A 114,367-nucleotide genomic window follows, 5' to 3' on the forward strand; every position below is an offset into this window, starting at 1 on the left:
CCCCTGATAGACGACCTCAGCAGACGGACAGGGCTGGCCTGGACCGACAAGCTGGCCCAGTCGGGCCGGCCTGGTCCGGCCTCAGAGCGCAGGTCAGGCTGCGGCGACGGGGACTGTCTCTGGGGCTGGTTGTGCCCGGCGGACCCGTGCCCAGACGAAGAAGCCGATGAGCGTGAACGCCCCGTAGAACAGGTACATGAAGGCTGAGGCGTAGAACCCGGCGCTGACCAGCAGCGGGACTCCGACTGCGTCGACCGCGACCCAGATCAGCCAGAACTCCACCCAGCCGCGTGCCATGCCGTAGGTGGCCAGCAGCGACCCGACGAAGATCCACGCGTCGGCCCACACCGGCTCGTAGGATTCCAGCGCACGGAACACCGGCGTCAGCAGGGCAGTCCCACCCACCATGGCGACGACGATGAAGGCCCGCTGTCCCCACGTCGCCCACTCGGGCTGCACGCCGGTGCCGGTGTCGGCCTTGCTCTGCTTCCACCGCACCCAGCCGTACACCGACACGGCGATGAACATGACCTGACGCCCGGCCTGGCCGAGCAGGTTGACCGAGCTGGGGGTGTTGAAGACCGTCCCGAGGAAGACGGTGAGCAGCAGCAGGTTGCCGACGATCCCCACCGGCCAGGCCCATACCTTGCGCCGCATCCCGCCGAGGGCGCAGATCAGGCCGAAGACGTTCCCGATGATCTCGCGCCAGAGGATGTGCTGGTCACCGATGACGAGCTGAGCGTCGAACAGCCAGCTGATGAGGTCCACTGCGTCTACCTTTCCGAAGTCGACTCCGGGGTAGGCACAGGGAGGAGTGGGAGATCTGCGGGCTCGCCGACCGACGTCGACGGCGAACCGTCGAGACGGCGGCGTCCGTGGACGCACCCTCTCTGCCGCCGAGCACCGGGCGTCGCCGAACGGGCGACGACAGGGCTCTGCCGCATGCTTCTCCCATCCAGACTTTGACTGTCGGTACCGGAGTTCCACCGGTTCAACCGTCCAGGTTTCCCTGGCCGGGTCGCGGACTTTCACCGCCGGTTCGGACTTTCACCGACCCCGAAGCATTGATGTCAGCGTACTCCGTGCAGATTTCATTCCCGCACGACGTCTTGCCCCCTAGGACGATGTGTCCGCGTGTGACCAGCTGACCCCCGAAGCTCAGCCGCCGGGCGAGGGGGCCGCCTCCAGCAGCTCCACCAGGTCCGCCTTGCGGATCTTCCCGTGCACCCCGCTGACCCGGTCCACCACCTGGGAGACGGCGAAGTCGCCGGCGGCGGACAGGTAGGCGAAGGCGTGCGCCGGGTCCATCCCGGCGTCGGTGAGCAGGGCGACCGCGCTGCGGGTGGCCTGGCGCATCGCCTCGTTCAGGTCGACGTCGAGGCCGATCGGGATGAGCAGCTCCTCCGTCTCGCCCCACAGTGCCCGCGGGGCGGTGAGGGTCTCGCGGCGGATGAGGTCGAAGCGCAGGTGGGCGCGCAGCGGTGCCTCGAAGGCGGTGAGCGCCACCTCCCCGTCCCCCTGGGCGAAGTGCGGGTCGCCGACGTAGGCGAGCGCGCCGGGGACCTGGACCGGGATGTTGAGCGTCGATCCGACCCCGAGCAGCGACACGTCGACGTTGCCGCCGTGCGCCCCTGGCGGCACGGAGTGGGCGCGCTCGGTCCCGGCCACGGCCACCCCCATGGTCCCCAGGAAGGGACGCAACGGGAAGCGGACCCGACGCCGGTCGCCGGGTCCGGCGGCCATCGACCCGGTGAGCGCCGTCCCCGCCGCGCCGACCGGCTGGTCCACCGTGCACAGGATCGAGACCACATCTAGGGAACCGTCGACCGGGAACTGCTCGGGCAGCGCCCCGCGTCCGTGCCGGTTGGAGACGATCCCGTAGCCGGTGCGCAGCGCGAGGTCGAGCACGGTGATCGAGAGCACGTCGCCCACCCGGGCGCCGCGGACCTCGATCGGGCCGGTGATCACGTGCGGTCCGTCGGTGAGCGGGTCGTGCGAGACCTCCCGGGCCACCCGCACGGCGTCGTGAAGCACGTCGACGGCGGGCACGCCGTGCCCGCCGAAGAAGGCGACCGGGTCGCGCCCCTGGTCTTCCAGGATGCCCTCGTGGCTCACGGTGTCGATCCACAGCGACTCTCCCGCGTTGATGGTCAGCACGGGGGAGTCGTCGGCGCAGGGCAGGCGGCCCCACAGCACGGTGCGCGGCGTCGCGGGGAGGTAGCCCGGGCGTGAGCCGCGCCCGTGCCCGGGGATCTCGATCCCCGTCGAGAGGGGGTGCAGGACGGGGAGCCGCTCGGCCGTGGTGGTCATGGCTCAGACAGCCGCAGGTGCCGTGGGAGCCAGCGACCGCACGAGGTGGCCGAGGTCCTCGCTGGTGAGCGGCACCTCGGTGCCGTCGGTGACGAGCTTGGCGAAGCCGCCGTCGTTGGCCATGACGGTGATCGTGTACAGGCGGTCGGTCGCGGAGGTGTTGATGATCCGGTGCTCGGAGCCGGGAGCCAGGATGAGCACGTCACCGGCGACGAGGTCGACGGTCTCGGCGTCGCTGTGCGCCTCGGCCTGGCCGGACAGCACGATGAAGATCTCCGCGGAGTCCTCGTGGGAGTTGAGCGGCTGCGCGCCGCCGGGTTCCCAGATCTCCAGGAAGACGCTCGCGCTGGTCCCGTGGGTGGGGCCGGCGAGCTCGGCGAGGCGGACGGTGTCGTCGGGGGAGATGAGGAAGCCGGGGATGTCGGTGAGCTTGCGGACGATGGGAGCTGCGCCGGTCATGGGAAGCCTTTCGGTTCGAGGTGCGAAGTACGAGGTGCGGCGGGCGGGAGACGGTCAGACCGCAGGGGCCAGGGCGAGCGGGTGGAAGGTGCGGGCGAGGTAGCCCAGGCCGTGCGAGCCGTCGCCGGGGGAGGCGTGCACGGTGCGCACCGCGGCGAGGATGAGCGTGTGGTCTCCCGCGGGGATGGTCTGGGTGATCTCGCACTCGACCCCGCGCAGGCTGTCCTGGGGGAGCCAGGGCAGGCCGCTCTCGGTGGTGCCTCGGGCGATCGGGCCCGCCGCCGAGACGAACTTGTCCGGGGACCGGCTCGCGAAGCTCGTCGCGACGTGGGCTGCGTCGCCGTCGAGCACGTTGGCGACGAAGGCGCCCCGGGCCAGCAGCGCGGGCAGGGTGCGTGAGCTGTTGGCCACGCAGACGCCGAAGATCGGGGGGTCCATGCTCACGCTGAACCCTGTCGTGACGGTCAGCCCGGTGGGTGTGCCGTCGTCGTCGGTGGTGATGACGCAGACGCCGCCGGCGAGGGTGGACATGGCCTCGCGGTAGGCCGGGCGCACGTCGGGCGCCGGCTGCTCGGAGGGGGTGGTGCGGGGTGGCTCTGAGGTCAAGGCCGGTGCCATCGGCGTGGTCACTGCGTGTCCCGGTGCAAGTGCAAGGGTCGTCACGGTGATCCTCCTCGTCTCCCTGGAGATGTATCGATGTTGATGCCATCAACATTCACGGTAGGGGCCGATTGTTTCCGTCAGGAGAGGCCGCGTTTCCGGCGGGTAAACGTTGTGGAAGAACTGCGTAAGACGCCACTTCCGAGCCCTGACCTGGCCCTAGGGTCACAAGAGTCGGCCTCCGTGAGCACGCCTACGCACCCTTCTTCGGGTGCGACCTCGGCGGGGTCCGACCGCAGGAGACACCGTGCCCACCACGCAGCCCCTCGCCCGCCCCCTCATGATCGTCAACGCCCTGCTCCTCCCCATGGCCGACGCCGGCCCGCACCCGGACTGGTACCTCGGCTGGATGAGCGTGGGCACCGACGGCACCATCACCGGGATCGGTCCCGGCACCCCGCCCGCCCCGCCCGCGCCCACCGCCGACGAAGCAGCTCGCCTCGGCGAGCCGGCCGACGTCGAGATCATCGACGTCGGCGGCGCGATGGTCGCCCCGGGGTTCGTCTCCGCGCACAGCCACATCTACACCTCCGGGCTGCGCGGGCTGGCGCACTCCGACACCCTCTATCCGTGGGTGCTCCAGAACGGCAAGGCGCTGCTCGGCTCGGGGGCGGAGGACCTCTACTGGTACACGCTGCACGGCAGCCTGGACTTCCTCGGCAACGGCATCACCTCGGCCTACAACTTCACGCACTCGCGCGTGGCGTGGCTCTACGACGCCCCCGCCGAGCGCAACGTCGCCGCCACGATCAACCCCACGGAGTACCTCACCCGCCAGTTCGACGCGACGGCGGACTCCGGAATCCGGGTGGTCAACAGCTTTCGGCTGGACGACGAGGCCTTCACCGAGACCGAGACCATCGACACCTTCACCGAGATGGTCCACGCGAGCCGCGACCGCACCCCGCCCGCGCAGTTCCTCGGCTCCTCGATCATGGGCGCGGTGCAGTGGTCGAGCGCGCCGCGCACCGCCGAGCTCGAGGCACAGATGATGCGCGAGCTCGGCGTCTCCAACCAGGCGCACTTCGTCGAGACCGCGGAGAACATCGCCTTCCAGCAGTCCAAGTTCAGCTGGTACGACGACGCCGGGGCGCTGGGCGCGCGGTTCCTCTTCGGCCACTTCGTCCACCCGACCGACGCCATGGTCGAGCGGGCCGCCGCGGCCGGCTGCGCGATGGTGTGGCAGCCGACGTCCAACGGGCGCCTGGGCTCGGGGGTGGCAGACGTCGTGCGGCTGCGGGACCTGGGCATGCGGATCGGGATCGGCCTCGACGACCAGTCCTGCACCGACATCTCCGACCCCTTCCAGAACATGCGGATCGGGATGTACACGCTCCGGGCCCTGCACTCCGACGCCGCGATCATGACCCCGCGGGAGGTGCTGCGCATGCACACCCTCGGGTCCGCGGAGGCGCTCGGGGTCGAGGATCAGATCGGCAGCCTCGAGGTGGGCAAGCGAGCGGACTTCCTGGTCGTGGACCCTCGCCGCCCGGACACCGGGCCGATCTGGGACGTGGTGGCGACCTACGTCATGGCCTGCGGGCTGCGCAACCTCACCGACGTCTTCGTCGGGGGAGTGCAGGTCAGCAAGGACGGGCAGCTCACCTCCGACCTCGCCGCCGACGCCAGCCTCGAGCTGCACGCCCGGATCGTGCACAGCGCTCGCAGCCAGGGGATGGAGCTCGCCTACGTCCCCGAGGACGCGACCGCCGAGCGGATCGCGACGGCCAAGGCGTCGGCGCGCGCCACGGCTGGGGCGGTGGGCACGCCAGCCGCACTCAGTCTGGCTCGGTGATCACGGAGGCATCCATCTCGTTCCACCGGAGGAACCATGACATCAACCGCGGCGCCGACCGTGGCGCCACCCGCCTTCACCTGCCCCAAGGACATGACCTACGGGCCGTGCGGAGGGGTGGGCGCTGACGGGGCGTGCGAGGTCTCCGTGCACCGGTGCACCTTCCTCGACGCCCCGGTGGTCCGGTGGGCCGGCGCCGCGGACCGGTGGCCGGACCGTGCGACCCGACCGGCCACCGGCGCGGCCACCCGGCCGGCCACCGGGTCAGCGTCGCTCGACCTGCTCGCCCTCGCCGCCGTCCGTCCCGTCGTCGTCTCCGCCTTCCCCTCCCGGGCGCTGGACGCGGAGTCGGTCACCATCTGCGCCGAGATCATGCAGGGCACGGTCGACGCCGTCCTGGCCGGCGACTCCGGGCAGGCCCGGGTGCAGTTCCCGCCCGCGTACCGGGCGCACCTCATCCAGGCCGCCGGTCTGCCCGCGTGGGCCGGGGTCACCTGCCGGGACCGCAACCGGGTGGCGCTGGAGGGTGAGCTCGCGGCGCTCGCGCACGTCGGGGTGGCCGGGATCCACGCGGTCACCGGCGATCACACCCTCACCGGAGACCGGCCCGACGCCCGGGCCGTCTTCGACCTGGAGTCCACCGAGGTGGTCGCCCTCGCCCGGCGCCTGGGGCTGACCGTCTCGGTCGCGGAGTCCCCGGCCTCGCCGCCGGTCGCCCTGCGGGCGTCGCGCCTGGCGCAGAAGGTGCGCGCCGGCGCCCAGCTGTGCTTCCCGCAGTACTGCGGCGACGTCGACGACGTGCGCCGCTTCGTCGACGCCGCGCGGGAGGCGGGCGCTGACGTGCCCTTCCTGCCGGGAGTTCCCGTCGTCATCGACCGCCCCGGAGCGGTCCAGCTCGCCTCCTTCGCCGCAGCGGTGCTGCCCACCGGGTACGTCGAGTCGATCCTCGCCGCCCGCGACCCCTACCAGGCCGGAGTCGCTGCGGCGATCGACTACGCCGAGCAGCTGCTCGACGTCGACGGGGTGGTCGGGGTGCTTCCGGCCGGTGCGTCCGCGCCCGGCAGCGAGACGGCGATGGCCCACGCGCTCGCCTCGATCGGCCGCGCGCTGGGCGCGGGAGACGGACTGGGTATCCCGCGAACGCCTCGAACCTCGTAGAGTGTCCCCCGATAGACCGGTCTGTCCGGTCCTGCCGAAGGAGCCCTCAATGTCGTTCGCACCTGGCGCCCCGCAGCCCTATCCGTCCCAGGCTGGACCGACGCAGCCCGTCGCCCCGCCGACGCCTGGCGCGCGGTACGCCGGACCAGGTGGCCTGAGCGGACCCGGTGCGCCTGGGCAGCCGCGACCGGCAGGCTCGACGGTGCTGTCCGGCTGCGTCCCTGCGGCGCCTGGACGCAGGACGGCGGCGGCGTTCACGGACGGACTCGTCTCGGCGGCCCCTGCCGTGGTCGCGAGCATCGCCGTGCAGGTGGGGGTGGCCAAGGAGCTGCCAGGTCTCGTCGTGGTCGGTGTCGTGCTGGGCCTGGGCTGGCTGGTGGGCTTCGTCGTCGTGGGGCTGCGGTTCGTGCAGACAGGGGTCAGCCCCGGCAAGAGAGCCACGGGCCTGCGCCTGGTCGACCTGCGCACCGGCGGAGCACCCGGTTTCGCGGCCTGGGGCCGATTCGCGCTGGCCAACCTCGGCGGCGCGGTCCTGGTGGGATGGGTCGTCGCCGTCGTGCAGATCCTCGCGAACAAGGACGGTGAGCGCCGCGCCTGGTACGACGGGCTGACCGGCCTCGTCCTGCTCGACATCGAAGCCGGGCGCGACCCGTTCCTCGCCGTGTCCGCCATGCCGGCCACCGGGGCCGCTCCGCGCAGGGGTGGTCCCCTGGACGGTGACCTCGTCGGCGACGCGCCGACCTGGGTGGGGCCGTCCGTCAGCTCCCTGGCACCGGGACAGCACGGCACTCAGTTCGGTCAGCAGCGCGCGAGTGGTTTTGCGCCACCGGTGCCGACCGTGCCGCCGGTGCCAGCGGTGCCAGCGGTGCCAGCGGTGCCAGCGGTGCCAGCGGTGCCGCCGGTGCCGCTGCCGGGCACCTCGATCCCGGTCGGGGTCGTGCGTCTGCCGCCGGTACCGCCGCCTCCGCCGGTCGTGTCAGCGCCTCCAGTCATGCCGGTTGCGCCGGTCGTGCCGGTCCCGCCGGTCGCGGCGCCTCCGGTGGTCGCCTCTCCGGTTGCTCCGCCTCCCGTAGCGCCGCCGTCTGGTGCCACGCCAGCTCGGGCGATCTTCACCTTCGCCTCGGGGCAGGTCCACGAGGCCACCGGATCTGGCGTGATCGGCCGAGCCCCGCGGCCCAGCCGGACAGGGGAGATGCCCGTGATCGAGCCCGGGGTCCTCACTGTCACCGACGTGACCCGCACGGTCTCCAAGGCGCACCTGTCCTTCCGGGTCGAGGCCTCCGGGGTCTGGCTCACCGACCTCGGCTCCACCAACGGCTCGACGATCATCGGCAGGTACGGCGCCCCGACGGCGCTCGTCGCAGGCACTGCTGTGCTCGCCGCCTACGGGTCCGCGGTGACCGTGGGGGACCTGTCCTTCGCTATCGCCGCGGCGCCCGTGGCACCGGACGACGGCGGCGACCTCGAGCACACCATCCACCGGGACCGCCGGTGACCCAGCCCGTCCCTGTGCCGTTCAGCGGGCGGTGGGGCGCGGCGACCGACACGGGCGCGGTGCGCCGTCACAACGAGGACGCCTTCTTGGCCGCGCCGCCCCTCTTCCTCGTCGCAGACGGCATGGGTGGGCACGCAGCCGGTGACATCGCCGCCTCGCTCGTCGTCGGGACCTTCGCGCAGCTCGTGGACCGCCCCTGCGTCACCGAGGACGACCTCCTGCAGGGTGTCAGGCGCGGGCGGCTGGCGATCGTGGAGTTCTTCGCACCCTCAGAGCTCTCCGGCGGGACGACGTTGTCCGGCATCGGCGTCTCGAGCCAGGACGGCGTGCCGTCGGTGGCCGTGGTGAACATCGGCGACTCGCGCACCTACCGCCTGCGCGACGGTGTGCTCGAGCAGCTGACCAAGGACCACTCCACTGTGCAGGAGCTCGTCGACTCCGGCGCCATCGCGCCCTCCGAGGCGCGCACGCACCCGCACCGCAACATCATCACCCGTGCGATCAGCTCCGTGGGGGACTCCGAGCCGGACGTGCGATCCATCCCCGTGCAGGTCGGTGACCGCTACCTGGCCTGCACCGACGGGCTCACAGGAGAGCTCACAGACGACCAGATCCGCGACGTCCTGGCCTCGGTCGAGGACCCGCAGGCAGCCGCGTCACAGCTCGTCGCCCACGCGCTCTCGGTACGAGGCCGCGACAACATCACCGCCGTCGTGGTCGACGTCGCGCACCTCGCCGACGGCGACCTCCCCGTCCCCCCGTGGCAGCACGCAACCACGGCCCCCGACGTCGACGACTCCTTCGACGACACCCTCCCCACCCGCCCCCGAACCTGACACCGTTCCCGCCTCCCCTGTCTCCTCTCCTCCGCTCTCCCCCTCTCAGCCCTGTCGGCTCCGCCCCCCTCACCCGGCTCACCCACTCTCCGCGCCGTCCCCCTCCGCCACCTCGCTTCGGTGAGGTCGTCTATCAGGTGCGAGGTCGTCTATTCAGATAGACGACCTCGCACCTGATAGACGACCTCGGCTGGCGGGCGGGCAGCCGGGCAGGCGGGCGGGCTGGCGGGCAGCCGGGCGGGCAGGCGGGCGGGCGGGCGGGCAGCTGGGCCGGTTGGGCGGGCGCAGCGGCTGGGCAGGGCGGTATGGAAGACGGTCGGGCGGGGCGGCAGGTCCGGGGGAGCCCGGGGAAACCCCCAGGGCTAGTCCATGGTGAGGAGAGGGCGCGGGGTGAGCTGGACGCCCGGCATGAGCCGGTGGATGCGTCGCAGCAGCACCGGACGCGAGCGGAGGTCCTGGCGGACGACTCGCATCACGCGCCAGCCCTCCTCCTCCACAGCATCTTGGCGTCGTTTCTCACGGATGACGGCGTCGCTCGCGGTGCCGTTCGAGCCGTACTTCGTCACGCCGTCGTACTCGCAGAGCAGACCCGCTTCGCGCCACCCGAGGTCCGACCAGAAGGTGCCCGACGGGGTGCTGACGCGGATCTGGGTCTCTGGGACGGGAAGTCCGAGCACGAGCAGCGTGAACCTCAGCGTCGTCTCGCCGGGGGACTCGGAGCCGGCGTCGGCCAGGGTCAGGATCTCTCGTGCCTGCACCACGCCGCGCTGGCCTGCGCGCGAGCGGAGGATCTCGGCGCAGGCCGCCGGGTCTGCACCCACGTGCAGCGCGGCGTCCGCCACGATCAGGGCAGCCAGCGGGGACAGTGCCTGCGCACAGTCCACGAGGGTGTGTTCCAGGGTGGTGACCGGTAGCCCGTGCCGGAGGGTGGACTGCCGCTGCGAGGGTCGGCCGTGGTGGCGGGCGATGTCAGGCGCGCCGTGCCCCGTCGGGCGGGAGGACTGGGCCACGTGAGTCTGCGCGGGCACTGAGTGCAACGGCAAGCCCCAGAGCAGCGCGGCGGATGCCCGGGTGAAGGTCAGGCCGCCAGCCGACTGGTCCGCGACGGCGACAATCCGTGCCAGGGCGAGCCGACGGCGTCGGGCATAGATCGCTTCGCCAGGCACCGTGTCGACGTAAGCGCCTGGGCGAACCTGCACCCACTCCCCGCGGCGGACACGGTCAGCGATGTGCGGGCGAGGGTAGTGACGCGAGAGATGGACGGCGGGCAGCGGCGCGCGGTCGAGCTGGGTCGGGGAGGGCGGACCAGGGCGGCGGGGCACGAGTCGATCCTGCGCCCACGCGGCCCACCAGGGGAGTGCCCTAGCCGCACCTGTGGACAACTGCAGCCAGACCCCGACATGTGCGCAGCCCCGCCAGCCCACACCGGACGTCGGCGTCCTTGTCCGTCTCCCATCCGCCTCCGCCTCCCATCCGCCTCCCGTGAGGTCGTCTATCAGGGGCGAGGTCGTCTATCTGAACAGACGACCTCGCCCCTGATAGACGACCTCACCGAGCGCGAGAGGGTGAGACGGGGCCTTGGGCGCTGGGGGGAAAGGACCGGTGGGTGGGACTGGGACCGGTGGGTCAGGGGGTCGGGCCGGTGGAGCTTCGGTCGGGGAAGAGGGCGCGGGGCGCGGGGACGCGCTCGAGGGCCGCGAGCTCCAGCGCGACGGCGGCGGGCTCGGCGAGGTCGGGTGCGTCCGGGTCGGTGCCGCGCGAGCCGGGCGGGGCCGTGACGGGACGAGTGGCCAGGATGGCGCAGCCGACGAGGGCGACGAGCACGGCGAAGAGGGTGGTCATGCCCCAGCCGTCACGGACTGTGTCGCCCAGGACGGTGATGCCCACCAGACCCGGCACGACAACCTGGGTGACGCCGACCAGCGCGCGGGCCGGGCCTACCGTCCCGCGCTCGACCGCGCGGGAGAAGGTGACCGAGGACAAGATCGCGAAGCCGATGGTCAGCCACGCCATGGGCGTCAGGAGGAACTCGATCCATCCGCCGGAGGCCCCGTGCGCGGCGCGGGCGCACATCGCAAGGCCTGCTGAGGCGAGGCCGCTGAGCACAGCCTGCACGGAGGAGTTCGCCCGTCGGTAGGTCAGGACGGTCGCGGCGAGCAGGGCGATGAGCAGGACGAGCATGGAGAACCCGAACCAGCTCGGGGTCGCGGCGCGGGACTGCGCGCCGGTGCCCAGCGCGGTGAGCGCGAGGGCTCCCGTCACGGCAAACGCCGCCACCACATCGATGCGGCGCAGCCGGGTGCCGAAGACCACGCGGTCCAGCATCACGGTGACCACGAGGGCCGAGGCGAGGACGGTCTGGACGGTGATCAGCGGCAGGTACTTCAGCGCGACCAGCGAGAACACCCAGGCGATGAGGGTGATGACGGTGCCGACGGCGTACGCCGGACGGCTGAAGACCTTGAACCCTGCGGCCTGGTTCGAGGCCATCGCCTGGACAACAGAACCGCCGCCGTACCCGGCAGCGGCAGCTAACGCAGCGAAGATCGACAGACTCATTTGTTGAATACTCTCAGACAAATCTGTGAATTCGACAAGCGAACCGCCTTATCGTCGGTGCAGCGTGACCTCGTTCGCCTTGACCGACAGCCAGACGGTCGACCCCTCGGCGAGGCCCAGCTCGGCGACTGCCCCTGCGGTGAGGTCCGCCGCCACGGCAGGCTCGACGGTCTGCACCCGGATGCCGGTGGGACCGTGCTCGAGCGCGACGATCGTCGCGGGCCAGCCGTTGCGCGGGCTGGTGCCCTCGGGCCGGTGCAGGCTGACGATGACCGACGCCGGCCGGAAGACGGCGGCGACGGGAGCGCCGTCGGGCACGGCCACCTGCTCGCCGCCGGCCCCGGCGATCCGCAGGCCGTCCGCGGTGACCAGTGCGCCGCCGTCGGCGGTGCCCAGGATGAGGTTGACCCCGGCGATGCGGGCGGTGAAGGGTGAGCGCGGCGCGACCAGGACCCGCGCGGTCGGTCCGGCGTCGACCACCTCACCGTCGACGAGCACCGCCGTCTGGTCGGCGAGCACGACGGCGTCGAGCACGTCGTGGGTGACCAGGACGGCGGTCGTGCCGCTGGCTCGGAGCTGGTCGCGGAGCAGCCGGCGCACAGCCGGGGCGGTGTCGATGTCGAGGGAGGCGAAGGGCTCGTCCAGCAGCAGCAGGCGCGGCGCCGCGGCGAGGGCGCGGGCGATCGCGACCCGTTGCTGCTGCCCGCCGGAGAGCTCGGACGGCCGCCGGTCGCCGAGCCCGAGGAGGCCCACCCGCTCGAGCCAGCGCGCCGCCTCGGCGGTGGCGGCGCGGGCCGGGGTGCCCTGGGCGCGGGGCCCGAAGGCGACGTTGGCGAGGGCGCTCAGGTGCGGGAAGAGCATCGGGTCCTGGCTCAGCAGCCCGATGCCGCGGCCCGACGGCGGGACGTGCACCGGGGCGCCCGGGCCACCCACCCGGGTCAGGTCGCTCCCGTCGAGGCGGACGTGGCCGGAGTCGGGCAGGAGCAGGCCGGCGAGGGCGGCGAGCAGCGTGGACTTCCCGGCGCCGTTGGGGCCGAGGAGGGCGAGGACCTCGCCGCCGGCCAGCTGCAGACGGGCGCGGGCGGTGAAGGAACCGCGGCTCACGTGCAGATCGGCGTCCAGCGCTGCCCCCGTCGCAGCTCCTCCTGCGGAGTCGGGCTGCGCCGTCACCGCGTCGCCCCCGGCTGCCAGCCGCGCACGAGCACGAGGATGACCACCGCGACGACGAGCAGCATGAGGGACAGGGCGATGGCCGAGCCCTGGCTCACGCCGGCGCCGTTGAAGGCGGTATAGATCGCCAGCGGCATGGTCCGGGTGGTACCGGCGGCGTTCCCGGCGAACAGCGCGGTCGCGCCGAACTCCCCGAGGGCCCGGGCGAAGCACAGCACCGTCCCGGCCACCAGCCCGGGGCGCACGAGCGGCAGCGTGATCCGGGTGAACACCGTCCAGCGGCCCGCCCCGAGGGTCGCGGCGACCTGCTCGTACCCGGTGCCCGCGGTGCGCAGCGCCCCCTCGACGGCGAGCACGAGGAAGGGCAGCGCGACGAAGGACTGGGCGATCACCACGGCGGCGGTGGTGAACGGCAGGTGGACGCCCCAGACGTCGAGCACCTGCCCGACCAGCCCGTTGCGCCCGAGCAGGAACAGCAGCGCGATGCCGCCGACCATCGGTGGCAGCACCAGTGGCACCGTGACGAGGGCGCGCAGCATCCCCGCCGTGCGCGCCGGGGCGCGGGCGATGACCAGTGCCAGCGGCAGCCCGAGCACCAAGCACACCGCGGTCGCGGCGAGGCCGGTGCGCAGCGACAGGCTCAGCGCGCTGAGCGCCTCGGGGGAGGTGATGTCCGCGGGCAGGGTCGCCCAGTCCACCCGCTCCAGGAGCCCGGCGAGCGGCAGCACGAGCAGCGCCAGGCCGAGGGCAGCCGGCACGTACAGGACCCGCGGCACGGTTCCCGTCCCCGGCGCGCGCCGCCCCCCTCGCCCCGGGGGCGCGCCCGCAGAGGGCTCGCGATGGCCGCGCGGGGCCCCGGGGGAGCCGTGCCCGACGTCGCCCGTCACCTCGGGTGCCTGGCTCACGGGGCGCTGAACCCGTACCCGGCGAGCACACTCTGCCCGGCAGGGCTGAGCACGAAGCTGACGAAGGCGGCGGCCGCAGCCGGGTTGGCCGCCTCGGCCAGCGCCGCGACGGGGTAGCGGTTGACGACGTCCTCGGCCCCGGGCGGGACGATCGAGGTGACGTCCGTACCTGCGGCGGCGACGTCGGTCGCATAGACGAGCCCGGCGTCGGCCTCGTCGGCTCGGACCTTGGTGAGCACCGCGGAGACGTTCTGCTCCTCGCTCACCGGCGTTACGCTGACCCCGGCCGCCTCGAGCAGCTCGTGAGCGGCTGAGCCGCAGGGCACCGCCGTAGCGCACAGGACGACCGAGACGCCCGGGCGGGCGAGGTCGTCGAGGCTGGTCACCTCTGCGGGGTTGCCGCGGGGGAGGGCGATGACGAGGGTGTTGGCGGCGAAGAGCTGGGCGGGGCCGGCGAGCAGGTCCGCGCCGGCGACGGTGGCCATGGTCGTCTCGTCCGCGGAGGCGAAGACGTCGGCCGGGGCGCCCTCGAGGAGCTGGGTCGCCAGCGTGGAGGACCCGTCGTAGACGAGCGGGGCGACGTCGAGGGCCGGGTGCAGCTCTTCGAAGCGGGTGGCGAGGTCGTCGAAGGCGGCACTGAGAGAGGCGGCGGCGTAGACGGTCAGCTCGCCGGTCAGCTCGGGCCCCGGTGCCTGCGCGGCTGCGGTGGCGCCAGGGCTCGTGTCCGCGGTGGGCTCGGCTGTGCGGCTCGACCCGCCGACGCACGCGGCCAGCAGCGACGCGGTGGTCACCAGCGCGAGCACCGTGCCGGCGCGCCGCCGCCGCGGAGGCGTGGTCATTGCGAGCCGCCGGGGGTCTCGATGATGACGTTGGTGGCCTTGACGACCGCGACGGCGAGCGACCCGACCTCCAGGCCCAGCTCGCGGACCGCCTCGGCCGAGAGCAACGAGACCACGCGGTGCTGTCCGGACTGGATCTCGACCTGGGCTATGACCTGGTCGGTCACCACCCGCGTGACGAGCCCGACGAAGCGGTTGCGGGCGCTGCGACCGACGCTGGACGGATCGTGGGGCGCCTGGGCCAGCTCGACCGCCCGAGCGGCGAGGTCGGTGCCCGCGATGACCTGCCGGCCGGCGTCGTCCACGGCCAGGACGAGGTCGCTGGACTCGACCCAGCGGCGCACCGTGTCGTCGCTGACGCCGAGTAGCTGGGCTGCTTCACTGATCCGGTAGTGAGCCATCTGGGAAGGCTAGCACCGCAGGTGCGGCGAAAAATAGACCTTCGTCCCGCGTGTGCGGCTCTAGGACGGGGAGACTGGGATGCGCGACGCCGCCTCACCGACGGCGGCGCCCCTCGTCCGGCGCCCCGCGTGTCAGGGCGGGCTAGCGTGACACCGTGCGCCCTGCGGCCCCCTGACCGGGTGGTCGACCGAACCACCCACCTGAACCACCCACCTGAACCACCCACCCGAACCGCCGATCCAGGAGTGCCGATGATCACCGTCGAGGACCAGCTCACCCACGTGCTCGCGGGCCTGGAGCCGCTGGGCACCGAGGAGCTCCCGCTCGCCGCGGCGCTCGGGCGGACGCTGGCGGTCGACCTGCGCTCGCGGACCGACATCCCGGTCTTCGACAACTCCGCGATGGACGGCTTCGCGGTCCGCCACCACGACGTCGCGCACGCCTCGCCCGAGCACCCGGTCACCCTCGAGGTGGTCGCCGACCTGCCCGCCGGCAGCGCGGAGGACCCACCGCTCGCCCCCGGCACCGCCGCGCGCATCATGACCGGCGCCCCGGTCCCCACCGAGGCCGACGCGATCGTCCCCGTCGAGCACACCGACGGATTCGGCGCCGACGCCGGCGCCGCCACCACCCGCGTCACCATCACGACGGCGCCCCGCCCGGCCGCGCACATCCGCCGCACCGGCGAAGACCTCTCCGCCGGCGACGTGGTGCTGACCGCCGGCTCCGTGCTCAGCCCCCGGCACCTGTCCGCCGCCGCGGCGGCCGGTCACCCCACCCTCACCGTCCACCGCGCTCCCCGGGTGGCCGTGCTGGCCACCGGCAGCGAGCTCGTCCCGCCGGGGCAGCCGCTCGGCCGCGGCCAGATCCCCGAGTCCAACTCGACGCTGCTGGCCGCCCTCGTGGTCGAGGCCGGTGCCAGCGTCGAGCGCGCGGTCACCGTGCCCGACGACGACGACGCCCTGCGCGCCGAGCTCGCCGCGGCGGTCGAGGCCGGCGTCGACCTCGTGGTGCTCTCCGGCGGTGTGAGCGTGGGCGCCTACGACGTCACCAAGGCCGTCCTGGCCCCTCTCGGCGGAATCGACTTCGTGTCCGTGGCGATGCAGCCGGGCAAGCCCCAGGCCTTCGGGCGGCTGCCCGGAGGCACCCCGGTCTTCGGCCTGCCGGGCAACCCGGTGAGCGCCTGCGTGTCCTTCGAGGTGTTCGTCCGGCCCGCCCTCGCGCGGCTGGCCGGGCGCACCCAGCTCACTCGTCGGATGCTGTCCGCGCAGGTCAGCGACGGGTGGCGGACCCCGCCCGGGCGCCAGCAGTACATGCCCGTCGTGCTCGAGGCCGGCCCCGCCGGGCTCACCGCCCGCCCGGCCACCCGAGGCGGCTCGGGCTCGCACCTGGTCGGCGGTCTGGCCGCGGCGGACGGCTTCGCGGTGGTCGGCGCCGACGTCACCGAGGTTCGACGGGGCGACACCGTCGGTGTCATGCTGGTCACACCATGAACCAGCCCTTTACGCACCTCGACTCCGCAGGCCAGGCCCGCATGGTCGACGTCACCGAGAAGACCCCCACCGTCCGCAGCGCGACCGCGACAGGCTTCGTCCGCTGCGGCCCGCTGGTGATCGCCGCCCTGCGCGACGGCGCCGCTCCCAAGGGCGACGTGCTCGCCGTCGCGCGCATCGCCGGCATCCAGGGCGCCAAGCGCTGCGCTGAGCTGCTGCCCCTCGCGCACATCATCGGGGTGCACGGCGCGGCCGTGGACCTGAGCATCGACGACGACGGCGTCCGGGTGAGCGCGACGGTGCGCACCGCGGACCGGACCGGAGTCGAGATGGAGGCGCTGACAGCCGTCTCGGTGGCGGCCCTCGCCGTCGTCGACATGGTCAAGGGCCTGGACAAGTCCGTCTCGATCGAGGACGTCAAGCTGGTCGCCAAGACCGGCGGGAAGTCCGGCGACTGGCACCGAGCGCAGGACTGAGCGTTGCTATGCCGAGCCTGCTGAGCCTGCCGTGACTGAGGTCCCCGTGCCCTCGCCTGTGCCGGCTGGTGCGCCGGCTCTGGACGCGCTGGTGCTCGCCGGCGGGCGGTCCTCCCGGCTGGGCGGGACCGACAAGGCCGGGGTGGTCGTCGGCGGCGGCACCCTGCTCGACCACGCCCTCGCCGCAGCCGCGCGGATCGGCGCGCAGCGCACCGTCGTCGTCGGGCCGCCCGGCCTGGTGGCTGCCCCGGTGCTCAGCGTCCAGGAGACTCCCGCCTTCGCGGGGCCAGCAGCCGGCGTCGCCGCTGGCCTGGCGGTCCTGAGCGCGGACTGGGTGCTCGTGCTTGCTTGTGACCTGCCACGCGCGCCCGACGTCGCGGTCACGCTGCGGGCCGCGCTGGACGACCTGCTCGACGGTGCCGACAGTGCCGACGGTGCCGACGGTGCGGACGGAACCGACGCCGCCGGCGTCGACGGGCTCTGCCTGCAGGACGCCGGCGGCCGCGTGCAGTGGCTCGCGGGGATCTACCGCAGAGCCGCCCTCGACGCCGCGGTCACCGCGCTGGCCGGTGCGGACGGGCAGGGGCTGACCGGAGCGCCGGTCGGCAGGCTGCTCGGACAGCTCAGGCTACGGACCGTCGCCGACGCCACCGGCGTCGGCGCGGACGTGGACACGTGGCAGGACGTCGAGCGTGCCCGCACCGACGCGGCGCCCTCGCCTCAGCCGCACGACCGCCCCGAAGCGACCCCACCGACCTGATGTGAACCGAGAGAGGCCCGACCATGACTGACCCCACTCCCACCAAGCCCACCAAGCCGGCTGTCAGCCGCACCCTGCCCCCCGAGGCCCTCGAGGGCTGGCTCGCCGCGCTGGCCGCCGAGCTGGGCCTGGACGCCGGGCTCGTGCCGATCGGCGACGTCCTCGACATCGCCCGCGACGTGGCCAACGGGGTCGCGCGCCCGGCGGCTCCGCTGAGCACCTTCCTCGTCGGGCTGGCCGCTGCTCAGCGTGCCGCCAACGGCGAGGACCCCACCGAGGCGCTGCGCGACGCGGCTCGGCGCACGAGCGACCTCGCCGGGCGTTGGGCGGAGCTGTCCGACGCGCAGGCGCCGACCGACGGAGCCTCATGATGGCGAACGTCCGCTACTTCGCAGGTGCGGCCGAGGCGGCCGGCGTCGAGGCCGAGCAGCTCGAGGCGGCGACCGTCGGTGAGCTGGTGGCCCAGATGGGGGCGACCCGTGGCGCCGAGCTTGCCCGGGTGCTGACCCGTTGCTCCCTGCTGGTCAACGGCGTCCGCACCGACGACCCTGCGGCCGCGCTCAACCCCTCCGACGCCGTCGACGTGCTCCCGCCCTTCGCCGGCGGCTGACAGGTGCAGGACCAGTTGAACCGCGCCACTCGCTGACCATCCGCACCGCGCTGCCCGCGCGCAGTCGACCTGGACTCACCCCATCGCGTCGCATTACCGATCATTTCGCCACGTTCGCCGACGCTGAGACGTCGCTCTCGCAACGAGGATGAAATCGCTATCCGCACGCTGTGGTCTGGGACTTTAGGACCACGGAAATCTCAGATCATGAGATGAACTGGCTGTTCGGATGCACGTGCGACTTGGAGTGAGCGGATGGCTAACAACGACCTGGCACCAACGGACCAGGCTGGTGTGTCCCGCCGCTCCGTCCTGAAGTGGAGCGCTGCCGTAGGCGGCGGAGCGGCCCTGGTCGGCACGGGTGCCTACTTCGGGGTGCTGCCCGGCGTCGGAGCCGAGAACGCCGTGGCCCTCACTCCGTCCGGGGACGACAAGATCGTCTGGTCCTCCTGCAACGTCAACTGCGGATCCCGCTGCCCCTTGCGCATGGTGGTCAAGGACGGGCAGATCACCCGCGTCCTCCCCGACGACACCGGTGACGACTCCCTGGGCACCCAGCAGATCCGCGCCTGCGTGCGCGGCCGCTCGATCCGGCACCGCATCTACAACCCGGACCGCCTCAAGACCCCGATGCGCCGTCGGCCCGGGACCAAGCGCGGCGCCGGCCAGTGGGACGAGATCACGTGGGAGGAGGCCTTCGACGAGATCGCCACCACGATGACCCGTCTCATCGCCGAGCACGGCAACGAGTCGATCTACCTCAACTACGGCACCGGCACGCTCGGTGGCACGATCACCCGCAGCTGGCCACCCATCGACACCCCGGTGGCCCGGTTGATGAACTGCGTGGGGGGCTACCTCAACCACTACGGCGACTACTCCTCGGCGCAGATCGCCGGCGCGGCCGCGTACCACTACGGCGGCTGGATCGGCTCGAACAGCTTCGACGACGTCAAGAACTCCCAGCTGCAGGTGATGTTCGGCAACAACCCGCTCGAGACCCGGATGAGCGGCGGCGGCGAGACCTTCGTGACCCAGCAGGCCAAGAAGCTGCACGGTGTCCGCACGATCGTCATCGACCCGCGCTACTCCGAGACCGCCGGGGGCATCGGCGACCAGTGGGTCGCCCCGCGACCGGGGACCGACGCCGCGCTCGTGGCGGGCCTCGCTCACGTGATGATCTCCGAGAACCTCCACGACCAGGAGTTCCTGGACACCTACTGCCTGGGCTTCGACGAAGACCACATGCCCGAGGGCATCCCCGCAGGAAACTCCTACCGCAGCTACATCATGGGCCTGGGCCCGGACGGCATCGAGAAGACGCCGGAGTGGGCGGCGAAGGTCACCGGCGTCCCCGCGCGCACCCTCATCCAGCTCGGCCGCGAGATCGGCCAAGCTCGTCCGGTGCACATCACCCAGGGCTGGGGCCCCCAGCGCCACGCCAACGGGGAGAACCAGGCCCGGGCGATCTTCACCCTCGCGGCGATGACCGGGTCGGTCGGTCTCCCGGGTGGCGGCACGGGCGAGCGAGAGGGCAAGTTCGGCCTGTCGATGGCGAACCCGTTCCGGTCGAAGAACCCGGTCAAGACCTCGATCTCGGTGTTCTCCTGGACCGACGCTATCGAGCGCGGCGAGCAGATGACCGCACTGCGGGACGGGGTGCGGGGCAAGGACAAGCTCGACACCAACATCAAGATGGTCTGGCAGTACGCGGGCAACGCGCTGACCAACCAGCACGGTGACATCAATCGCACCGTCGCCCTCCTGGAAGACGACTCGCTGTGCGAGATGATCGTCGTGATCGACAACCAGATGACCGTCTCCGCGCGCTACGCAGACATCCTCCTGCCCGACGTCTCCAACGCCGAGCAGCTCGACGTGATCCAGCAGGGCAGCGCGGGCAACATGGGGTACGCGATCGTCGCCGACCAGGTGATCGAACCGCTGTACAACTGCAAGACGATCTACGAGATGATGACCGAGATCGCCCGCCGGCTCGGCGTCGAGAGCGAGTTCACCGAAGGCAAGACCCAGGAGGACTGGGTCCGTCAGGTGGTCGAGGAGAGCCGCGAGGCGAACCCCGAGCTGCCCGCCTTCGACGACCTGCGCGAGATGGGCGTCTGGAAGATCGAGGGCCCGAGCTACATCGGCCTCGCGGACTTCCGTGCGGACCCTGTGGCCAACCCCCTGGCGACCGAGTCCGGGAAGATCGAGATCTTCTCCAAGCCGCTGTGGGAGATGGCTCAGACCTGGGAGCTGCCCGAGGGGGACCGGATCACCGCGCTGCCTGAGCACCTGAGCACCTGGGAAGGGGCAGAAGAGGCGCGCACCAACGCGAAGTTCCCGCTCCAGGTGATCGGTCACCACTTCAAGCAGCGCACCCACTCCACCTACGGCAACGTCGACTGGATGAAGGAAGCCCACCCGCAGGTGGTGTGGATCAACCCGATCGACGCCGAGGCTCGCGGAGTGGCCAACGACGACCTCGTCGAGGTGTTCAACGACCGCGGACGCGTCCAGATCCCCGCCCGGGTGACCACGCGGATCGCACCCGGCGTGCTGTCCATCCCCCAGGGCGCGTGGTTCACGCCCGACGCCAAGGGCACCGACACCGGCGGATCGGTCAACACGCTGACCAGCTGGCACCCCTCGCCCATCACGAAGGGCAACGCCCAGCACACCACGCTCGCCCAACTGCGCAAAGCCTGACGGGTAAGACAGGATCATCATGACGACCAACCTCGGATTTCAGTTCGACCAGACCCTGTGCACCGGCTGCAAGGCCTGCTCGGTGGCGTGCAAGGACAAGCACGACCTGCCCGTCGGTGTCTCCTGGCGCCGTGTCGCGGAGTACACCGGCGGCACCTGGCAGCAGGACGGGGACACCTTCGTCCCCAACGTCTTCTCGTACTTCACGTCCATCTCCTGCAACCACTGCGAAGACCCGATTTGCGTGAAGGTGTGCCCCACGACGGCCATGCACGTGGGTGAGGACGGCATCGTCTCCATCGACGACGACAAGTGCGTGGGCTGCCGCTACTGCGAGTGGGCCTGCCCCTACTCGGCCCCGCAGTTCGACCCGAGCTCGGGCCACATGACCAAGTGCGACATGTGCGCGGACTACCGCGCCGAGGGAGAGGACCCTGCCTGCGTGGCGGCCTGCCCCTCCCGCGCCCTGGGCTGGGGACCGATCGACGAGCTGCGCGCCGAGCACGGCTCCCTCGCCGGCGTCGAGCCGCTGCCGGACCCGGCACTGACCCGCCCGCGCCTGGTGATCGTCCCCCACCGTGACGCCCAGCCGACCGGTCACGGGACGGGTGCGATCGTCAACCCTGAGGAGCTGTGAGATGAACGTCCACGAACTTCCGATGATCGCGTTCACGATCTTGGCGCAGATGAGCGTCGGTGCCTTCGTGGTGCTCGGCATCGTCCAGATCGTCGCCTCACGCCGCTTCGGCGCCCAGGCGATCGACAAGGTCACCGACCCGGCCCTGTACGCGATCGGCCCGGTCATGGTGCTCGGCCTCGTGGCCTCCACCTTCCACATGAACGACCCGATGAACACGCTCAACGTGCTGCGCCACTTCGACTCCTCCTGGCTCACCCGCGAGATCATCTTCGGTGCGGCCTTCGCCGGCCTCGGCTTCGTCTTCGCCGCGATGCAGTGGAAGAAGTGGGGCACCATCCGCCAGCGCCAGGCGATGGCGCTGCTCACCGCCGTCGTCGGGCTGGCGCTCGTGACGAGCATGTCGATGATCTACTACTCCCTCGTGACCGTCCCGGCGTGGAACACCATCGCGACCCCCGCGCAGTTCTTCACCACCACCTTCCTGCTGGGCGCGCTCGCCGTGGGCGCCGCGCTCATGGGCGCCGTGATGTGGCGGATCCGGATCGCCTCTCGCGGTGACGTGCCCGCCGACGTCGAGCACGACGTCGTCGACCCGGACTCCCGCAAGCTGCTCACCTCGACCCTCAAGGGCATCGGGATCGCGGCTGTGGTGCTGCTGGGCGTGGAGTTCCTCATCGTCACGCTGCACCTGTCTGACCTCGCCGGCGGCGGCGCCGAGGCGGGTCAGTCCGCGGCGGTGTTCTCCGGGGCGTGGTTCGTCGCCCGCCTCGTGCTCGTCTTCCTCGGGGCCGGGCTGCTGTCCGTCTTCGTCTTCCGTTATGCCAGCAGCAAGGCGGCCGCTCGGCCGCTGGCCATCCTGGCCACCAGCGCCTTCGCGCTGGTGCTCGTGGGCGAGGTCATCGGCCGGTCGCAGTTCTACGACTCGATGTTCCGGATCGGGATGTGAGCCGGTCATGACCACTCCCGCCGCTGTCACCGAGACCGCAGAGCTCGCCCACGACCTGGACCGCATGGCCGCGGCGTTCACCGCACTGTCCCGGGTGCTGCTCGCTCCTCCCGAGCAGGACGTCCTCGACCAGCTGCGCGACGCCGAGCTCCTCGCCCAGTGGCCCGGCCGGCCGTGCAACGAGAGCCGCAGCGGTGTTGCCGCACTCGTGGAGTCCGGGCGTGCGGGGGAGGACGCCCGCGACGTCCGGCGGGACTTCGCCCAGCTCTTCGTCGGTCCGGAGCGGATGACCGCGCCGCCCTACGAGTCGGTGCACCGCTCCCAGGACCGGCTGATCTTCGAGCAGGACACCTTCGTCGTGCGGGCCGCCTATGCCGAGTTCGGCCTCGCCGCCCCGCGCCTCAACCAGGAGCCCGACGACCACATCGGGTTGGAGATGGCCTTCGTCGCCGAGCTCTGCGTGCGCGGCCTGGACGCGCTCGACAGCGCCGACGACGCCGCCCTCACCCGGGTGCTCGCTGCGATCGCCCGCTTCCTGGACGAGCACCTGCTCGCCTGGGGCCCGCAGTGCCTCACCCTCATCACCACTGAAGCCACCACGAGCTTCTACCGCGGGATGGGCGAGCTCGGCCTGGGCCTGCTGTCCGACGCCGGGCGTACCTTCCAGCCGTGACCGGGTCGCTGCGCTCGGTGGCGCGTTGGGTCGCTCGTCAGGACGACGGCGTGATCCTCGAGCTGGTCTGCGCCGAGCACCCGGCTCCGGCGCTGGGGGACCCGGCACGCACCGTCGTGCGCGCGGCGACCTGCCTGGCCGAGGTCCCGGCGCACGAGATCCTCGAGCTGTTCACCGCCGGCGCGCAGACGGTGGTCGTGCGCCGTGACGAGTGCGCACAGCCGCACACCGCCAACGCCCTGCTCGACGCGGCTGCGCAGGTCCTCGCCTCGACCGGCGTCGACCGCCTGCACCTGTCCGGACCGGAGCAGACCGCACCCGAGCAGACCGGCGAGCGCCGGACGCTCCTGGGTCGCCGGCGCCCCCGCGCCCCGCGCCAGTCCCGCCGCGAGGTGCTCGACGCCGAGCGCATGCCCGTGCCCCGCCGCCAGGTCCTGGGCCTGGGGGCCGGGTCCGCCCGCGGCCTCGCGGACGAGTACGCCCCCGACGCTCAGCGGCTGACCACCGCGCTCGCCGCGCTGCTGCCCCCATCGGCCAGTCTCCCGGACCTGCTCAGCCCTGCGGTACAGCTGCGCGGCAAGGGCTGCACCGCCTGCGGGGTGTGCGTCCGTGCCTGCCCCGCGGATGCCCTCACCCTGCGTCACCTCGGCGGGTCCGGGGACGAGGCGAACGCAGCCCTGCTGATGACCACGCTGGTCCAGGACCCGACCCGCTGCGACGGGTGCCTGGCCTGCGTCCAGATCTGCCCCGAGGACGTGCTGACGGCGCAGGGGCGGTGGGGCTGGGACGCGGTCCTCGCGCGCGTCGCCACCCCCGCACCCGCGCCGGTGGCGTCGTTGTCGACCGCGCAGTGCCAGCGCTGCCGCACCCGCTTCCCGACGACGGGGGCCGGGACGCTGTGCCCGGTGTGCGCCTACCGGCGCGCGAACCCCTTCTCCTCGCGCCTGCCGGTCGACATCCGGCCCTGACCCACGGTCACCTCACCCACGGTCACCTCACCCACGGTCACCGCCGCCGCGTCCGGTCTCCCAGGACCGAGCGCTGGAAGTCGCGGCCTGTCTCCGTGGAGAGGATCGCCAGCGTCAGCCGCCCCACCAGGCGCCAGACGTTGGCCTCGCCCTCGCGCACCAGCCGCCCTGCCAGGTCCGGCAGCTCCGAGGAGAGCCGCTCGGTGATGAGGTCCTGCTGACCGGCGCGCAGCGCCTTGGCCTCCTCCACACGCCCATCCGTCCAGGCCTGCGCCTCCTCGCGGCACAGGGCCGCGACCGCACGGAGCCCGTCGACCAGGTGCGCGGACGGCGCGACGAGGGCGTCGTAGCCGATGCGCAGGTCAGCGAGGTCGTCGTGAGGATCGCGCCGCGCTGCGCCGCGCGAGTAGACCTCCAGGCTCATGAGCTCAGCGGTGAGCATGTGGGTGTCGTCCCCGAGCCAGCTCGAGCCCTCCCGCCACACCTGCACCAGCGCCCCGGACCGCAGCCGCTCCACGAGAGCAGCATCCGGTGGGGACAGGACCTCGGCCACGGCGTCCCAGGCGTGAGCGCGGTCGGTGGCGGTCTGGGAGACCTTGGCCAGGAAGGTGCTCGGCAGCGCGCCGAGCAGCCCGGCGCCCGCGGCGACAGCGCCACCGATCGGTTCGGTCACCCTCAGCCGCCGATCGCGCTCATCGGGCGGTCCGGCTGCTGGAAACCGTCGTCGTCGATCCCGTGACCGGCCTGCTTGCCGGCGATGCAGCGGCGCATGAGGTCGGCCACGTCGGCGTCGGTGGCATCCCCGCGCAGCAGCGGGAGCAGGTCGGACTCGGTCCGGGCGAAGAGGCAGCTACGGAGCTGGCCGTCGGCGGTCAGGCGCACCCGGTCGCAGGAGCCGCAGAACGGCGCGGTGACGGAGGCGATGACCCCGACCGTCGTCGGCCCGCCGTCGACCTGCCAGAGCTCGGCGGGGGAGGCGCCGCGCTGACCGACCGGGGTGAGGGTGAAGGCCTCGCTCAGGCGGTCGAGGATCTCCTCCCCGCGGACCATCTCGACCCGGGACCAGGTGTGGCCGGCGTCGAGCGGCATCTGCTCGATGAACCGCATCTGCGCCCCGCGGTCCGCAGCGAAGCGCACCAGGTCGACGAGCTCGTCGTCGTTGACCCCCCGCATCGCGACGGCGTTGATCTTCACCGGGTCGAGCCCGGCGGCCCGCGCGGCGTCGATCCCGGCGAGCACGTCGTCGAGCCGGTTGCGGCGGGTGAGGGCGAGGAACCGGTCCGGTCGCAGCGTGTCCAGGCTGACGTTGGCGCGGGCCAGCCCGGCGTCGGCCAGCTGGCCGGCGAGCTCGACCAGGCGCAGCCCGTTGGTCGTGATGGACACCTCGAGCGGGCCCTGCTCGCCCTCGATCTGCGTCATCCGGCGCACCACGTCGACCACGTCGCGGCGCAGCAACGGCTCGCCGCCGGTCAGACGCACCTCGGTGATGCCCAGCGCAGCGGCCACCCGTGCGACCCGTTCGAGCTCGTCGGTGGTGAGGATGTTGTCCTTGGACAGCCACTCCACGCCCTCGGCCGGCATGCAGTAGGTGCAGCGCAAGGAGCAGCGGTCGGTCAAGGAGATCCGCAGGTCGCGGTGCACCCGACCGAAGCGGTCGACGAGCTGCCCGGTCATGTCAGGCCCACCCAGGAGTGCGTCCCGTCCTCGGTGCTCTGCCGTTTCCAGACGGGCAGCTCGACCTTGACGGCCTCGACGAGGTCGCGGCAGGCCTCGAAGGCAGCGGCGCGGTGCGCGCTGGACACGCAGGCCACGAGGGCGAGGTCACCCACCGCGAGCAGGCCGACCCGGTGGCTCACGGAGATCCGCACCCCGGCGTCGGCGAACTTCTCGACGAAGCGGGTGGCGATGTCGGTGAGGATGCGCCCGGCGTCAGGATGGGCGCTGTACTCGAGGGTGATCACCTCACCGTTGGCCTCCGGGTCGTGGTCGCGGACCTGACCGATGAACGAGGCGACCGCCCCGGCGTCGGGGCTCGCGACCGCCTGCAGGTGCGCGTCCAGGGACAGGGGTTCTGCGCTGACCTGCGCCAGGAGGGCCATCAGTGGTCGCTCCCGTCGAGCTGGGCGAGCACATGCTCCACGAGCGGCAGCAGCACGTCGAGGCCTTGGTCGACCGCGGCCGGCGACCCGGGCAGGTTCACCACGAAGGCGCGGCCGTGGGGCCCGTCGGCGATCCCGGCCAGCCCGCGGGAGAGCACCGCGGCGGCGGTGTGCTCCGCGCCGGAGCGGCGCAGCGCCTCGGCCACGCCGGGCAGTTGCTGGGTCAGCAGGCCCGCGGTGCCCTCAGGCGTCGCATCCCGCGGCCCGACGCCGGTCCCGCCCGTGGTGAGCACCAGGCGCGCGTTGGACTCGAGCGCGGCGACCAGCGCCGCGCGGACCGGTCCCACGCCGTCGGGCACGACCGCGGTGGTCACGACGAAGCCCGCGTCAGCCAGGCGCTGGGCCGCGAGCGGCCCGGCGGTATCAGCCCGGGTGCCCGCAGCGCTGCGGTCGGAGACCGTGATCACGGAGGCCAGGGGGAGGGTGGAACGAGTAGCAGGCTGCACCTCATCAGCGTAGTCCAGCCTTCCTCAGCAGGCCCGGGACCCCTGGCCTGGTGGGTGGGGCTGCGGGTGTGCGTCCCGTTGCGAGGCCACCGCGGCGGGAGCAGACTCGAATGAGCGCGGCGCTTGCCTCAGCGTCTGCGCCTGACGCGGAGGACGCCTCGATGCCGACTGCGAAGAGCCTCGCCCCTGACCTGTCCAACTGGAACCCAGAGAACGAGGAGACGTGGGACTCCCGGCTGGCCTGGCGCACCCTGTGGATCACCACGTACTCGATGCTCCTGGGCTTCGCGACGTGGTACCTGGTCTCGGCGATCGCCCCGGAGCTCAACTCCATCGGCTACAACCTGTCCACCGGTCAGCTGTACTGGCTGGTGGCCATCCCCGGCCTGGCAGCAGGCATCTTCCGGCTGATCTTCATGTTCTTGCCGCCCATCCTCGGCACCCGCAACCTCGTGGCGCTGAGCTCGGCCTTGCTGCTGCTGCCCATGCTCGGCTGGACCATCGTGGTCCGCGACACCTCCACGCCCTACTGGGTGCTGCTCGCCCTGGCTTTCGCCGCCGGGATCGGTGGTGGCACCTTCTCCGGCTTCATGCCTTCGACGAGCTATTTCTTCCCTCGCCGCCTGTCCGGGACCGCGCTGGGCCTGCAGGCTGGGCTGGGTAACTTCGGCATCTCCCTCGTCCAGGTGCTCACGCCCTGGGTGGTGGGCTTCGGCCTCCTGGGCACGGCGAACCTCACCCCGCAGACCACCACCGACGGCGACCTCGTCTGGCTGCACAACGGCGGGCTGGTGCTCGTCCCGTGGGTGATCCTGGCGACCATCCTGGCCCTGGTGTTCTTGCGGCGGGTGCCCATCACCGCGAACTTCCGCCAGCAGATGGACATCTTCCGGCTCAAGCACACCTGGATCATGACGGCGATCTACCTCATGTCCTTCGGGATCTTCAGCGGCCTGGCCGCGCAGATGGGGCTGCTCATCAAGAACGTCTACGGAGGCTTCGAGGGCGCACCCAACCCCTTGGCCTTCGCCTTCATCGGACCGGCGCTCGGCGCCCTGGTCCGCGCGGGGTCCGGGCCGCTCTGCGACCGCTTCGGCGGGGCGATCTTCACGTTCATCGGCGGGGTGGGCATGGTCGCCGGGACGATCGTGACGCTGTTCTTCCTCACGCCGTCGAGCGTGGGGGAGTTCTGGGGCTTCCTCACCGGGATGCTCATCATCTTCTTCTTCTCCGGCTTCGCCAACGCCGGCACCTTCAAGCAGATGCCGATGATCTTCCCCGCCCGCCAAGCCGGTGGTGCCATCGGCTGGACCGCCGCCATCGCGGCCTTCGGCCCGTTCATCGTGGGCGTCACGCTGTCGATCATCGCCCCGACGTCCTTCTTCATCATCTGCCTGGTGTGGTGCCTCTTCTGCACCTGGCTGGCCTGGTACTACTACGCCCGCCCGGGCGCGGAGGCGCCCAGCTGACAGATCCACGACGGTCGTCGACCGTCCCCTGAACCCCGTGACCCGACGTCGCGGCGCTCCCCACGATCGCCCAAGGAGTTCGATGTCCACCCAGACCCAGCACGAGAACGACGCTGCGACCGACGGTCCCGTCGCCGACTCGCTCCTGAAGCTCGGACGGTTCTTGCGCCGTGGAGAGGTCTCCCAGGACCTGCGGTCGCTGTACCTGGAGGGCGGCAGGACCGGTGACTCCTTCTACCGTGACCGCTGGTCCCACGACAAGGTGGTGCGCTCCACCCACGGGGTCAACTGCACCGGGTCCTGCTCATGGAAGGTGTACGTCAAGGACGGCATCATCACATGGGAGACCCAGCAGACCGACTACCCGAGCGTGGGCCCGGACTCCCCGGAGTACGAGCCGCGCGGGTGCCCGCGCGGGGCAGCCTTCAGCTGGTACACCTACTCACCCACCCGGGTGCGCTACCCCTATGTCCGCGGCACCCTGCTCACCTCCTACCGGGAGGCGAAGGCGCGTCTGGGTGACCCCGTGCTCGCCTGGGCGGAGGTGACCGGCAACCCGGAGACCGCTCGCTCCTACAAGAAGTCCCGCGGCAAGGGCGGTCTGGTCCGGGCCACCTGGGAGGAGGCGGCGGAGATCGTCGCCGCGGCGCACGTGCACACGATCAAGACCTACGGTCCGGACAGGATCGCCGGCTTCTCCCCGATCCCGGCCATGTCGATGGTCTCCCACGGCGCCGGTGCCCGGTTCATCAACATGCTCGGCGGCACCATGCTGTCCTTCTACGACTGGTACGCCGACCTCCCGGTGGCCAGCCCGCAGGTGTTCGGCGACCAGACCGACGTCCCCGAGTCCGCGGACTGGTGGAACTCCTCCTACCTCATGATGTGGGGCTCCAACGTCCCGGTCACCCGCACCCCCGACGCCCACTTCATGACCGAGGCCCGCTACCGCGGTCAGAAGGTCATCACTGTCTCGCCGGACTATGCCGACAACACGAAGTTCGCCGACGAGTGGCTCGCCGCCCACCCCGGGACCGACGGCGCGCTGGCCATGGCCATGGGCCACGTCATCCTCAAGGAGTTCTACGTCGACCGGCGCACACCGCGCTTCGAGAGCTACCTGAAGTCCTACGCCGACGCCCCCTTCCTCATCAGCCTCGACCAGCGCGGGGACGCCTGGGTGCCCGGCAAGTTCCTCACCGCAGCCGACCTCACCGCGGACGAGCTCGCCGCGACCGGCCCCGCCGGAGGCGACTCCGCCGAGGCCAACCCCGCCTTCAAGACCGTCCTGCTCGACCAGAGCGGCCACCCCCGGGTACCCAACGGTTCCCTGGGACACCGGTTCGGCCCCGCCGACGAGGGCCGGTGGAACCTCGACCTCGGTGACATCGACCCGGTCCTGTCCATCAGCGACGGCCCCACCTGGGACGGGGCGACCGCACAGGTCGACCTGCCCCGCTTCGACGTGACTCCCGGCGCGGGCGCGGAGCAGACCGGTGGCACCGGCGTCGTGCACCGGGGGGTGCCGGTGGCCCGCGTGGCGGGCCGGCTGGTGACCACCGTCTTCGACCTGCTGCTCGCTCAGTACGGGGTGGGCCGCCCCGGCCTGCCCGGGCAGTGGGCCACCGGCTACGACGACGCCACCTCCCCGGGCACCCCCGCCTGGCAGGAGGAGATCACCTCCGTCCCGGCGGCCAAGGCCGAGCGGATCGGGCGGGAGTTCGCCGAGAACGCCGAGCAGTCCGGCGGACGCTCGATGATCCTCATGGGCGCGGGCACCAACCACTGGTTCCACTCCGACACCATCTACCGCACCTTCCTCGCCCTCACCACGATGACCGGCTGCCAGGGCGTCAACGGTGGTGGCTGGGCGCACTACGTCGGTCAGGAGAAGGTCCGCCCGGTCACCGGGTACAACCAGTACGCCGGCGGCGCCGACTGGGTCCGCCCCAACCGCGCCATGATCGGCACGGCCTTCTGGTACCTGGCCACCGACCAGTGGCGCTACGACGGTCTGCCCGCCGACCAGCTCGCCTCCCCGCTCGCCCGGGGGATGTTCGCCGGGCGCACCACCGCCGACTGCCTCGTGGAGTCGGCCAAGCGCGGCTGGATGCCCAGCTACCCGACCTTCGACCGCAGCTCCCTCGACCTCGTCGACGACGCGGTCGCGGCCGGGGTGGACCCGGCCCAGTACGTCGTGGACTCCCTCCAGGACGGGTCGTTGCGGTACGCCTGCGAGGACCCCGACGCACCCCAGAACTTCCCCCGGGTGCTCAACGTGTGGCGGGCCAACATCCTGGGCTCCTCCGGCAAGGGCAACGAGTACTTCCTCAAGCACCTGCTGGGCACCGACTCCGCGGTGCGTGCCCCGCAGGCCGAGGGCGACCGCCGCCCGCGGACCATGACGTGGCGCGAGGACGCCCCCGAGGGCAAGCTCGACCTCCTGGTGACCACCGACTTCCGGATGACGAGCACCACGCTCTTCTCCGACGTCGTCCTCCCGGCCGCCACCTGGTACGAGAAGTACGACCTCTCCTCCACGGACATGCACCCCTTCATCCACTCCTTCAACCCGGCGATCAAGCCGCCGTGGCAGACCAAGACGGACTTCGACGTCTTCCACGTCATCGCCGGGAAGGTCTCGGAGATGGCCGTGGAGCACCTGGGCGTGCGCAAGGACCTCATCGCCGCACCGCTCATGCACGACACCCCCGACGCGATGGCCACCCCGCACGGCACCGTCACCGACCTCCCGCTGGTCCCGGGGGTGACGATGCCCAAGCTCATCGTCGTCGAGCGCGACTACCCGGCGCTCGCGGCCCGGATGGCGGCCCTGGGGCCGCTGACCGCCAAGCTCGGCATGGCCACCAAGGGCGTCGCCTTCGACCCGACGCCGGAGGTCGCCCTGCTCGCCCAGGTCAACGGGACCGTCGCGACCGGCCCGACGGCGGGGCTACCGCGCCTGGACACCGACATCAGGGCCTGCGAGATGATCCTGGCGCTGTCCGGCACCACCAACGGGAGGCTGTCCGTCCAGGGGTTCCGCGGGCTGGAGAAGCGGACCGGCCAGGAGATCGCGAGCCTGGCCACCGACCACGAAGGTGTCCGGCTCACCTTCCCGGACGTCCAGTCCCGACCGATGTCTGTCATCACCTCCCCGGAGTGGTCCGGCTCCGAGCACGGCGGCCGGCGCTACACGGCCTTCACCATCAACGTCGAGCACCTCAAGCCCTGGCACACCCTCACCGGCCGGATGCACTTCTTCCTCGATCACGACTGGATGAGCGAGCTCGGGGAGAACATGCCGATCTACCGGCCGCCCCTGGACCTGCACCGGCTCTTCGGCGACTCCGTGGTCGGGTCCATGCAGGCCACCGGCGCTCGAGGGTCGGACGGGTACGCGGAGGTCGCGGTCCGCTACCTCACCCCGCACTCCAAGTGGTCCATCCACTCCGAGTACCAGGACAACCTGTTCATGCTCTCGCTGTCACGGGGCGGCCCCACCATCTGGCTGAGCCCGCAGGACGCCGACAAGGTGGGCGTGCGGGACAACGAGTGGATCGAGTCCTACAACCGCAACGGCGTCGTGGTGGCCCGAGCGATCGTCTCGCACCGCATGCCGGAGGGGACGGTGTACATGTACCACGCCAAGGACCGGGTGGTCGATGTCCCTCGCACCGAGACGTCTGGGCTGCGAGGAGGGATCCACAACTCCCTCACCCGCGTGCTGCTCAAGCCCAGCCACCTCATCGGCGGCTACGCCCAGCTGGCATTTGCTTTCAACTACCTCGGACCGACCGGGAACCAACGAGACGAAGTCACCGTGATCCGGCGCCGCAGCCAGGAGGTCGAATACTGATGAAGGTCATGGCGCAGATGTCGATGATCATGAATCTCGACAAGTGCATCGGGTGCCACACCTGCTCGGTCACGTGCAAGCAGGCGTGGACCAACCGCAGCGGCGTGGAGTACGTGTGGTTCAACAACGTGGAGACCCGCCCCGGTGTGGGCTACCCCCGCGGCTACGAGGACCAGGACAAGTGGGGCGGGGGGTGGGTGCGCAACAAGCGCGGCCGGCTCAAGCTGCGCAGCGGTGGTCGCTTCGCCAAGCTTGCGACCATCTTCTCCAACCCCAAGCTGCCTGAGATCCACGACTACTACGAGCCGTGGACCTACGACTACGACATGCTGCTCAACGCCCCAGCCGGGGAGCACACCCCGGTCGCGCGGCCCAAGAGCCTGCTGACCGGCAACGACATGAAGATCGGGTGGTCGGCCAACTGGGACGACAACCTGGGCGGGTCCACGGAGACCATCCAGGAGGACCCGGTCCTGCAGCATATGAGCGAGCACGTGGCCATGGAGTTCGAGAAGACCTTCATGTTCTACCTGCCGCGCATCTGCGAGCACTGTCTCAACCCCTCCTGCGTGGCCTCCTGCCCGTCGGGGGCGATGTACAAGCGGGTCGAGGACGGCATCGTCCTCGTGGACCAGGACGCCTGCCGGGGCTGGCGGATGTGCGTCTCGGGGTGCCCCTACAAGAAGGTCTACTTCAACCACAAGACCGGCAAGGCCGAGAAGTGCACCATGTGCTACCCGCGACTGGAGGTCGGCCTGCCGACCGTCTGCTCGGAGACCTGCGTGGGTCGCCTGCGGTACCTCGGGCTCGTGCTCTACGACGCCGACCAGGTCGCCGAGGCGGCGACGGTCGAGGACGAGACGGCGCTGCTGGAGTCCCAGCGGCAGGTCTTCCTCGACCCGCACGACCCGGCCGTTGTCGCAGCCGCCCGGTCCGAGGGCATCCCTGACGACTGGATCGACGCCGCGCAGCGCAGCCCGATCTGGCGGCTCATCCAGGACTACCGGGTGGCGCTGCCGCTCCACCCGGAGTACCGCACCATGCCGATGGTCTGGTACATCCCGCCGCTGTCGCCGGTGGTCGACGTCGTGGCCAACTCCGGTAACGACGGCGAGGACGCACAGACCCTCTTCGCGGCGATCGAGAAGCTGCGCATCCCCATCGAGTACCTCGCCGGGCTGTTCACCGCCGGTGACGTGGCCCCAGTCGACGCCGTGCTGCGGCGGCTGGCGGCGATGCGCTCCTACATGCGAGGCATCAACCTCAACGGCGATGCGGGCCGGGACGAGTCCATCGCGACGGCGGTCGGCATGACCGGCGCCGAGGTGGAGGAGATGTACCGGCTGCTGGCGATCGCCAAGTATGAGGACCGCTACGTCATCCCGTCGGCCCACGCCGAGCAGGCGGCCGAGCTGGAAGAGCTCGCCTGCTCCCTCGACTACGAGGACGGTCCGGGCATGGGTGGGGCGGGCCCCTTCGGGTCCTCGAGCGGTCCTTCGGTCCCCGTCGCCGTGGAGAACTTCCACGTGCTCGCCGACCGCCAGACCGCGGACCGGCCCTCCACCCCCGGACGGGTCAACCTGCTCAACTGGGACGGCAAGGGCAACGCGAGCGGGCTGTTCCCGCCCGCACCCACCGAGAAGTCCGACCCCGAGCGGGACGCCTCGTCCCCGGGCGGGGGGCAGTGATGGCCAGGCGCCCGCCTCCGCACATCGCGGTCAGCTCGATGCCTGCCCCGGTCAGGCCCGTCGCCATGACCGAGGACCAGCGGGCGCTGACCCACATGGCCACCTCGCTCCTGCTCGACTACCCCGACACGGGTTTCCACGCCCGCGCCGGACAGGTCGCCGCCGTCCTGCCCTCCTTGCCCGGCCCCGTCCGCACGGCGCTGGAGACCTTCCTCGCCACCGTGGCGGGGCTGGACGCGCAAGACTTCGAGAAGTCTTACGTGGGCACCTTCGACCTCAAGCGCAAGTGCTGCATGTACCTCAGCTACTACGCCACGGGTGACACCCGCCGGCGCGGTCAGGCGCTGGTGTCCTTCAAGGAGGCCTACCGGGCGGCCGGCTGGGAGTTCGACGCCGACGAGCTGCCGGACTACCTGCCAGCGGTGCTGGAGTTCTCCGCAGTGAGCGACTCCCCGGTCGCCGGGCAGCTGCTCGCCTCGCACCGCGAGGGCATCGAGGTGCTGCGCGCCGCCCTGCTCGCCATGTCGAGCCCGTACGCCGGTGTCATCGAGGTGGTCTGCATGTCCTTGCCGCCCATCACCGACGCCACCCGGGACCGCTACCTCGCCCTGGTCAACGACGGGCCGCCGACCGAGACGGTCGGGCTGACCTTCCTCGGCGAGCTCCAACCCTTCGCCTCCGGCGGAGCCGCAGCGCAGGAGGCGCGACGATGATGATGGCCGTGGCTGGTACCGAGACGGTGACTCCGCTCAGCATCCTGCTCTGGGTCGCGCTGCCCTACGCGGCGGCGGCGGTGTTCGTCGTCGGGCACGTGTGGCGGTACCGGTACGACAAGTTCGGCTGGACCACCCGCTCGAGCCAGGTCTACGAGAACCGGCTGCTGCGGCTGGGGTCGCCGATGTTCCACATCGGGATCCTGCTGGTGCTGATCGGTCACGTGGTGGGGTTGTTCATCCCACGGGACTGGCTGTACTCGATCGGTGTCAGCGAGCACGCCTACCACCTGGGCGCGACGTGGATCGGGTCCTTCGCCGCGATCTTGACCATCGTGGGTCTCATCATCCTCATCTACCGGCGGCGGACCGTGGGGCCGGTGTTCCTGGCCACCACGCCGATGGACAAGGTCATGTACGTCGCGCTTGGAGGGACCATCGCCTTCGGTGCGGCGGCGACCTTCATGCTGCAGGTCTTCGGTTCAGGCTACGAGTACCGCGGGACCATCTCGCCCTGGGTGCGCAGCCTGTTCACCCTGCAGCCCAAGCCCGAGCTCATGGCCGACGTCCCGCTGATGTTCCAGATCCACGTCCTGTTCGGGACGGCCCTGTTCATGCTGTGGCCCTTCACCCGGCTGGTGCACGTCTTCTCCGCACCGGTCGGCTACCTCGTGCGCCCCTACATCGTCTACCGCTCGCGTGACGAGCAGCGGGGCACCCGGACCAAGCGGCGTGGCTGGGAAGAGGTCAAGCCGCCCGACCCGGAGAAGCTGCGCCGGCTGTAACCCGCCCCTCCGGCCTCAAGCGAGCTTCTTCTGCCACATCCCGACCACCCCGGTGGGCTGGAAGCCGAGCGCGACGTTGATCGCGAGCATGTGCGCGTTCTCCTCCGCGTTCCACGTGTGGATCCGCCGCACGGCCGGGTGCTGGACCATGAGCTCGCGCAGGTTCACGGTCTTGACGAGCATGCCGAGGCGGTGCCCGCGGTGGGCCTCCAGCACGAGAGTGTCCTCCTGGAAGGCGAGCTCGCTCTGGCGCGGGGTGACGAAGGCGGTGTAGGCGACCAGCTCCCCGGTGGCCTGGTCCATCGCGGCGGTCACCAGCATCGAGCGCCCCGTCGAGGTGACGATGTGCTCGCTGTCGCGGACCCGCGCCGCGTCCCACGGGTCCTCGACGACGTCGAGACCGGCGAGCGGGATCGCCGTGGACATGCGCGTGGCGAGCAGCGCGAACTGCTCGACCAGCTCGTCGGGGCAGCGGTCCACCCAGGTGACCGTGCGGTACCGGTCGCCGGCGGCCTCGACCGCGTCGGCGTGCAGGCGGTCCACCAGGGCGGGGTCCTCGAGCGGCAGGTGCAGGACGGAGTACCGCTCGCCCTGCTCCAGGGTGTACCCGTGGCCTAGCGCGAAGGCCACTGCGGGGTCGGTGCGGCTGAACCGCCCGCTGCCGGTCGGGGGGACGAGGGCGTCGGGGTCGTCCGCAGCGCTCTCGCGGTTGTGCGTGCTGTCCAGGATGAAGGTCGTGCGTCCCCGCTCGGTGGCCAGCTGCTCGGCCGCGGTCAGCAGCGCCGAGCCGATCCCGACGCGGCGGTGCTCGGCGTCGACGGTCACGCTGAAGGAGGCCAGGTGCGTGTTGCCGGTCCGGTCGAGGCTCACGTCCACGATGCCGAGCACGTCGTCAGCCCCCGGGGAGACCGGTGCTGGGCTCGCCGTGGCGACCAGCGGGAACCGCTCGACGTGCTGCTGGTCTCGCAGCACCGCGAGCAGCATGGCCGGGGGATAGGTGAGGTCGGCGTGCCCCCAGGTGCGGCGCTCGACGTCGGCTGAGACGCGGGCTGCGCCGAGGACCGCCCAGGCGTCGGGAGAGTCGAGGGTCTCGGGCAGAGGGGCGGGGGTGATGGTCCAGGGAGTCACCGGTCCAGCGTGGCAGGCGACGCCCCGCTGAGCAACGGATTTTGTCCCTACCTCCGGGTGTGCGCAGCTGGTCTCACTCAGGAGTATTCTCTGGATCCTGATACCGGTGGGACGAGCCGACCTGTACGAGGGTGAGAGTTGCGCGATGGATTCCCAGTGGTTCGCCAAGACTGCCGCGAGCAGCGAGATGGGCACAGCTGTTCTCGCCTTCCCGTGGGAGACGACTCCCCTCGGTCCGATCTCCACCTGGGACGAGTCCCTGCGCCAGGTGGCTCGCACCTGCTTCAGCACAGGCTTCCCGGTGATGATCGCCTGGGGCCCCGAGCTGACGATGATCTACAACGACTCCTACCGCGAGATCCTGGGCTCCAAGAAGCGGCTCACCGCCCTCGGGGAGCCCGTGCGTGAGGTGCTGAGCGAGATCTGGGACGAGATCGGTCCGCAGTTCGACCTCGTCATGAGCACCCGGGTGCCGACGTGGACGACGGACGCCCCCCTGACCCTCAACCGCTCGGGATATGAGGAGGAGGCGTTCTTCACCTACTCCTACAGCCCGCTGGTCGACGACGCGGGTCGGGTGGCGGGAGTCCTCGACATCGCGACCGAGACGACCGACCGGGTCATGTCGAACCGCCGGCTCACTGCGATCGCCCGGCTGCACCTCGTGCTGCAGGAGCACCAGGGTGGGCCGTCGTCGTTCATGGCTCTCGCCGTCGAGACGCTGAGCGGCTCCGCGGACATCGGGCGGTGCGCCATCTACCTCCCGGCGTCCTCAGGGCTCGCGCTCGTGGCCTCGAGCGCCCCGGACCTGCCTGACGAGCTCGACACCACCGTCGTCGAGCAGGTGTGCCGCACGGGTGAGGCCGTGGTCGACGGGCGGCTGTTCTTCGCCCCGCTCGTCTCCAACGACGCCAGCGCGACCGTCGGGGTGCTCGTCGTGGAGGCGCCCTCGCACCGCCTCTCCGACGACGACCACCGGGCCTTCATGACCCTCATCGCGGCGTCCGTGGGGGCAGCCCTGCGGTCCGCGGAGAGCCAGCAGGCTCAGCTCGACTATGTCCGGGCCCACGCAGAGCTCGCCGAGATGCGCGAAGGACGCGTGCGCGAGGCGTCGATCACCCTGCAGCAGTCCTTGCTCACGCCACCGCCTGAGCCGGACCACCTCCAGATCGCCGTGCGCTATCAGCCGGCAGGCGACGACCTGGAGATCGGTGGCGACTGGTACGACTCCTTCCTCACCCGCGACGGGGCGACGACCATCGTCGTCGGCGACGTCACCGGTCACGACCACACCGCGGCCGCGATGATGGGCCAACTGCGCGGCCTCATCCGGACCACCGCGTACATCACCGGCGAGACGCCCGCCGCCGTCCTGGCCGAGGCCGACGACGCGATCGTCGGGCTCGGCCTGGGTGAGGGCGCGACCGCGACGGTGATCGTCGCTCGCATCGAGCAGCTCCCTGCCGACCGGCACACCGGAACCCGCACCGTGCGCTGGTCCAACGCCGGCCACCCCTACCCGGTGGTCATCCGCGCCGACGGTGAGGTCGAGGTGCTCAACCGGGGCAACGACCTGCTGCTCGGTGTGAACCCCACGGCCACTCGCCGCGACCACACGGTCGAGCTGGAGGACAACGACACGCTCTTCCTCTACACCGACGGGCTCATCGAACGTCGAGGCATGACGATCGCCGACAGCCTGACGCTGCTCACCCAGACGCTGCGCGGCTGCCACGAGCTCACCCTCGACGAGCTGAGCGACCACGTCCTGAGCGTCCTGGCGCCGGGCGCGGAGGCCGACGACGTCGCGCTGGTGCTGCTGCGCACCTTCCCCGAGGACCGGCCCCGCCCGCCCGAGGCAGGCCCTGAGGACCTCACCCCGGGGATCGACCCGCCCGAGATCGCTCCCGACATCACGCCGGAGCCCGAGTCCGCCTGACCCAGCACGCACCCGTCCGCGCCCAGGAGGTCCCCATGCCCGTCCCCACCATGCCTGTCGTCGCTGTCACCGGGGGGAGCGGCAAGCTCGGCCGCGCCGTCGTCCGCGACCTGCTCGAGCACGGGTACGAGGTGGTGATCCTCGACCGGGTCGCGCCGTCCGAGCACCTCGAGCGGTTCACCCGCGTGGACCTGACCGACTACGGCCAGGTCCTCGGTGCGCTCAGCGGGATCGACGACCGCACCGCGGGGCCGGTCGACGCCGTCGTGCATCTCGGTGCCATCCCGGCGCCGGGGATGGCACCGAACGCGGCGACGTTCACGAACAACATCACGAGCACGTACAACGTCTTCGAGGCCGCGCGCACCGCCGGCATCACGACGGTCGTGTGGGCCTCCAGCGAGACCGTGCTCGGGCTGCCCTTCCAGACGCCGCCGCCCTACGTCCCCGTCGACGAGGAGTACCACCCGCGCCCGGAGTCCTCCTACTCCCTCGCCAAGACGCTCGAGGAGGAGATGGCGCGCCAGTTTGCCCGGTGGAACCCGCAGCTCAAGGCCATCGGCCTGCGGTTCTCCAATGTCATGGAGCCCGGCGACTACGCCGCCTTCGCGGCCTACGACGCCGACCCTGCCGCGCGGCGGTGGAACCTGTGGGGCTACATCGACGCGCGCGACGGCGCCCAGGCCGTGCGCCGGGCCCTGCAGGTCGAGCTCACCGGCGTCGAGGTGTTCATCATCGCCAACGCGGACACCGTCATGACGACGCCGAACGCCGAGCTCCTCGCCGACCAGTTCCCCGGTGTGCCCCTCACCCGGGAGGTGGGCGCGCACGAGACGCTGCTCAGCATCGACAAGGCGCGCCGCGTGCTCGGCTTCGAGCCGCAGCACAGCTGGCGTCAGCCCCTCCAGGCGTAGGGCGCGACGCGTCGAGTCGAACGACGCGACGACCGGCCCCCTCGAAGGCCCAGGCTGGGCTATCGAAGGAGCCGGTCGTCGACGGCAGAGCGGGGTCGAGCGCGGTGGTCAGGCCTTGACGACGAAGGCGGCGTCGAGCAGGACCTCGTTGCGCGAGGACGGCCCCACCCGGAGCTGGAACTCGCCGGGCTCGACCACCCGGCGCCCCTCGGCGTCGACCAGCGTGCAGTCGGTCACCGGCAGGGAGAGGTCGACCGTGACGGTCTCGCCGGGAGCCACGTCGACCTGGCGGTAGGTCTTGAGCTCCTTCTCCGCCCAGGTGACCGACGTGACGGTGTCGCGCAGGTAGACCTGGACCGTCTCGCGGGCCGGTCGGGTGCCGCTGTTGTGCAGCGTGACCTGGGCGCGGACCTCGTCCGCCAGGCCCACGGTCGGGGTCAGGACGGTGAGGTCGGAGTACTCGATCGTGGTGTAGCTCAGGCCCTCGCCGAAGGCGAAGGGCGCGCGCTGGGTGAGGTCGGCGTACCGCGTGCCGTGCTGGCCCGGCAGCTGGTTGTAGTAGACGGGCAGCTGGCCGGCGTGCTCGGCGAAGGAGATCGGCAGGCGTCCGGACGGCTCGATGAGCCCGAGCGCGAGCTCGGCGATCGCGCGGCCGCCGGCCATGCCGGGGTTGGCTGCCCAGACGATCGCTGCGGCCTCGCGTGCAGACTTCGGCAGCACGAGCGGCTTGGACGCGATGACGACGACGATCATCGGGGTGCCGGTCTCGGCGAGGGCGTCGAGCAGCGCGACCTGGGCGCCGAAGAGCTCCAGGGTTGCGGTCGAGAGGGTCTCGCCGTTGAGCTCGATCTGGTCACCGACGACGGCGACGACGTAGTCGGCGGCCTTCGCCTGGGCCACGGCCTCGGCGATCATCGCGGCGTCGGGCTCGGCCGGGTAGGCGTAGAGCGGGCGCGGCTGGCCGTCGGGCATGAACTCGCCGTCCGGGTCGATGCCCGTGGTGAGGATGTCCGCACCGCGGGCGTGGGTGATGGTCCAGTCCGACGGGGACTGCTCACGGAAGCCGTCCAGGACGGTCCGGGTCATCTCCCGCGGGTGGCCCTCCATGAGCCAGTCCGCCTGGCCGGAGGCACCGGCCCAGTCACCGAGCTGGGAGTGCTGGTCGTCCGCGTTGGGGCCGACGACGGCGACGGTGCGCGGCGTCGCCGAGCTCGTCGCGCGGCCGTCCGGTCCGGCCGTGAGGCCGCCGGCGAGGGGCAGCGTGCCGTCGTTGGTCAGCAGGACCAGGGAGCGGCGAGCGACCTCGAGGTTGAGGTCGAGGTGCTCGGCGCAGCCGATGACCGTGCGCTGGAGCTCGGGGTCGGGGCGGCGCGGGTTCTCGAAGAGGCCGAGGTCGAACTTCAGGGTGAGGATGCGTGCCACGGCGTCGTCGATGAGCTTCTCATCGAGCATGCCGCGGGCGACCGCGTCCTGCGCGCCCTCGAAGAAGCGGGGCGTGACCATCACGACGTCGTTGCCGGCGCGGACCGCGGCGGCTGCGGCGTGGGTGTAGTCGGGCTGGATGTGCTGCTCCCAGACCATGCGGCCCACGTTGTCCCAGTCGGTGATGAGGGTGCCGGTGTAGCCCCACTCCCCGCGCAGGACGTCGTTGAGCAGCCAGTTGTTGATGGTGATCGGCACGCCGTCCATGGACTGGTAGCCGAGCATGAAGGTGCGGCAGCCCTCGCGGGCCACACGCTCGAAGGGCGGCAGGAACCAGGAGCGGAGCTTGCGCCGGGAGATGTCCGCCTCGCTCGCATCACGCCCGCCCTGGGTCTCGGAGTACCCGGCGAAGTGCTTGGCCGTGGCCAGGATCGCGGTCGGGTCGTCGAGGCCGTCACCCTGGTAGCCGCGGACCATGGCCGAGGCCATCTCGCCGATGAGGAAGGGGTCCTCGCCGAAGGTCTCCGACACGCGGCCCCAGCGCAGGTCGCGGGCGATGCACAGGACGGGGGAGAAGGTCCAGTGGATGCCGGTCGCGGCTACCTCGACCGCGGTGGCGCGGGCGGTCTTCTCCACCAGCGGCGCGTCCCAGGTCGCGGCCATGCCGAGCTGGGTGGGGTAGATCGTGGCGCCCTTCCAGAAGGAGTGGCCATGGATGCAGTCCTCGGCGATGAGCAGCGGGATCTGCAGGCGCGTGGTCGCGGTGAGGGCGTGAGCCTCCAGGACGCGCTCAGGGGAGGTGTGCAGGATCGATCCGGCGTGCATGTCGGTGACGAGAGGGCCGACGCCCTCCTTGGCGTTGAGCTGGAGCATCTGCCCGACCTTCTCGGGCAGGGTCATCCGGGCGACCAGGTCGGCGACCCGCTCGGCAGTGGGCAGGCTTGCGTCGCGGTATGCGGGGAGGGAGCTCATCGAGCGGCCTTTCGAGACTGGTGGGCGCGGATCGGATCGATTCGACCGCAGCGTGCGGCAGTGCACGTGCGAGAAACCTTACACCGCTAGGTTTTCAGATGGAAGCGTTCCCACGGTCGACTTCTCCGGACGGGCGGGACAGCCCGAGGACGTCGTAGACCAGGGTGGCGAGGGGACCGTCCAGCGTCGCCTCGTCGTCGACCATCCACTGCAGCTGGGCGCCGTCGGCCGCGGCGATGATGAGGCGGGCGAGGGCATCAGGATCGAGGTGGGCCGGGATCTGGCCTGCCTCCTGCAGGTCGCGCATCGCCCCCTGGATCCGCAGCCGCATGGAGGTGTACCGGCGGGCGAGCTGCTCGTGCGCCGGGTGGTCGTGGTCGCGGGCCGCGGCCACGAGCGAGACGAAGAGCTCGACCAGCCCGGGCTGGTCGGTGTTGGCGCGGATCCCGTCGACGAGGGCGTGCGGCTCCACACGCGAGGTGCCGGCTGGACGCGGGATCGTGTCGCGACGGGCGATGACCTGGGCGAGCAGGTCCTCGCGCGAGTCGAAGTAGTGCAGCACGCCGGCGACGCTGAGCCCGCAACGGGCTGCGACCGTGCGCAGGCTGGTGCCGCGGTAGCCCTCGTCGGCGAACACCTCGAGGGCGGTGTCGAGGATCTGCTCGCGCTTGAGCACGCCCTTGGGGTACCTGCCGGTGGCCATCGCCCGATCCTAGACGTGCTCCGGCTGCTGCTCGAGGTTCGCGAAGAGGTCAACCGTGGTCCCGTCCGGGTCCAGCACCGTCGCGTAGCGCTGCCCCCAGAAGGCGTCCCACGGCGCGCGGTGCCCCTCGAAGCCCGCATCCACCAGCGACGCGTACGTCGCGTCGACCTCGGCGGGGGAGTCGCACAGGAAGGCCGGTGCCATCCGGTGACCGCCGCTCGGCGGCGTCCAGCCGGGCTCGAAGGACAGCACGACGTCAGTCGTGTCCCAGGCCAGGCGCAGCCCACCGGGCAGCACGTGCTCCACGTGCGCCTCGGCGTCGGCCGCCGCGGGGATGTCCAGGCCGAGGCGTCGGTAGAAGTCCAGCGTGCGCGCCATGTCGGTGACGACGAAGCCGATGAGGTCGAGGCGTGGGGTCATGTGATCACGGTAGCGCTGCGTGACTCGACGTGACTCGCCGCCGCCTCGGGCATCCCTGGCGGTCGCCACGGGCTCCTCGCACGTGAGGGAGAATCTCCCTATGGGTTGGAACACGTCTGCACTCTTCGTCCGCGACCGCACTCCCGAGAGCCTCCTCTCCCTGCTGGGAGACGCCCCGATCGAGGCGGTCGGCGAGGTGAGCGCGGAGGAAGCCACCTCAAGCTTCCCCGCGGACCGCGTCTACGTGCAGTCCGACGGCTCCTGGGCGCAGCTGTGGGACCCGGCTGCGCGCGTCGTCCTCGACCCCGAGGCGCTCATGACGATCGAGGCGACCGAGGTGCTGCTGGGCACGGTCGCGCTCGTCGTGCTGGTGTTCTCCACCTCGGACACCTACGGCTTCTGGTACTACGAGGACGGTGCGCTGACCCGGTGCGGCGTGTTCTCCGAGGGTGAGCGCGTGGAAGAGGTCGGCGAACCGCTGCCCGCAGAGACGGCGGTGGCCGTGGGGCCGGACGGGGTGGACGAGGACTACATCTTCTCGGTGGCTCACGCCCTCACCGGGCAGACCCTCGACCTGGACGCCCCCTTCGCGGCCTACACCGTCGAGGACTAGCCCCGGCGTTGCCCCTTTCGCCTCCACACGATCCCCCGACGGTGTGCACAGACGCCATGGGCGGGCATCCATTACACTTTTCTCACCATGGATGACCCTCCCTCGCATAGACCATTGCCCCTTCGTGACGAATTGACCGGCTATCGCCCGCGTCAGGACTCGCCAGGGGGCATCCGATGAACGAATGGGCCCTGGTCGGGATCGGCCTGCTGCTCACGGTCGGAACCGGGCTGTTCGTCGCTTCAGAGTTCGCGCTGGTCAACTTGGACCGCAAGGACCTCGAGGCCCGCGAACGCCGCGGCGAGAAACGTCTCGGACCGACCATCAAGGCGTTGAGGATCACCTCGACCCACCTCTCGAGCGCGCAGCTCGGCATCACGCTGACCACGCTGCTCACCGGCTACACCTTCGAGCCAGCCATCACCTCGCTCCTCACCGAGCCGCTGACAGACCTCGGCCTGCCCGCCGGATCGGTGCGCGCCGTCGGCGGGATCCTCGGCATCGCCCTGGCGACCCTCTTCTCGATGGTCATCGGCGAGCTGGTCCCCAAGAACTTCGCCCTCGCGCTCCCCCTCGCCACCGCCAAGGTGGTCATCCCCTTCCAGGCCGCGTTCACCGCGGTCTTCAAGCCGGTGATCCTCGCCTTCAACAACACCGCGAACGCGATCATCCGCTCGATGGGGATCGAGCCCAAGGAGGAGCTCTCCGGAGCCCGCTCGGCTGAAGAGCTCAGCTCCCTCGTGCGCCGCTCGGCGCTGCAGGGGATGCTCGACCAGGACCACGCCACGCTGCTCGGCAAGGCGCTGGAGTTCTCCGGTCACACCGCCGCTGAGGTCATGACCCCCCGGGTGCGCATGGACACCGTCACCGAGGCGGACACCGCCGCGGACGTCCTTGCCCTGGCTCAGCGCACCGGCCACTCACGCTTCGCCGTGACCGGTGACGACATCGACCACATCGTCGGCGTGGTGCACGTCAAGCACGCCTTCGCAGTCGACGTCGACGCCCAGGCCACGACGCCGGTCACCTCTCTCATGGTCGAGCCCTTGCTCGTCCCGGTGTCGATGGGCATCGACGCGCTGCTGGGTCTGCTGCGCCGCAGCGGTTTCCAGATCGCGGTCGCAACCGACGAGTACGGGGGGACGGCCGGCCTGGTCACCCTCGAGGACCTCGTCGAAGAGCTGATCGGCGAGCTCGAGGACGAGCACGACCACACGCCGTCCGGCGTCAGGCGCGAGGGCACCACGGTGATCTTCGACGCCGGGCTACGACCGGACGAGCTGGCCGACCGTGCCCAGATCGTCGTCCCGGACACCGGCGACTACGAGACGGTCGCCGGCTTCGTCACGGCCGAGCTCGGCCGTCTGCCCGAGGTCGGTGACGAGGTGACCCTCGACACCGGCGTGCTGCGGGTCAGCGCCGTCGACGGTCGGCGCGTGGAGGAGATCACCTACGTCCCCCACGACCCGACCACGGACCGGAGCGGGCTCAGTCACCACGACCAGATCGTGGGCCGCCTGCGCGGGGAGACCCTGCCAGGCGCCGACGACGACGCGAGCACCACCGTGCTCGACCACACCACCGAGGAGTCGCAGCGATGAGCGAGTACCTCCCAGGCATCATCTGGCTCGTCGTCCTGCTCGTGGTCAACGCGTTCTTCGTGGGCGCCGAGTTCGCGGTCATCTCTGCGCGCCGGTCCCAGATCGAGCCGAAGGCCGAGGCCGGCAGCAAGGCCGCCAAGACGACGCTGTGGGCGATGGAGCACGCCACGCTCATGCTGGCCACGAGCCAGCTGGGCATCACCGTGTGCTCGCTGCTCATCCTCAACGTCGCCGAGCCGTCCATCCACCACCTCCTGGAGATCCCGCTCGGGGCGACGTCCCTGTCCGCCAGTGCGATCACCGGGATCGCCTTCGCCCTCACCCTCGCGCTGGTGACCTTCTTGCACGTGGTCTTCGGTGAGATGGTCCCCAAGAACCTGTCCTTCTCGGTGCCGGACCGTGCAGCGCTGCTGCTCGCTCCGCCGCTGGTGCTGGTCGGACGGGTCTTCAGCCCGGTGATCGTGAGCCTCAACTGGCTTGCGAACCTCGTGCTGCGGGCCTTCAAGGTGGAGCCCAAGGACGAGGCGACGAGCACCTACACCCTCGATGAGGTCGCCACCATCGTGGAGCAGTCCACCTACGAGGGCATGCTCGACGACGCGTCGGGCACGTTGACCAAGGCCTTCGAGTTCACCACCAAGACCGTCGCGGACGTCCAGGTGCCGCTCGCAGCGTTGATCCGGCTCCCTGCCGGGTCCTCGCCTCGGGACCTGCAGCGAGCGGTCGCCACACATGGCTTCTCGCGGTACCCGCTGACCGGCCCGGACGGCGCGCCGTCGGGCTATGTCCACCTCAAGGACGTGCTCGACCTCACCGGCCCGGCCGACGTGACCCGGCCGATCCCGGCAGACCGGCTGCGTCCGCTCGGGGCGGTCCCGGCCGACGCCGAGCTCGAGGACGCCCTGGCCTCGATGCGCCGGACCGGCTCGCACGTCGCCGCCGCCTGCGGTGCGGACGGGTCCATCGTCGGCGCGCTCTTCCTCGAGGACATCATCGAAGAGCTCGTCGGAGAGGTCGACGACGCGACGAGCCGCTGACCAGGCTCGACCTGCGTGGGCCCGGTCAGCGGCTCACGGGCGCGGCAGCGCCCTGCCGTTCAGGTGCGGTCCATCGTGCTGGTGCTCCCCCTGCGAGCACCAGCACGACGGACAGCGTCAGCTCCTACGGCGCCTGATCCCCATCACGAGTGCCCCGGCGCCCACGAGGAGCAGGGCGCCGAGCCCGAGGGGCAGGCTGTCGCTCCCTGTCGGTGCGAAGGCGGTCGGCGACGATGACCGTGACGACCACCCGTACGTCCCCATGACTGCGGTCCGCGGTGCGGCGGGCACGGGGTGCGTCGTCGTGCGGCACCACTCGTCCGGGTCGACGACCACTGCCGCTGCGACGAGAGCTGTCACCGGGAGGGTATCCACCGTCCCTGGGGGCAAGCACGGGTCCACGCCCGGGCTGGTCACGACGTTGACCAGGGTGGCGCCAGCAGCGTCGGCGCTGACGAGCACCTGGTAGGTCAGGGTCGCGGCGTCGGCGAGCGGTCCCACGTCCCAGACCAGGGACGACCCGGTGAGCGTGGCGGTTCCCAGTGACGCGGTGATCGACCCGGGCACCAAGGACGCGTTGTCGAGCACCCGGGTGAGATCGTCGGTGACGACCACCCCAGGATCGGCTCCGTCGTTGGTCTTGCGTGCGGTGACGGTATAGGTGATGAGCGAGCCCGGTGTGACGGTCTGTCCGTCACCGGGAGCGCTCGTCTTGACCACCGCGAAGGTGCCCGGTCGGTCGTCGTTGACGATGCGGCACACGACCGCCTGTCCGAGGGCGACGGTCACCGAGGAATCGACCACGGGTACAGGGACGGCTTCGGTCGTCCCGGTCGCGGGCGCCTCACAGGTCCACTGCCCGGCGTCGTAGCCCACCGGACCGCCGTCCTCGGAGAGGGCGTACGTCCCGGCGATGACCTCTGCGGAGGTCACCGCGGGGTCACCAGTGACGCCGCTGAGGCCTGTGGTCGGACCATCTGCGGACAGCGTCCAGGCGGTGGGGTCTGCCTGCCCGCCGTCGTCGTTGACGACGTCCTTGATCAGCGTCAGTCGCCCGGGCTGGTCGACGTTGGTGATGGTGCAGACCACGATGTCCACGGCCTCCAGGAGGATCGTGGTGACGGCCTGGCCAGGGACGGGGGCGTCACAGATGATCCCTCGGTTGAGATACCCGCTGGGGGTGCCGGACTCGGTGAGCTCGTAGGTCACCCCGGGCCGCACGGTCAGCAGCCCGCTGGTCGAGGACCCCTGGACGCTCTGGGCGACCACGCCGGCGGGCGCGGGGCCGATCGGCGTGGCGGTGAGGACCCAGTCTGAGGGGATCGCTTCTCCGCCCCAGGCGTTCTCGACCACCTTGCGCAGGTCCAGGGTCGCCCCCTGGTTGACCGCCGAGCACCGGATCCAGGTGCCGAGCGGGACGGTCACTCCACCGTTGAGCCCGTCGGCGAATCCAGGGATGACGGTGGTGCCGTCGGCGGCGACCTGGACGCACAGCCAGGTGCCGCTCGATCGGGGGATGAGCACGGCGTTGGGTCCGACGACCTGAGCGTAGTTCGGGTCACCGCCCGACTCGGCGAGCGCATACGTGGCGCCTGGGGTCACGGAGGCGGTCGCCGCAGCCGACCCTGTCGTGCCTGCTGGCCCGGGCAGGGAACCCGTTGGCGCGAAGGCCTCAAGATCCCATGCCGTCGGGGCGGCGGGGCCGCCCTGGACGATCTTCTCGAGGGTGAGCCTCGTGTCGCAGGTGACGGTGTTGGTGATCGTCGCAGTGTTGCTCCCGGCGACGAGGGCGGGGGAGTAGGGCAGCGCCTCGTCCTGCGCCGCCCCGTTGAAGGACGTCGCCCGGCTGCTGTCGAGGGTGCACTGGGTGAGATTGACTGCGGTGGTCTCGGCGATGGTGGGAGAGGTGGGGATCTGGAAGCCCGTGCGCGGCACGCCCCATCCCTGGTCGGTCCCGTCGATGGTGGCCGAGGCGTCGAGGCCCTCGGGTTGCTGGCCGTCCGCGTAGGTCGTCCCGTTGACCACCCACTGCTTGGACAGCGTCAGGGACGCCGTCTCGGCGGGGGCCCGGTTGTAGACGTCGCACGAGACGCTGCCTGTGGAGGTGGCCGCGACGGTGAAGCCTGTGGTGCCGTCGTTGGTCACGGGGATGTTCGCCCCGGTGGCCACGTCGGTGCAGACCGCGTTGAAGCCGTTCACCTGATGGAGGGTGAAGCCGCCGATGAGAGTCTCGGTGAGGGAGACGTTACCGCTGGTGACCCCGCCGGCGAAGGTGAGGGCGAAGTTCGCTGCTCCGGTGCCCGCGGCGGTCGTGGCGGTGCCCGGTGCGTCGACCGACACCCCCGGGCTGGTCGTCGTGGCGGTGAAGTCCCACCCGCCGGCCGGCTCCGCTCCGGCGGTCGAGCCGACAGGAGTCGTGGAGGGGACCGTCTGCTTGACCACGGTGACCGTGCCCGCGCAGTTCCCCAGTGCCAGCGCGCGCAGCTCCTCCTCGGCATCTTCGTAGTCGGCAGCCTGGAAGTAGTCGGTGCCCAGGGTGGTGCCGGAGATGGCGCGGAGGTTGAGCCCGCTCCCGGCGCTCGAGACTCCCGAGCCGACGCCCACGGCGAGCATGTGCGTCCCTTGAGCCTTCACGGCGTTGGCGCTGAAGATCCCGTTCTCGGTCTCGCGCAGGCGGGTGTAGCCTCCGGGGCCTTCCTGGTTCCCGTAGAAGGTGGGGTTGCCGTCGGTGATGACCACGGCGACGTCGTAGCCCGCGGGGTCGCTCGCGACCTGGTAGATGCCGCGGTCCCAGTTGGTTCCTCCGGAGGCGGTGTAGCTGTTGATCTGGCTCTTGACCGTCTCTGCGCTCGCTGCCGTGGAGACCGGCGTGGCGGCCAGGTTGGGGTTGCCGGCCGCGGGTGCGAGGGAGCTGAAGGTGAACAGTGCCACGCTGGACGGTGTGCCGGTGAGTGCGTCGACGAACCCGTTGGCAGCTGTCTTGAGATCGGCCAGGGACGGGGCGACCGACCCGGACAGGTCGAGGATCAGCGCCACGTCGATGCCGCACTGGGCGGGGAACGTCGGGTTGGTCCGCGAGCTCTGCCAGATCCCACCCGACGCCCTGGGGTTGGTGTTACCGGTGCTGAGCATGAACGCGCCCTGCGAGGTGTAGGTGGTCCCCGCGACGAGGGCCGGGCCCGTGCGGAACTGGTACGGCGTCGGTGTCTCTCCGTCGGAGCCAGTGCCCAGGGTCGGGTTGGCGTACCAGCCGGCCGGGACGCCGGTCTGCTGGATCCAGAACCTGCGGTTGAAGTTGGCGCCGCCGAACTGGGTCTGCGGGACGATGAAGGAGCAGTCGCCGTCCGCGTCGGAGATGCAGGTCGCCCAAGGGTCAGTGAGCGCTGCCCCGGGTTCGGAGCCGTCTGTGTAGAGCTGCAGGGTCACCCCGGCGAGGGGGCCAACCGCGACGGGGGAGGTGCGGTCTCCACCGACCTTGACGGAGATCACGGCGTTGGTGCCGGTCGCCGGTGGCACGACGAACGGGACGACTGCCCCGTCCTCCTCGGCCGGGGCCGCGGGGGCGTCCTCGGCGGGCTGGTCGTCCGGGGCCTCGGTCGAAGGGCTGGGGGAGGCGTCTGGTGACTCCTCTGGCGAGGGAGGAACGGTGGCGTCCTGGGGGACCGGCGCCGGTTCTGACCCCGGTGCGCGCTCAGGCGCTGATTCTTCCGTCGGAGCCGGGACGGCGGGCGCCGACGCGGTGTCCTCGGGGACCGGTGTGGCGGTCGCTGCGGCGCTGACTGAGAGATCGTCTGACGGGTCCGGGCTGGTCGCGGCCTGAGCGGGGGCGAGCGCCCCGACTCCCAGCACCGCGAGGGTGGCGGTGGCGACGAGCAGCTTCGACAGGAGGCTGCGCAGCGGGCTGAGGCGGTCTCGACGTTCGTCCATGGTGCTTCCCTCGAGTTGGGTCCCCCTTGCCGCGGAGCTGGTCGAGCCGCAGCAGGACCTCAGAATTACACCGGATCTGTCCAGGCGCGACCGATAACTACCGACTGCGAAGGATGCCCACTGCGTTCCTCTCGCCGAGGGGTCGGGAATACATGTGTGGGCGACGGGGTTGAGCCACATAGACTCAAGTTTGAGTTCCCGAGCTTGCGCATCGCGGGCGGGGGGCGCAGACTTGAGTGGAAGAGACTCAACCAGCACGCCGAGCGGCCGCGCCGCCGGTCGTCGGACGCCGCGGGGAGACCCGCAGGCGCAGGCAAGGGAAGGCAACACACATGGCACGTGCAGTCGGAATTGACCTCGGAACCACCAACTCGGTCGTCTCGGTCCTCGAAGGTGGCGAGCCCACCGTCATCGCGAACGCCGAAGGCGCCCGCACCACCCCCTCCGTCGTGGCGTTCTCCAAGACCGGCGAGGTTCTCGTCGGCGAGATCGCCAAGCGTCAGGCAGTCACCAACGTCGACCGCACCATCACCTCGGTGAAGCGTCACATGGGCACGGACTGGACCGTCTCCATCGACGACAAGACCTACAACGCGCAGGAGATCTCCGCGCGCATCCTCGGCAAGCTCAAGCGCGACGCCGAGGAGTACCTGGGCGAGCCCGTCACGGACGCGGTCATCACCGTCCCGGCCTACTTCAACGACGCTGAGCGCCAGGCGACCAAGGACGCCGGCCAGATCGCCGGGCTCAACGTCCTGCGCATCGTCAACGAGCCGACCGCCGCGGCCCTCGCCTACGGCCTGGAGAAGGGCAAGGAAGACGAGCTCATCCTGGTCTTCGACCTCGGTGGCGGTACCTTCGACGTCTCCCTCCTCGAGGTGGGCAAGGACGAGGACGACTTCTCGACCATCCAGGTTCGCGCGACTTCCGGTGACAACCGCCTCGGTGGCGACGACTGGGACAACCGCATCGTGGAGCACCTGATCAAGGAGGTCAAGAACTCCTCGGGTGTCGACCTGTCCAAGGACAAGATCGCCCTGCAGCGTCTGCGCGAGGCTGCTGAGCAGGCCAAGAAGGAGCTCTCCTCGGCCACCAGCACCAACATCTCGATGCAGTACCTGTCCATGAGCGAGAACGGCCCCATCCACCTGGACTCCAAGCTCACGCGCGCGCAGTTCCAGCAGATGACCCAGGACCTCATCGACCGGACGAAGGCACCGTTCCACGCCGTCATCCGTGACGCGGGCGTGTCCATCAACGACATCGACCACGTCATCCTCGTCGGTGGCTCGACCCGTATGCCCGCGGTGACCGAGGTCGTCAAGGAGCTCACGGGCGGCAAGGAGCCCAACAAGGGCGTCAACCCGGACGAGGTCGTCGCCGTCGGCGCTGCCCTGCAGGCCGGTGTCATCAAGGGTGAGCGCAAGGACATCCTGCTCATCGACGTGACCCCGCTGTCCCTGGGTATCGAGACCAAGGGCGGCGTGATGACCAAGCTCATCGAGCGCAACACGGCCATCCCGACCAAGCGCAGCGAGATCTTCTCCACCGCGGACGACAACCAGCCCTCGGTGCTGATCCAGGTCTTCCAGGGTGAGCGCGAGTTCGCCCGGGACAACAAGCCGCTGGGCACCTTCGAGCTCACCGGCATCGCGCCGGCTCCGCGCGGGGTTCCCCAGATCGAGGTCACCTTCGACATCGACGCCAACGGCATCGTCCACGTCTCCGCCAAGGACCGTGGCACGAACAAGGAGCAGTCGATGACGATCACCGGTGGCTCCGCGCTGCCGAAGGAAGACATCGAGCGCATGGTCCGCGAGGCTGAGGAGCACGCGGCCGAGGACAAGGCCCGCCGCGAGGAGGCCGAGATCCGCAACCAGGCCGAGTCCTTCGCCTACTCGACCGAGAAGCTGCTCAAGGACAACGAGGACAAGATCTCCGAGGAGATCCGCACCGAGGTCCAGGCCGCGATCGACGACGTCAAGAAGGCCCTCGAGGGGACTGACGTCGCCGAGGTCAAGGCCAAGCAGGAGACGCTGAACACCGTCGCGCAGAAGATCGGCGAGGCGCTGTACGCAGCGCAGTCCGAGGCGCCCGAGGGTGCGACCGCGTCTGAGCCTGCCGGTTCCGAGGAAGACGTCGTCGACGCCGAGATCGTCGATGACGAGGAAGAGGCCAAGTGACCACCAACGACAGCGCCTCCGGCGCAGACGGTACGGATCCGCTGGAAGGACTCGACTTCGAGCCGAGCCAGCAGGCCTTCGATGTCGATGCCGACCAGCCCACGCCCGAGCTCACCGAGCTCGAGAAGGCACAGGCGGAGTCGGCGGAGCGGCTGGGCGACCTGCAGCGCCTCAACGCGGAGTACGTGAACTTCTCCAAGCGCGCCAAGCGCGAGCAGGAGCTGGCACGCAACCGCGGCATCGAGGACCTGCTCGTCGGCCTGCTCCCGGTGCTCGACGACGTCTCGCGGGCACGCGCCGCAGGTGACCTCACCGGGCCGTTCGAGGCGATCTCGGACAAGCTCCAGGCAACCCTGACGCGCTTCGGCGTGGAGTCCTACGGGGAGGTCGGGGAAGAGTTCGACCCCGCCGTCCACGAGGCGCTCATGCACCAGTCCTCCCCGGATGCCACGTCGACGACGGTCACGGCCGTCATCGAGACCGGCTACCGGATCGGCGACCGGATCGTGCGCGCAGCGCGCGTGGCGGTCACCGGACCGCAAGACTGACACCTGCTCCACCCTGCGAGCCCGGACCCGTCCGGGTCCGGGCTCGCAGCACACGACACAGTCATCAGCTCGCCCGTGCCCGGCACGGTGAGCGCAGCAGACGAAAGGAGGCGCCTTGACCGGTCAGGATTGGATCGAGAAGGACTTCTATGCCGCTCTCGGCGTCTCGAAGGACGCGGACGACGCCACGATCAAGAAGGCGTACCGCAAGCTCGCCCGCAAGTACCACCCGGACCAGAACTCCGGTGATCCCACGGCAGAGGCCAAGTTCAAGGAGATCGGCGAGGCGTACTCCGTGCTCTCCGACCCCGAGGAGCGCCAGCAGTACGACGCCATCCGCGCGATGGCCGGCGGCGGCGCCCGGTTCTCGGCTGGGTCGGGCGGACGCGGGTCCGCAGGCTTCGAGGACCTGTTCGGCGGGATGTTCGGCGGTGGCGGCGGAACCCGCACGCAGTACTCCACCCGTGGTGGAGGCGGCATGCCTGACGGCTTCGACGACATCCTCAGCTCGATGTTCGGCGGCGGCGGTGGCGGCCAGACCGGCTTCCGTCCCAACCCCCGTGCCCAGGCCGGGCGGCCCGGCGAAGACATCGTCGCGACGACGACGCTCCCCTTCCGCGACGCGGTCGAGGGATGCACCGTCACGCTGAACGTCGAAGGTCGCACGGTCACCGCACGTATCCCCGCCGGGGTCCGCGACGGGCAGAAGATCCGCCTGCGCGGCAAGGGTCGCCCTGGGACCGGCGGCGCGCCGGCCGGTGACCTGACGATCACCGTCTCGGTGACCCCGCACCCGGTCTACTCGGTCGACGGCACCAACCTCCGCATGACCGTCCCGGTCACCTTCGCCGAGGCTGCCCTCGGTGCGCAGATCGAGGTGCCGACCCTGGACGGCTCGACCGTCAAGCTCAAGGTGCCTGCGGGCACTCCCTCCGGCCGGGTCCTGCGCGTCAAGGGACGCGGTATCGCGACGACCAAGCAGACGGGTGACCTGCTCGTCACCGTCCAGGTCGTCGTCCCCCAGAAGCTGACCAAGGAGGCCAAGCAGGCCGTGGAGGCCTTCGCCGCCGCGACCGAGGGCGACGACGTCCGCGCCGGGCTGCTGGACCGAGCGAAGGAGTAGCGACATGCGTCTGGAGAGGGCTTTCGACGGCAGCCTGCGTGAGGACGAACCTGCGTTCGCGATCTCCCGCGCGGCTGAGCTCGCGGGCATGCATCCCCAGACTCTTCGCCAGTACGACCGCCTCGGCCTCGTCTCCCCTCAGCGGACGGCGGGGCGGGGGCGCAGGTACTCCCTGCGTGACATCAGCCAGCTCATCGAGGTGCAGCGGCTCAGCCACGAGGGCATCAACCTCGCGGGGATCAAGCGCATCCTCGACCTCGAGGCCGAGGTCCGCCGGCTGCAGCACCGCGTCGAGCTGCTCGCCGCCGCGGCCGACCCCGGCTCGCGTGTCTTCACCGCCGGTTCCTCCGGCGACGTCGTCGCGGTCCGCAGAGGGCAGCGGTTCCGCCGTCGCGGCCGCGGGCGCGAGCAGCAGCCGGGTGACGGCCCCCAGGACAGCGGTGCCCTCGTCCTCTGGCGCCCTCAGCGCTGACGTCCTCTGACTGACGCTCGCAGCTATCGTCCGATCCGCCGCAGCTCCTCATCGACGACGAGGGTCGCGTCAGGCAAGAGCTCACGTTCAGCCGGGTCGATGTTCGTGAAGGCGCTGCGGACGGAGGCTGCATCGGTGAGGTAGGGCCTGAAGTTCTCGTCCGCCTCCCGGGTGAAGTGACGGAGCATGCGCTGCGCCGCGCGCGCGTACTCGTTCCCGTCGACGACCACCTCGGCGAAGACAAGAGCGGTCGTCGCGAGATCCACCCCTGCTGAGCCCAGCCTGGCCGACTCCCAGTCGATGACCCGTGGTCCGTCGGCGGTGAGCAGGACGTTCCCCGGGTGCAGGTCGAGGTGAAGCATGCTGGTCCCCGACCTGGGAGCGGTGGGCGCGGGCACGCGCGCGATGGTGCCTGCGGTTCCTGGCGGGCTGTCCAGCCTGACCGTAGGGATCGGGGGGAGGGGGAGTGCGTGCAAGGAGGAGTGCAGATCAAGGAGGATCCGCACGCCCTGGGACATCGAGACCTCGCCGGTGTCGAGGGCCTGGAGCAGGTTGGGTCCGTGCAGGCGTTCCAGGATGAGGTCGGTCCCGTCAGCCTCGATGATGCGGGCCGTCGGATATCCCAGTGAATTGAGGTGTCGCAGCAGGTCGATGTTGGGATAGGTGAGAGCGCCCGTGTGCAGCCGCCGCAGCACCTGGGTGTCGTTCATGAGGTAGACATCCGCGTTGCGTCCGCGCACGATCAGGTGCGCGGAGTCTGCGATGTAGTCGCGACTCTCGCGCGTCGTGCCGCCGTCGGGTGCGGGGGTGTCCGCGTCGGCGTGGCGGCCGTCGCCCAACGCACTGGGAACCTGGACGTCCATGTAATCACGGTAGACCCGACAGCCCGGGAGCGCACCCAGTCGCCCGCCTGCGCGGATGTGGCTGACATGCAGGAATGTCGATCAGCTATTTTCGAATACGCAACAATGCACTCTCCTAATGTGGTGGTTAAAAGGCTCGAGTAAGTAAGTCCTTGCTTGCTAGGCAAGAATTCCCCTGCGGGTTTACGGTGGACTTCACGGCGTGCCGAGACAGTGTGCACCCGCCCCGAACGTTGGAGGAATCATGAGTGCACTGCTCGATCTGCCCCACGTCAGTGAGTGTTCCGTCGCGACCTGCGGCTATAACCACGACGGCTGCCACGCCGGCGCCGTGACGGTCGCCGGACATTCTGGCTCCGCTGAATGCGTCACGTTCATCCCGCTGTCTCACAAGGGCGGCCTCGACAAGGTCGTCGGCCAGGTCGGCGCCTGCCAGCGCAGCGAGTGCGTGCACAACGCCGCCCTGGAGTGCACCGCCTCGTCGGTCCGGATCGGAGCTGGCCCGTCGGCGAGCGAGATGGCGGACTGCCTGACATACAGCCCTCGCTGACCCCAGCCACACGATGCCCGCGCCCGCACCGGGTGCGGGCATCGCTGCGCCCAGGCGCTGCGTGCCGTGCTGTCGAGTCGTCGATGACAGTGACCGGTCGAGCGGTGGTGCTACCTCCGGCGGTGCGCGGCGAGCAGCGCCGCGGCGGCGGAGTGGGTCGGGGGGAGCTCTTGGCGCCACACTCGTGGAGGGTGCCTGAGCACCGCGGAGATGCCGAGGTCGCTCGCCGACCCTTCGATGCGTCGGGCCAGGGCCTGTCCGGCGGCCTCCGTGGTGTCTTCATGGTCAGCGAGGATCACGTAGAAGCCGCCGCCGAGCGCTGCGGTCGGTCGGCCTGCGCCGAACACCTCGGTCAGCGTGCGGCCCATGCCTGCTGACCGTGCGACACGCTCCCACAGCGAGAGGTTCTCCAGCCCCACGTCCACGAAGAGCAGGGTGCTGCAGTCTGCGGGACGCGTCGAGGACTGGTACGCCTCGAGCAGCCGGACGATGAAGTACTCCAGGGTGTGCAGGCCAGACCCTGCGTCGATGCACCCGATCGCCGGGGCGGCGATGGCCTGACCGTCCACCCAGCCGAGGGTCAGCGCGCGCACGTCCGAGACCGGCACGCTGCGACTGATCGTCGTGAACAGACAGGTCAAGTCGTCGATGGCCTCCCCGATCCCGCATCCGGCGTCGGCGCGTGCGAGGCCGAGCCCTTCGCAGGCGGGTTCGGTCGGCGAGCCGCGGGTCAAGGCCACCAGGAGCGCGTCCACGCTCGGGTGGTACCAGTCGTCGGCGTGCCGCCAGACGGACGACAGGCTCGACGCGCGCCACCGCTCACGCAGGGCGTCGAGCGGGGGCAGAGTGCCCTGGACGAGGAGGTTCACGTCATCAGAGACAGGTCTGAGGGAGATTCATGACGCGGATCGGCGAGGGGATTTCTGCGAACTGCGGCGAGTGTGCTGGTCAGGGGCCTATGGCAGCGTGACACGCCCGGATCTGCGCCCTCTAGACCTCTCACCGCATGTCAGGCAAAATGCATGGGGGCATCCAGATGTGCGAGACGGGGGTGGAGTGACCCAGGACCAGCTGTCTTCGTGGAGCCCACACTCCTCGGACGCCGAGCTGATCGCCGCCGTACGCAACGGGGCGACGGCGGCCTTCGGCGTGCTCTACGAGCGTCACGCCGGGGCGGCGCGCACCGTCGCGCGCCAGTACATGAGCGCCTCCGGAGGCGCGGACGACGTCGTCGCCGACGCCTTCGCCAAGGTCCTGGCTGTCCTGGTCGGTGGTGGTGGACCGACCACCGCCTTCCGCGCCTACCTCTTCACCGTGGTGCGCCGCCTCGCCTACGTGGCCGTCAACCAGAGCCGCCGGATCCTGCCCACCGACGACGCGGCCTTCGAGTCGGTCTTCGGGCCGTCGGCCTCGAGCGAGGAGCCGGCCCTCGAGAAGTTCGAGCGGAGCACCGTCGCCAAGGCCTTCAAGGCACTCCCAGAGCGGTGGCAGGCCGCGCTGTGGTACTCCGAGGTCGAGGGCCTCACCCCGGCCCAGTTCGCTCCCAGCCTGGGGCTGACGGCCAACGGAGCCGCCGCTCTGGCCTACCGCGCCCGCGAAGGGCTGCGCCAGCAGTACCTGCAGCAGCATCTCTCGACCTCCCTCGACGCCGGTTGCGCCCAGACCGGTCCCTTGCTGGCCGGCTACGTCCGTGGCGGGCTGTCCAAGCGCGACCTGGCTCTCGTGGAGAGCCACCTCGAGCCCTGCGGTGAGTGCCGCGGCCTGCTCGTCGAGCTCGGCGACGTCTCCCACGGCATGCGGGCGATCATCGCGCCGCTCGTGCTCGGGACCGCTGGCGTCGGCGCCCTCGGAGGGCTGCCGCTGTGGGGGACCGCTGTCGCTGCGACTGGGGCTGGTGGTGCGGGGGGAGTGCTCGAGGCGACCGGGAGCAGCAGCGGGGCGGGTGGCGGTTCGGCAGCAGGGACGAGCTCCGGTGCTGGCGCAGGTACGACTGCTGGCTCTACCGCGGGTTCTGCCGCTGGGGCAGCCGGCACGGGCCTCGCAGGAACCGCGTCGGGTGCGGGGATCGCGGGGATCGGCGCAGCGCTCGCCGGCGTCCCGGCGCTGCTCGTCGCAGCGGCTGCGGTCGTCGTGGTGGGCGTCGGCGTTGCGGTCTCAGCAGCCCTCGGGGTCTTCTCCGACGAGACCGAGGCGCCGCTGGCGGCGTCGGTCCCGAGCGCGTCCCCCGACACCGACGCCGGCTCGTCCCCGTCGCCTGACGCGGCGGCGAGCGACCCGACTGACCCGGCCAACACCCTCGTGCCCGACTCTGCGCCGACCGGCGAGGCAGAGGCGCCCGCCGACGGGACGATGCCCGCGCCAGGCGCCAGGGCCGCCACCCCTTCCCCGAGCGCGAGCCCCGGCACGACCGCACCGCCTGCGGCGTCGGACCCGACGCCGGGAGCAGCGGGTCCGCGCCCCGCAGCTACCCCTGGCCCTGGGGGCCAGCCGGCGACGGATCCGGCGACGGATCCCACGGCAGAGCCGCCGGCCGGTCCCACGCCTGCGCCCTCGACAGACCCGACCACCGAGCCCACGACAGAGCCGACACCCCCGCCCGCAGCCCCGGCCGCCCTGGAGCTGAGCTTCGGCGCCGGGACCGAGATCGTGGCACGCCAGAACAACACCGTCGCGGTGTCGCTGCGCAACACCGGGGGAACGGTCGCCACGGACGTCGCCGTCTCCCTGACCGTCCCAGGGACCCTGCGCTTCGTCGCCGACTCCGCGAGCGGCGGTGTCTTCGGTCCGCGCCTGCTCCGGACGTCGGCCGAGGGCTGGTCCTGCGCCGCCTCCGGAGCGGACACCGACACCCAGGTCGTGCACTGCGTCGTCGACGAGATCGCCCCAGCGGCAGACGTCACCCTCACGCTCACCTTCTATGCCGAGGACGCCGTCACGGCAGACCTCGCGGCGCAGGTCTTCGTGGGCGAGGATGCGGTCGGGGACCCCTGGCCGTTCACCTCCTCGGTCGTCTCGGCTCCGCCGCGGCTGTCCGCCAGCGTCGCACCGGTCGCAGAGCTCGTGGCCGGCCGGCCCGGGCACCTGGCGCTGACCGTGGCGAACGGAGGTCAGCTGCCGGCCGCTGACCCGGAGGTCGTGCTCGCCCTGCCGCAGAACAGCGGCATCGGGTGGCGCGACGCCCCGATCGTCCCGGCGCCGGGCAGCACGCCTGGCTGGTCGTGCTCGGTCGCCGACGACGCGCTCGTGTGCGGCGGACCGCAGATCGACGGCGATCGCTTGGCCACCGTCATCGTGCCGGTCGCGGTGGCCCCCGGTCCGTCCTTCACCAGGGCCGTGTCGCCGACGACGACCTTCGCCGGGTCACCGGAGCCTGCGCCTGCGATCCGTCCCTCCGAGCTGTCGGTCCTGCGTGAGGGGCTGTCCGCTGCGAGCATCCTCGCCGGGCCGCTGCAGGTGGCGCACATCGCTGGGCCGTTGGGAACCGCACCCCATCTCACCGTGCCAACCGTGCCAACCGTGCCCACCGCACCCGACGGCCTCACTGTGCGCGAGGCTGTGCTCACCTGGTCCGGGCTGGACGCCGACGGTCGTGACGCCCAGGCGCTGTCCACGGTCGAGCTACGGACCGACGCCGGTGGGTTTGCTCGCGAGCAGGTCGTCGGGACTGCCGCGGTCCAGCCGCCGGGGGCCGAGGGGGCGAGCAGCTACTCGGGCACCGCAGATGTCACCGCGCTGGTCACCGGGCACGCTGCGCCCGGTCGATGGTCCCTCGCGCCGGTCGAGGGGGCCGTGCTGCCTGATGATCTCGTGTGGTCGTTGACCGTGGTCTACGCTCACGCCGGGCTGCCCGACGCGACCGTCGCGCTGCTTCTTGCAGACCCCGCCGCTGCCGGCGCGGCAGCACGCCCTCTGCCGCTCCCGGCCTCCGGTCCGGTCCGCGTCGCCATGACCGGCACGGTGCGCGGCGGCGTCGCCCTCGACGATCCCCTCCGTCGTGACCTGACGGTCAACGGAACCGCCCTGGCCCCGGTCACCGGTGGCCTCACGGATGTCGTCACCTACCGCTCGGACGACCTGCTGCCTGTCTCTCAGGGCGTGCACAGCCCGTTGATGCTGTCCCTCGATCCAGGGTCGTCCGTCCACTCCGTCCTGGCCGTGCACTCCTCAGCCGCGGCTGAGCGCCCTGAGCCCGCACTGACCGGCGTCCTCGATCAGCCCCAGCCAGTCGTCACCGCCCCGGCCGTCTCGGTCGAGGTCGCCGATGCGGTGGAGATCGGGGACGGGGTCGAGGTGCCCGTCACGGTGCGCAACGACTCAGGCGTCGACCTGGCAGACGTGTCGGTGACCGTCACCCTGCCCGCGGGGATCACCACCCCGACAGGACAGGCGTGCGCGGCAGCCCCTGTCGCGCCGACGGACGCGGCAGCCCGCGCCGCGCAGTCACCGGACGGCGGAGCTGCCGTCCCCGCCACCGTCACCTGCCTCGTCGGTCCGCTCGCAGCCGGGGAGACGGTCGTCGTCACCGTCGCCCTCGCCGGCGTCGACGGCCTCGTGGTGAGCGGGGAGGTGGGGTACTCAGTCGTCGGGACCGATCCGGTCACCGGCGCCGGCGCCGAGGCGAGCGGTGCCTTCGCTGTCACCGCCCACCCCGGGCTGGACGTCCGCGGCACGTGGCGTGGAACGGTCGCGGTGACCGAGGTCGGCGCACCGCTCATGCGGTGCTCCCCGCTCAGCTGCTGGCTGGCCAGCGGCGGATGGTGGTCCGACGCGACCAACGACCTGCTCGCCATGCGTCCGCTCAACGACGCCGGCGGCGTGACCTCCTCGTCCTCAGCCACCGTGACGATCCCGGTGGGGGCGACGGTCAAGCACGCAGGTCTGTACTGGTCCGCGAACCGCACGGCCACAGACCGCTTCACCCAGGACCTCACCTCCGCGCGGCTGCGCGCACCGGGCACCGGCACCTACACCGCCGTCACCGGCGAGGTGCTCGGCGAGGTCTCCGACAGCACAGGGCGAGTCTCCTACCAGTCCTACGCCGACGTCACAGAGATGGTCGCCGCGCACGGTGCCGGAGAGTGGTCGGTGGCCGACGTCGCGCTGGCGGGCCACTCCGACGGCTCGGGGTGGAACGGCATCATCGGCTCCCGCGACCTCTACGCGGGCTGGTCTCTCGTCGTCGTCTACGAGGACGCGGCGTTGCCGACCGGGTCGGTGACGGTGCTCGACACCCCCGTCGCGGTGACGCGAAGCTCCGGGATGACCTTCAGCGTCCTCGACGAGGCAGCCACCACCACGACGCTGGGCGTCGTGGCCTGGGAGGGTGACCGCCAGGTGACCGGTGACCAGGTGCTGGTCAACTCGATCCCGGTGCGACCGCACGCGGGCGAGGGCGCCTCTGGTCGTGCGGTGCTCGGCTCCGCACAGGACGCCTTCTCCTCTGTCGCGTGGGGCTCGAGGACACGCTACGAGAACACCCTCGGCGTGGACGCCAAGAAGTTCGAGCCTGCCGCGACGGCGCCCGGTGCGACCACCGTCTCGGCGATCACCACGGGCGACGAGTACGTCGTCGGGGTGGTCACCGTCACCAGCCGCTGACGAGGATCAGCCGGTAGCCGCAGCTCACCCTGCCTGAGCCGCCTCGATGACCTCGACGTACTCGCTGCGTGCGAAGCGGTAGCCGGCGCCACGCACGGTGATGATCTGGTTCTCCAAGCCGAGCTTGTCACGCAGGCGCCGTACGTGGACGTCGATGGTCCGGGACGCGGAGTCGACCTGCTCGGCGCGCCACACCGACAGCAGCAGCTCCGAGCGGGAGACCACACGACCGGCTGACGTCACGAGGTGGGCCAGCAGCTCGAACTCCTTGTAGGTGAGCTTCTGCTCCGCGCCGTCTGCCGTGACCTGCCGGGCGGGCAGGTCGATGCGCACCCGCGGGGAGAGGTCGACGTCGAAGACCGGCGGACTCCGCCGGGTCGCCTCTGCGGTGTCGCTCGAGCGCGATGCGGCGTCGAAGACGCCTGCATCGGACCACAGCGGCGTGTGCGCGATCACCTCGAGGGCAGCCAGCCGTTGGCGCAGCGCACCGAGGTCCTCGGTGCGCGGGGAGCGGGGCCCGGCGTCGCCCAAGGACAGCGCGGTGAAGGTCTCCGCGGTGGGCAGCAGCTCGCGGGCGAGCTCACCGAGGGTCTCGGCGAGCTCGATGATCTCGGCGGCGTGCCGCCTGCGGTCGGCGGGGTTGACGCCGACCCACAGCAGGAAGCCGGGCTGGGGGCGTGAGGTCGTGGAAACGTCGATGGGGGCCGTCATGGCACTCTCCGGGTATGCGTGGTGTCCCGGTCGCGGGACTGGTCGTCGGACTGTTCTGAGGCGTCAGAACCGACAACACGCACGGCCGCACGCGGACATGACGGGGCGCACCGAGGTGGCGGCGTCAGTCAGGCGTGGGCTGTTCATAGGGGAAGAGTCGCAGGAGAACGCCCGATCACCTAGAGATGATCGGAAAGTCTCACATGGTGGCCACGGTGGCGTGGGTCAGTCGACGACGCCGTACAGACGGTCGCCCGCGTCGCCGAGCCCGGGGACGATGTACCCGTTCTCGTCCAGACGCTCGTCGACCGCCGCCACCACGACCTTGACGTCGACCCGGTCACCGATCGCCTTGTCGAGGATCTCCAGGCCTTCGGGGGCCGCGAGCAGGCACACGGCGGTGACGTCGCGCGCGCCGCGGTCGAAGAGGAAGTTGATCGCCGCGACGAGCGTCCCGCCGGTCGCGAGCATCGGGTCGACGAGGAAGCACTGGCGACCGGTGAGGTCGTCGGGGAGGCGGTTGGCGTAGGTGATCGCCTCGAAGGTCTCCTCGTCGCGCTGCATGCCCAGGAAGCCGACCTCGGCCGTGGGGAGCAGGCGGGTCATGCCGTCGAGCATGCCCAGGCCAGCGCGCAGGATCGGCACGACGAGCGGGCGCGGGTCGGCGATCCGGGTGCCGACGGTCTCGGTCACCGGCGTGGTGATGGTGTGGGGCTCGGTGCGCACCTCACGGGTGGCCTCGTAGGCCAGGAGCGTGACGAGCTCGTCGACCAGCAGCCGGAACGTCGGGGACGCCGTCTCGATGTTTCGCAGGACGGTGAGCTTGTGGGCGACCAGAGGGTGGTCGATGACGTGCAGGCGCATGCCCCCAACTTACCGTCTTGACGGGCATGCGCTGACAGGACCTGGGCAGGACCCGCGCGCACGCAGGTCAGGTCACGTGCAGACGCGTCAGGCCGGGCGATAGGCTCGAGCGGTGCCAGATCCTGCCGACCAGCCCATCCCCGTCCTGGACCGCGCCGAGCGCGAGCACCTCATGGGGCTCGCCATGGCCGAGGCGACCCTGGCGACAGCCACGGGCGACGTGCCCGTCGGCGCGATCGTCGTGGGACCTGACGGGACCATCATCGGCCGAGGTCACAACGCTCGCGAGGCCACCGGCGACCCCACCGCCCACGCGGAGGTGCTCGCCCTGCGGGAGGCCGCGCAGGTGGTGGGGGAGTGGCGGCTGTCCGGCTGCACCCTCGTGGTCACCCTCGAGCCCTGCGCGATGTGCGCCGGAGCGATCCTGCTCGCTCGGGTGCCACGTCTGGTGCTCGGGGCGTGGGACGCCAAGGCGGGTGCGACCGGCTCGGTCTGGGACCTCGTGCGGGACCGGCGGATGAACCACCGCGTCGAGGTGCTCGGCGGGGTCCGTGAGGCCGAGTGCGCCCAGCAGCTCGTCGAGTTCTTCGCCCAGCACCGGGTCTGACACCCGGGCGCGGCCCGCTGACGGGAGCTGACCGGCCTCGACGCCGATCAGCTGCTGGCGCCGAGGGCGTCCGCGAGGGCGCGCAGCGTCGTCGTCGTCCCGGCGTCGAGGGTGAGGGCTGCGAGGTGGTCGCCGCGGGTGGCGCCGCGGTTGACGATGGCCACCGGCTTGCCAGCCTTCGCCGCGTGCTTGACGAAGCGCAGGCCTGAGTGGACGGTCAGCGAGGACCCGGCCACCAGGAGCGCGGTGGCGTCGTCCACCATGGCGAAGGCGCGCTGCACCCGGGCCTTGGGGACCATCTCCCCGAAGTACACGATGTCGGGCTTGAGCAGGCCGCCGCAGCGGTCGCAGTCCACCGGGCGGAAGTGCGCGGTCGCCTCGATGACCGCGTCGGCGTCGGGGGCGATCTCGATGTCCTCGACGCGGCCGACGGACTCCACGAAGCCCGGGTTGGCAGCCTCCAGGCGCACCGCCAGAGACTCACGCGAGACCAGCGTCCCGCACTGCAGGCAGACGACCCGGTCGAAGCTCCCGTGCAGGTCGACGAACTGGGAGGTGCCGGCGGCGGCGTGCAGGGTGTCGACGTTCTGGGTGATGACGCCGGTGAGGCGGCCCGCGATCTCCAGGTCCGTGAGAGCGCGGTGGCCGTCGTTGGGGTGAGCGCGGCGCACGTGCTGCCAACCGACGTGGTTGCGGGCCCAGTAGTGACGACGGAAGGCCGGGTCGCCGATGAACTGCTGGTAGGTCATCGGACGGCGCTCCGGGGACCCTGGTCCGCGGTAGTCGGGGATCCCGGAGTCGGTGGACAGGCCAGCACCGGTGAGGACAGCGAACGGGCCCGCTGAGAGCAGGCCGACGAGCGCGTCGAGCTGTTCACCGGAGAGGTGCTGGTCAGACCCTGATTCGTTGACAGGGCTGGGCTGGGCTGGACGACGGGCGTGGTCGGTGAGTGAGGCATCCACCCCTTCAGGCTACGTCGTCGCGGTGACCTGCGAACTCGCCTCATCCCGCGGACCGGACATAAAATTGGGCGCATGCGACCTTCTGACAGCCGACCCCCAGGTCCGAAGGAGCGGCGGATCGCCTCGGGGTCCAACGCCACTGACACGAGGTTCTTCGGTCACCCGCTCGGCCTGATGACCCTCTTCGGAACAGAGTTCTGGGAGCGGTTCAGCTACTACGGGATGCGCGCCATCCTGCTGTACTACCTGACGGACGCCATCGCCGACGGCGGTCTGGGGCTCGCCCCGGAGACCGGCCTCGCGATCACCGCGATCTACGGATCCTCGGTGTACCTGCTGTCCGTCGTCGGAGGCTGGTGCGCCGACCGGCTCATCGGAGCCAGACGCTCCATCCTCTACGGCGGTGTGGTGATCGCCATAGGGCACGTGCTGCTGTCGGTGCCGGCCGGCCCGGGGTACTCCTACTCAGGGATCGTGGCCGTGGCGATCGGGACCGGGCTGCTCAAGCCCAACGTCTCGAGCCTGGTCGGAGAGCTCTACGAGCGCGACGACGACCGGCGCGACTCGGGCTTCTCGATCTTCTACATGGGCATCAACATGGGGTCCCTCGCGGCGCCCTTCGTGGTGGGGATCGCCCGGTCCATCGGTGGTTTCCACGCCGGGTTCGTCGTAGCGGCCATCGGTATGGCCTTCGCCCTGGTGTTCTTCGTCCTGGGACAGGCGCAGCTGCGCGGGGCCGGCGACGAGGTGATGAACCCGATCAGGCGCGAGGAGCGCCCCCAGGTGCTGCGTAGCGCGCTCGCCATCGGCGCACTCATCCTCGTCCTGGGGATCGTCGCGCTCGTGGTCACCAGCGTCAAGGCAGGAGAGCTGGCCTTCGGCCCTGAGGGCATCGTCAACCTCATCAGCTACCTGGCCTTCGCTGCCCCGATCCTCTACTTCACGGTCATGCTCCGCTCGCCGAAGGTCACCACCCCAGAGCGCTCGCGCATGCTGGCCTACATCCCCCTGTTCGTCGCGGCGATGCTCTTCTGGATGATCTTCGAGCAGGCGTCGTCGTCGTTGTCGGCCTTCGCTGCGAGCAAGATTCATCTCAACTTCGCCGGGGTGACCATCCAGCCGGAGTTCTTCCAGTCGGTCAACCCAGCCTTGATCGTCCTCTTCGCGCCGGTCTTCGCGTGGCTGTGGATCAAGCTCGGTGACCGCGGGCCGAGCACGGCGGTGAAGTTCGGCATCGGGCTGGCCATGGCGTCCCTGTCCTTCCTGTTCCTGTCTGCCATGACGGCGCTCGCCGGTGACGCCAAGGTGAGCTCCTGGGTGCTGGTGGGGACGTACCTCATCCAGACCATCGGGGAGCTGTGCCTGTCCCCGGTCGGGCTCGCCGCAACCACGCTGCTGGCGCCTGCGGCCTTCCGGTCCCAGGCGATGGCCCTGTGGTTCCTCGCTCCGGCGGCCGGGCAGGCGATCACCGCGCAGATCGTCTCGGCCACAGCCGACCTGGCCGACAACTTCGCGGCGTACTTCGGCACGATCGGGCTCATCACGCTCGTGCTCACCGGAGGGTTCTTCCTGCTGACGCCGTGGATCACCCGGCACATCGCCGAGGGCGAGCAGGTCGTGGGAGTCGCGCCGGCCGGACGGTGACCGCACGACCGTGTGCTGCGCCGCTCGCCTCGCCGCTCGCCCTGCAGGGACGCGGCTAGGTGAGCGCGGCCGGCGGGAACAGGCGACGCTGATCAGCCTCGAACTGGCGGTGCCCGACGGTCTTGTAGGCCAGGCGCGCCGGCAACGGAAGGTTCTTGCGGAGCCAGGCCTCTCGCTCTGCCGGAGACATCGAGACGAGGAGCCACCCGAGACGGACAAACATCCGGTCCCGGGGCAACGCGCTGCGCGCGGCCTCGCCGATCCGGTCCCACTCAGCCTGGGACAGCATGACGCTGGCGAGCGGGAGGATGTCGTCCTCCTCGGCGCCCAGGTGCAGCACGAGCGTGGTGCGGATCGAGTCGAGAGCCGCCAGCACGGTCTGCCTGGCGGCGGGGCTCGCGGTCGCCTCGAACTCGGGGAGGACCTCCTCGAGCTCCTCCGTCAGTGCGGCGACGACGGCGTGCTGGGCGCGCATCTGATCTACGTGGAGCGCGCAGGCGGGGACCCGCGTCACGAGGGCGTCGCCGAGCACCTCGTCCTCGATCGCGTGGTGGTTGTGCAGTGCTTCGGTGATCTCGCGCAGATGCTCGGCGACGACCTTCGCCCGGGTCGCGTCGGCGTCGGGGACACCGCGGATGAGCGGCCGGGCCTGGGTGAACAGGTGCCGGAAGAGGTTGTGGACCACGAGCATGTCGGCTGTGTCGCACCCGAGAGACGTCGGCGTGTCGTTCATGGCTCTCCCGATGGGTCATCAGCGTGTCGACGGGCTCTAGGACAAACGGTTCCTGGGATTGCCGAGCGTCGCAACACGGACAGCCGGCCGGCAGCAGATCGCGGGGGAGGGCGTGCGGGCGCCGGTGCCGATTTAGTCGATCGGGCGTCGAGAAGGTACTGTTCTGGGCGAGGTAGCGTGTCCGAGCGGCCTAAGGAGCACGCCTCGAAAGCGTGTGTGGGTGAAAGTCCACCGTGAGTTCGAATCTCACCGCTACCGCCATCGAAGGGCCCCACCCGCAGATCCTGCGGATGTGGGGCCCTTCGTCGTACCCGGGCCTCCATGGGCCACCGTCGTGCCCGCAGCCTGCAGGCAGAGCAGCGCTCGGCCGCCGTCGTCATCGCCGTCTTACAGGCTCCCGCCGGCCTCGACTCTCATGCCGCACATCCACCAGTCTCCGTCGAGTCGCATCGGTTCCTCGCAGGCCATGCCCCACATGTCCCGGCCCTCCGGTGAGGTGCCAGGCGTGAACCAGAATCCTCCCGCATCGTCTACCCATCCGGCCCATTGCGGTATGAAGACGCCCCCGGACCCGTCCGTCGAGACGTAGCCGTAGACCGCCATGGCTTGGAGTGATCGCGGAAGATCGGTGTCGTGCCTGGCGGCACCGGCTGCCGAGACAGTCGGGAGCGCGGCAATCTGCTCGAGCTGGGGGCGCATGGCGGTGAACAGGGCGTAGGCGCCGGGATACGGCACGCTCGGCGACGCGAGGGCAGCGACCAGACCGACCGCGATGACCGGCGCCGCGATCCACCGGGGTCGTGCCAGCCGGAGGGCGATCCAGACGAGGAGGCCGAGAGCGACTGCGGCACCGACCCAGCGGACGTACACCCCTGGGCCTCGTGGCCACACCATCCATCCTGCGGACTGAGGAAGCAGGTCGTGGCTCGCGAGCGACGACGCGATCCGCCCGGAGAGCGCAGTGAGCCACGCGACGACGCCAGCCAGCACCGCGATGGTCATGAACCTCCGCTGATGGTGATGCGCCATCGTCATGTCGGAACAGTAGCGCCCGCGCGAGGTCTGCATTTCGGTCGTACCGTCGAGGAGGTGAGAATCGCGGCTCAACGGCGGGGGAGGCTCTGTGAAGAGCTCAGGTGACGGCCCAGGCGGCAGGTCCCCGAAGCGCCCCAAGGGCAGCCCGATGCTCATCGTGCTGATGATCATCGTGGTGCTCCCCGGTGTGCTGCTCGCCGATGCCTGGGGGGCGGGCTCGGTGGGGATCATCGGCGGGCTGACGGGTATGTTCGCGCTGGTCGCATTCATGGGTGGGCCGCTCCGGTCTGACCTCCGCGTGGCTGCGGTCATGGGGCCCCTGCTGATCTTTGCCGCAGCTGTCCCGCGCTTGGTGGCCGAGGCCTCGCGACCGGCGGCGATAGCACTCGTCGTGCTGCTGACCTTCGTAGCCGCACTGCTTCCTCTGGTCGGCCCGCGCTTCGCCAACGCCGGGATGGGGCTGGGGATGACCGCGGTGTACGGATACGGCTATGCGCCGGTGGGTGGGGCGGACCACCGGCAGGTGTTCGCGGCAGCGATCGCGGGCGTCGTCGTGGCGCTCGTCCTGCGCATCCTCATGGGGATCTCCGACCCGTCCAAGCCGACGCGGGAGCAGGTTGCTCAGGTGCTCGTGGCTGACGATCCCACGACCGCCACGACGACTGCCTTCGGCACCTGGCTCAGCGACGGCAGGCAGCGCTGGCTCGCCGAAGCCCTGGAGGGAGCCTCGCGCTATCGTCTGGCCCTGCACACGGCAGGGCTGGCGGGCGCGGGAGGACCAGACGACGCCGCGCTCCGAGGGCGGGCTGGGGATCTGGCGGACCAGCTGAAGACCAAGGCGAGGCGGGACACGTCCACCCGGCCCTCTCCTGCACCGACTGCCTCGGCGACCTCGAGGAACCCGATGGCGCCGTCGACGTCGGCCGTCGCCGAGGCGCCTCTCGCCGACGCCGCCCGCGCCCTGGACGCCGTCGAGCAGGCAGTCGTGACGCGCGACACCACCGCGGTCCAGCTTGATCGTGACCGGCGCCACCAGCTCCAGGACGCGGTCCTCCACCCGTCTGCCAGGCTCCAGTCCATCCAGGTCCGTCACGCGTTGCGCACGGCCTTCGCGATGCTGGTGATGCTGGTGATCACCTCCGGTCTGGAACGAGGCGACCCGCTGGTCTCGACCGTGCTGCTGACGACCTTCGGCATCCTGCAGGCCAGCTGGAGAGACACCGCGACGAAGGCGAGGAACAAGATCATCGGTCTGGTCTCGGGTTCCCTCGCGGTGGCCGTCGTCCTGCTGGTGGTCCCGTCCCGCAATCTCGTCCTCGTCTCAGTCGTCGCACTGTGCCTGGGGCTCTGGTACATCGTCACCCGCCCGGCGCTGGGCGCTGCGTTCATGGTCATGGTCAGCGTCGGTTTCAACTCCGCCTCCCGTGACCTGAACGCCGTCACCCTCCTGGCGCAGTACGTGGGACTCACCCTGACCGCAGTGCTGGTCGGACTGGTCCTCGGCTTCGTCGTGGTCCCTGGTTTCCGTCCCGAACCTCTGCGGCGACGCATCGAGGCAGCGATCGAGGCCACCTCGACTGCGCTCCGTGCCTCCTCGGCCAGCGCAGGGCTGCGACAGCCTGAGGAGATCGCCCTGGTCCGGGATGCCGTGCGCAAGCAGGACGAGCTCGTGCCTGACCGCGACCCGCTCGACGACCGGCAGCTCGCCGAGCTCGACACGCTGCGGGACGGGTTGCGCAACCTGACCGTCCTGGCCGACGCCACGGAGCTCACCCGCGACGAGCTGGACCACGTCCTCCTGGCACTGAGTCCGGGTGACCAGCAGGGACAGGCCGAACAGGACGACACCGCCCCCGAGGACTCCGGCTCGGCATCCTCGACCCTGTGGGACCTGGCGCTGCAGGCTGGCTCAGCCGAGCGGTACCTGCTGCGGACGCTGCCTGCCAGCAGCTGAGGCGGCCCGCTGCGTCTGCAGTCGGTGCGCGGTCTGGCAGACCCAGGGCCGACCGCGCTGAGGAGGGCAGGACCGCCGCCGCTGTGGCCGGAGCGGGGTCTCGGGCGTAGGTTCGCAGGAGCGCTCGCCGCCGGGTGAACGCCGGGCCGCAGTCATGGGCTCACGTTCCACGGAGGTGAGAGATGACCACGTACACCGTTGGATACCTCGTCGGCAGCCTGTCCCGCGAGTCGATCAATCGCACGCTCTCCAAAGCCCTCATCAGGCTCGCGCCGCCGTCGCTGACCTTCACCGAGATCGGCATCGGCAACCTCCCGCTCTACAACCGTGACCTCGACGCGAGCTATCCGCCGGCTGCCCTTGAGCTCAAGGCGGCGATCGAGGCCGCGGACGCGGTGCTGTTCATCACCCCGGAGTACAACCGCTCCCTGCCCGGCGCGTTGAAGAACGCCCTCGACTGGGCGAGCCGGCCGTGGGGGGCCAACTCGCTCACCCACAAGCCCTCCGGCGTCATCGGCGCCTCGCCCGGGGCACTGGGGACGGCCCTGGCCCAGCAGAGCCTGCGCGGGGTGCTCGCCTTCTGCAACGCACCGCAGATGACCGCACCGGAGGCGTACATCCACTTCCTCCCCGACGTGTTCCTCGAGGACGGCACCGTCGCCAACGAGAGCACCGAGGAGTTCCTGCGGACGTACATGCAGGAGTTCGCGGACTTCGTCGAGCGGGTGCACACGATCCTGCCGCAGCGGCGCGGGCAGGGCTGATCGGCGTCGCCTCCACGCGCGCTGGTGTGTGAGACTCGAGACATGCACGACCTCTCTCCAGACACCGACCAGCTCACCCTGGTCCCCTTGTACATCGCGGTCGAGCCACGTGACCCGCGGGGTGAAGGTGCCCTGTCGGACGAAGCCATCGAGCACATCCCCGCGGCCACCCTGGGTGAGGTCGCCGAGGTCCTCATCCAGCTGGGCGTGCCCGCCGACCTGCTCGACGGCGCGGTGCTCGGTGCGCCGGGCTGGGTCATCGCCCGCACGGTGGGCTGGAGCGACGGGCGGATCGTGCGGTGGGCCCCGGACGAGAACCCGGTCAACGGGCCGTTCCCCACGCTGTCCAGCGACGACGTCGCGACCTACCTGTCACGGGCGATCGACGTGAGCTGCCGTGTCGCCAGCGACCTGGAGATACCGGGCCACAGCCTGGGCGAGGATGCGGTGGGGCTGATCATCGAGCAGCGCTCAGGCGCCGTCGTCGGCGGCATGCGCTCCACCGACCTGCCGTGGCTGGCCCACCAGGTCTCCTCCGACCTGTGGTTCACGCAGATCGACGGGACGTCGATCGTGACCGGCGTCGACCCGGCGACCGACCTCGAGCCCGTGGTGACCAGCGCGTCCCCGGTGCCCAACGTGGGGCTCGAGCGCAACGGGCCGTGGCGGCGGATGGGGCTGGTGCGCTCAGGGGCGATCGTCACGGCCCACCAGTGGGGACCGCAGTGGTTCCGGGTGGACCCCTCCGGAGGCGCCGACCCAGACTCCGACGTGCTCACTCTCGTCGACAACTACTTCGACGCGCCGAGCGCCGACGCGGAGGACATCGCCCAGGAGTTCAACCTGGGTCCCGCCCAGACCGACCAGCTCGCGGACCTGCTCGACGACGCCGACGCCGACGACCCCTTCACCACGCTGCTGCGCCTGCTCGACCTGCCGGTCGAGGCCGCCGAGGTGGCCGAGGGCTGGTTGCCGCCCGCCGACCTGACAGACGTCCGCCGGGTCGAGGCGCAGTCGATGGCGGGGGCCTTCTGGTCCTCCCTCACCACGGTGCCCACCGAACCGGGCGTCCTCAACGACCTGCAGCGGATGTGGATCCAGCGACCGCGGTCGTACTGGGTGCTCACCATCGCCGAGGCTGTCCTCTGCCTGGGGGGAGCGGTGGCTCTGCTGCGCGCTCCGCGGAGCGGGGCGTCGCGGTATCCCCGGTTGCGCAGGGCCGGTGGGCGGGCGCTCGCCGCCACCGCTGTCCTCAACGCGCTGGACATGGCCGTCCCGCGGCGCTGGCGCGGCCACGGTGCCACGAGTGATCCCACTCGCGCCGGCGAGGGCGCTCAGGGATGAGCCCCTCCCAGGCCTTGTCTAGGCTGGTGACATGGACCTGAGAATCTTCACCGAACCACAGCAAGGCGCGACCTACGACGACATCCTCACCGTGGCAAAGGCCACCGAGGACCTCGGTTTCGACGCGTTCTTCCGCTCCGACCACTTCCTGGCGATGGGTGGCGACGGCCTCCCGGGGCCGACCGACGCCTGGCTGACGCTCGCCGGGCTCGCCCGTGAGACCTCGCGCATCAAGCTCGGCACGCTCGTCACCTCGGCGACCTTCCGCCACCCCGGGCTGCTGGCCATCCAGGTGGCCCAGGTCGACCAGATGAGCGGCGGTCGCGTCGAGCTCGGACTCGGCGCCGGCTGGTACGCCGAGGAGCACAGCGCCTACGGCGTGCCCTTCCCGGCCAAGCGTTTCGGTCTGCTCGAGGAACAGCTGGAGATCATCACCGGTCTGTGGGGCACCCCGGTCGGTGAGCACTACTCCTTCGCCGGCAAGCACTACACCCTCGAGAACTCCCCGGCCCTGCCCAAGCCGGTCCAGTCGCCCGTCCCGGTCATCGTCGGCGGCAACGGTCCCAAGCGGACGCCCGCCCTGGCTGCCCGCTTCGCGACCGAGTTCAACGCAGCCTTCCCCGAGATCGCGGACATCGCGCCGATGTTCGCGCGCGTGCGGGCTGCGTGCGAGGAGATCGGCCGTGACGGCGACGACCTCACGTACTCCACGGCGCTGGTGCTGTGCGTGGGTCGCGACGAGGCAGAGTTCGTCAAGCGCGCGGCTGCGATCGGCCGGGAGCCGGACGAGCTGCGCGAGCACGGTGTCGCCGGGACCGTGAGCGAGGCTGTGGACCGTCTCGGCGAGCTCTCCGCCGCGGGGGCCGAGCGCGTGTACCTGCAGATGCTCGACCTGGCCGACCTCGACCACCTCGACCTGGTGGCCCGCGAGGTCGTCCCGGGGCTCTAGCCCGACCGGACCTCCCACAACCCCCTCACCAGGGCGTCGACCGCTGTCGGCGCCCTGGTCGTCTGCGTGCCCCAGGCTCGGCGTCCACCAGGTGGACACGCCTGGCGTCCAGGATCCGGATGCCGACGCGGCGATGGGAGCGCGACCATCGCGCCCTGGCGCGCATCCTGGGGCCTGTCGCCGTACGCAGTGACGAAACGGCGTGGCTGGTCAGCGCCTCAGAGAGCGGTATCACGAAGTGGGCAGAAGTCAACCCCCTATCGGCGAACTCCGCGCGAGTATGACGATTTCTCTCTGACGAGCAATGTGATCTGACTCACACTGGCCGGCCGGTGTGCGACCGAAGAGCGCGGTGCATGCTGGCATCTTCCAGCCCCGTCGACCCGCTCACCGCCTCGCCGACCACGTTCCATCCACGTCCCACCCCACGTCTCGTCCCGCGTCGCTCCTCATGTCGCACCGCACGCCGTCAGACGCCGCCAGCGCAGCCGTCGTCCCCACCAGCTGACCTGCTCATCACGAGCACTCACCAGTCAGGGGTCACCCTCATGGCCGTCTCCGAGTTCGAACGTCTTGTCATCACGCCCCGCCGCAGCGACCCCGCGGACCGCGGTCCCCGCCATCCCGGCGTCCAGGCCCCCACCTCACCGGCCGACCTCTCGCCGCAGCTGCGCGACGCGTCAGCCGGGGTCAACGTCGGTCAGTCGCCCTCGCTCATGATGATCGTGCTGCTGGCCACCCTCGGCATCGTGGCCTACACGTTCTTCCTGCTCAACCCGAGCAACATGGGCGACATGCTGCCGTACTCGATGGTCATCGCGGCCGAGTCGGTCCTCGTCCTGCAAGCGCTGCTGGCGATGTGGACCATCCTGTCCAGCGGGTACAACCCGCGGAACTTCGCCTTCTACCACGCCCAGGACCGCCTGCACGACGTCTCGGAGATCATCCGGGAGGCGACCGAGGGCTCGCCCCAGGACTGGACGCTCTACCTCCACGACAAGCCCGTGGTCGTCGACGTCTTCATCACGACCTACGGCGAGCCGATCGAGACCATCCGTCGCACTGTGACGGCCGCCCTCGCCATCCGGGGCCGGCATCGCGTCTGGGTCCTCGACGACGGACGGTCCGACGACGTCCGTGAGCTCGCCGGCGAGCTCGGAGCGCGCTACGTGCGCCGGTTGTCGAGCAACGGGGCCAAGGCGGGCAACATCAACCACGCCCTGTCTCTGGCCAAGGGCGACTACTTCGCGATCTTCGACGCGGACTTCGTCCCCCGGCCCAACTTCTTCGTCGAGACGCTGCCGTTCTTCGTCGACGACCACGTCGCCTTCGTCCAGACACCTCAGACCTACGGCAACCTCAACACCCTCATCTCCCGGGGGGCGGGGTACATGCAGGCGGTCTTCTACCGCTTCATCCAGCCCGGACGCAACCGCTTCAACGCTGCGTTCTGCGTCGGGACCAACGTCATCTTCCGGCGAACCGCGATCGACGACATCGGCGGCATGTACACCGACTCCAAGTCCGAGGACGTGTGGACCTCGCTCATGCTCCACGAGCGCGGCTGGCGCTCGGTGTACATCCCCAAGACCCTCGCTGTGGGAGACACCCCCGAGACCATCGAGGCCTACACCAAGCAGCAGCTGCGCTGGGCGACCGGCGGGTTCGAGATCATGCTCACCCACAACCCCCTCAGCCCGCGCCGTCAGTTGACCATGGACCAGCGCCTGCAGTACGCGGTGACGGCCACCCACTACCTCGCCGGCATCTGCCCGCTGCTGCTGCTCATGGTGCCCCCGCTGGAGATCTACTTCGACCTCATCCCGATGAACCTGTCCATCTCGACGGGGACCTGGCTGCTCTACTACGCGGGCTTCTACGTGCTCCAGATCGCGATCGCCTTCTTCACCCTGGGGTCCTTCCGCTGGGAGGTGCTCATGCTCGCGAGCGTCTCCTTCCCGATCTACACCCGGGCGCTGTGGAACGCGATCACCCGCAAGGAGCAGCGCTGGCACGTGACCGGCCAGGCCGGGAAGGCGAGCTCACCCTTCAACTTCATCATCCCGCAGGTGCTCTTCTTCGCCTTCCTCGCACTGACCACCGCCGTCGGTGCCTGGAAGGACTGGGGGAATGGGTCGCTCAGCCTCGCCCTGGCCTGGAACGCGACCAACACGGTGATCCTGGGGGCCTTCTGCATCACCGCCCTCAAGGAGAGCCACGACCTGTCCGCAGCCGCCCGCCGCGCGCCCAGCGCGGACCAGACCATCGAGCCCCGCGCGCGCCGGCTGCAGCCGGCCGCCGCTCCCAGCTCCACCGGAGGTGCAGCATGACCTGGCCCAACCGTCTTCGCCTCGCACTCGGGCTGCTGCTCGTGCTCGCCGTGACCGCGGCGTTCACCATCGTCCTCAACCGGCGCATCACCCAGGTGACGAGCGCCAGCGCCTCGATCCAGGCCCTGCACCTGGACATCGGCACCGACTACGCCGGGACCGTCATGACCTCCTCGGTGGAGGTGGGCGACGACGTCGCGGAGGGGGACACCATCGTCACGGTGCAGAGCCAGGCCCTCGCCCACGACATCGCGATCGGCCTGATCAGGGCGGACGCCGCACCCTTCGACGTCACCCCCGACGGGACGATGACCTTCGTCGCGCCCGCCGACGGGATCGTCACCGCCCTGCCCGCCCAGGAGGGCGCCTTCGTCCAAGCCGGCACCGTCCTGGTCACGCTCGACCGGGCGGACTCTCTCTACGTCAGCGCGGAGTACTCCCTGGACGCCGGGGACTACGAGCGGATCGAGACGGGAGCGGCGGTCTCGATCGTGCTGCCCAACCAGGAGGAGGTCTCCGGCACGGTCGAGAGCGTGGCGGTGCACACCTCGGCCGACCGCGCGGAGTCGGTCATCACCATCGCGAGCACCGACCTCCAGCGCGGGGGCCAGAACGGCCTCATCGCCCCCGGTGTCCCGGTCCTTGCCAGCGTCGAGCTGCGCGACGACGGGATCATGGCCGGCGTCGAGGCCACCGCCACGGCCTTCCTGCGCAAGGTCACGAGCTGATGGCCGCCCGGACCGGTAGCGCACCCGCCCGGACGGCGCGACGCCGGACGGCGGCCGTCGTCGCCGGGGTCCTTGCCCTGACCGCCGCCGCGTGCGGTTCCCGCGACACCCCGGACGTCACCTCACCCCTCGTCGACGCCCAGCCCGCTGCCGTCATCGACTCGTCCGCCGCCGTCGCAGCCGTCCCGCACCGCCAGGTGGGCGCCGCGCCCACCATGCGCCTGGCCGACGGCCTGCTCCCGCCGACCAACCGCTGGTTCTCGGGCTTGGTCTTCGGTGACACGGCGCAACCGGTGTTCCCGATGCCGCTCGCGGTGACCGTGACCGCGGACGGGGTCGCCGTCGGGCTGCCCACGCCCGTCACCAGCGCCGACGCGATCATCGGAGCCGCGAGCCAGGACGTCGCCCTGGACGTCGGCGCGAGCACCTTCGAGGTGAGCGCCTACGACACGGCGAGCGTCACCCTCACCCTGCGCGACGACGCAGGGTCAGCCCTGGGCACCCTCACCCTCGTCCAGGGGGTGCCCTGGGTGTCCTACACCGCGGCCGCCGACCAGGACGTGACCGTGTCGGTGGCCTTCTCGGGCACGGTGCCGACGGCCACGGTGGACGGGAAGATCTTCGCCCTGGCGACCGACGGGACGCTGGACGGCGACCGCCTCGAGCTGAAGGCCGGGCAGAGTGCAGCGGTCGTCGCCGCACCGCAGACGGCGCCCGGAGACGACGCGCAGGAGACGCTGGAGACCCTGACCGAGCTCGCCCTCGACCCGGTCACGGGGACCACTCTCGCCCACGCCGTCGCCGACGACACCGTCTCCACGGCGATCACCTACACGACCGCCGGCGGCGGGGAGACGGCCTTCGTCCGGATGGCGCACCAGCAGTCCGCGCCGGCCGGCACCCAGACGGCTGACTGCTCGCTGGGGACCTACGCCACCGTGTACGGCACCGTGGACCTGTGCCGCGGCACGGCCGCAGCCTGGACCGCGCCGACCCTGCGTCCGGCCGGTGAGCTGGACCTGTCCGGCCTGGACGAGGCCCAGCGCGCCGAGCTCGCCGAGCAGGTCCGGGCTGACATCGCCGCGATCCCCGCGGCGCCGTCGGACACGTACTTCGGCGGCAAGGCGCTCTACCGCGACACCAACCTGCTGGTCCTTGCCACCCAGCTCGGCCTGGACGACGTCGCCGCGCCGCTGCGCACCCAGCTCACCGAGCGTCTGGTCGAGTGGAGCCAGGCGGACGGCTGCACCCAGCGCGAGGCGCGGTGCTTCGTCTACGACGACGCCGTGCGCGGCGTCGTCGGGCTCACGCCGTCCTTCGGCTCGGAGGAGTTCAACGACCACCACTTCCACTACGGCTACTTCCTCTACGCCGCCGGGGTGCTGGGCGCGGACGACCCGGCGCTGGTGGACCAGGTGCGCGAGGTCATGGACCTGCTCGCCGCGGACATCGCCGCTCCCACGACGACCGCGGACTTCCCGGCGCTGCGCGTCTTCGACGCCTACGCGGGCCACTCGTGGGCCTCGGGATTCTCACCCTTCGCCGACGGCAACAACCAAGAGTCCAGCTCGGAGGCCGTGACAGCCTGGAACGGCTTGGGTCTGTGGGCGCAGGCGAGCGGCAACGACGGGCTCGCGGGCCTGGCGACCTGGCTGCTGTCCGCGGAGGCGGACTCGGCCCGTGCCTACTGGACCGACATCGATCTCGACGACCCGGCGCTCGAGGGCTTCGACCACACGATCGCCAGCCTCAACTGGGGCGCCAAGCGTGACTACGCCACATGGTTCAGCCCGGAACCGTCGGCGATGCTCGGCATCCTCGTGCTGCCGATGAGCCCGGTGAGCGGATACCTGGCTCAGGACCCGGACCGGATCCGCACGAACCTCACGCCCGTCGTGGGTGCCGGCTCAGGGACCGGCTACGACGTGATGTTCGGCGACTACCTGCTCATGTACTCCGCCCTCGCGGGCCCGCAGGACGCGGCCGACGCCCTCGTGGCTGCACGGGCGCTGCCGGACTCGCGCATCGACGACGGCAACACCCGCAGCTACCTGCTGGCCTCGGTGATGGCGGCGGGCGGCTAGCCCGTCACGGCTGCGCCAAGGGCGGCCGCGAAGAGCAGGACCGCCGCGACCGCGACGACGCTCATCACGACCGCCCCGGTGTACCCGAGGATCAGACCGGCCAGTGCCAGCCCGCCACCCTGCTCACCGGTCCGGCGGATCTGCCCGCGGGCGATGTGCCCGAGCACCACCGCCACGATCGAGGCGACGAGAGGCAGGACGGTCCAGCCGACGATCCCGGCGACCAGAGCGGCGACCGACATCGCGTTGGTGGGCGGTGGGCCGTAGCCGGGGTAGCCCCCGGGCGGCGGGTAGCCAGGCTGCCCGGGGTACCCGGGCTGGGCCTCGTAGCCCGAGGCCGGCGCGTACCCGTGCCCCTGCTCCTGGCCGAGGGGTGTGAGGCTCGGGTCTGGGGCGGCTGCGGGGTCGTTGACCATCTTGGACAGATGAGGACGCCAGGTCTGGTCGTCCCCGGGAGCGTCGCCCGGCGAGGGGGCGGGGGAGTGGTCGGGACGATCAGGCACGGCAGGCTCCTCGAACAGTGACGACCAGGTTGTGGACATCGTAGTGACATCCCGGGAATCAGGGGAGGAAGGCGGCAGTATCCTGCTTCCTGGCCCGCAGCAGCGCGCCGACAGCACGTCCCACAGATCAGGAGCAGCACGGTGAACCTTGGTTGGACAGTTCATGGCGACGGCAAGACGATCGGCGCGACCAGCGTCGTCGCGCCGGGAGAGCGGCTCGCATGGCCGCTGACGATCGGGATCGGGCTGCAGCACATCGTCGCGATGTTCGGCGCGACCTTCCTGGTGCCGCTGCTGACCGGGTTCTCCCCGGCCACCACTCTCTTCTTCTCCGCGATCGGGACGATCCTGTTCCTGGTCATCACGGGCAACCGGCTCCCCAGCTACCTGGGGTCCAGCTTCGCCTTCATCGCCCCGATCGGCGCGGCGACGGCGTCCGGGGGGCAGTCCGCCGCGGTCGGCGGCATCTTCGTGGCCGGCCTGACCCTCGCCCTCGTCGGTGTCATCGTCCACTTCGCGGGGGCGAAGTGGATCAACGCGATCATGCCGCCGATCGTCACCGGCACGATCGTCGCCCTCATCGGCTTCAACCTCGCGCCCGCCGCCTGGGACAACTTCCAGAAGGCGCCGGTCACCGCGACCGTCACCCTCACGGCGATCATCCTCATCACGGTCTTCTTCCGCGGGATCATCGGGCGTCTGGCGATCCTGCTCGGCGTGGTCGTCGGCTACGTCACCGCGATGCTCCGCGACGAGATCGACTTCACCGACTTCAAGGCCGCGTCCTGGGTCGGCTTCCCGGAGTTCGTCACCCCGACCTTCCACGTCTCGGTCCTGGGCCTGTTCATCCCGGTGGTCCTCGTGCTCATCGCCGAGAACGTCGGGCACGTGAAGTCCGTGGCCGCGATGACCGGCCAGAACCTCGACGACCTCGCCGGACGCGCGCTGCTGGCTGACGGTATCGCCACGACCTTCGCCGGCGTCGGCGGTGGCTCGGGAACCACGACGTACGCCGAGAACATCGGTGTCATGGCCGCGACGCGGGTGTACTCCACGGCCGCCTACTGGGTGGCTGCCTTCGGTGCGCTGGTCCTGAGCATGTCCCCGAAGTTCGGTGCGCTCATCGCCACCGTGCCGGTCGGTGTGCTCGGCGGCGCCGCGACACTCCTCTACGGCATGATCGGCATGCTCGGCGCCCGTATCTGGGTGCAGAACAAGGTCAACTTCTCCGACCCGGTCAACCTCACCACGGCGGCCATCTCGCTCGTCGTCGGCATCGCGAACTTCACCTGGGTGATCGGTGACCTGACCTTCGAGGGCATCGCCCTCGGCACGGCCACCGCTCTGGTCGTCTACCACCTCATGCGGGCCATCGCCCGCTGGCGCGGGACCAGCCAGGAGGCTGCCTCCCCGGCGTCGGTCCCGGACGGCACGGAGCTCGAGACGGTCTGACGCTGCTGACCACCGCCGTGGGGCGCTGGCAGAGGGGTACCGGTGGGTCAGCCCGCCGGAACGTCTTCTGCCGGCGCCTCTTCTGCTGGTACCTCTTCCGCGGGGGCCTCGTCAGCGGGCGCCTCGGGGGCGGCCGTGGTCGGCTGGGGCTCGGGGGTGATGGTCTCGATGAGCACGCAGCCCTCGACCGAGGCCATGGCCACGGCCGGGTCGAGGAGGACGGCCTCGAGGTCGGCGAAGCCCGCGTAGCTGTCGCCCAGGTACAGGTCGAGGCTCGCGTCCTCGCGGTCGTCGTAGTAGAGGCGCGCCTCGGGAAGGTGCGCGGCGAGGGTGTACGCAGAGGCGAGCCCGGCCGCGCCGAAGGAGATCTGGACGCCGGAGTACGCCTTGCTCGCGTTGCCGGTCGTCTCGACCACGAAGCCGCGGGAGATGAGCTCGTCGGCGGCGGAGGACGCCAGTCCGGGACGGCTCGTCGCGTTGAGGACACGGACGGTCACGGAGGAGTACGGCACCGGCAGGGTGTCCGCCGCGAGGCACGGCTGCGGTGTCAGCTTGTCGTCCTCGGACTCCTTGGCGGTGAAGCCCCGCTCGAAGGGCGGGTCGATCGCCCCGGTGTAGACCGCCGCGGCGGCGAGCCCGCTGACGGCCAGGAAGGCGATGAGCACGCCGAAGATGACGGCCTGGCGCTCCTGCTTGTGACGACGGCGCGCAGCGCGCTCACGCTTGGCCTGGTCCGGGGTGCTCATCCGAGAAATTTACCCTTGTTCTGCGGCGTCGAGCACGAGCACACGCGCGTGCAGCAGGGCGCGTTGCGCCAGTGCGGCGCGGACCGCCCGGTGCAGGCCGTCCTCGAGGTACATGACACCTTCGTACTGGACGACATGAGCGAAGAGATCGCCGTAGAAGGTGGAGTCCTCGGCGAGCAGGTTGTCGAGGTTGAGGGTGCGCTTGGTGGTGACCAGGTCGACGAGACGGACCTGGCGCGGGGGCACCGTGGACCAGTCCTTTGCGGTGACGAGCCCGTGGTCGGGGTACGGGCGCCCGTCACCGACGCGCTTGAAGATCATGGGACCACTGTAGTCGGATGCCCGTTTTGACGGGCATCCTCACCGGACCAGCGTGTCTGGTGCCGGTCACACGTGCTGAGCGGCCTCGCGGCGACGGTGAGCATCGGCGATGAGCGTCTCGCGGAGCTTCTCCCGGGCAGGCAGCGCGGCGTCGAGACGGTCCATGAGCTCGAGTGAGGCGGGAAGGTCGAACACCTCGCTGATGAACCGCGGGAGGTCGGCGCGGTAGTCGTGGGCCCAGGCGCGGTAGTAGCCCGGCTGCTGGGCGTTCTTCATGTCGATCAGGGTCTGGAAGAACGTCGTGACCGGTCGCCAGCTCATCCACGGCGGCGTGCCGCGCGGGCTCACCGGGATCCGCGGGTCGCTCGGCGGCGGGGCCGGCCTCCCGGCGCGCGCCTCGGCGTCGAGCCAGCGCGGTCGCCTGACCGCGAGGTCCAGCCCGAGCTTGGTGACGCCGTCGTTGTCGTGGCTGACCATGACGTAGCGCAGCATGGCCCGGCGCTCGGGGCCGAGGTCCTCCAGCTCACCGAAGTCGTTGACCACGGTGACCGACTCCGGGTCCACGTCCAGGCGCCCGCTCGAGGTGACCTCGTGCATCCAGCCGCTCGTGTACGGCGTCCCGATCCACAGCGCGCGGTCGATGCCCAGCGCGGACGGGCCGATCGTCCCCCAGTTGAGGAAGACGTCCTGGCTCGTGTGAGCCCCCAGGCTCTCGCCGAAGAGGACCACCCGCGGGCGCCGGGACTCGGGGATGGCGCGCAGCCGGATGAGGATCTCCATCCACAGCAGGCGGTTCTGCTCGCGGGCTGCGGGCACCTTGGCCAGGGACAGCGGCGAGGGGCGCTTGGAGTACTGCATCGTCACGGTCGCCACGTCGCCGCGGGTGAGGTACTGCAGGGCCGCGAGGGCGACGTAGTTGACGTACCCGGTCCCGGTGGGGGAGATGAGCACCAGCAGCGACCGGTCGAAGGCTCCGAGCCGGGCCATCTCCGCCAGGGCCAGGTTGACCCGGTCCCGGGCGGTCGGAGCGCTGTCGAGACCGACGTAGACCTGGACCGGCTCGGCGACCGCCGGCTGGCCGACGACGGTCTCGATGGAGAAGTCGGGGATCTGCAGATCCTCGGTGACGATGTCCCGCGGGGTGGTCGGCAACTGGGACAGGACGTGGCGCCGGCCTTCTCGGCCGAGGGTCTCCCACGGCACGAGGCTCCCCGTGCTGCCGCTGACGGTGGGGCGGGTGAAGTCAGCGGGGTCGACGCCGGGCAGCAGCACCTCCTCGGTCTGGGTCGCGGCCTCGATGCGTTGCATGGCCCTGTCCCACACCGTGACCATCACGGCCCCCAGCCCAGCCAGGCTCGCGGTGCGCGCAGCCATCCGCCACAGGCGTTGCGAGCCGGGCAGGCGGTGGTCCAGCGCGTCGCCGAGATGGTGGGTGAGGGCGGTGTCTGCGGCGGCCACGCCGGTCAGCGAGGCGATGATGGCCGCCGCGATCGCGCCGGAGGTGAGGCGCGACGTCGACGACAGGGCGCGCAGCTCGGGGGAGGCGGGGAGGGCACGCTCGGAGCGGCGACGCTCCAGGCTGTAGGCGACCGCGCCGCCCAGCGGGATGGACAGCGGGAACCGCGCGAGGGCTCCATGGGCGCCGACCCTCTGGTCGACGGAGGTGAGGACGGCGCGTCCCCCCAGGAGGGTGGCGCCGGCCGCGCCGGACAGTGCGAAACGGTACCCGCCGAAGCGGGCCACGGCCCGCAGCGGCGGCTCGTCGGGGTGGTGGTCGAACAGCAGGCCGACGGCGCAGCCGATCGGCACCGCGCACAGGTCCACCACTCCTTCCAGGAACCGGACCCGCTGGGCGTCGTCGAGCCAGCCCGCTCCGCGCAGGAAGGTGGAGTCGATGAGCTGGTGAGCGACGTCGGACAGCAGGTCCTGGGCCGCGACCGCGACGAGGTAGTGGGAGCCGACGGACAGGCCGGTGATGATGCCTTGGTCGAGGGAGCTGCGCGGGGCGAGGGAGGGGACGAAGGTCTCCGACACCAGCGATGACGCGATGAGCAGGCCGGTCTGGGCTGAGCTCGGTCGCGGCGGGAGAGGCGCGTTGAACGTGGCGTCCACCTGTTCATTGAAGCACCGGGGTGCCGCGCGTGCCGGGCGAGGAAACGACGAAGGGCCCGTGACGATGAACGTCACGGACCCTTCGATGCTGCGGAGGATGGGGGATTCGAACCCCCGAGGGCGTTAACCCAACCGCCTTTCCAAGACGGCGCCATAGGCCACTAGGCGAATCCTCCAGCACGCACTGGTTGAAGCCAGCCCGATGAGAATACCGGACAGACGGCTGTGGACCGAATCGGGTGCCTCGGGCCGTCGTCGTGAGGCTGTGACGAGGGCGGACGTGGGGCGGGTGGCTGCGCCTCGGCGGGTTTCGCACTGGACGGCCCGCTTGCGTTAGGCTGTGGGCAGACCCCTCGTACGGCGTCATCTCACTGAACTCCCCCAGGGCCGGAAGGCAGCAAGGGCAGGTGAGCTCTGATGGGTGTGCGGGGGGTCCTTTTGTGCTCCCGGGGAGGGGATTTCAGAGGGTTCGCCCCGGTCGTCTTGCCATGCGAGCGCCTAATGTACCGAGGCGTGAGATTTTCCGGCTCTCAGGTTGAGATCTGCGCGAGGCGGCGCGCATCATAGATCCCATGATCACGACCACCCACGCCACCGTCATCCGGGCCAGCGCCTCGCGCCGCCCGATGATGTGCTGCCGTGCGGGCCTCATGCCCGGCGGGTGCTGTCGCTGACCTGCGACACACCCGGATCGGGATCTCCTCCCGGTGATCGCCGCGCCAGCGGCACCCTCTCTCGCCGTCGGCGTCCCAGCCGCGGCTCCCGCGTCCGTGGCCGACGGCCCGCACGTGCACCGATTCTCCAGACCTCAACGTCGGCCCTGCGCCGAGCCCACACTGCGCCGACCGAGCGCACACCGGAAGGAACCCCCTCATGATCCGCACCACCCGCGCCGCCAAGGCCTTCGGCGCCCTCGCGCTCGTCACGGCACTCAGCTTCTCCCTGTCAGCCTGCTCGGGCTCGGACTCCGAAGCGGCTTCCGGCGAGAAGGACGACCCCATCAAGATCGGCGTCGTGGGCGCAGCAGCGGACGACCAGTGGTCCGTCTTCGAGGAGCAGGCCGAGGCGGCAGGCATCTACGTCGACATCATCGACCTGAGCGACTACCCGCTGCCCAACCCGGCGCTGACCTCAGGTGAGCTCGACCTCAACCAGTTCCAGCACCTGCAGTACCTCGCGGACTACAACGTGAACGCGGGCGAAGACCTCACCCCGATCGGGTCGACGGCCATCTACCCGCTGAGCCTGTACTCCACCAAGTACGACTCGCTCGAGGCGATCCCCGAGGGCGCCGAGATCGTCGTCCCCAACGACCCGTCCAACCTCGCCCGCGCGCTCCTGGTGCTGCGTGACGTCGGCCTCATCGAGCTCAAGGACGGCGGCTCGGCCACCTCGTCCGAGCTGGACGTCCTGGACACCTCACGCGTCAAGGTCACCCCGATCGACGCGACCCAGACGGTGCTCAACCTTGACAGCGTCGACGGCGCCGTCGTGAACAACGACTTCGTCAAGGACTCGGGCCTCGACCCGAACGATGCTCTGGCCGCGGACTCCGCCGAGTCTGACGGTGCCCAGCCATACATCAACATCTGGGTCTCCCGCGCCGAGGACAAGGACAACGAGACCTTCGCCAAGCTCGTGGAGATCTCCCAGTCGGCTGAGGTCGAGGCAGCGCTCCAGGACGCCTCGCTCAACACCGCGGTTCTCGTCCACAAGACCCCCGCTGAGCTCGCGGAGATCCTCTCCGGCATCCAGTCCTCGCTCTCCTGACCCGTCAGCCGCCGGTCGGCGGCTCCCGCTCACCCCGCCCGCTCCTCCGTTGAGCCCGACCAGGACGTGCCGCCCCGAGCGCCACGTCCTTGGTCGGGCGTGCAGCGCCTGGAGCAGGTGGGGTGACCTGGGGATGGGGCAGGTGAGGAAGGGGACTGGCAAGATGTGGGGGTCATACGGTTGTCAGGGAACGGAGCAAGGATGAGCGGCACCACGTCCGCGATGGTGCGGTTCAGCGACGTCACCAAGACATTTGTGGGGGACACGGGACCGTTCAACGCGGTCGACGGCGTCACCCTGGACATCGCCCGGGGAGAGATCTTCGGGGTGATCGGCTACTCCGGAGCCGGCAAGTCCACCCTCGTTCGGCTGATCAACGCCCTCGAGCTGACCAGCGCCGGCACCGTGGAGGTCGACGGACGCCCGATCACCGGGCTGTCCGAGGGTGCGCTGCGCGAGGTCCGCGCCGGGATCGGCATGATCTTCCAGCAGTTCAACCTGCTCAACTCCCGCACCATCGCCGGGAACATCGCCTACCCGCTCGAGGTGGCCCGCTGGCCCAAGGCCAAGCGCAAGGCCCGGGTCGCCGAGCTGCTCGACTTCGTCGGGATCGCGGACAAGGCCAAGCAGCGCCCGGCCCAGCTCTCCGGCGGGCAGAAGCAGCGCGTGGGCATCGCCCGCGCCCTCGCCACCAACCCCAGCATCCTGCTCGCCGACGAGGCGACCAGCGCCCTGGACCCCGAGACGACGCAAGACGTCCTCGCCCTGCTCAAGAAGGTCAACGCCGAGCTCGGCATCACCGTCGTGGTCATCACCCACGAGATGGACGTCGTGAAGACGATCTGCGACCGGGTCGCGGTCATGGAGCAGGGCAAGGTCGTCGAGCTCGGCGACGTCTACTCCGTCTTCGCCAACCCCCGTCACCCGGCCACCCGCCGGTTCGTCGAGGCGACGATCAAGGACCGCCCGAGCCAGGACGCCCTCGTCCGGCTGCGTCGGCGCCACCCCAACCGCCTCATCACCGTCTCCGTCCATGAGGACGGGACCTCCGGCGGGCGCATCACCGACGTGCTCAACGCCAACTCCGTCCAGGGCAGCATCATCTTCGGCGGGATCAGCGAGGTGACCGAGCGTCCCTTCGGATCCCTGACCTGGGAGCTGATCGGTGACACGGCGGACGTCGACCGCTGCGTCGCGACCTTGAGGGGCTACACCCGGGTGGTCGACCTCGGGACGGCTGCCCATCCCCTGGCTGACCCGGACGCCTACGCACCCGGAACGGAGAAGCTATGAGCACCGACTGGACCGCACTGTGGCCCAAGCTCGTCCAGTCCTTCGGCGAGACGCTCCAGATGGTCTCGATCACGCTGCTGGTGGGCGGGTTCTTCGGCCTGCTCATCGGGCTGGGCCTCTATGTCACCCGCAAGGGGAACCTGTTCCCCAACGTCGTGGTGTTCAACGTGCTCAACGTGCTCGTCAACATCATCCGGCCGATCCCCTTCATCATCTTCATCACCGCTGTCCGCCCGGTCACCCTGCAGCTCACGGGGGCGACCATCGGCACTGCAGCAGTGATCTTCCCGATGACGGTCATGGCTGCCTTCGCCTTCTCGCGGATCGTCGAGCAGAACCTCGTGGCCCTCGATCCTGGTGTGGTCGAGGCCGCCCGGGCGATGGGTGCCTCGCGGCTGCGGATCATCTGGTCGGTCATCGTCCCCGAGGCGCTCGCACCGCTGATCCTCGGCTTCACCTTCCTCTTCGTCGGTGTCGTGGACATGTCGGCGATGGCTGGTGCGATCGGCGGTGGTGGGCTCGGTGACTTCGCCATCCGCTTCGGGTACCAGAAGTTCGACGAGCAGGTCACGCTGGTGACGGTGATCATCATCATCCTGCTCGTGCAGACGGCGCAGTTCATCGGCAACGGGCTGGCGAAGAAGGCTCTGCACCGGTGACGGGCGCCGCGGGGCCCCGCGGCGCCGAGGCCGGGCCGGGGATGTCAGACGCACCGTCTAAGGTTGCGGTGTGAGCACAGCCCTGTACCGCCGCTACCGTCCCGAGAACTTCGCCGAGGTGATCGGTCAGGAGCACGTGACGGAGCCTCTCATGCAGGCTCTGCGCTCCAACCGCGTCAACCACGCCTATCTGTTCTCCGGGCCGCGAGGCTGCGGCAAGACGACGTCCGCGCGCATCCTCGCGCGGATCCTCAACTGCGCCCGCAACACCCCCGAGACGCCGTCGGACACCCCGTGCGGGGAGTGCGAGTCGTGCGTGGAGCTGGCCCGCGGCGGACCCGGGAGCCTCGACGTCGTCGAGATCGACGCGGCGAGCCACGGTGGTGTCGACGACGCCCGCGAGCTCCGCGAGCGTGCGACCTTCAGCCCGTCGCGCGACCGCTTCAAGATCTTCATCCTCGACGAGGCTCACATGGTCACCGCGCAGGGCTTCAACGCCCTGCTCAAGATCGTCGAAGAACCGCCGGAGTACCTGAAGTTCATCTTCGCCACGACGGAGCCGGAGAAGGTCATCGGGACCATCCGCTCGCGGACCCACCACTACCCCTTCCGCCTCGTCGCCCCCGAGACGCTGCAGTCCTACCTGGCCTCCCTCGCCGCGAGCGAGAACATCGAGGTCGGGGCGGGCGTGCTGCCTCTGGTCGTGCGTGCCGGCGGCGGCTCGGTGCGTGACTCCCTCTCCGTGCTCGACCAGCTCATGGCCGGTGCCGAGGGCGCCACCCTGGACTACGAGCGCGCCGTGGCGCTGCTCGGCTTCACCCACGTCACCCTGCTCGACGACGTCGTGGACGCGCTGGCCGCCCGTGACGGCGCGTCGATGTTCCGCGTGGTCGACCATGTCATCGCGACCGGGCACGAACCGCGCCGCTTCGTCGAAGACCTCCTGGAGCGTCTGCGCGACCTCATCGTGCTCGCCGTCTCGGGGGACTCCGCGCAGGCGGTGCTCCGCTCGGTGCCAGCCGACCAGCTGGCCCGGATGCGCACCCAGGCGACCAACCTCGGGGCGAGCGAGCTGTCCCGCTCGGCTGACGTGGTCAACGCCGCACTCACCGAGATGAGCGGTGCTACCTCGCCAAGGCTGCACCTGGAGCTGCTGTGCGCCCGGCTGCTGCTGCCCGCTGTGGACGACACCACGGCCGGGATCGGCGCACGTCTTGACCGCCTCGAGCGCGGCCTGGCGAGCGGGGCGCTGCTGCACCCGAGCGCGTCCGGCACGGTCGCCAGCGCGCCTGTGGCCCCTGCCGTGACCGCGACGCCGCCGGCACCCGCCGCGACGGTCTCGAGCGTCTCCGCGCCCGCTGCCCCGGCTGCTGCGCCCGCGCCGGCCGAGCCTGCCGCCGCTCCTGCACCCGCACCTGCTGCGCCCGCACCGGCTGTGACCACCGCGGCTGCGACCACCTCGGTTCCCGCAGCTCCGGCCGGTATCGAACCGCCCCCGTGGGACACCACGGACACCGGCGCGACGTCGAGGCCCCCGGCGCCCGCAGCGACCCCCGCAGCGAGCCCTCCCGCGCCCACCAACCATCAGGCTGCGCCGCCCGTCTCCCACGACCCGGCTCCGGCCCATCCGGCGCCCGCCGCAGCGGCGCCCGTCCAGACCATCCCCGCGCCGGTCGCCGCGGAGGCTCCCGCGACCAGCGATGGGACCAGTGCTGGGTCCTCCGCGGCGTCGACCACGGACATGCTGCGCCGCCGGTGGCCCGAGGTGCTCGACACCCTGAGCCGCCTGCGCAAGGCGACGTGGGCCCTCGTGGCCCAGAACGCCCAGGTCGCCGAGCTCACCGACTCCACGCTGCGGCTCACCTTCGCCTCGGCGGGGTTGGCCACGGCCTTCCGCAACGGGCCGGGCGCTGAGCTCGTCCAGCGCGCCATCCGCGAGACGCTCGGCTTCGACGTGCGCGTCGAGGGCGGGATCGAGGAGCCCGGCCGGGCCCCGGCCCGACCTGCCGCGACAGACCCCGGAGCGCAGAGCCCCGCAGCCCGCTCGGTCCCGGTCGGGACCGTCGCGGGCATCGACCCGGCTGCTGCGGCCGCGTCCTGGGACGTCCCCGCGACGCCGGCGACCCCCGCGACGCCTCCACCGGCTGCGGCCGCCGTGCCCTCACGTCCGTCGGCGCCGGCATCCCCGGCAGCGGCACCCCGTCCGGCCGCTGAGCCCGGCACCGAGTCCAGCGAGGACCGCGCCGCCAGCCCAGCGGACGCTCCCGTGGCTGTTGCCACGGTGGAGTTCGGGGAGGAGCCACCCGGCGACTTCGACCACGAACCTGCGCCGGAGTTCGCGCGGAGCCGCCCGGCCGGAGGCACGGCCCCCACCGAGAGCCCGCGTCAGGCCGCCGAGCGCCGCGTGGCCGCGAGCCGCGCCCAGGAAGAGGCTCGGGCGAAGATCGTCGACGACCCCCAGCCTGACGACGAGGACCTCGCGTCCTCGGGGCAGGTCGGCGCCCCGCTGGTCGCCCAGATCCTGGGTGGCGTGGTCATCGAGGAGATCCTCGACTCCGAGGTCTGAGCGGGCCCCGGCTCGACGTAGGCTTGGGCTGTGTATGAAGGCGCAGTCCAAGACCTGATCGACGAGCTCGGCCGGCTTCCCGGCATCGGGCCCAAGAGCGCGCAGCGGATCGCGTTCCACCTCCTCGCGGCAGACGCCGACGACGCCCGCCGGCTCGCCGACGCGTTGACCGAGGTCAAGCTCCGCGTGCGGTTCTGCGAGATCTGCGGCAACGTCGCAGAGGCCGAGCAGTGCCGCATCTGCCAGGACCCCCGCCGCTCCCTCGCCGTGATCTGCGTCGTGGAAGAAGCCAAGGACGTCGTGGCGATCGAGCGGACCCGGGAGTTCCGGGGCAAGTACCACGTGCTCGGCGGAGCCATCAACCCGATCGACAACGTCGGACCCGACGACCTGCGGATCAAAGAGCTGCTCACCCGCCTCGCCGACGGCGCGGTCCAGGAGGTCATCCTCGCGATGGACCCCAACGTCGAGGGGGAGGCCACCGCGACGTACCTCGCCCGGCTGCTCGGCCCCATGGGGCTGCGGGTCACTCGCCTCGCGTCCGGCCTGCCTGTCGGGGGAGACTTGGAGTACGCCGACGAGGTCACCCTCGGGCGGGCGTTCGAGGGACGGAGGGTCGTCGGTGGTTGACGTGACAACGGCATCCGACCTGCAGTCGGTTTCCGCCGCAGTCGTGCCGCAGGCCAAGCGGTTCCTGCAGACCTGCGCCGAGGTCGCCTCCGGCGCGGCGCCCGAGGCGGCGATCCCGCTGCTGCTGCTGGCCACCTCAGACATCCTCGGAGCAGGTGCGCGCCTGGGCGCGATGGTCGACGTCGTCCCGTCGGCACGCTTCGAGCCCGACGCCGGTGAAGAGACCGACCTCGACCCCCTGCGTCTGGGCCTGGCCCAGGTCCTCGAAGGGATCGACGAGTACGTCGAGGTCATCGACCCCGTGCTGGGCGCCGAGCTCGGCGGCTCGTCCATCTCCGCCGACCTCGCCACCATCGCCTCAGCGCTCACCCAGGGCCTGGCGCACTTCGAGGCGGGCAACGAGATCGAGGCGCTGTGGTGGTGGCAGTTCTCCTACCTGTCCATCTGGGGTGAGCGTGCCGCGAGCACGCTGCGCGTCCTCCAGCTCATCCTGGGCCACCTGCGCCTGGACGTGGCCGACGACGTCGCCGCCGAGGCGGAGTACGACGCCCTCCAGTCCTGACGGTCAGCCGACCGAGACTCAGGCGACGCGGGTCCCGCGCGTCAGCTTCCCCTGCGGGATCCGCAGCCGCCGCACGGTCAGCGCGATCGCCCCGGCCCCCAGCAGCAGGTTGATCGCGAGGCCGAGCGGCCACACCGGCGCCGTCGAGGGCACCTGTTCCTCGACCCCGGAGATCTCTGCCGGGCAGCTGGACGAGGGCTCCGAGGCCCCGTTGCGGGCCACCCGCACGCCTTCGCGGATGCCGCTCAGGGGATCGAGGCGCATGACGTCGAAGGTCTCGTGGCCCGGCGCGGCGTCGGCCACGACCACGTAGGGGTTCATCGCGAGCAGCCACCACGTGCGCTCGGTGTGCATCACGCGCTCCTGCGTGAACTGCACCTCGCAGGCCGTCACCTCGCCCGTCGTGGCGTCCCACTCGCTCGCCTGGAGAACGCTCGACTGCTGGGTGCTGGTCATCGGGATGAGAGTGAGCAGGAAGACGATCAGGGTGCCGAAGGCCAGGGCCGCGACCGTGAGGTAGGACAGCACGGTGGAGCCGGTCGGCTTGGAGACCAGCGCCGAGAAGCCCAACGAGATGGCCGAGACCACCCCCAGCATGAGGGTGACGAGCACCAGGGTGCTCAGCACAGCGGTGACCGGGACCCCGCCGGCGAGGAAGGACCAGAGGATGAACGGCACGCTGATGACCAGGAAGGCCAGCGAGGCCACCCACCCGGCGAGCACCTTGCCGATCGCGATCTCCGCCGAGGTGAGCAGCGTGACCTGAAGGATCGCGAGGGTCCCGGCGATCCGGTCGCCGTTGATGGCCGCCGAGCTCAAGGTAGGGGTGACCAGCAACCCCATCGACAGGATGAACATGACGTTGAGCCCGAACATGAGCGGACCGGTCTCGATGCTGCGGGTGCTGTTGGTGGTGACCGTCGTGCTGATGAGCAGGCAGATCGCCCCGACGACGAGGAACCACACACCGAGGGCGACCTTCCACCGGGTCGAGCGCAGCCGCTGGGTCAGCTCGAGCCGGGCGACCGTACGCACCCCGTGCCAGGACAGCGACCAGTCCCCGCGCGGACGCTGGGCCGGGTGGCCGACGGGGGTGGGCTTCGTCGCCGGGGCGGCGGGATAGGGGTGGCTCATCGTCGGTCCTCGTCGAGGGAGAGATAGGTCTGTTCCAGCGCTCCGCCGGAGGGGGACATGGACACGACCGGGACGCCGGCCACGATCGCGTCGCGCAGCAGCCGGGCCGCTGCTTCCTCGCCGCCGATCTGGATGAGCAGCCCGCCGTCGGCGTGCTCGGCGCAGGGCAGGTTGACCGACCGGAGCCAGCCGAGCAGCGGCTCCGGGGTCAGCGCCTTGATTCGCCACGTGCGGTGGTGCACGCGCGCCTCGACCACGGACTCCTGGGCGACGGTCCGCCCGCGGGAGATGAAGACCGCGTCGTCGGCCATCTCGTCGAGCTCGGTGAGGATGTGGCTGGAGACGAGCACGGTCGTGCCGCGGGCGGCGAGGGAGCGGACCAGGGTACGCAGCTCGATCCGGGAACGAGGGTCCAGCCCGTTGGCGGGCTCGTCGAGGATGAGCACGGCCGGGTCGTGCACGAGGGCCCGGGCCAGTCCCAGGCGCTGCTTCTGCCCGCGGGAGAGCACGTGCGCGGGGGCGTCGGCGAGGTCGGTCAGGTGCACGGTCGCCAGGAGCTCGGCGGCGCGCTGGCGTGAGTGCTCCGGGCTCATCCGGTACGTCGCCCCGGTCGTGACGAGCACCTCCCGGGCGGTGAGGGAGTCCCACGTGCCGAAGACGTCGGGCATCCACCCCACCTGGGATCGGGCCGAATAGTTCTGGGTCACCGGGTCGTGGCCGCCGACGAGGATCCTGCCGGCGTCGGGGGCCAGGAGCCCGGCGAGCATGAGCATGAGCGTCGTCTTGCCTGAGCCGTTCGGTCCGATGAGCGCGGTGACCGCGCCGCGCCGGGCACGCAGGTCGATGCCGGCCACCGCGGTGACCGAGCCGAAGCGGCGCTGCACGCCGTGGGCGATCACCCCGAACTCCGACGACGGGTCCGCGGGCGCGGGGCCGGGGACGATCCCGTAGGCAGGGGACGGGGAGGGCAGGTCGCTCGTCATGGCCGTGATCCTACAACCGCGACGGATCGGGCAAGAGGCCCATGTGGGATCCCGCGGCTGGACGACAGTGGTGTTTGTGCCTCGTCCCCCCTAGACTCGGGGCGTTCGGACAGCACCTGGTGGACGTTTAGATCGACGGGACCAGCAACGTAACGGAGCAAGCACGTGGCACTTGTAGTGCAGAAGTACGGCGGATCATCCGTCTCCGATGCCGAGAGCATCAAGCGCGTAGCCAAGCGGATCGCCGAGTACAAGCGGGCCGGGAACGACGTCGTCGTCGTGGTCTCCGCGATGGGCGACACGACCGACGAGCTCATCGACCTCGCCCAGCAGGTCACCCCGCTGCCTCCCTCGCGGGAGATGGACATCCTCCTCACCGCAGGTGAGCGCATCTCGATGTCCCTGCTGGCGATGGCCATCAACAACCTGGGCGTCAAGGCGAAGTCCTTCACCGGCCAGCAGGCCGGTCTGATCACCGACGCCGTGCACGGCAAGGCGCGCATCGTCGACGTCGTGCCGGGGCGCATCCGGGAGACCATCGAGAAGGGCTCGGTCGCGATCGTCGCCGGGTTCCAGGGGGTCACCCTCAACACCAACGACGTCACGACGCTGGGACGCGGAGGCTCCGACACGACCGCCGTCGCGCTCGCCGCCGGCCTCGGCGCCGACGTCTGCGAGATCTACACCGACGTGGACGGCATCTTCACCGCCGACCCGCGCATCGTCCCCTCGGCCCGCAAGGTCGACCGCATCACCTACGAGGAGATGCTCGAGATGGCGGCCAGCGGCGCGAAGATCCTCGCGCTGCGGTGCGTGGAGTACGCCCGCCGCTACAACGTCCCCATCCACGTCCGGTCCTCGTTCTCGGGCAAGGAAGGGACCCTCGTCACCGCCATCCCCGCGCCCGCCGCGGCCAGCCAGAGCGCAGGAGAAGAAGCCATGGAAGACCCGATCATCTCTGGAGTCGCGCACGACCGCAGCGAGGCCAAGATCACCGTCGTGGGCGTCCCCGACGTCCCCGGCACCGCCGCTCGCATCTTCGAGGTCGTGGCGAGCGCCGGCGCGAACATCGACATGATCGTCCAGAACGTCTCCGCAGCCTCGACCGGCCTGACCGACATCTCCTTCACCCTCCCCGAGGACGACGGCCCGATCGCGATGACCGCGCTCAACGCGGTCCGCGAGGAGATCGGCTTCGGATCGCTGCAGTACGACGACCAGATCGGCAAGATCTCCCTCGTCGGGGCGGGCATGAAGTCGCACCCCGGAGTCTCCGCCCGCCTCTTCGGCGCGCTGCGCGACGCCGGGATCAACATCGAGATGATCACCACCTCGGAGATCCGCATCTCCGTGGTCACCCGCGAGGACAGCCTGGACGACGCCGTGCGCGCCGTGCACTCCGCCTTCGGCCTGGACGGCGAGGGCGAGGCCGTCGTCTACGGCGGCACCGGCCGCTGACCGCGCCCCCCGTCGCGCGACGGCGCGTCTTCCGCGCCGTCGCGCCTCCCGCTCGCCGCGGCGAGCGTCATCATCTGCTGTGAACGTGTCTTCGTGAAAAGAGCCCACCCATGAGTGCATCAGGCGTGAACGTCGCCGTCGTCGGAGCCACCGGTCAGGTCGGTGCTGTCATGCGCCGCCTGCTCGTCGAGCGCGACTTCCCGGTCGCCCAGATCCGCTACTTCGCCTCCGCCCGCTCGGCCGGCACCACCCTGCCGTGGCGCGGCGAGGACATCGTCGTCGAGGACGCCGCGACCGCGGACCTGTCCGGGATCGACATCGCCCTCTTCTCCGCCGGCGGGTCCACCTCGAAGGAGCAGGCGCCGCGCTTCGCGGCGGCCGGAGCCATCGTCATCGACAACTCCTCCGCATGGCGGCTGGACCCCGAGGTGCCGTTGGTGGTCTCCGAGGTCAACCCGGAGGCGATCGAGAACGCGCCCAAGGGCATCATCGCCAACCCCAACTGCACCACCATGGCCGCCATGCCGGTCCTCAAGCCGCTGGCAGACGCCGCCGGGCTGGAACGCCTCATCGTCACGACCTTCCAGGCCGTCTCCGGGTCCGGCCTCGCCGGGGCGACCGAGCTCGACACCCAGGTGCGCGCCGCGGTCGAGCAGGACACCCTGGCCCTCGTGCACGACGGCGCGGCGGTCACCCTCCCCGAGCCGGCCAAGTACGTGAAGAACATCGCCTTCAACGTCGTGCCGCTGGCCGGCTCGATCGTCGAGGACGGCTCCGAGGAGACCGACGAGGAGCAGAAGCTGCGCAACGAGTCCCGCAAGATCCTTGGCCTGCCCGACCTCGCCGTCGCGGGCACCTGCGTGCGAGTGCCCGTCTTCACCGGGCACTCCCTCGCGATCAACGCCGAGTTCTCCCGGGCGATCACCCCGGACGAGGCGCGCGAGCTGCTCGCCGCCGCTCCCGGCGTCGAGCTGGCTGACGTGCCCAACCCGCTCGAGGCCGCGGGCGCTGATCCGAGCTTCGTCGGTCGCATCCGGGTGGACCAGTCCGTCCCCGGCGGCCGCGGCCTGGCGATGTTCGTGAGCAACGACAACCTGCGCAAGGGCGCCGCCCTCAACGCCGTCCAGGTAGCCGAGCTAGTCGCCGCCCGCCTGACTCACTGACCCCCCTCCGCTGAGAGCACGAAAACGCGCGTGTCGCCCCGGCGTTTCGCGTACAGGATCGTGCACTCAGCGGGGGCGGGGCTTGTGTTAGCCTCGACGCGTGACCGGACATCGTTCGTATTGGCGCTTTACGCTGGCTCTTGGTGGAGCTCAGCGGGCGATCGCCTGACCAACTTTCCACCCGGAGCCAGCACAGGGCCTCGACGCGTATGCGTTGTGGCCCTTCGTCGTTTCAGACGGGCCGACTCCGTGACACCGGTAGGCCGCTGCGGCTCCGTCTGAGCGCCCCCTCAGACCACAGACCCGCCAGATTCGGAGCCTCACCTCGTGTCCACCCCCACGCTCACGCAGCCACTCTCACCCTCGGAGATCGACATGGATTCCCAGCGCACCAACGACCTGCGCATCCGTGCGCTCGATCCGCTGCCCGCCCCGGCCGACATGCTCGCCGAGCTCCCGCTCTCCCCGGAGGCGGCAGACCTCGTCGCCCGCAGCCGCGAGGGCGTGCGCACCATCATGAACGGCACCGACGACCGGCTCCTCGTCGTCGTCGGGCCGTGCTCGGTGCACGACCCGGTCGCCGCTCTCGACTACGCGCGCCGCCTCGCCGCCCTCGAGCGCGAGCTGGCGCAGGACCTGTGCATCGTCATGCGCGTGTACTTCGAGAAGCCACGCACCACGGTCGGGTGGAAGGGACTCATCAACGACCCCGGCATGGACAACACCTTCGACGTCCACCGCGGGCTGCGCCTCGCCCGTGAGGTGCTGCTCGGCGTGCTCGCCGAGGGTGTCCCGGCCGCGTGCGAGTTCCTCGAGCCGACCAGTCCGCAGTACATCGCCGACGCCGTCTCCTGGGGCGCGATCGGCGCCCGCAACCCCGAGAGCCAGGTCCACCGCCAGCTCGCCTCCGGCGTCTCGATGCCCGTGGGCTTCAAGAACGCGACCGACGGCGACGTCCAGGCGGCCGTCGACGGCTGCGTGACGGCCGCGGCAGAGCACACCTTCTTCGGGATCGACGCGCAGGGCCGGGCCGCCGCGGTCGCCACGACCGGCAACCCGGACTGCCACGTCATCCTGCGGGGTGGGCGCGGGGGACCGAACTACGACGACGCCTCCGTCGCCGCTGCCCTCGACGTCGTCACCGCGGCGGGCCTCGAGCCTCGCCTGATGATCGACGCGAGCCACGGCAACTCCGGCAAGTCCCACGTCCGTCAGGCCGAGGTGGTCCGCGAGATCGCCGGGTCCGTCGCGGCCGGGAACGACGGTGTCGCCGGGATCATGATCGAGAGCTTCCTCGTGGCGGGGGCGCAGAAGCCCGCGGCCGAGGGCCTCACGTACGGGCAGTCCGTCACGGACGCGTGCATCGACTGGGACACCACGGCAGACCTGCTCCGAGAGCTCGCCGCCGCAGCTCGCAGTCGCCGTGCGGTAGGCGCCGGACGCTAGTGGTGCGGTGGGCGGCCGGCGGGCCGCCCACCCGGCAGAGGGGGAACCCACCGACGGGCCGCACCACCTGTCTGCGAGGGCTCGCGACCGGTAGAACCCGGCAGTACTGTCGGTGTGTGTGAGCGACATGTGGATCACCGTGGTGGTGCTTCTGGTCGCGGTGGTCGTCTTCGTGGCCAACAAGATCCCGGTCGGCATCGTCGCTGTCGGGGTCGCCCTCGCGCTGTACCTCACCGGAGTTCTCACCGTCGAGCAGGTCTTCGCAGGCTTCGGCGACCCTGTCGTCATCTTCATCGCGGCGTTGTTCGTGGTGAGCGACGGGCTTGATGCCTCAGGTGTGACGGCATGGGCTGGGCAGCGCCTGGTCGAGAGAGCCGGCGGGGACCAGCGCAAGCTGCTCGTGCTCATCATGGCGGTGGTCGCCGTGGTGACCGCGTTGATCAGCGTCAACGGCGCCGTCGCCGCCCTGCTGCCGCTCGTGGTCGTGACGGCCGTCAGGCTGCACCTCAGCCCCTCGCGGCTCCTCATCCCGCTGGCCTTCGGGGCGCACGCCGGGTCCCTGCTCGTCCTGACCGGTACGCCGGTCAACGTGCTGGTCTCGGAGATCGCCGCAGGGGCCGGTCACGGCACCTTCGGATTCTTCGAGTTCGCGCTGGTGGGGATCCCTCTCGTGATCGGGACGATCCTCATCACGGTGACCCTCGGTCCTCGGCTGCTCCCTGCCCGCACGGCTGACTCGATCCCGAGGGACCTGAGCCAGCACGCCAACATCCTGGCCATGCAGTACGCCGTGCCCGAGGACATCGACCTGATCAGCCGGGAGCACGGCGTCTCCGAGGTCGTGGTCGCACCGCGTTCAGAGCTCATCGGCCAGACGGTGTTCCCGGGGATGATCACCGAGAGCGGTGACCTTCTCATCGTGGCGATCCAGCGGGGAGGGGAGAACCTCGGCAAGACGGTGCTGGCAGCCGGGGACGCCTTGCTGCTGCGCGGTCCGTGGGAGGCGCTCGACATCAACACCACGGACTCCGCCGTCATCGTCGTGGACTCCCCGCAGATGATCCGCCGTCAGGCCGTGCCGCTGGGCCCCAGGGCCAAGCCCGCCCTGATCATCGTGGCGGCGATGGTCGTGCTGCTCGCCTCCGGCATCGTCCCAGCGTCGATCGCCGCGGTGCTGGCCGCGTGCGCCATGGTCCTCGCGCGGGTGGTGACCGTCGCTGAGGCGCACCGATCCATCTCGTGGACCACGTTGCTGCTGGTGGGAGGCATGATCCCGTTGTCCGTCGCGATGGAGGAGACTGGGGTGGCCGAGTCCCTGGCGACCTCCCTCATCACCCTTGTCGGTGCGGACCAGCCGCATCTGCTGATCCTGGGGATCTCGGTGGTCACACTCGTCCTGGGTCAGCTCATCAGCAACATGGCCACTGCGCTGATCATCGCCCCGATCGCGGTGGCCGTCGCCCTCGACGCGGGGCTGTCGCCCCTGCCCCTGCTCATGGCGGTGACCGTCTCGGCCGCGGCAGCCTTCTTGACGCCCGTGGCGACCCCGGCCAACACGATGGTCCTGGGACCGGGCGGGTATCGCTTCGGGGACTACTGGAAGCTCGGGCTGCCGCTCGCGGCATTCTTCGTCGTGGTGGCGACCTTCCTGGTGCCCGTCATCTGGCCGTTCTGAAGTGTCGGAGGGTGGCTGCCGTAGGTACGGTGGTCTGGTCCAGGCCGCTCCGCGTGCCGACCGTCTGACGGATGATGGAGGCAACGACCATGAAGAAGCGCACAGTGGTGCGGTGGGGTCTCGGAGCGGTGATCGCGACGACCGCGCTCGTCGGCTGCGGCAACGACGGCATCGACGGGGAGCCGATCGAAAGCCCGGGTGAGGCCACGAGCGCCGACCCGGACTACGTCCGTGGCACGCCGGAGGGAGTCTCGGTCCCCGCCGACGCCGGGGCAGGTGCTGGATGGGTCGCGGACCGTGAGCGCGAGCTGTGGGTGATGACCATCAGCTCCAGCTCCAACCCTCTCGTGGCCACCGCGGCGACCGCGGACGGCCAGACGATCACCATCACCCTCGAGATGGCTGACGCCGATGGGCCCGCCACCAACGACCTCGCACCCACGACCTCCTACGTCGAGGTGCCTGACGGGGTCGACGTCGACTCACCGGTGACGGTGAACCTGGGCGAGCTGGGGACCGCGGAGATCATGGATCCGGACAACCCCGGCTGGTTGCTGGACAACTCCTGACCCGTTGCACGACGACGGCCCACCGGAGAACCGGTGGGCCGTCGTCGTGCAGGGGGTGTCTCAGGCTGGTCAGCCCACGTGGACGACGTCCGGTGCGTCGAGCAGGTCCTTCTTGGACATGGAGATGAGGAAGAAGGAGATCGGCGCGGCGCACAGGATGAGGGCGCCGGCCCAGACGAAGGCGACCGAGTAGCCGTCGACGAGGGCTTCCATCTGCGCCGACCCGGAGGTCACCGAGGTGGTGACCGCAGCGGCGTAGAAGGCGGTGATGAGCGCTGTGCCGATCGACCCGCCGATCTGCTGGGCGGAGGAGACCGCGGCGCTGGCCACGCCGGCGTCGTGCTCGTCCACGCCGGACAGGGCGACGTTCTGCAGCGGCACGAAGAGGCATGCCAGGCCGATGCCGAGCAGCACGACGCCGGGCAGCACCTGGGCGGCGAAGTTGCCCTCGACGGTCACGAAGGCTGCCATGTAGAACAGTCCGGCGGCCGCGATGATCGGACCGACGGTCATCGGCAGGCGCACGCCGACCTGGGGCAGCACCTTGGACAGCAGCGGGGCGCAGATCATGATGGTCACGGTCATCGGCAGCGAGGCGACGCCGGCGATCACGGGGGAGTAGCCCAGGACGATCTGGAAGTAGAAGGTCAGGAAGAGCAGGCCACCCAGCAGTGCGGCGCCGGTCAGCGTCGCGACGAGGAAGGCTCCACCGCGGGCCTTGTGCGCGAGCACGCGCAGCGGGAGCAGCGGGTGGTTGGAGCGGGACTCGACCCGCACGAAGGCGAGGAGCAGGACGACCCCGAGGGCGAGGAAGACGAGCGTCTGGGGCCGGCCCCAGCCGTTCTCCGCCTGAGCGAAGCCGTAGACGAGGGAACCCAGGCCGGCGACGACGAGGACGGCACCGGGGATGTCGTAGCGGGTGTCTCCGTGCGCGCGGCTCTCACGGATGAGCGGGAACCCGGCGATGACCGCGACAGCGGCGATCGGGATGTTGACGAGCAGGCACCAGTGCCAGCTGACGTACTCGGTGAGCACCCCACCCAGGACCAGGCCGATCGCGGCACCACCACCGGCGATCGCACCGAAGACGGCGAATGCCTTGATGCGGTCCTTGCCGGAGGGGAAGGTGATCGTCAGGATGGCCAGCGCCGCAGGGGCGAGCAGGGCGGCGAAGGCGCCCTGGAGCCCACGAGCGGCGAGCAGCATCTCCGTGGAGGTGGCGAAGCCGCCGATCCCGGAGGCGATGGCGAAGCCGATCATGCCGGTCATGAAGGTGCGCTTGCGCCCCCAGTAGTCGGCGATGCGCCCGCCGAGCAGCAGCAGCGAGCCGAAGGCCAGGGCGTAGATGGTGACGACCCAGGTGCGGTCGCCGTCGGACATGCCCAGGTCGAGCTGAGCGGCGGGCAGGGCGATGTTCACGATGGTCCCGTCGAGGACCACCATGAGCTGGGTGAGGGAGATCACGGCGAGGAGCCACCACCGACGGGGGTGGGCGGAGGCGTGCTCGGGCGGGTGATCGATCGTCTCGGTGGGAGACAGGGGTGCTGCAGACGTCATGAAGTCAATAATCCTTTACGGAACGAACTAGTTGGTTGGGTTAGAATATCAGGATGAGGAGCGACGGCCTGGCGACCAGGATGCGGATCTTCGAGGCCGCGCGCATCGAGTTCGCCGAGCACGGCTTGGCCGGGGCGCGAGTCGACCGCATCGCCGCGGCGGCCCATGCCAGCAAGGAACGGCTCTACGCCTACTTCGGTGACAAGCGGTCGCTGTTCATCGCGACGATCGAGGAGAACTTCGCGATGCTCGCCGAAGCCATCCCCTTCACCCCCCACGACCTGCCCGGTTTCGCCGGAGCGGTCTACGACCACGTGACCGCCCACCCTGAGCACGCCAGGATGCTCTCCTGGGCGCGGCTGGAAGGCGAGGGAGCGGCCGTCGCGGCGGCGAAGGGCGTGCGCCACGGCAACCACGGCCAGGACCTCGCCCAGGCCATGGTGGGCAGCGACATCGACCCCCGCTGGCGCGAGGACGACCTCATCACGATGATCTTCGCGCTCGCTACGGGGTGGGAGCAGAACCCGGGGCTGTTCGCGGGCGAGGGGCGGGACTGTGGCGAGGAGGTCCGTCGTCGTCGGCGTGAGGCGGTGGTGCTCGCGGCCTGCAAGCTCGTGAGCCCGCCGGTGCCGCGCTGATCTGAGGGCCGTCTCGCTGAGTCGCCACTGTGGTGGAACGCCGACCGCGACGTGGAACGAGAAGAACCCCCGGTCCGTGGACCGGGGGTTCTTCTGCTCTGCTCGTCGGGGTGACAGGATTTGAACCTGCGACCTCGTCGTCCCGAACGACGCGCGCTACCAAGCTGCGCCACACCCCGAGCTGCTTCGGCGCGCACATCACACTTCGATGTTCACTGCTGGAGCCTGATCAGAATAGCGGACGCGAGCCGCGATACGAAACCGGCCCCCGCCGTACCAGGCGTCAGCGAGCGGTCAGTGTGAGCAACGTCGCCTCGGGGCGGCAGGCGAAGCGGACCGGTGCGTACGGGGAGGTGCCCAGACCGGCGCACACGTGCATCCAGGTGGAGTCCTCGCCCCCGGCAGCGTCCGGGCGAGCGCCCGGCCATCCGTGCAGGCCCTTGGCCCGCCCGCGGTCGACGTCGCAGTTGGTCACCAGCGCACCGTAGAACGGCAGGCACAGCTGCCCGCCGTGGGTGTGCCCGGCAAGGATCACGTCAGAGCCGTCCTCGTGCATCTGGTCCAGGACCCGCGTGTACGGGGCGTGCGTCACGCCAAGACGCAGGTCGCTGGTGGCGCCCGACGCCGGGACGGGAGCGGGGAACTCGTCCCGGTCCAGGTGCGGGTCGTCCACCCCGACGAGGGAGATCCGCCGGCCGTCGGCCACCACGGTGTCCCGGCGGTTGGTGAGGTCCTTCCAGCCGGCCGCGGTCATGGTGGCAGCGAGCTTGTCAGCCGGCAGCGGCGTCGGCTCGACGGACCGGCCGATGCGCGCGTCCGCCTGGAGGTAGCGCGCGGGGTTCTTGAACGACGGGGCGAAGTAGTCGTTCGACCCCATGACAAAGGCGCCGGGGAGCTCGAGGAGCGGCGCGAGGGCGAACTCCAGGGACGGGAGCACGTCGACGTGGGCCATGTTGTCGCCGGTGTCCACCACGAGGTCAGGCTGGAGATCGGCCAGGGACCGGACCCAGGCGATCTTCCCCTCCTGGGAGGGGGTCAGGTGCAGGTCAGAGATGTGCAGGATGCGCAGGTCAGGCTGCCCCGGCGGCAGGACCGGGACGCTCACCTCGCGCAGGGTGTACATCGACGTCTCAAGGTGGGCCCAGGCGAGCGCGCCGACGCCAGCTGCCGCGCCGAGACCGAGCGCGGTGAGGACGGGGTGTCGCATCAGTCGTCGTTCCCGCGGTCTTCGCCGTTGCCGGGACCTCCGTTGCCCTGGCCGTTGTTGCCCGGGTTCGGGGCCGGAGCATTCGGGTCGCCGCCGGCGCCTGGGTCGGCTGGAGCAGCCGGAGCTGTGGGGGGCGGCGCGGGTGCCTTGCCGAGCTGCGCCTCTCCGACCTCAGGGAACCCGACGTTCGGCGTGCCCTCCAGGACCTTGTCCATGTATCGCTTCCAGGTGGGGGCGCCGATCGTGGAGCCGTAGACGTAGCGGTGGGGCTTGCCAGCGATCGTGATGTTCTGCATCGAGACCTTGCCGTTGGGGTTGCCCATCCAGTAGGCGGTCGACAGGGTCGGGGTGTAGCCGATGAACCAGGCGTTGCCGTTGTCGTTCGTCGTCCCGGTCTTGCCCGCTGCGGTGTGGTTAGCCAAGACCGAGGCCTTGGCACCGCCCTGGGGCGAGAGCACCTGCTGGAGGGCGTAGTTGACGCCGTTGGCGGTAGCAGTGTCCAGGACAGGCTTGCAGTCGGCCGGCGGCACCTGGTGGTCGGAGCCATCAGCGTTCGTGACCGAGAGGATGGCGATCGGCTCGCAGTAGATCCCGCCCGAGGCGAAGGTCGCATAGGCGCTGGCCATGGACAGAGGGGTGGTGTTCTGCACCCCGAGAGTCATGGACATCACCTTCTCCACTGGGGCGCCGTCCGCAGAACGGAAGCCGACCTTCGTGGCCATGTCAGCGATGTTGCAGAGGCTGAGCTTGCTCGACATCGACGCGTAGGCGGTGTTGATAGATTTCGCCGTCGCCTCGAGGACGGTCCGCATACCCTGGCCTGCGCCGTCGGAGTTGCGTGGGTTCCATGATGCTCCGCGCAGGTCCGCGCAGTCTCGGGGCGTTGCGGCGAAGTCGCTTGGCAGCAGCTTCTGCCTGTTGGCGTTGACGGTCTCGCGCAGCGTGTGCCCCTCCTGGAGCCACTGGGCGAGTACGAAGGCCTTGAACGTCGACCCCGCCTGGAACCCCCTGGAACCGCCGTGGGTGACGTCGGTGTTGTAGTTGACGAAGGTCGATCCGGCGGGAGCCGGTTGGGCGGTCGAGAACTCTCGGTTCTGCGCCATGGCCAGGATCTTGCCGGTGCCGGGCTCCACGGTGACCATCGCGTTGGCGATGCCGTTGGGGTCATCGACGGGGACTGCCAGGCGCAGCTCCTCGTCAGCCACCGCCTGCATGCCCAGGTCGATGGTCGTTGTGATCTCCAGGCCGCCGCGGTTGAGGAGGTTGGCGCGCTCCTCGGCCGTGTCACCGAAGACCGGGTCCTGCAAGATCACTTTGGTGACGTAGTCGCAGAAGTACGCTGCTCCGTCGGCGCCGGCGCAGCCACGGGTGATCGGTTGCACGTTGAGGGTGTCCGCCAGCGGCGTCGCACGAGCGGCCTCGTACTCCTCCTTGGTGATGTACCCCTCGTTGTACATGTTGGACAGGACGACGTTGCGTCGGCGCTCAGAGGCAGCCGGGTCGTTCGTGGGGTCGAAGGCCGTAGGGCGCTGGGTGATCCCGGCGATGGTGGCTGCCTCGACGATGGACACGTCTGCGGCGGTCTTGCCGAAGTACCGCTGAGCCGCTGCCTCCACGCCGTTGACGTTGAGCCCGAACTGGGCGATGTTCAGGTAGCCGGCAAGGATCTCTTCCTTGGTCATCCGCTTCTCGAGGGAGATTGCCAGCTTGGCCTCACGGAGCTTGCGGTCGATCGAGCCTTCCTGAGCCGCGGCGACTCCGGCAGCGTCGCCAGCGGTGTTGGCCTTCTCGATGAGCACGTTCTTGACGTACTGCTGCGTCAAGGTCGAGGCGCCCTGCGTCCCTGCGTTCTTCTTCACCAGGTTGTTCACCGCAGCGCGGGTCATGCCCTTGGGGTCGATGCCGCCGTGGGAGAAGAACCGGCGGTCCTCGGTCGAGATGACCGCGTTCTGCAGGTAGGGAGAGATGCTCGTGAGCGGGACGACCTCGCGGTTCTCCTCGAAGAAGGTGGCGAGCGGGGTGCCGTCGCTGGCATAGATGTACGAGGCCTGCGAGAGCGGACCCGGTTCAAGGTCCGTGGGCAGGTCGTAGAACGCCTGGGTGGTTCCCTGCGCGATGGTGCTGGTCCCCGCGGCGAGCGGGATCACCAGACCGGCGGCGAGCACACCTCCCACGGTGGCGAGCAGGACAAAGGTCAGCAGCAGCGCCAACGCCTGGAAGACGTTGACCGAGTGACGTGAGCGGGCCGCCGGGGCACCGGAAGACGGTGACGCGTCCTCACCGAGCGCAGAGTTTGCCATGAGAACAGAGTACGGGAGCGGTTTGCGACGACGCTGAAGACTCCGGGTGGCGCCATGGGGGGATTGTGTGAGCGTGAGACGGGGGCTGCGAGCGCTCGGCGCCGGGGACTACCCTCGGACCATGGCACAGACGTGGGAGTACTCGACAGTTCCGCTCATGATTCACGCGACCAAGCAGATCCTCGACATGTGGGGTTCGGACGGCTGGGAGCTGGTCCAGATCGTCACCGGTCCGGACGGCAACGGCCTCGTCGCGTACCTCAAGCGACCGACCGGCGACGGCGCATGAGCGTCGCGAGCCGCCTCGCAGAGCTCGGCATCGTGCTGCCGGGGGTCGCCGCACCCGTGGCCGCGTACGTCCCCGCGTTGCGAGCAGGTCGCCAGGTGTGGACCTCGGGCCAGCTGCCCTTCGTCGAGGGCCGCCTCGCGGTCACCGGCAAGGTCGGTGACGGTGAAGGACTGGTATCGCCCGAGGTCGCAGCAGACCTGGCGCGCACTGCGGTGCTCAACGCCCTCGCAGCCGTGGCCTCGGAGATCGGTTCCCTCGACCAGGTCACCCGCATCGTCAAGGTCACCGGCTTCGTGGCGAGCGACCCGTCCTTCACCGGCCAGCCCGCGGTGATCAACGGCGCGAGCCTCGTGCTGGGGGAGATCTTCGGTGCGGCCGGCGTGCACGTGCGCAGCGCGGTGGGCGTCACGGTGCTGCCGCTCGACTCCCCGGTCGAGGTCGAGCTCATCGTCGAGGTCGCGGAGGCCTGAGCCGTCCGGCTGACAGACGACGAGGCGGTGCACCCGGACCGGGTGCACCGCCTCGTCTGCACGCTGGTGGACGTCAGCGAGCGCGGCGTTCCAGGCGGTCGATGTCGAGGAGGACCACGGCGCGTCCTTCACGGCGGACCCATCCGCGACCGGCGAAGTCGGCGAGGGCCTTGTTCACGGTCTCGCGCGAGGCCCCGACGAGCTGGGCGAGCTCTTCCTGGGTGAGGTCGTGAGCGACACGGATGCCCTCGTCGACCCGCTCGCCGAACCGGGTGGAGAGGTCGAGCAGGGCCTTGGCGACGCGGCCCGGGACGTCGGAGAAGACGAGGTCGGCGAGGGCCTCGTTGGTGCGGCGTAGGCGGCGCGCCAGGGCGGTGAGCAGGTGCTTCGCCACTCCGGGGTTCTCCTCGAGCGCAGCGACCAGCGCGGCGTGGCCGAGCTCGTAGACGACCGAGTCGGACACGGCGCTCGCGCCGAGGGACCGGGGGCCCGGGTCGAACAGGGAGAGCTCGCCGAACATCTCACCGGGGCCGAGGACGGCGATGAGGTTCTCGCGTCCGTCGCCCGAGCTGCGGCCGAGCTTGATCTTGCCCTCGCGGATGACGTAGAGACGGTCGCCGGGCTGCCCCTCGGTGAAGAGCACATCCCCGCGGGCCAGCTCGATCTTGGTCATCGAAGCCAAGAGCGCCCGCGTCTCAGCCTCCTCCATGGTGGCAAAAAGTGGTGCTGAGAGCACTACGTCGTCGTTGTCCACGTGGAACGTCCTTCACCCAGTCGCCGGATTCCTTGCGCAGCACAGTCTGCCTCATGCGTGCTGACCTACGGTACATTGCGCGGCCTCTGTGAGCGCCCCGCGAGGTTCGCCGGACGCCTGCGGCAGGTGGAGCGCGCGGAAGGCCGGATCCTCGCTCATCCGGTCCACGAGCGCGTCGGTGGCGATCATGAGCGCGCGCCGGACCTCGGCCTCGTAGTCCGCGAGCGACCCTTCGACCGAACGCAGCCGCGGCAGGTCGGTCACCGACAGTCCCGTCCCCGCAGGCTGGGCGATCCCGACGAGGACGCTGTGGCTGACGGTCGGCGCGGTAGACCCCCGCTCGGCGACGCCGTCACCGAGCCGTCCGGGCAGGACGGCGCGCGCTACCGTGAGGTCGAGCCGGGCGCGGACCAGGCGCCGCCAGTGACCGATCTGGGTGATCTCGTACCGCAGGCGCGCGCAGACCGCGCGGAGCTCGTCGGCGTCCATCGCGTGGATCGGCCGTGGTGCGGGATTCACGATCGGTGCCCCTCTCGACGCGCGTGGTCTATACCCAGTTTTCGGCAGCACACCGGGGTTTCTTGAGTGATTGTGCGATTCTTGAGCGATCGTGAACGGGGACGGCACAGGGAGGCAGCAGTGAAGGCGGTCAGCTCGACAGGTGACCCGGCAGCATTGCCGGCGCCGTCCGCGGTGGCGCTCGTGCGCCGTGCCCGGCGTATCGACCGCGAGCTCGCCGTGGTCTACCCCGATGCCCGGTGCGAGCTGGACTTCACCACCCCGCTCGAGCTCCTCGTCGCCACTGTGCTCTCCGCCCAGTGCACCGACAAGCGGGTCAACCAGGTCACCCCGGCGCTGTTCGCCCGGTATCCCGACGCCGCCGCCTACGCGGCCGCCGACCCCAGCGAGCTGGAGGAGATGATCCGTCCGACCGGCTTCTTCCGCCCCAAGGCGCGCGCGCTGAGCGGGATCGGGGTGGCTCTTGTCGAGCGTTTCGACGGCGAGGTCCCCGCCACGCTGGAGGACCTGGTGAGCCTGCCCGGGGTGGGGCGCAAGACCGCCAACGTGGTGCTGGGCGACGCCTTCGGTGTCCCGGGGATCACCGTGGACACTCATGTGGGACGGCTGGTGCGTCGCTGGGGATGGACCACGAGCGAGGATCCGGTGCGGGTCGAGCACGAGATCGGCGCGCTCATCGAGCGCAAGGAGTGGACGCAGTTCTCCCACCGCACGATCTTCCACGGACGACGGGTGTGCTTCGCCCGCCGCCCGGCCTGCGGTGCCTGCCCGATCGCCCGCCTGTGCCCGTCAGCGGGCATCGGAGAGATGGACCCGGTCGCCGCGGCGGCCATGGTCAAGACCGCTTGAGCGACCCCATCCAGTCCAGCAGGAGCGCGTTGACCTGCTCGGGCGCTTCCTCGGGCAGGAAGTGCCCGGCGCCGGGGACCATCTCGAAGCGCAGGTCACGGCACAGCGCCGAGGCGTCGACGTCGGCCAGGGACGGTCGCAGGATCGTGTCCTGAGCGCCGTGGATCTGCAGCGCGGGGACCGAGACCGGGGTGCGCATGGCCGACAGGTAGCGGCGTCCGCTGCCCGAGGGCATGGCGCGGGAGTACCACCGCACCGCCTCCAGGGCGCTGTGCGCGGCGAAGGGCACCCGGATGGCGTTGGTGTACGTCTCCACGACCTCCTCCGGCCAGGTGAACTCCGGCCGGGTGCCCAGGATCTGGGCCATCAGGCCCGCCTGGGTGAGGCTGCGCTCAGGCAGGTTGGGAAGCTGGAGGTAGGCCAGGCGGGTCAGGGCCGAGCGGGTCATCGCGGTGCGCAGGGGGACGTGCATCCGTGCCGGGTGCGGGGCGGAGATCGCCGCGACGGCCTCGGTCAGCGCCGGCTGCAGGGCAGCCATCGACCAGGCGACCGCACCTCCGAGACCGTGCCCGACGACGATGGCCCGGTCCGCGCCGAGGGAGCGGATCACCCCGGCCGCGTCACGGGTGCGGGTGGGGACGTCGTAGCCGATGGGCGGCTTGTCCGAGGCGCCGGTCCCGCGCAGGTCCATCGCGGCGACCCGGTACCCGGCCTCGCCCAGTGCGGTGAGCTGATGGCGCCAGGCCCACCAGAACTGCGGGAAGGAGTGCAGCAGCATCACGAGCGGGGCGGAGCTGTCGCTGGGCCCGGTGAGCGCGACGTGGAACCGAGCGCCGTTCGCCGGGACGAACTCGTGCTGCCAGTCGCCGGGGATCAGGACGTCGGTGAAATCAATGGTCACCTTGGCGAACTTACCGGAGCGGTCGAGGCATCGCCCACCTGGTCGGACCCGTCGTCGAGGTCACCGTGACCGCCGTCGGCGCTGCGGGCCGCCGCGTCTGCGGCGTCCGCGGCGCTCTCCGCGGCAGCCTGTGCGGCGCGTCGGTCCTTGAGCGGGTCGAAGCGGTAGCCGACGTTGCGGACGGTTCCGATGAGCTGGTCATACTCGGGGCCCAGCTTGGCGCGCAGACGACGCACGTGCACGTCGACGGTCCGGGTGCCTCCGTAGTAGTCGTAGCCCCAGACCTCCTGGAGCAGCTGGGCGCGGGTGAAGACGCGTCCCGGGTGCTGCACGAGGTACTTGAGGAGCTCGAACTCCTTGTAGGTGAGGTCGAGCGGGGTCCCGCGCAGACGTGCGGTGTAGCCGCTCGCGTCGATCATGAGCTCGCCGGAGGAGATCTCCTCGGGCTGGTCACCGGTGCCGTGGTGGGAGCTGCGCTCGCGGGCCAGCCGCAGCCGCGCCTCGACCTCGGCCGGGGTGGCGTTCTCGAGCAGGAGGTCGTCCGCGCCCCACTCGGCCGTGACGACCATGAGGCCACCCTCGGTGAGGATGAGGATCAGCGGCACGGTCAGCCCGGTGGCGCGCAGCAGCCGGCAGGTGGTGCGCGCACCGACGAGGTCACGACGGGCGTCGAGCAGCACGACGTCGGAGTCGGGGGCGTCCACCAAGGCCGAGGGTTCCATGGGAAGGACCCGGATGCGGTGCGTGAGCAGACCCAGGGCCGGAAGGACCTGCGCCGAACCACCGGCGGAAGGTGTCAGCAGCAAGAGCTCCGCCACGATTCCCACCTCCTCTCCGACTGGCGCTCACGGTACCGCGATGCAGGCGCATGTGGATGACACGACCATATGGTGGTGTCGTCGGTCACTGATTCTTCCACGGCTGACGCGGCAGTTCGGGGACGGTGGGGTCCATCTGGGACACTCTCTGGTGTGAACCTCTCCACGCGTGCCGTCGCCTCCGCCTGCGCAGCCGCCGCGATCGCCGGTGGTGCGTACCTCGGGGCAGTGCCGTTGCTCGTCGTGCTCGGGGTGCTCGTGGTCCTCTTCGCCGCAGGCTGGGCCCCGCTGCTGGGGCTGCCCGTCCCGGGCGGGACGTTCTTCGTCGTCGCGCTGCCCGGACTGGGAGCGCTGGCCGCGGCGCAGGTCACGCAGAGCGAGCCGTGGCTGGCCAACCTCCCCCTCGTCATCGCGATGGGTGTCCTGCTCGCCTTCATCAACGAGCTGCTGCGCGCTGACGGGCGCGAGCGGCTGGTCGAGTCGCTCGCGGGCGGGGTGAGCGGGATGGTCGTGGCGGTCTCCGCCGCGGGATGGATCAGCGCGTACAAGACCGACGGCGGCGTGTCGCTCGTCGTGCTCAGCGCCGCCTCGCTGGCAGCGGCGTCGGCCGCGTCGGCCGCGCGGTTGCACGGATGGCTGTCCCTGGTGGCCACGATGGCCGGCTCGGTGATCGTCTCGGTCGTGGTCGCCCTCGTCATGGAGCACCTCACCTGGGCGGACGGCCTGTGGACGGGACTGGTCGCCGGGCTCCTCGTCGCCTCGCTCCAGCTCCTCTTCGACCGGCTGCCCGAGCTGCGCCGCCCATGGGCCGCGCTCGCCGCGATCGTGCTGCCGATCGCCGTGGGCGGGATGCTCGTCTACGTCGTCGGACGCCTGCTCGTCGGCTGAGCCGCACCCGGCTGCTCGACGCCGCCGCCGCGCAAGCAGGTCAGTAGACCAGCGCCTGCGTCCCCGGCGTCATGATCTCTTCGACGAACTTCGGGGCGCCGGCGATGCGCACCCCGGGCAGCAGGTCCTCCTGCGTCAGGCCGCGCCGCACCGCGCACTGCGTGCACACGGTGAGCGTCCCGCCCTCGAGGACAGCCTCGACGAGCTCGGCCATCGACGCCGCGTGCTCGAGCGCGATGTCGCCCGCGCGGCCAGGGACGGCGAGCCAGGCGGAGTCACCGGTCAGCCACAGGCTGACCTCGACGCCAGCGGCCACGGCGGTCGCCGCGACGGTGAAGGCCTGGTTGGTCGTCTCGGGCGCCGAGGCGCCCGCCGTCGACTTGATGACCAGGCGTTGTGATGCACTCGATGACGGTCCGCTCATGCGGTCAGGGTAGCGCGACGTAGGATGGCGCCATGGATGTTGATGTTCTCGAGATGATCTTCCTCGGCCTGCTCGTGGCGGCCACCGTGACGATCACCTGGTTCGCCGGGTTCGTCGTCTACAAGCTCTACAAGGGCCAGCGCTAGCCATGGCTTTCACGCTGCCGGAAGGGCTCGCCCCGGAGGTCTACCCGCTCGCCTGGCTCGTGGGGTCCTGGCGGGGTGAAGGAGTGCTCTCCTACCCCGGGATCGACGACGCCACGTTCGTCCAGGACGTGACCTTCGACCACGACGGCGGACCGTACCTGCGGTACACCTCCACGATCCGGGTGCTCACGCCCGTCGTCCCGGAGACCTTGCCCGCGGACTGGACCGAGGACATGCCGGAGGAGGGCGCGGCCGAGCTCGACGACGAGCCCGCCGAGCCTGACGACGCGCAGACGTCTGAGGAGCAGCCGCTGGACGAGACGCTCGAGGAGCCCTCCGAGCAGGAGCGCGAGCTGCGGGTCTGGTCCACGGAGACCGGGTACTGGCGCGTGCCGCCGGAACGCCCCGAGGGTCTCCCCGAGGACAAGGCGCCCCTCGAGGTGCTCCTCGCCGACCCGGCCGGACGGGTGACGCTGTACATCGGCGCGATCGGCAACGGCCGCATCGACCTGGTGAGCGACCTCGTGGCACGCACCGCGACGGCCGCTGAGGTCACCGCGTCCAACCGGCTCTACGGCCTGGTCGAGGGCGACCTCATGTGGGTCTGGGAGCTGGCGGCCTTCGGTCACCCGCTGCAGTCCTACGCCTCCGCCCGGTTGTCCCGGCTGGACGGCTGACGTGGCCGGTCCCAGCCCTGTGCTCTCCCGTCACGGCGCGGTCGCGGCGGCCGGCCCGGACGCGGGCGTCGCCTGGCACTACGGCGACCCCACGGCCGAGCAGCGCGCCCTCGAGCGCCACGGCGCCTTCGTCGACCTCTCCCACTACGGCGTGGTCACCGTCTCCGGACCGGACCGGCTGAGCTGGCTCAACTCGATCACCTCCCAGGAGCTCACCGGGCTGGGGGTGCGGGAGTCGACCGAGACCCTCGTCCTCTCCCCGCACGGCCACATCGAGCACGCCGCTGGTGTGGTCGACGACGGCGAGACCACCTGGCTCATCACCGAGGGCAGCCACGCCGGCGACCTGACCGCCTGGCTCACCCGGATGAAGTTCATGATGCAGGTGGAGATCGCCGACGTCACCGACCAGTGGGCGGTCATCGGCGAGCCCGTCGACGCCGAGGGCGGCGACGACGAGCCGATCACCTGGCGCGACCCGTGGCCGCGCACCCTGCCTGGTGGCACCCGGTACGGCCTGCCCGACGACGAGCACCCCGGCTCCGAGCGCCCGTGGCGCCTGGTCCTGGTCCCGCGCGCCTCCCTGCCAGACGCCGTCGCCGCCCGTGAGGCAGCAGGCTGGCGCCTCGCCGGGACCTGGGCGAGCGAGGCCCTGCGCATCGCGGCCTGGCGTCCGCGGCTGGCGACCGAGGTGGACCACAAGACGATCCCGCACGAGCTCGACTGGCTGCGGACCGCCGTGCACCTGCACAAGGGCTGCTACCGCGGCCAGGAGACGGTCGCTCGCGTGCACAACATGGGCCGGCCCCCGCGGCGTCTGGTCATGGCGCACCTGGACGGCTCGGGGCACCTGATCCCCGAGCGCGGCGCCGAGGTGAGCGCCGACGAGCGTGTGGTCGGCGCCGTGACCTCGGTCGCGCGGCACCACCTGCTCGGACCGATCGCGCTCGCCGTGATCAAGCGCAGCGCTCCCACCGACGTCGACCTGCTGGTCGCGTGCGAGGGTGGCGACGTGGCGGCCGGGCAAGAGGTCGTCGTTCCCGGTGAAGGCGTGTCGGTAGACCGTCCGGCCCCCCGCGGGCCGGTCGCGCGTGGCCTGACGCCGCGGTGAGGCTCCTGGACGCAGAGTCGGTCACGGTCGGGCGTCGCACCTGCTGATGGGCGACACCACGAAGGTCGGTGACCTGCGCGAGAACCCGGCTGACGACGGCTCCTTCGTCATGTCCCAGCTCGCGCGCGCCATGGTGCAGCTGCGCGTGCGGGTCCGGCAGGGCAGCACCCGGGTCCGGGTCGGCTTCTGGCCGATCATCCTCGTGTCCGTCGCGGCGAGCCTGTCCTACGGTCTCTCCCTGTGGTTCCTCGGCCACACCTACCCCTTCTTCGCGCCGGTGTGCGTGTGGATCTGCCTGGGCTTCTCGACCGACCGGAGCATGCGCCGGGTGGCCGAGCTCGGCATCGGCGTCACGGTGGGGGTGGGCCTGGGCGAGCTCATCGTGCACAGGATCGGCGTCGGCGTCCTGCAGATCGGTCTGGTGCTGGCGCTCTCCGCGCTGGTCGCCCGGTTCATCGACCGCGGGGCGCTGCTCACCACGCAGGCCGGGGTGCAGGCGATCGTCATCGTGGGGCTCCCGATGGCCGCGACCGGGGGCGGGTTCGGTCGCTGGACCGATGCACTGGTCGGCGCGGCGGTGGCCTTCCTGGTGGCCGCCTTCACTCCCAGCGACCTGCGCCGTCGGCCTCGCCGGATCGGGGGCGAGGGCCTCATCGAGCTGGCCCGGACCTTCGAGGCGGTCGCCCACGGCGTGCGCAGCGGTGACCCCTCCGACCGGGAGGCGGCGCTGCTGCGGGGCAGGGCGAGCGAGCCGGCCCTGGACGAGTGGCAGGCGGTGACCCGCGAGGCGCTGGAGAACTCCCGGGTGACCGCGAGCGGGCGCAAGTACCGCGAAGAGCTCGTGTCGATCGGGCGCAGCTCGGTCCTGGTCGACCGCACGATGCGGACCGTGCGGGTCATCGCGCGGCGCGCGCTGTCCCTGCCGACGGGCCCCGTCGTCGACCAGCTCGCCGGGCTGCTCGACGACCTCGCCGAGGCCACTCGTGACCTCGCCGAGGCCGTCGCCTCAGGCCGGGACCCTCGACGGGCTCGGGCGCGCATCGCCGCGGTCGCCGCGGCTGCGGACCCGGGCGCGCTGGGCAGCGGGGACTGGCAGGTGCAGTCGCTCATCCTCATCCTGCGGTCGGCGATCGTCGACCTCCAGGAGGCCGCCGGGGCGACCCCCGAGCAGGCCCGCGAGGCCCTGGCTCCGATGTAGCCGGTCGGCTGGCTTAGGCTGTGGGGCATGTTCGCCTTGCTGCAGGTCTACCTCCTGGCCTTGATCACCGTGGCGCTTCTCGTCGTAGAGGTCTACGCCCTGATCGACGCCCTCCGACGCACCAACGAGGCGTTCGTGAGCGCGGGCAAGCGCACCAAGTCCTTCTGGGCGATCCTGCTGGGGGTGGGCGCTGCCCTCGGCTTCGTCGGGGTCACCCCGCCCCTCGGCCTCGGTCTCCTCGGCCTCGCCGCGCTCTTCGCGGTCATCCCGGCACTGATCTACCTCTCCGACGTGCGCCCCGCCCTCGGCGCCCGCCGCCCGCGCAAGCAGGGGCCGAGCTCCCCGCGCGGGGGGTGGTGAGCAGTGCGCGCCGTCGTGCAGCGGGCCTCCCGCGCCAGCGTGACCGTCGACGGTGACGTCGTCTCCTCCTTCGACGGGCCTGGTCTCGTCGCGCTCGTCGGCGTCACGCACGACGACGGCGCGGAGCAGGTGGCGACCATCGCCCGCAAGATCGCCGAGCTGCGGCTGTTCACCGCCCCGCAGGACGATCCTGCGGCCGGGGTCGGTGAGGTCAGCGCCCTGGATCTCGGAGCGCCGGTCATCGTCGTCAGCCAGTTCACCCTGTACGCAGACACCAAGAAGGGTCGCCGCCCCTCGTGGAACGGCGCGGCGCCGGGTCCCGTCGCCGAGCCGTTGGTCGACGCCGTCGTGGCAGACCTGCGCGGACGCGGGCTGACCGTGGGCACCGGACGTTTCGGGGCGCACATGGAGGTCGAGCTGATCAACGACGGCCCCGTGACGATCATCCTCGACGCATGAGCGGCATGGACGAGCAGCCGGCCGAGCCGGCTGGGCAGGGTGCGGCTGGACAGGGT

At 70.8% G+C, this 114,367-nt stretch carries 102 protein-coding genes, 3 tRNA genes, 1 other RNA gene and 1 riboswitch (1 of these 107 cut by a window edge); of the genes, 64 read left to right on the plus strand and 42 right to left on the minus strand.

All coding sequences use genetic code 11. The features are described 5' to 3' along the window. Nucleotides 1–93: 93 nt before the first annotated feature. From pnuC to SS2_RS03080, 4 genes are all read right to left on the minus strand, one after another. The gene (gene pnuC, locus SS2_RS03065; RefSeq protein WP_066460969.1) at nt 94–768 is read right to left on the minus strand and encodes a nicotinamide riboside transporter PnuC; all 675 of its coding nucleotides are present in this window, start codon (nt 766–768) and stop codon (nt 94–96) included. 171 nt (nt 769–939) lie between these two features. Then, nucleotides 940–1,068, minus strand: a riboswitch (FMN riboswitch). 90 nt (nt 1,069–1,158) lie between these two features. Beyond that, a complete protein-coding gene (locus tag SS2_RS03070) occupies nt 1,159–2,310 on the minus strand; it encodes an acetamidase/formamidase family protein (RefSeq protein WP_066460971.1) in 1,152 nt (383 codons plus the stop codon). Nucleotides 2,311–2,313: 3 nt separating this feature from the next. Then, nucleotides 2,314–2,769: a cupin domain-containing protein gene (locus tag SS2_RS03075; protein ID WP_066460973.1), complete on the minus strand. Its 456-nt coding sequence runs from the start codon at nt 2,767–2,769 to the stop codon at nt 2,314–2,316. Nucleotides 2,770–2,823: 54 nt separating this feature from the next. Further along, the gene (locus SS2_RS03080; protein ID WP_157607169.1) at nt 2,824–3,432 is read right to left on the minus strand and encodes a flavin reductase family protein; all 609 of its coding nucleotides are present in this window, start codon (nt 3,430–3,432) and stop codon (nt 2,824–2,826) included. Nucleotides 3,433–3,676: 244 nt separating this feature from the next. Here SS2_RS03080 and SS2_RS03085 point away from each other — a divergent pair, with 244 nt between their 5' ends. Genes SS2_RS03085 through SS2_RS03100 form a run of 4 tightly spaced genes read left to right on the plus strand, consistent with a single transcriptional unit; the run spans nt 3,677 to nt 8,713 of the window. Next, entirely contained in the window at nt 3,677–5,224 is a 1,548-nt protein-coding gene (locus SS2_RS03085; protein ID WP_245643318.1) for an amidohydrolase family protein, read from the plus strand. 36 nt (nt 5,225–5,260) lie between these two features. Further along, the gene (locus SS2_RS03090; RefSeq protein WP_066460976.1) at nt 5,261–6,382 is read left to right on the plus strand and encodes a methylenetetrahydrofolate reductase C-terminal domain-containing protein; all 1,122 of its coding nucleotides are present in this window, start codon (nt 5,261–5,263) and stop codon (nt 6,380–6,382) included. Between the two features lie 49 nt (nt 6,383–6,431). Continuing rightward, a complete protein-coding gene (locus tag SS2_RS03095) occupies nt 6,432–7,877 on the plus strand; it encodes an RDD family protein (RefSeq protein ID WP_083941638.1) in 1,446 nt (481 codons plus the stop codon). Then, nucleotides 7,874–8,713 carry a PP2C family protein-serine/threonine phosphatase gene (locus SS2_RS03100; RefSeq protein ID WP_066460981.1) on the plus strand — a complete coding sequence of 280 codons (840 nt, stop codon included), beginning with the start codon at nt 7,874–7,876 and terminating at the stop codon, nt 8,711–8,713. The genes SS2_RS03095 and SS2_RS03100 overlap by 4 nt, the downstream gene beginning before the upstream one ends. A 362-nt stretch (nt 8,714–9,075) precedes the next feature. Here the strand turns inward: SS2_RS03100 and SS2_RS03105 are convergent, their stop codons facing one another. The 6 genes from SS2_RS03105 to SS2_RS03130 all read right to left on the minus strand — a co-directional run bounded on the left by SS2_RS03105 (nt 9,076) and on the right by SS2_RS03130 (nt 14,587). Further along, on the minus strand, nt 9,076–10,035 hold the full coding sequence (locus tag SS2_RS03105) for a hypothetical protein (protein ID WP_066460982.1): 960 nt from the start codon (nt 10,033–10,035) through the stop codon (nt 9,076–9,078). A gap of 304 nt (nt 10,036–10,339) precedes the next feature. Next, complete coding sequence (locus SS2_RS03110; protein WP_157607170.1) at nt 10,340–11,272, minus strand: DMT family transporter; 933 nt, start codon at nt 11,270–11,272, stop codon at nt 10,340–10,342. A 48-nt stretch (nt 11,273–11,320) separates the two neighbouring features. Further along, nucleotides 11,321–12,376 (minus strand): sulfate/molybdate ABC transporter ATP-binding protein, encoded by a 1,056-nt coding sequence (locus SS2_RS03115; protein ID WP_245643320.1) that lies wholly within the window; start codon nt 12,374–12,376, stop codon nt 11,321–11,323. Nucleotides 12,377–12,438: 62 nt separating this feature from the next. Continuing rightward, nucleotides 12,439–13,218: an ABC transporter permease gene (locus SS2_RS03120; RefSeq protein ID WP_066460988.1), complete on the minus strand. Its 780-nt coding sequence runs from the start codon at nt 13,216–13,218 to the stop codon at nt 12,439–12,441. A 125-nt stretch (nt 13,219–13,343) separates the two neighbouring features. After that, a complete protein-coding gene (gene modA, locus SS2_RS03125; protein WP_066460990.1) occupies nt 13,344–14,186 on the minus strand; it encodes a molybdate ABC transporter substrate-binding protein in 843 nt (280 codons plus the stop codon). Next, nucleotides 14,183–14,587, minus strand: a complete 405-nt coding sequence (locus SS2_RS03130; RefSeq protein ID WP_066460992.1) for a TOBE domain-containing protein — start codon at nt 14,585–14,587, stop codon at nt 14,183–14,185. The genes modA and SS2_RS03130 overlap by 4 nt, the downstream gene beginning before the upstream one ends. 252 nt (nt 14,588–14,839) lie before the next feature. Here SS2_RS03130 and SS2_RS03135 point away from each other — a divergent pair, with 252 nt between their 5' ends. The 10 genes from SS2_RS03135 (at nt 14,840) to SS2_RS03180 (ending at nt 23,863) form a co-directional block, all read left to right on the plus strand. After that, nucleotides 14,840–16,081, plus strand: a complete 1,242-nt coding sequence (locus tag SS2_RS03135) for a molybdopterin molybdotransferase MoeA (RefSeq protein ID WP_066460995.1) — start codon at nt 14,840–14,842, stop codon at nt 16,079–16,081. Further along, complete coding sequence (gene moaC / locus SS2_RS03140) at nt 16,078–16,557, plus strand: cyclic pyranopterin monophosphate synthase MoaC (protein WP_066460997.1); 480 nt, start codon at nt 16,078–16,080, stop codon at nt 16,555–16,557. Before SS2_RS03135 ends, moaC begins: the two co-directional genes overlap by 4 nt. 31 nt (nt 16,558–16,588) lie before the next feature. Further along, nucleotides 16,589–17,317 carry a molybdenum cofactor guanylyltransferase gene (gene mobA, locus SS2_RS03145; protein WP_066460999.1) on the plus strand — a complete coding sequence of 243 codons (729 nt, stop codon included), beginning with the start codon at nt 16,589–16,591 and terminating at the stop codon, nt 17,315–17,317. A 23-nt stretch (nt 17,318–17,340) separates the two neighbouring features. Continuing rightward, entirely contained in the window at nt 17,341–17,688 is a 348-nt protein-coding gene (locus SS2_RS03150) for a DUF6457 domain-containing protein (protein WP_066461001.1), read from the plus strand. Next, on the plus strand, nt 17,688–17,927 hold the full coding sequence (locus SS2_RS03155; protein ID WP_066461004.1) for a MoaD/ThiS family protein: 240 nt from the start codon (nt 17,688–17,690) through the stop codon (nt 17,925–17,927). The genes SS2_RS03150 and SS2_RS03155 overlap by 1 nt, the downstream gene beginning before the upstream one ends. Nucleotides 17,928–18,182: 255 nt before the next feature. Continuing rightward, entirely contained in the window at nt 18,183–20,636 is a 2,454-nt protein-coding gene (locus tag SS2_RS03160; protein WP_066461006.1) for a DMSO/selenate family reductase complex A subunit, read from the plus strand. Between the two features lie 19 nt (nt 20,637–20,655). After that, complete coding sequence (locus tag SS2_RS03165) at nt 20,656–21,273, plus strand: DMSO/selenate family reductase complex B subunit (RefSeq protein WP_066461008.1); 618 nt, start codon at nt 20,656–20,658, stop codon at nt 21,271–21,273. 1 nt (nt 21,274) lies between these two features. Beyond that, nucleotides 21,275–22,222 (plus strand): dimethyl sulfoxide reductase anchor subunit family protein, encoded by a 948-nt coding sequence (locus SS2_RS03170; RefSeq protein ID WP_066461010.1) that lies wholly within the window; start codon nt 21,275–21,277, stop codon nt 22,220–22,222. Between the two features lie 7 nt (nt 22,223–22,229). Continuing rightward, nucleotides 22,230–22,895 carry a TorD/DmsD family molecular chaperone gene (locus SS2_RS03175; RefSeq protein WP_066461013.1) on the plus strand — a complete coding sequence of 222 codons (666 nt, stop codon included), beginning with the start codon at nt 22,230–22,232 and terminating at the stop codon, nt 22,893–22,895. Beyond that, nucleotides 22,892–23,863, plus strand: coding sequence for an NADH-quinone oxidoreductase subunit I (locus SS2_RS03180; protein ID WP_157607171.1), 972 nt, complete (start codon nt 22,892–22,894; stop codon nt 23,861–23,863). The genes SS2_RS03175 and SS2_RS03180 overlap by 4 nt, the downstream gene beginning before the upstream one ends. 37 nt (nt 23,864–23,900) lie before the next feature. On the opposite strand, the gene SS2_RS03185 is transcribed toward SS2_RS03180, so the two are convergent. Genes SS2_RS03185 through SS2_RS03200 form a run of 4 tightly spaced genes read right to left on the minus strand, consistent with a single transcriptional unit; the run spans nt 23,901 to nt 26,468 of the window. Then, nucleotides 23,901–24,536: a hypothetical protein gene (locus SS2_RS03185; RefSeq protein WP_066461016.1), complete on the minus strand. Its 636-nt coding sequence runs from the start codon at nt 24,534–24,536 to the stop codon at nt 23,901–23,903. A 2-nt stretch (nt 24,537–24,538) separates the two neighbouring features. Further along, on the minus strand, nt 24,539–25,537 hold the full coding sequence (gene moaA, locus SS2_RS03190) for a GTP 3',8-cyclase MoaA (RefSeq protein ID WP_066461017.1): 999 nt from the start codon (nt 25,535–25,537) through the stop codon (nt 24,539–24,541). After that, complete coding sequence (locus tag SS2_RS03195) at nt 25,534–25,962, minus strand: molybdenum cofactor biosynthesis protein MoaE (RefSeq protein WP_066461018.1); 429 nt, start codon at nt 25,960–25,962, stop codon at nt 25,534–25,536. Before SS2_RS03195 ends, moaA begins: the two co-directional genes overlap by 4 nt. Further along, nucleotides 25,962–26,468 (minus strand): MogA/MoaB family molybdenum cofactor biosynthesis protein, encoded by a 507-nt coding sequence (locus SS2_RS03200; RefSeq protein WP_245643322.1) that lies wholly within the window; start codon nt 26,466–26,468, stop codon nt 25,962–25,964. Before SS2_RS03200 ends, SS2_RS03195 begins: the two co-directional genes overlap by 1 nt. A 161-nt stretch (nt 26,469–26,629) precedes the next feature. Here SS2_RS03200 and SS2_RS03205 point away from each other — a divergent pair, with 161 nt between their 5' ends. From SS2_RS03205 to narI, 5 genes are all read left to right on the plus strand, one after another. After that, nucleotides 26,630–27,937 carry an MFS transporter gene (locus SS2_RS03205; RefSeq protein WP_066461020.1) on the plus strand — a complete coding sequence of 436 codons (1,308 nt, stop codon included), beginning with the start codon at nt 26,630–26,632 and terminating at the stop codon, nt 27,935–27,937. 82 nt (nt 27,938–28,019) lie between these two features. Beyond that, nucleotides 28,020–31,796, plus strand: a complete 3,777-nt coding sequence (locus SS2_RS03210; protein WP_066461022.1) for a nitrate reductase subunit alpha — start codon at nt 28,020–28,022, stop codon at nt 31,794–31,796. Then, nucleotides 31,796–33,484 (plus strand): nitrate reductase subunit beta, encoded by a 1,689-nt coding sequence (narH, locus tag SS2_RS03215; protein ID WP_066461026.1) that lies wholly within the window; start codon nt 31,796–31,798, stop codon nt 33,482–33,484. Before SS2_RS03210 ends, narH begins: the two co-directional genes overlap by 1 nt. Nucleotides 33,485–33,549: 65 nt before the next feature. After that, entirely contained in the window at nt 33,550–34,197 is a 648-nt protein-coding gene (narJ, locus tag SS2_RS03220) for a nitrate reductase molybdenum cofactor assembly chaperone (RefSeq protein ID WP_245643324.1), read from the plus strand. A gap of 2 nt (nt 34,198–34,199) precedes the next feature. Continuing rightward, a complete protein-coding gene (gene narI / locus SS2_RS03225; RefSeq protein ID WP_066461149.1) occupies nt 34,200–34,982 on the plus strand; it encodes a respiratory nitrate reductase subunit gamma in 783 nt (260 codons plus the stop codon). 15 nt (nt 34,983–34,997) lie between these two features. On the opposite strand, the gene SS2_RS03230 is transcribed toward narI, so the two are convergent. Next, nucleotides 34,998–36,110: a GNAT family N-acetyltransferase gene (locus SS2_RS03230; RefSeq protein ID WP_066461030.1), complete on the minus strand. Its 1,113-nt coding sequence runs from the start codon at nt 36,108–36,110 to the stop codon at nt 34,998–35,000. Nucleotides 36,111–36,255: 145 nt separating this feature from the next. On the opposite strand from SS2_RS03230, the gene SS2_RS03235 reads away from it, so the two are divergent. Beyond that, nucleotides 36,256–38,049: a SpoIIE family protein phosphatase gene (locus tag SS2_RS03235; RefSeq protein WP_066461032.1), complete on the plus strand. Its 1,794-nt coding sequence runs from the start codon at nt 36,256–36,258 to the stop codon at nt 38,047–38,049. Nucleotides 38,050–38,084: 35 nt separating this feature from the next. Further along, complete coding sequence (locus SS2_RS03240; RefSeq protein WP_245643326.1) at nt 38,085–38,963, plus strand: NAD-dependent epimerase/dehydratase family protein; 879 nt, start codon at nt 38,085–38,087, stop codon at nt 38,961–38,963. A 108-nt stretch (nt 38,964–39,071) separates the two neighbouring features. Here SS2_RS03240 and SS2_RS03245 read toward each other — a convergent pair whose 3' ends face one another. The 3 genes from SS2_RS03245 to SS2_RS03255 all read right to left on the minus strand — a co-directional run bounded on the left by SS2_RS03245 (nt 39,072) and on the right by SS2_RS03255 (nt 42,480). Beyond that, nucleotides 39,072–41,357, minus strand: a complete 2,286-nt coding sequence (locus SS2_RS03245) for an exo-beta-d-1,3/1,6-glucosidase (RefSeq protein WP_066461035.1) — start codon at nt 41,355–41,357, stop codon at nt 39,072–39,074. Between the two features lie 94 nt (nt 41,358–41,451). Then, the gene (locus tag SS2_RS03250) at nt 41,452–42,060 is read right to left on the minus strand and encodes a TetR/AcrR family transcriptional regulator (RefSeq protein ID WP_083941646.1); all 609 of its coding nucleotides are present in this window, start codon (nt 42,058–42,060) and stop codon (nt 41,452–41,454) included. A gap of 9 nt (nt 42,061–42,069) precedes the next feature. Further along, complete coding sequence (locus SS2_RS03255; protein WP_066461037.1) at nt 42,070–42,480, minus strand: VOC family protein; 411 nt, start codon at nt 42,478–42,480, stop codon at nt 42,070–42,072. A gap of 100 nt (nt 42,481–42,580) precedes the next feature. Between SS2_RS03255 and SS2_RS03260 the strand changes: the two genes are divergently transcribed. From SS2_RS03260 to SS2_RS03270, 3 genes are all read left to right on the plus strand, one after another. Next, nucleotides 42,581–43,093 (plus strand): hypothetical protein, encoded by a 513-nt coding sequence (locus SS2_RS03260; RefSeq protein ID WP_066461039.1) that lies wholly within the window; start codon nt 42,581–42,583, stop codon nt 43,091–43,093. A gap of 176 nt (nt 43,094–43,269) precedes the next feature. Further along, on the plus strand, nt 43,270–44,694 hold the full coding sequence (locus SS2_RS03265; RefSeq protein WP_083941648.1) for a hemolysin family protein: 1,425 nt from the start codon (nt 43,270–43,272) through the stop codon (nt 44,692–44,694). Beyond that, entirely contained in the window at nt 44,691–45,731 is a 1,041-nt protein-coding gene (locus SS2_RS03270; RefSeq protein WP_066461041.1) for a hemolysin family protein, read from the plus strand. Before SS2_RS03265 ends, SS2_RS03270 begins: the two co-directional genes overlap by 4 nt. Nucleotides 45,732–45,848: 117 nt before the next feature. On the opposite strand, the gene SS2_RS03275 is transcribed toward SS2_RS03270, so the two are convergent. Continuing rightward, nucleotides 45,849–49,658 carry a DUF7927 domain-containing protein gene (locus tag SS2_RS03275; protein ID WP_066461043.1) on the minus strand — a complete coding sequence of 1,270 codons (3,810 nt, stop codon included), beginning with the start codon at nt 49,656–49,658 and terminating at the stop codon, nt 45,849–45,851. 332 nt (nt 49,659–49,990) lie between these two features. Between SS2_RS03275 and dnaK the strand changes: the two genes are divergently transcribed. The 4 genes from dnaK (at nt 49,991) to SS2_RS03295 (ending at nt 53,984) form a co-directional block, all read left to right on the plus strand. Continuing rightward, nucleotides 49,991–51,841, plus strand: a complete 1,851-nt coding sequence (dnaK, locus tag SS2_RS03280; RefSeq protein WP_066461044.1) for a molecular chaperone DnaK — start codon at nt 49,991–49,993, stop codon at nt 51,839–51,841. Beyond that, nucleotides 51,838–52,389: a nucleotide exchange factor GrpE gene (locus SS2_RS03285; protein WP_066461045.1), complete on the plus strand. Its 552-nt coding sequence runs from the start codon at nt 51,838–51,840 to the stop codon at nt 52,387–52,389. The genes dnaK and SS2_RS03285 overlap by 4 nt, the downstream gene beginning before the upstream one ends. A gap of 115 nt (nt 52,390–52,504) precedes the next feature. Next, complete coding sequence (locus SS2_RS03290; RefSeq protein WP_066461046.1) at nt 52,505–53,512, plus strand: DnaJ C-terminal domain-containing protein; 1,008 nt, start codon at nt 52,505–52,507, stop codon at nt 53,510–53,512. A gap of 4 nt (nt 53,513–53,516) precedes the next feature. Then, entirely contained in the window at nt 53,517–53,984 is a 468-nt protein-coding gene (locus tag SS2_RS03295) for a heat shock protein transcriptional repressor HspR (protein ID WP_066461050.1), read from the plus strand. A gap of 23 nt (nt 53,985–54,007) precedes the next feature. Here SS2_RS03295 and SS2_RS03300 read toward each other — a convergent pair whose 3' ends face one another. Continuing rightward, a complete protein-coding gene (locus tag SS2_RS03300) occupies nt 54,008–54,847 on the minus strand; it encodes a phosphotransferase (RefSeq protein WP_083941652.1) in 840 nt (279 codons plus the stop codon). A gap of 244 nt (nt 54,848–55,091) precedes the next feature. Here SS2_RS03300 and SS2_RS03305 point away from each other — a divergent pair, with 244 nt between their 5' ends. Then, nucleotides 55,092–55,397 carry a DUF1540 domain-containing protein gene (locus SS2_RS03305; RefSeq protein WP_066461053.1) on the plus strand — a complete coding sequence of 102 codons (306 nt, stop codon included), beginning with the start codon at nt 55,092–55,094 and terminating at the stop codon, nt 55,395–55,397. Between the two features lie 110 nt (nt 55,398–55,507). On the opposite strand, the gene SS2_RS03310 is transcribed toward SS2_RS03305, so the two are convergent. Beyond that, nucleotides 55,508–56,266 carry a hypothetical protein gene (locus SS2_RS03310; RefSeq protein ID WP_066461055.1) on the minus strand — a complete coding sequence of 253 codons (759 nt, stop codon included), beginning with the start codon at nt 56,264–56,266 and terminating at the stop codon, nt 55,508–55,510. 187 nt (nt 56,267–56,453) lie between these two features. On the opposite strand from SS2_RS03310, the gene SS2_RS03315 reads away from it, so the two are divergent. Further along, nucleotides 56,454–60,995, plus strand: a complete 4,542-nt coding sequence (locus SS2_RS03315; RefSeq protein ID WP_066461058.1) for a sigma-70 family RNA polymerase sigma factor — start codon at nt 56,454–56,456, stop codon at nt 60,993–60,995. Nucleotides 60,996–61,019: 24 nt separating this feature from the next. Here SS2_RS03315 and SS2_RS03320 read toward each other — a convergent pair whose 3' ends face one another. After that, a complete protein-coding gene (locus SS2_RS03320; RefSeq protein WP_066461060.1) occupies nt 61,020–61,706 on the minus strand; it encodes a winged helix-turn-helix domain-containing protein in 687 nt (228 codons plus the stop codon). A gap of 225 nt (nt 61,707–61,931) precedes the next feature. Then, a complete protein-coding gene (gene upp, locus SS2_RS03325) occupies nt 61,932–62,570 on the minus strand; it encodes a uracil phosphoribosyltransferase (protein ID WP_066461062.1) in 639 nt (212 codons plus the stop codon). A 112-nt stretch (nt 62,571–62,682) separates the two neighbouring features. On the opposite strand from upp, the gene tadA reads away from it, so the two are divergent. After that, nucleotides 62,683–63,177 (plus strand): tRNA adenosine(34) deaminase TadA, encoded by a 495-nt coding sequence (gene tadA / locus SS2_RS03330; protein WP_281178656.1) that lies wholly within the window; start codon nt 62,683–62,685, stop codon nt 63,175–63,177. Between the two features lie 47 nt (nt 63,178–63,224). On the opposite strand, the gene SS2_RS03335 is transcribed toward tadA, so the two are convergent. Beyond that, on the minus strand, nt 63,225–64,028 hold the full coding sequence (locus SS2_RS03335) for a Sir2 family NAD-dependent protein deacetylase (protein WP_066461157.1): 804 nt from the start codon (nt 64,026–64,028) through the stop codon (nt 63,225–63,227). A gap of 183 nt (nt 64,029–64,211) precedes the next feature. Between SS2_RS03335 and SS2_RS03340 the strand changes: the two genes are divergently transcribed. After that, nucleotides 64,212–65,783, plus strand: coding sequence for a peptide MFS transporter (locus SS2_RS03340; RefSeq protein ID WP_066461064.1), 1,572 nt, complete (start codon nt 64,212–64,214; stop codon nt 65,781–65,783). Between the two features lie 55 nt (nt 65,784–65,838). Here the strand turns inward: SS2_RS03340 and SS2_RS03345 are convergent, their stop codons facing one another. Continuing rightward, nucleotides 65,839–66,516, minus strand: a complete 678-nt coding sequence (locus SS2_RS03345; protein WP_066461066.1) for a hemerythrin domain-containing protein — start codon at nt 66,514–66,516, stop codon at nt 65,839–65,841. Between the two features lie 171 nt (nt 66,517–66,687). Here SS2_RS03345 and SS2_RS03350 point away from each other — a divergent pair. Continuing rightward, nucleotides 66,688–66,777, plus strand: a tRNA-Ser gene (locus SS2_RS03350). Between the two features lie 126 nt (nt 66,778–66,903). On the opposite strand, the gene SS2_RS03355 is transcribed toward SS2_RS03350, so the two are convergent. Then, complete coding sequence (locus SS2_RS03355; RefSeq protein ID WP_157607172.1) at nt 66,904–67,518, minus strand: hypothetical protein; 615 nt, start codon at nt 67,516–67,518, stop codon at nt 66,904–66,906. A gap of 121 nt (nt 67,519–67,639) precedes the next feature. On the opposite strand from SS2_RS03355, the gene SS2_RS03360 reads away from it, so the two are divergent. The 7 genes from SS2_RS03360 to SS2_RS03390 all read left to right on the plus strand — a co-directional run bounded on the left by SS2_RS03360 (nt 67,640) and on the right by SS2_RS03390 (nt 77,704). Then, nucleotides 67,640–69,505: an FUSC family protein gene (locus SS2_RS03360; protein ID WP_157607173.1), complete on the plus strand. Its 1,866-nt coding sequence runs from the start codon at nt 67,640–67,642 to the stop codon at nt 69,503–69,505. Nucleotides 69,506–69,687: 182 nt separating this feature from the next. Next, the gene (locus tag SS2_RS03365; RefSeq protein WP_066461071.1) at nt 69,688–70,269 is read left to right on the plus strand and encodes an NADPH-dependent FMN reductase; all 582 of its coding nucleotides are present in this window, start codon (nt 69,688–69,690) and stop codon (nt 70,267–70,269) included. 42 nt (nt 70,270–70,311) lie between these two features. After that, nucleotides 70,312–71,613 carry a hypothetical protein gene (locus SS2_RS03370; RefSeq protein WP_066461072.1) on the plus strand — a complete coding sequence of 434 codons (1,302 nt, stop codon included), beginning with the start codon at nt 70,312–70,314 and terminating at the stop codon, nt 71,611–71,613. 31 nt (nt 71,614–71,644) lie between these two features. Next, a complete protein-coding gene (locus tag SS2_RS03375) occupies nt 71,645–72,562 on the plus strand; it encodes an LLM class F420-dependent oxidoreductase (RefSeq protein ID WP_066461073.1) in 918 nt (305 codons plus the stop codon). A gap of 548 nt (nt 72,563–73,110) precedes the next feature. After that, complete coding sequence (locus SS2_RS03380; protein ID WP_083941658.1) at nt 73,111–74,892, plus strand: glycosyltransferase family 2 protein; 1,782 nt, start codon at nt 73,111–73,113, stop codon at nt 74,890–74,892. Further along, a complete protein-coding gene (locus tag SS2_RS03385; RefSeq protein ID WP_066461075.1) occupies nt 74,889–75,620 on the plus strand; it encodes an efflux RND transporter periplasmic adaptor subunit in 732 nt (243 codons plus the stop codon). Before SS2_RS03380 ends, SS2_RS03385 begins: the two co-directional genes overlap by 4 nt. Continuing rightward, complete coding sequence (locus SS2_RS03390; protein ID WP_066461080.1) at nt 75,620–77,704, plus strand: glycosyl hydrolase; 2,085 nt, start codon at nt 75,620–75,622, stop codon at nt 77,702–77,704. The genes SS2_RS03385 and SS2_RS03390 overlap by 1 nt, the downstream gene beginning before the upstream one ends. Here SS2_RS03390 and SS2_RS18100 read toward each other — a convergent pair. Then, a complete protein-coding gene (locus SS2_RS18100; RefSeq protein ID WP_217995563.1) occupies nt 77,701–78,207 on the minus strand; it encodes a DUF4190 domain-containing protein in 507 nt (168 codons plus the stop codon). The two genes, SS2_RS03390 and SS2_RS18100, sit on opposite strands and share 4 nt — an antisense overlap. Nucleotides 78,208–78,348: 141 nt before the next feature. On the opposite strand from SS2_RS18100, the gene SS2_RS03400 reads away from it, so the two are divergent. Further along, a complete protein-coding gene (locus tag SS2_RS03400) occupies nt 78,349–79,659 on the plus strand; it encodes a uracil-xanthine permease family protein (RefSeq protein WP_066461084.1) in 1,311 nt (436 codons plus the stop codon). Between the two features lie 47 nt (nt 79,660–79,706). Here SS2_RS03400 and SS2_RS03405 read toward each other — a convergent pair whose 3' ends face one another. The 4 genes from SS2_RS03405 to SS2_RS03420 all read right to left on the minus strand — a co-directional run bounded on the left by SS2_RS03405 (nt 79,707) and on the right by SS2_RS03420 (nt 83,014). Next, nucleotides 79,707–80,405 (minus strand): LytR C-terminal domain-containing protein, encoded by a 699-nt coding sequence (locus tag SS2_RS03405; protein WP_083941660.1) that lies wholly within the window; start codon nt 80,403–80,405, stop codon nt 79,707–79,709. A 9-nt stretch (nt 80,406–80,414) separates the two neighbouring features. Next, nucleotides 80,415–80,726 (minus strand): type II toxin-antitoxin system VapB family antitoxin, encoded by a 312-nt coding sequence (locus SS2_RS03410; protein WP_066461086.1) that lies wholly within the window; start codon nt 80,724–80,726, stop codon nt 80,415–80,417. Nucleotides 80,727–80,792: 66 nt separating this feature from the next. Beyond that, nucleotides 80,793–82,838 carry an alpha/beta-hydrolase family protein gene (locus SS2_RS03415; protein ID WP_066461087.1) on the minus strand — a complete coding sequence of 682 codons (2,046 nt, stop codon included), beginning with the start codon at nt 82,836–82,838 and terminating at the stop codon, nt 80,793–80,795. A gap of 91 nt (nt 82,839–82,929) precedes the next feature. Then, a tRNA-Ser gene (locus SS2_RS03420) sits at nt 82,930–83,014 on the minus strand. A gap of 168 nt (nt 83,015–83,182) precedes the next feature. Here SS2_RS03420 and ffs point away from each other — a divergent pair. The 7 genes from ffs to SS2_RS03455 all read left to right on the plus strand — a co-directional run bounded on the left by ffs (nt 83,183) and on the right by SS2_RS03455 (nt 90,318). Beyond that, nucleotides 83,183–83,279, plus strand: an RNA gene (gene ffs, locus SS2_RS03425) — signal recognition particle sRNA small type. 432 nt (nt 83,280–83,711) lie between these two features. Continuing rightward, complete coding sequence (locus tag SS2_RS03430) at nt 83,712–84,608, plus strand: MetQ/NlpA family ABC transporter substrate-binding protein (RefSeq protein WP_066461088.1); 897 nt, start codon at nt 83,712–83,714, stop codon at nt 84,606–84,608. Nucleotides 84,609–84,809: 201 nt separating this feature from the next. Beyond that, nucleotides 84,810–85,901 carry a methionine ABC transporter ATP-binding protein gene (locus SS2_RS03435; protein ID WP_066461089.1) on the plus strand — a complete coding sequence of 364 codons (1,092 nt, stop codon included), beginning with the start codon at nt 84,810–84,812 and terminating at the stop codon, nt 85,899–85,901. Further along, entirely contained in the window at nt 85,898–86,560 is a 663-nt protein-coding gene (locus SS2_RS03440) for a methionine ABC transporter permease (protein WP_066461090.1), read from the plus strand. Before SS2_RS03435 ends, SS2_RS03440 begins: the two co-directional genes overlap by 4 nt. A gap of 70 nt (nt 86,561–86,630) precedes the next feature. Continuing rightward, complete coding sequence (locus SS2_RS03445; protein WP_066461091.1) at nt 86,631–89,126, plus strand: DNA polymerase III subunit gamma and tau; 2,496 nt, start codon at nt 86,631–86,633, stop codon at nt 89,124–89,126. Between the two features lie 30 nt (nt 89,127–89,156). Beyond that, entirely contained in the window at nt 89,157–89,756 is a 600-nt protein-coding gene (recR, locus tag SS2_RS03450; protein ID WP_066461094.1) for a recombination mediator RecR, read from the plus strand. A gap of 1 nt (nt 89,757) precedes the next feature. Next, a complete protein-coding gene (locus SS2_RS03455; protein WP_439646287.1) occupies nt 89,758–90,318 on the plus strand; it encodes a DUF5063 domain-containing protein in 561 nt (186 codons plus the stop codon). Between the two features lie 18 nt (nt 90,319–90,336). Here SS2_RS03455 and SS2_RS03460 read toward each other — a convergent pair whose 3' ends face one another. Next, nucleotides 90,337–91,452, minus strand: coding sequence for an ABC transporter permease (locus SS2_RS03460; protein WP_245643328.1), 1,116 nt, complete (start codon nt 91,450–91,452; stop codon nt 90,337–90,339). Beyond that, entirely contained in the window at nt 91,449–92,435 is a 987-nt protein-coding gene (locus SS2_RS03465; RefSeq protein WP_083941662.1) for an ABC transporter ATP-binding protein, read from the minus strand. Before SS2_RS03465 ends, SS2_RS03460 begins: the two co-directional genes overlap by 4 nt. Before the next feature lie 165 nt (nt 92,436–92,600). Here SS2_RS03465 and SS2_RS03470 point away from each other — a divergent pair, with 165 nt between their 5' ends. The 5 genes from SS2_RS03470 (at nt 92,601) to SS2_RS03490 (ending at nt 98,746) form a co-directional block, all read left to right on the plus strand. Then, on the plus strand, nt 92,601–93,893 hold the full coding sequence (locus SS2_RS03470; protein ID WP_066461101.1) for an aspartate kinase: 1,293 nt from the start codon (nt 92,601–92,603) through the stop codon (nt 93,891–93,893). A 110-nt stretch (nt 93,894–94,003) separates the two neighbouring features. Next, complete coding sequence (locus SS2_RS03475) at nt 94,004–95,056, plus strand: aspartate-semialdehyde dehydrogenase (RefSeq protein WP_066461102.1); 1,053 nt, start codon at nt 94,004–94,006, stop codon at nt 95,054–95,056. A gap of 375 nt (nt 95,057–95,431) precedes the next feature. Then, nucleotides 95,432–96,502 (plus strand): 3-deoxy-7-phosphoheptulonate synthase, encoded by a 1,071-nt coding sequence (locus SS2_RS03480; RefSeq protein ID WP_066461168.1) that lies wholly within the window; start codon nt 95,432–95,434, stop codon nt 96,500–96,502. Nucleotides 96,503–96,629: 127 nt separating this feature from the next. Continuing rightward, on the plus strand, nt 96,630–98,177 hold the full coding sequence (locus SS2_RS03485) for an SLC13 family permease (protein ID WP_066461104.1): 1,548 nt from the start codon (nt 96,630–96,632) through the stop codon (nt 98,175–98,177). A gap of 89 nt (nt 98,178–98,266) precedes the next feature. Continuing rightward, on the plus strand, nt 98,267–98,746 hold the full coding sequence (locus SS2_RS03490) for a hypothetical protein (protein WP_066461111.1): 480 nt from the start codon (nt 98,267–98,269) through the stop codon (nt 98,744–98,746). 69 nt (nt 98,747–98,815) lie between these two features. Here the strand turns inward: SS2_RS03490 and SS2_RS03495 are convergent, their stop codons facing one another. After that, complete coding sequence (locus tag SS2_RS03495; RefSeq protein ID WP_083941666.1) at nt 98,816–100,303, minus strand: MFS transporter; 1,488 nt, start codon at nt 100,301–100,303, stop codon at nt 98,816–98,818. A 53-nt stretch (nt 100,304–100,356) separates the two neighbouring features. Here SS2_RS03495 and SS2_RS03500 point away from each other — a divergent pair, with 53 nt between their 5' ends. Further along, nucleotides 100,357–100,941, plus strand: a complete 585-nt coding sequence (locus SS2_RS03500; protein ID WP_083941668.1) for a TetR/AcrR family transcriptional regulator — start codon at nt 100,357–100,359, stop codon at nt 100,939–100,941. 105 nt (nt 100,942–101,046) lie between these two features. Here SS2_RS03500 and SS2_RS03505 read toward each other — a convergent pair. The 3 genes from SS2_RS03505 to SS2_RS03515 form a co-directional block, all read right to left on the minus strand. Next, nucleotides 101,047–101,120, minus strand: a tRNA-Pro gene (locus SS2_RS03505). 104 nt (nt 101,121–101,224) lie between these two features. Further along, complete coding sequence (locus tag SS2_RS03510; protein WP_066461118.1) at nt 101,225–102,148, minus strand: metallophosphoesterase; 924 nt, start codon at nt 102,146–102,148, stop codon at nt 101,225–101,227. Next, nucleotides 102,148–104,448, minus strand: coding sequence for a transglycosylase domain-containing protein (locus SS2_RS03515; protein ID WP_083941670.1), 2,301 nt, complete (start codon nt 104,446–104,448; stop codon nt 102,148–102,150). Before SS2_RS03515 ends, SS2_RS03510 begins: the two co-directional genes overlap by 1 nt. A 121-nt stretch (nt 104,449–104,569) precedes the next feature. On the opposite strand from SS2_RS03515, the gene sp36 reads away from it, so the two are divergent. Then, the gene (gene sp36 / locus SS2_RS17315) at nt 104,570–104,737 is read left to right on the plus strand and encodes a Sp36 family protein (protein WP_157607174.1); all 168 of its coding nucleotides are present in this window, start codon (nt 104,570–104,572) and stop codon (nt 104,735–104,737) included. Beyond that, nucleotides 104,734–105,207: a RidA family protein gene (locus tag SS2_RS03520; protein WP_066461121.1), complete on the plus strand. Its 474-nt coding sequence runs from the start codon at nt 104,734–104,736 to the stop codon at nt 105,205–105,207. Before sp36 ends, SS2_RS03520 begins: the two co-directional genes overlap by 4 nt. A 73-nt stretch (nt 105,208–105,280) precedes the next feature. Here SS2_RS03520 and SS2_RS03525 read toward each other — a convergent pair whose 3' ends face one another. Together SS2_RS03525 and SS2_RS03530 are read right to left on the minus strand one after the other, a co-directional pair. Then, the gene (locus SS2_RS03525) at nt 105,281–105,916 is read right to left on the minus strand and encodes a Crp/Fnr family transcriptional regulator (protein WP_066461122.1); all 636 of its coding nucleotides are present in this window, start codon (nt 105,914–105,916) and stop codon (nt 105,281–105,283) included. Between the two features lie 96 nt (nt 105,917–106,012). Further along, the gene (locus tag SS2_RS03530) at nt 106,013–106,480 is read right to left on the minus strand and encodes a hypothetical protein (RefSeq protein ID WP_157607175.1); all 468 of its coding nucleotides are present in this window, start codon (nt 106,478–106,480) and stop codon (nt 106,013–106,015) included. Between the two features lie 120 nt (nt 106,481–106,600). Between SS2_RS03530 and nth the strand changes: the two genes are divergently transcribed. Then, entirely contained in the window at nt 106,601–107,329 is a 729-nt protein-coding gene (gene nth, locus SS2_RS03535) for an endonuclease III (RefSeq protein WP_066461125.1), read from the plus strand. On the opposite strand, the gene SS2_RS03540 is transcribed toward nth, so the two are convergent. Together SS2_RS03540 and SS2_RS03545 are read right to left on the minus strand one after the other, a co-directional pair. Continuing rightward, the gene (locus SS2_RS03540; RefSeq protein ID WP_066461126.1) at nt 107,316–108,230 is read right to left on the minus strand and encodes an alpha/beta fold hydrolase; all 915 of its coding nucleotides are present in this window, start codon (nt 108,228–108,230) and stop codon (nt 107,316–107,318) included. The genes nth and SS2_RS03540 overlap by 14 nt on opposite strands. Then, nucleotides 108,227–109,048 (minus strand): winged helix-turn-helix transcriptional regulator, encoded by an 822-nt coding sequence (locus SS2_RS03545; RefSeq protein WP_083941672.1) that lies wholly within the window; start codon nt 109,046–109,048, stop codon nt 108,227–108,229. Before SS2_RS03545 ends, SS2_RS03540 begins: the two co-directional genes overlap by 4 nt. 153 nt (nt 109,049–109,201) lie before the next feature. Here SS2_RS03545 and SS2_RS03550 point away from each other — a divergent pair, with 153 nt between their 5' ends. After that, a complete protein-coding gene (locus SS2_RS03550; RefSeq protein ID WP_066461127.1) occupies nt 109,202–109,936 on the plus strand; it encodes a hypothetical protein in 735 nt (244 codons plus the stop codon). Nucleotides 109,937–109,976: 40 nt separating this feature from the next. Here the strand turns inward: SS2_RS03550 and SS2_RS03555 are convergent, their stop codons facing one another. Beyond that, nucleotides 109,977–110,360 (minus strand): DsrE family protein, encoded by a 384-nt coding sequence (locus SS2_RS03555; RefSeq protein WP_066461128.1) that lies wholly within the window; start codon nt 110,358–110,360, stop codon nt 109,977–109,979. 148 nt (nt 110,361–110,508) lie between these two features. On the opposite strand from SS2_RS03555, the gene SS2_RS03560 reads away from it, so the two are divergent. The 6 genes in view from SS2_RS03560 to SS2_RS03585 are tightly spaced (at most 46 nt apart) and all read left to right on the plus strand, a layout consistent with a single transcriptional unit that may run on beyond the window. After that, nucleotides 110,509–111,183: a heme-binding beta-barrel domain-containing protein gene (locus tag SS2_RS03560; RefSeq protein WP_066461129.1), complete on the plus strand. Its 675-nt coding sequence runs from the start codon at nt 110,509–110,511 to the stop codon at nt 111,181–111,183. A gap of 1 nt (nt 111,184) precedes the next feature. Next, nucleotides 111,185–112,294, plus strand: a complete 1,110-nt coding sequence (gene ygfZ / locus SS2_RS03565) for a CAF17-like 4Fe-4S cluster assembly/insertion protein YgfZ (RefSeq protein ID WP_066461131.1) — start codon at nt 111,185–111,187, stop codon at nt 112,292–112,294. Nucleotides 112,295–112,340: 46 nt separating this feature from the next. Next, nucleotides 112,341–113,492: an FUSC family protein gene (locus SS2_RS03570; RefSeq protein WP_245643330.1), complete on the plus strand. Its 1,152-nt coding sequence runs from the start codon at nt 112,341–112,343 to the stop codon at nt 113,490–113,492. Nucleotides 113,493–113,519: 27 nt separating this feature from the next. Then, complete coding sequence (locus SS2_RS03575; protein ID WP_066461133.1) at nt 113,520–113,852, plus strand: DUF2516 family protein; 333 nt, start codon at nt 113,520–113,522, stop codon at nt 113,850–113,852. 3 nt (nt 113,853–113,855) lie between these two features. Beyond that, nucleotides 113,856–114,311, plus strand: a complete 456-nt coding sequence (gene dtd / locus SS2_RS03580; RefSeq protein WP_066461135.1) for a D-aminoacyl-tRNA deacylase — start codon at nt 113,856–113,858, stop codon at nt 114,309–114,311. Next, nucleotides 114,308–114,367: the 5' end (the start) of a glycosyltransferase family 4 protein gene (locus SS2_RS03585; RefSeq protein ID WP_245643332.1), read on the plus strand. The gene runs 1,152 nt beyond the window's last position; only the first 60 of its 1,212 coding nucleotides appear in the window; it begins with the start codon at nt 114,308–114,310; the stop codon falls past the right edge of the window. The genes dtd and SS2_RS03585 overlap by 4 nt, the downstream gene beginning before the upstream one ends.

This window comes from Sanguibacter suarezii NBRC 16159, from assembly GCF_001552735.1.
Taxonomy (GTDB): domain Bacteria; phylum Actinomycetota; class Actinomycetes; order Actinomycetales; family Cellulomonadaceae; genus Sanguibacter; species Sanguibacter suarezii.

Coding starts and splice junctions, on each gene's coding strand:
- SS2_RS03070 (WP_066460971.1), bottom strand. CDS start 2,310: ATGACCACCACGGCCGAGCGGCTCCCCGTCCTGCACCCCCTCTCGACG.
- SS2_RS03075 (WP_066460973.1), bottom strand. CDS start 2,769: ATGACCGGCGCAGCTCCCATCGTCCGCAAGCTCACCGACATCCCCGGC.
- SS2_RS03090 (WP_066460976.1), top strand. CDS start 5,261: ATGACATCAACCGCGGCGCCGACCGTGGCGCCACCCGCCTTCACCTGC.
- SS2_RS03095 (WP_083941638.1), top strand. CDS start 6,432: ATGTCGTTCGCACCTGGCGCCCCGCAGCCCTATCCGTCCCAGGCTGGA.
- SS2_RS03110 (WP_157607170.1), bottom strand. CDS start 11,272: ATGAGTCTGTCGATCTTCGCTGCGTTAGCTGCCGCTGCCGGGTACGGC.
- modA (WP_066460990.1), bottom strand. CDS start 14,186: ATGACCACGCCTCCGCGGCGGCGGCGCGCCGGCACGGTGCTCGCGCTG.
- SS2_RS03130 (WP_066460992.1), bottom strand. CDS start 14,587: ATGGCTCACTACCGGATCAGTGAAGCAGCCCAGCTACTCGGCGTCAGC.
- SS2_RS03135 (WP_066460995.1), top strand. CDS start 14,840: ATGATCACCGTCGAGGACCAGCTCACCCACGTGCTCGCGGGCCTGGAG.
- moaC (WP_066460997.1), top strand. CDS start 16,078: ATGAACCAGCCCTTTACGCACCTCGACTCCGCAGGCCAGGCCCGCATG.
- SS2_RS03150 (WP_066461001.1), top strand. CDS start 17,341: ATGACTGACCCCACTCCCACCAAGCCCACCAAGCCGGCTGTCAGCCGC.
- SS2_RS03155 (WP_066461004.1), top strand. CDS start 17,688: ATGGCGAACGTCCGCTACTTCGCAGGTGCGGCCGAGGCGGCCGGCGTC.
- SS2_RS03160 (WP_066461006.1), top strand. CDS start 18,183: ATGGCTAACAACGACCTGGCACCAACGGACCAGGCTGGTGTGTCCCGC.
- SS2_RS03165 (WP_066461008.1), top strand. CDS start 20,656: ATGACGACCAACCTCGGATTTCAGTTCGACCAGACCCTGTGCACCGGC.
- SS2_RS03170 (WP_066461010.1), top strand. CDS start 21,275: ATGAACGTCCACGAACTTCCGATGATCGCGTTCACGATCTTGGCGCAG.
- SS2_RS03175 (WP_066461013.1), top strand. CDS start 22,230: ATGACCACTCCCGCCGCTGTCACCGAGACCGCAGAGCTCGCCCACGAC.
- moaA (WP_066461017.1), bottom strand. CDS start 25,537: ATGACCGGGCAGCTCGTCGACCGCTTCGGTCGGGTGCACCGCGACCTG.
- SS2_RS03195 (WP_066461018.1), bottom strand. CDS start 25,962: ATGGCCCTCCTGGCGCAGGTCAGCGCAGAACCCCTGTCCCTGGACGCG.
- SS2_RS03205 (WP_066461020.1), top strand. CDS start 26,630: ATGCCGACTGCGAAGAGCCTCGCCCCTGACCTGTCCAACTGGAACCCA.
- SS2_RS03210 (WP_066461022.1), top strand. CDS start 28,020: ATGTCCACCCAGACCCAGCACGAGAACGACGCTGCGACCGACGGTCCC.
- narH (WP_066461026.1), top strand. CDS start 31,796: ATGAAGGTCATGGCGCAGATGTCGATGATCATGAATCTCGACAAGTGC.
- narJ (WP_245643324.1), top strand. CDS start 33,550: ATGACCGAGGACCAGCGGGCGCTGACCCACATGGCCACCTCGCTCCTG.
- narI (WP_066461149.1), top strand. CDS start 34,200: ATGGCCGTGGCTGGTACCGAGACGGTGACTCCGCTCAGCATCCTGCTC.
- SS2_RS03235 (WP_066461032.1), top strand. CDS start 36,256: ATGGATTCCCAGTGGTTCGCCAAGACTGCCGCGAGCAGCGAGATGGGC.
- SS2_RS03240 (WP_245643326.1), top strand. CDS start 38,085: ATGCCCGTCCCCACCATGCCTGTCGTCGCTGTCACCGGGGGGAGCGGC.
- SS2_RS03245 (WP_066461035.1), bottom strand. CDS start 41,357: ATGAGCTCCCTCCCCGCATACCGCGACGCAAGCCTGCCCACTGCCGAG.
- SS2_RS03250 (WP_083941646.1), bottom strand. CDS start 42,060: ATGGCCACCGGCAGGTACCCCAAGGGCGTGCTCAAGCGCGAGCAGATC.
- SS2_RS03255 (WP_066461037.1), bottom strand. CDS start 42,480: ATGACCCCACGCCTCGACCTCATCGGCTTCGTCGTCACCGACATGGCG.
- SS2_RS03260 (WP_066461039.1), top strand. CDS start 42,581: ATGGGTTGGAACACGTCTGCACTCTTCGTCCGCGACCGCACTCCCGAG.
- SS2_RS03265 (WP_083941648.1), top strand. CDS start 43,270: ATGAACGAATGGGCCCTGGTCGGGATCGGCCTGCTGCTCACGGTCGGA.
- SS2_RS03270 (WP_066461041.1), top strand. CDS start 44,691: ATGAGCGAGTACCTCCCAGGCATCATCTGGCTCGTCGTCCTGCTCGTG.
- SS2_RS03275 (WP_066461043.1), bottom strand. CDS start 49,658: ATGGACGAACGTCGAGACCGCCTCAGCCCGCTGCGCAGCCTCCTGTCG.
- dnaK (WP_066461044.1), top strand. CDS start 49,991: ATGGCACGTGCAGTCGGAATTGACCTCGGAACCACCAACTCGGTCGTC.
- SS2_RS03295 (WP_066461050.1), top strand. CDS start 53,517: ATGCGTCTGGAGAGGGCTTTCGACGGCAGCCTGCGTGAGGACGAACCT.
- SS2_RS03300 (WP_083941652.1), bottom strand. CDS start 54,847: ATGGACGTCCAGGTTCCCAGTGCGTTGGGCGACGGCCGCCACGCCGAC.
- SS2_RS03305 (WP_066461053.1), top strand. CDS start 55,092: ATGAGTGCACTGCTCGATCTGCCCCACGTCAGTGAGTGTTCCGTCGCG.
- SS2_RS03320 (WP_066461060.1), bottom strand. CDS start 61,706: ATGACGGCCCCCATCGACGTTTCCACGACCTCACGCCCCCAGCCCGGC.
- upp (WP_066461062.1), bottom strand. CDS start 62,570: ATGCGCCTGCACGTCATCGACCACCCTCTGGTCGCCCACAAGCTCACC.
- SS2_RS03340 (WP_066461064.1), top strand. CDS start 64,212: ATGCGACCTTCTGACAGCCGACCCCCAGGTCCGAAGGAGCGGCGGATC.
- SS2_RS03345 (WP_066461066.1), bottom strand. CDS start 66,516: ATGAACGACACGCCGACGTCTCTCGGGTGCGACACAGCCGACATGCTC.
- SS2_RS03355 (WP_157607172.1), bottom strand. CDS start 67,518: ATGACCATCGCGGTGCTGGCTGGCGTCGTCGCGTGGCTCACTGCGCTC.
- SS2_RS03365 (WP_066461071.1), top strand. CDS start 69,688: ATGACCACGTACACCGTTGGATACCTCGTCGGCAGCCTGTCCCGCGAG.
- SS2_RS03370 (WP_066461072.1), top strand. CDS start 70,312: ATGCACGACCTCTCTCCAGACACCGACCAGCTCACCCTGGTCCCCTTG.
- SS2_RS03375 (WP_066461073.1), top strand. CDS start 71,645: ATGGACCTGAGAATCTTCACCGAACCACAGCAAGGCGCGACCTACGAC.
- SS2_RS03380 (WP_083941658.1), top strand. CDS start 73,111: ATGGCCGTCTCCGAGTTCGAACGTCTTGTCATCACGCCCCGCCGCAGC.
- SS2_RS03385 (WP_066461075.1), top strand. CDS start 74,889: ATGACCTGGCCCAACCGTCTTCGCCTCGCACTCGGGCTGCTGCTCGTG.
- SS2_RS03390 (WP_066461080.1), top strand. CDS start 75,620: ATGGCCGCCCGGACCGGTAGCGCACCCGCCCGGACGGCGCGACGCCGG.
- SS2_RS03405 (WP_083941660.1), bottom strand. CDS start 80,405: ATGAGCACCCCGGACCAGGCCAAGCGTGAGCGCGCTGCGCGCCGTCGT.
- SS2_RS03410 (WP_066461086.1), bottom strand. CDS start 80,726: ATGATCTTCAAGCGCGTCGGTGACGGGCGCCCGTACCCCGACCACGGG.
- SS2_RS03430 (WP_066461088.1), top strand. CDS start 83,712: ATGATCCGCACCACCCGCGCCGCCAAGGCCTTCGGCGCCCTCGCGCTC.
- SS2_RS03435 (WP_066461089.1), top strand. CDS start 84,810: ATGAGCGGCACCACGTCCGCGATGGTGCGGTTCAGCGACGTCACCAAG.
- SS2_RS03440 (WP_066461090.1), top strand. CDS start 85,898: ATGAGCACCGACTGGACCGCACTGTGGCCCAAGCTCGTCCAGTCCTTC.
- SS2_RS03460 (WP_245643328.1), bottom strand. CDS start 91,452: ATGAGCCACCCCTATCCCGCCGCCCCGGCGACGAAGCCCACCCCCGTC.
- SS2_RS03465 (WP_083941662.1), bottom strand. CDS start 92,435: ATGACGAGCGACCTGCCCTCCCCGTCCCCTGCCTACGGGATCGTCCCC.
- SS2_RS03475 (WP_066461102.1), top strand. CDS start 94,004: ATGAGTGCATCAGGCGTGAACGTCGCCGTCGTCGGAGCCACCGGTCAG.
- SS2_RS03480 (WP_066461168.1), top strand. CDS start 95,432: ATGGATTCCCAGCGCACCAACGACCTGCGCATCCGTGCGCTCGATCCG.
- SS2_RS03485 (WP_066461104.1), top strand. CDS start 96,630: ATGTGGATCACCGTGGTGGTGCTTCTGGTCGCGGTGGTCGTCTTCGTG.
- SS2_RS03490 (WP_066461111.1), top strand. CDS start 98,267: ATGAAGAAGCGCACAGTGGTGCGGTGGGGTCTCGGAGCGGTGATCGCG.
- SS2_RS03495 (WP_083941666.1), bottom strand. CDS start 100,303: ATGACGTCTGCAGCACCCCTGTCTCCCACCGAGACGATCGATCACCCG.
- SS2_RS03500 (WP_083941668.1), top strand. CDS start 100,357: ATGAGGAGCGACGGCCTGGCGACCAGGATGCGGATCTTCGAGGCCGCG.
- SS2_RS03510 (WP_066461118.1), bottom strand. CDS start 102,148: ATGCGACACCCCGTCCTCACCGCGCTCGGTCTCGGCGCGGCAGCTGGC.
- SS2_RS03515 (WP_083941670.1), bottom strand. CDS start 104,448: ATGGCAAACTCTGCGCTCGGTGAGGACGCGTCACCGTCTTCCGGTGCC.
- sp36 (WP_157607174.1), top strand. CDS start 104,570: ATGGCACAGACGTGGGAGTACTCGACAGTTCCGCTCATGATTCACGCG.
- SS2_RS03520 (WP_066461121.1), top strand. CDS start 104,734: ATGAGCGTCGCGAGCCGCCTCGCAGAGCTCGGCATCGTGCTGCCGGGG.
- SS2_RS03525 (WP_066461122.1), bottom strand. CDS start 105,916: ATGGAGGAGGCTGAGACGCGGGCGCTCTTGGCTTCGATGACCAAGATC.
- SS2_RS03555 (WP_066461128.1), bottom strand. CDS start 110,360: ATGAGCGGACCGTCATCGAGTGCATCACAACGCCTGGTCATCAAGTCG.
- SS2_RS03560 (WP_066461129.1), top strand. CDS start 110,509: ATGGCTTTCACGCTGCCGGAAGGGCTCGCCCCGGAGGTCTACCCGCTC.
- SS2_RS03570 (WP_245643330.1), top strand. CDS start 112,341: ATGGGCGACACCACGAAGGTCGGTGACCTGCGCGAGAACCCGGCTGAC.
- SS2_RS03575 (WP_066461133.1), top strand. CDS start 113,520: ATGTTCGCCTTGCTGCAGGTCTACCTCCTGGCCTTGATCACCGTGGCG.